This window comes from Gordonia pseudamarae, assembly GCF_025273675.1.
GTDB classification, from domain to species: domain Bacteria; phylum Actinomycetota; class Actinomycetes; order Mycobacteriales; family Mycobacteriaceae; genus Gordonia; species Gordonia pseudamarae.
The window spans coordinates 2,593,237-2,708,579 of record NZ_CP045809.1 but is presented as its reverse complement, the minus strand read 5'-3'; the positions used below and the strand labels follow the sequence as shown (position 1 = coordinate 2,708,579).

Sequence of the window (115,343 nt, the reverse complement as noted above, 5' to 3'; positions counted from 1 at the left end):
TGTCGCCTTCTCCTTGCCCCCCGTGGAACGGGTTGTGTGGGGTGGGAAGGCACCAGCATAGCCACGGCCGGGCCGAACCGCCCGATGAAAAGTGTGATCGCCGTCATACCCGAAGGTCGGGATAAGTGGATCGGACACGCCGCTATCACGATCACGGAACTTTCCGATGTCGCCGGGAGTTGAACCCGAGGTCGGCACAGGGGCCGGCGGGTGATCAGGAGGACATGATGGAGCGGTCGCGGCTCAACTCGGCGATGTGGATTTTGGCGACGATCGCGGTACTCGTGACCGCCAACCTCATGGTCGCCTTCGGCTCCGAGTACCTGCCGACAGCAGTGACCTACGCCGCCGTGCCCGTCGCGGCGGTCGTCCTGGTGGTGATGGCCCGGGCATCGGGCCTCGGCTGGGCCGACCTCGGCCTCGCCCGCTCCCAGATCCGGCCGTCCCTGCCGTACGCCGCCGCCGCGATCGGGGTGGTCGTCATCGTGGTGGGCGCGGTCATCGCGATACCGGCCCTGCGGCAGTTCTTCCTGTCCGAAAAGTACAACGCCGTGTTGCCCGCGCTGTTCGCCGCCGGAATCGCGATACCCCTGCACACGGTGCTCCCCGAAGAACTCGCCTTCCGCAGCGTCCTGCACGGCAGGCTCACCCACCTGTTCGGAGTACGCGCGGCGGTGTTCGTGGGCGCATTCGCGTTCGGACTCTGGCACATCGCGTCGTCGTGGGGACTGACCGACGGCAACAAGGGCTTCACCGAGGTCCTCGGCAGTGGGACATTCGGCCAGATCGCCGGGGTTGTCGGCGCCGTCGTGGCCACAGCGGTGGCCGGGCTGATACTGAGTTGGCTGCGGCACCGCTCGACAAGCCTGATCGCACCCATAGCACTGCACTGGGCACTCAACGCCACCGGTGCCGTCGCCGCGGCCGCCGCCTGGCAGTTCGCGTGAAGAGCGGCTTGAGGTGCGAAGTGCGGCCCATCTTGTTGGTTGAGGTATGAGCTTGCGAGCCTCGAAACCTGGTGGTCGAGGGGTTTCGAGGCTTGTCGCTTGCGCTCCTCGCACCTCAACCGGCGTGGGGGTGGGGGTGAGGCGCGAGCCCCGAAACCCGGTGGGACGTTGTGTCCTGTGGGGTTTCGGGGCTCGTCGCGTGGGGGTGTGTCAGATGTCGAAGCGGTCCAGGTTGGAGACCTTGGTCCAGGCGGCCACGAAGTCGTCGACGAACTTGCCCGCGGCGTCGTCCTGGGCGTACACCTCGGCGAGCGCGCGCAACTGCGAGTTGGCACCGAAGATCAGGTCCGCACGGGTGCCCGTCCACTTGGCGACACCGCTGGCACGGTCGGTGCCCACGTAGGTGCCGTCGTCGTCGGCCGATGCCTTCCACGCGGTGCCCATGTCGAGCAGGTTCACGAAGAAGTCATTGGTGAGGGTTCCCGGCCGGTCGGTGAGCACACCCAGTGCCGAGTCGCCGTAGTTGGCGCCGAGCACACGCAGGCCACCGATGAGGACGGTCATCTCCGGGGCCGACAGCGTCAGCAGATTCGCCTTGTCGAGCAGTTCGTACTCGGCCGGCACCTCCGACGCCTTGCCCTGGTAGTTGCGGAAGCCGTCGGCACGCGGTTCGAGGTAGGCGAACGACTCGACGTCGGTCAGTTCCTGTGTGGTGTCGCCGCGTCCCGGGGTGAACGGCACGCTGACGGCGCGACCGGCGGCCTTCGCGGCCTGCTCGACACCCACATTGCCGCCGAGCACCACCAGATCGGCGAACGAGACGGTGTTGCCGCCGGCCGCGTTGAACGCCGCCTGGATCTCCTCCAGCTTGGCGATGACCTGGGCGAGGGCGTCGGGCTCGTTGATCTCCCAGCCGGCCTGCGGCTGCAGACGGATCCGGCCACCGTTGGCGCCGCCGCGCTTGTCACTGCCACGGAACGACGACGACGCCGCCCATGCGGTGGACACCAGCTGCGCCACGGTCAGACCGGACTCGGCGAGCTGACCCTTGAGGGTCTGCACGTCGGCGTCGGTGATGGTGGAGGCGGTCTCGGCCGGAATCGGGTCCTGCCACAGCAGTTCCTCATCCGGCACCAGCGGCCCACGGTAGAGGGCGACAGGTCCCATGTCACGGTGGATCAGCTTGAACCAGGCGCGGGCGAACGTGTCGGCCAGTTCGTCGGGATGATCGAGCCAGCGGCGGGTGATCTTCTCGTAGATCGGGTCGTAGCGCAGCGCCAGGTCGGAGGTCAGCATCGACGGATGGGTCTTGCCGGTGCCGAAGGCCTCGGGCACCGAGTTGGCCCAGCCGTTGTTCTTGGGCCGCCACTGCTGCGCACCGGCGGGGCTGTGGAACAGTTCCCACTCGTTGCCGTAGAGGATCTCCAGGAAGCTGTTGTCCCACTTGGTGGGCGTGTGGGTCCAGATGACCTCCAGGCCGCTGCCCATCGCGTCGGGGCCGATGCCGGTGCCCACCGAGCTGGCCCAGCCCAGGCCCTGCTGTTCGAGCGGGGCGGCCTCGGGTTCGGCGCCGACCTTGTTGCCGTCGCCCTTGCCGTGGGTCTTGCCGAAGGTGTGGCCGCCGACGATCAGCGCGGCGGTCTCCTCGTCGTTCATCGCCATCCGGCCGAAGGTATCGCGGATGTCGATGGCCGAGGCGAGCGGATCGGGATTGCCGTTGGGGCCTTCGGGATTGACGTAGATCAGGCCCATCTGCACGGCCGCGAGCGGGTTGGCGAGGTCACGCTCGCCGCTGTAGCGCTTGTCGCCGCCGAGCCATTCGGCCTCCGGGCCCCAGTACACCTCTTCGGGTTCCCATTCGTCCTTGCGGCCGAAGGCGAAACCGAAGGTCTTGAAGCCCATCGCATCGAGGGCGACGTTGCCGGCGAACGCCAGCAGGTCGGCCCACGAGAGCGCGTTGCCGTACTTCTTCTTGATCGGCCACAGCAGGCGGCGCGCCTTGTCGAGGCCGACGTTGTCCGGCCAGCTGTTCAGCGGTGCGAAGCGCTGCATCCCGGCGCCGGTGCCGCCGCGGCCGTCGGAGACGCGGTAGGTGCCCGCCGCATGCCAGGACATGCGGATGAACAGGGGGCCGTAATTGCCGAAGTCGGCCGGCCACCACTCCTGCGAATCGGTCAGCAGGGCCTTCATATCGGCTGTAAGGGCCTCTACGTCAAGGCTTTCCAACGCCTTGTCGTAGTCGAAGTCACCGCCGAGGGGATTGCCCACATCGGGGTTGTGTGCCAGCAGCTTCAGATTGAGCAGGTTGGGCCACCAATCGCGGTTGCCGCCGCCTTCGGTGGGGGGTGCGATAGTGCCGTGTGCCACCGGGCATCCGCCGGTTTGCGGGGCATCGGTTGTCTCGCTCATGAGATGCGGTTCCTTTCGGTGTTCGACCGAGAAATTGTTCGACCGAGAAAAATGGGGTGAATCGACTGCCCGCCGGACGTATGTCTCCGGTGCGCTGACAGGTGTCGATCTACGGTTGTGCTGCGGAAGTAGCTGTGCCGCAGTGGTATTCAGTTGGAATTGCGAATAGGGCGGTGAGGGTGGAGTGGGGCGGTCCTTATGATGACGGCTGTGTGTGGGGCTAGGGGCTGGTAAACGCGGGTCAGGCTGTTTCGGGCTGAGCGGCCGAGCAGTCGGGGCACAGGCCCCAATAGATCACCTCGGCCTCGTCTACGACGAAGCCTTGGTTGTTCGACGGTGTGAGACACGGAGATTCGCCGATTGCGCAATCGACGTCGCCGATCGTCCCGCACTGTCTGCACACCACGTGATGATGGTTGTCGTTGATCCGGGCCTCGTACCGCGAGACCAGGCCGGACGGCTGGATCCGGCGGATCAGCCGAGCGGTGGTCAGGGCGCGCAGTACGTCGTAGACGGCCTGGGTGGAGACATCCGGCAGCGTGGAGCGCACCGCGCCGACGATGGTGTCGGTGTCGGCATGCGGATGCGAGTGAACGGCTTCGAGGACCGCGACCCGGGGCCGTGTGACCCGAAGTCCGCTGCCACGGATCTGGTCCATGAAGGTGGATTCGTCACTCACCTCTCCTACGGTAGGGGCCGCGTCGCGGTTTGTCACGAGTTTTCTGGAATCAATCCAAAAAAGTTAGGTTTGCCTGTGCTGTGGGTCACTATGCCGGTCATTCTCGCACCCGCCGCCGCGCCGGTGCCGGGTTTCGCCCGGTTTGGGTCACATCTCCCATAGGTCGGCTGATTAATCTTTGCCGCAACTGTTTCCGCCGGTCGTGGCTGTAGTCATTGCTGTAGAGCGGCCGGGAGAGCCGGACTACATTGACACCATGGGGAAAAACTGGCCGATGATCGAGCGTGAACTGGAGTTCGCGCGGATCCGGTCCGCGCTGGGGGAGCGTTCGGGCCACTGCGGGGTGGTGCTGACCGGGGATGCCGGGGTGGGAAAGACGACGCTGGCGCGCCATGCCGCCGAGGGCATGGACCTGAGCGTGCGGTGGGTGGCAGGCACCGTCTCCGCGCGCAGCATCCCGCTCGGGGTGTTCGCCCATCTCGTCGGGCCCGCCACCTCCAGCGATCCGGTCACCTATCTCGCCGCGGCGCGCGAATCCCTGCTCGCCGACGGCCATCCGGTCATCGGTGTCGACGACGCCCATCTGCTCGACGAACTCTCCGCGACCCTGCTGCATCAGCTGGCCATCGACAGGGCGGTGCACATCATCGCCACCGTGCGCAGCGGCGAATCGGTTCCCGACGCCATCACCTCGCTGTGGAAGGACGACCACGTCGTACGGGTGGCGCTCGCGCCGTTCAGCAAGGAACAGAGCGTCGAACTGATCGAACGGGTGCTCGGCGGACGGCTCGAAGGACTCTCGGCCGACCTCATGTGGGACGCCTCCGGCGGTAATGCTCTGTTCCTGCGGCACCTGGTGCAGGGCGCCGTCGAGTCGGGCACACTGCGCGAGGTCAACAATGTCTGGCAGTTGCGCGGGCGGGCCACCATCACCTCCGAGCTGGCCTCGCTGCTGGAGAGCCGGATCGACCAACTCGACGACGACGTCGCACACGCCCTGCAATTGCTGACCCTGTGCGAGCCGATCGATCTGGACGTCCTTGTGGAACTGGCGGGTGAGCCGGCGGTGGAGAACGCCGAGGACGCCGGCCTGATCCGGATCGGCCGGGACGGCCGGACCCTCACCGTCCGCTACGCGCACCCCCTGTTCGGGGAGGTGATCCGCAAGAGACTGGGCTTCGCCTCGTCGCGGCGACTGCGCGGCAAGCTGGTCGACGCGCTGCGCACCCGGCCCCTTCGCACGGCCTCCGACCGGATCCGGCTCGCCGGACTGGCCCTGGACAGCGACGCCGACGCCGAGCCCGCGCTGTTCGCCGACGCGGCCAGGGACTCACTGATGCTCGCCGACGTGGAGGTGGGCGAGCAGTTCGCGCGTGCGGCGGTCGGCGCCGGGGCGGGCGTGGCCGCGGCCGGTCTGCTCGCGCGGGCCCTGATGTGGAAAGGTCTCAACGCCGAATCCGACGCCGTACTCGCCGATGTGGACCCCGCCGCGCTCGACGACGGTGAACTGCTCATCTGGGGCCTGCAGCGGATCGGCAATCTGTTCTGGGGTATCGGCGACGTCGCCGCGGCGCGGGAGGTCCTCGACCTCGTCCGCGATCGCATCGACAACCCGTCGCTGATCCAGATCGTCGACGGGATAGCCTCGGCCTGCGCACTGTTCACCGGCGACATCACCGGCGCGATCGAACTGTCGAACAAGGTCCTCGACGCCGTGACGCCGTTGCCGTGGGCCACCGAGTGGGCGGTCTTCGGTGGCGGTCTGGCGCGGGCCCTCGCCGGACGCGGTGACGAGGTCGCCGCCATCGCCCGGCGCGGCCGCAGCGCGGAGAAGAGCACCGACGGCGTGCTGCGGTTCCCGGCCGGATTCGGCGAAATCCTGGCGCTGACGCTGACCGGCCAATTGGCCGCCGCGCAGTCGGCGGCCGATCAGTACGTCGAATTCTCCTCCGCCGGTCAGTATCTGGCGTGGGCGCTGTCGGGCACGCACATGGCCGCCGTCGAGGTGGCCCGCGGCCGGTTCCCGGCGGCCGCCGAGCGGATCGAGCAGACGATGGCCGCCCTCGCCGACCAGGATGCGCTGTCGTGGGTGTTTCCCGCCAGAATCCTGCTGGCCCAATCTTATTCGGCCCTCGGTGATTCCGGCGGTGCCGCCGGGGTCCTGGCCGCCGCCCGCGAATGTGCCGGCCCCGCGGTGCAGGTGTTCGCGCACCAGCTGGAGATCGCACAGGCGTGGCAGTACGCGTCCGCGGGCATGGTGTCGAGGGCGATCGCGCACGCCCGGAGCACGGCCGCCGCGGCATCGGCGAGCGGCCAGTTCGCGATTGAGGCCGAAGCACTGCACGCGGCTGCCCGCTTCGGCGCCACCGACGGGCAGATCCCCGAGCGTCTGGCCGAACTCGCCGCGCAACTCGACGGACGCATGGTGCAGGTGTACGCCGGGCACGCGCGGGCCGTCGTCGACGGTGACGCGGCGGGCCTGGACCGGTGCGCCGCCGACTTCGAGAATCTCGGTGCGATGCTGTCGGCGGCCGACTCGGCGGCGGCGGCCGCGACCGTTCACGACCGGGCCGGTGACCGGCCGGCGGTCGCGCTGTCCGCGGCGACGGCCACGCGGTTGTCGGCGCTGTGCGGTGGCCTGCACACCCCGGCGACGGTGGAGTCGGCCAACCCGCTGCCGCTGACCTCGCGCGAACGCGAGATCGCCAACCTCGTCGCGGCGGGCCTGACCAATCGTGAGATCGCCGACCGGCTCGTGGTGTCGGTGCGGACCGTCGAAGGACACATCTATCGGGCGTGCACCAAGCTCGACGTGGGTGACCGGGCGGCGCTGGCGGCGTTGCTCACCGACGGTACCCGGTAGCCGCCGCCACCGGGTTCCGCCGAACGGGTAGCGCACTACTCGCGACCTGCCACCCACATGCCCCTACCTTGGGGTTCAGTGGAAGGGAGCGGCGATGAAAACGCTGGTGGTGTGCTGTGACGGTACATGGAAACGCGCCGACGACGTCGACGTGTCCAACATCGAGAAGATCGCCCGGTCGGTGGCCCCGAACGACAGACACGGCCGACCTCAGATCGTCTACTACCGGGCCGGGGTGGGCACCGGCGGCGGCCGGATCGAACGCCTGGTGGGTGGCGCGTTCGGGATAGGTCTGGACTCGGCCATCGTCGACGCCTACCGCTTCCTGGCGCTCAATTACGAACACGGCGACAAGGTGTACGTATTCGGGTTCAGCCGCGGCGCCTACACCGCCCGCAGCCTGGTCGGGCTGATCGATCGCATCGGTTTGCTGACCCCGGACGGGGTCGCCTCCGGCGCACTGCCGCAGGCGCTGAGGCTGTACCGGGAACGCCCTCGGCCCAGGGTCGGTTTCGTCCCCGCCTACTCGGGCAGGCCGGGGTGGGCCGAGGATGCGGCGGCGTTCAGGCGGTCCTGCCATCCGGTGGTGCCGATCGCCTTCCTGGGGGTGTTCGACACGGTCGGCGCGCTGGGGGCACCCGGACCCACCCGGCGCCGGTACCGCTTCCACGATGTGCGGCTGAGCCCGCAGGTACTGGTGGCCCGGCAGGCGCTGGCCCTCGCCGAACGCCGGCGGGCCTTCGCGCCGTGCCTGTGGGCGGTCCCCGACGTCACGGGCGGACCGCGGCCCGACGTGGTCCAGTTGTGGTTCGACGGCGTCCACACCGACGTCGGCGGCGGATACGAGAACTGCGCACTCGGTGACCGGTCGCTGGCGTGGATGGTCACCGAGGCGAGCAAGAACGACGGCCTGCACTTCGACAGCGAGCGGATCGTGCCCCACCTGTGCACGCTGGCGGAGGTGCCCCACGATTCGCTGACCGTCTTCTACCGGGTGGCGAACCTGTTCAGCCGGTGCGCGGCGGCATTCGACGGACGCCTGCCGTCACGGCCGCTGAGGCGGTACCGGAACGGTTGGCGGAACCTGGCGCCGATGGTCGATCCCGTCCAGCCCGGCGAGGAGGGCAACCGCGACCCGCTGGACGGGCGAGCCAGAGGTGTCCTGGTCGCCCGGCCGGCCGTGGACAGGATGTGCGCGGGCGGCGGGCGGTCGTGGCCGGTCAACCCGAACATACGGGCGTGGTTCGGCGAGTGGGGCCCCGACGGGACGATCCCCGGCGAACTCATCGCGCCGATACCCGCTCTCACCGCGCCCGGCGACGACCGCGCCGGACCGTCGGCGCTGTGAGGCCGTGCGGCTCTGTCGGCGCCCGGACCGGAGTTGTTAGGGTCACAGCATGGTAGAAGTCGAGTCCGTTGAGGCAAGTACCGGGCGGGCCGTCGGACCCGCGGATCTGAGGCCGGGGGACATCGTCGGACGGGCCGACCACCCCGACGAGCGGGTCCGGGTGTCCGGGGTCAGTGTCCCGGTCATCATGCCCACCGGCCGGGCCGAGCCCGACCACGCCCTGAGATACCTGGTGTGCGTCGCCTTCGGCGACGGAATCGGCTATCCGATCAGCGTTTTCGCCGACGAGACGTTGATCCGGTATCCGCACGGCACCCGCGTCAACCCCGGGCCGCACGGCGACCTCGCCGACCTGGGCTGAGCCTCACCTGTGTCCCGGCCGCCGGGCCTCACTATCATCGACCCCGGTGATAGTGAGGTCGACGGCACCCGGCCTCGGCTCGCATCCTGGAGAGATTGGAGAACAGCCATATGACGCAGCTAGGTGTGGTCGGCGGTGGCACGATGGGCGCCGGTATCGCCGAGGTCGCGGCCCGGTCCGGTGACCAGGTCCTGATCCTCGAGCGTGATCAGGACACCGCCGACGCGGCCCGCGCGCGGATCGCCGCATCCCTGGCCCGCGGCGTCAAGCGGGGCAAGCTGAGCGAAGAGGACGCCGACGCCGCCCTGGCCCGGCTGACCACCACCACGACCGTCGACGACTTCGGTGACCGCGAACTGGTCATCGAGGCGCTCCCGGAGATCGAGAACCTCAAGGTGTCGTTCTTCGCCGACCTCGATCGGGTCACCCCGAAAGAGACGATCCTGGCCACCAACACCTCCTCGATCCCGATCATCCGGGTGTCCAAGGAGGTGGCCGACCCGTCCCGCGTGGTGGGCGTGCACTTCTTCAACCCGGTCCCGGTGATGCCGCTGGTGGAGATCATCTCCAGCCTCGCCACCGCACCCGAGGCCGCGCAGACGGTGACCGACTACGTCCGCGACAACCTCGGCAAGAAGCCGATCCAGGCAGGTGACCGCGGCGGTTTCGTCGTCAACGCCCTGCTCATCCCGTACCTGGTGAGCGCCATCCGCATGTACGAGAGCGGCTACGCCACCAAGGAGGACATCGACACCGGAATGGTCAACGGTTGCGCGCACCCGCAGGGTCCGCTCGCCCTGTGCGACACCGTTGGTCTCGACATCGTGCTCGACGTCTCCGAATCGCTGTTCGACGAATTCCGCGAATCGCACTACGCGCCCCCGCCGCTGCTGCGCCGCATGGTCGACGCCGGCTACCTGGGCCGCAAGAGCGGCCGCGGATTCTACGACTACGCGCGATAGCGTCCATGGCGCGCAGCCTCGACGACCACCGCGACCACCGGTAGGGATGGCGGACCAGGGCGTGCGACATGCCCCGGCGAACGCCGCGCCGTACGAGGTGAGGGCCACCGCCGGACAACCGGCGGTGGCCCTATCGGCGCACGCCCACCGCCGACGGTGGGCCCGCTGACGGTGACGGGACCATTAGAGTGCATGACCATGACATCGCGACCGAAGCCCTGGCATCGCAACCGGAAGATCAGGACGACGCCGGCCGGGCTCGTCGCCGTTGTCCTCGCGGCGATCGCGGCGAGCATCGCACCGGCGGCGCAGGCGGACACCGGCTGGCGGTCGGCGGGAACCTCGAACCATCCCAGCATCGACACCAACCAGGGCCTGGCCACCACGGCGTCGGGACGGCTCACCGTTCGCGGGTACACCTCGATCCGCCCGGACCTCGCGCTCGCGGGCTGGTCGCACATCGGCGACCACGACATCCACGACGGGCATACCTACGACGCCTACGAGAACCTGGCGGCGGGCCGCAAACTGTATGTGGTGACCGATTCCGCGGGACGCGCGCGTTCCTACTTTCACCGGGTGCGTGCGGGGGAGAAGGGCAACAACTCCTTCGCCACCGTCTCCCCGTCGGGCACATACGTGGTGTCCGGCGAGTTCGGTCAGCAGCGCCGGTTGCTGGTGTTCGCCAATCCCGTGGGGCGGCCGGACGGTTCGACGATCCGGTACATCGGGCAGATCCGGTTCGACCGGGTCGTCGGCGATATCCAGTCGTGTGACTTCGTCACCGAACGCAGGTTGCTGTGCATCGACGACGACCACGCGGTGAAGACCCTGCACGCCGTCGACCTGACGGCACCGCTGGGCGGGGCGGTCACCCCGGCCCGACTGACGACCGAACTCACCCTCCCGCTGCGTGGCCGCAGCGCCTGCGCCGGCGACTGGGAATCGGAGGGCGTGGACTACGACGCCAGGCGCCGGGTGCTGCGGGTGGCCGCGATCGAGCCGCTGCCGTGCGGACTCAACACCGTGGTATTCCGGTTCACCCGGGCCGCGACCACCGCCGGCGCGAATTAACGCAGCAGGGGGTCGCGGGGCAGGCCCAGGATGCGTTCGCCGATCTGATTGCGGGAGATCTCCGAGGTCCCGCCGGCGATGGTGTTCTGGCGGGCGTACACATACATCATCGACGCGAGCGCGGCCGGTCCGTCGGCCGGCGCCGCATCCGGTCCCAGCAGTTCCATCGCCAGATCGACTGTGCGCTGGCCGTGTTCGGCGGTGAGTAGCTTGGTCACATTGCCCTCCGGGCCGGGTTCGCCGCCGATCACCGCCCGCTGCGCACGGCGCAGATTCATCGCCCGCAACGCCTGCTTCTGGGCGATCAGCTCACCGGTGCGCCGACGGGCGCCATCGATCTCGACCGTACGATCACGCCAGGCCTGCACCGGATCGACCGTGGCGGTCAGACCGTCGCCGCCGATCGTCACCCGCTCGTTGCCGAGCGTGGACCGGGCCACCCGCCAACCTTCGTTGACCGGGCCGACGACATCGGAGTCGGGGACGAAGACGTCATCGAAGTAGACCTCGTTGAACAGGGTGGTGCCGCCCGCATCGCGTAGCGGAACGATCGTGACCCCGGGTGCGGTCAGATCGATGACCATGGTGGTGATCCCGGCATGTTTCGGGGCGTCGGGATCGGTGCGGATCGTGGCCAGACCGAATGCGGCCTTGTGCGCGTCGCTGGTCCAGATCTTCTGCCCGTTCACCACCCAGCCGCCGTCCGAGCGGACCGCCCTGGTGCGTACCGACGCCGCATCCGAACCGGCCTCGGGCTCACTGAACAGTTGGCACCAGATGGTCTCGCCGTGCAGCGCGGGCCGCACCCAGCGGTCGATCTGCCCGGGTGTGCCGTGTGAGATCACCGACAGCACAACCCATCCGGTGATCGACAGCTGAACCTTGCGGACATTGGCGCGGGCCATCTCCTCGTCGATGACGAGTTGTTCGATCGGCCCGGCCGCTCGGCCCCACGGCCTCGGCCAATGCGGCGTCGCCAGCCCCGTGTCGACGAGCAGTCCGCGGCGCTCGGCCGGCGGTGCGGCCGCGATCCGGTCGACCAGTTCGGCGATCTCGGCGCGGATCGGCGCGGCCTCGGCGGGCAGATCGAGTTGCGCGTGCCGGGACACCCCGGCCTCGGCGAGACCGGTGACATCCTCGGCGGCGGCCGCGGGGGAGACGAATGCCGCCACCGCCGACGCCCGGCGCAGGAGCAGATGGGCGTCGTGTTCCCAGGTGAATCCGATCCCGCCGTGGATCTGGATGCAACGCTGGGCGTTGCCGATGAACGCCTGCGGAGCCAGGGCGGCGGCCGCGGCGGCCGCCAACCCGAACTGCTGCCGGTCCTCGTCCGCGGCGCGGGCCGCATCCCATACCGCGGCCGCGGCCAGCTGCGCGGCGGTGAACATGTCCGCGCAGTGATGCTTCACCGGTCCGAACGTGCCGATGACGCGGCCGAACTGGGTGCGGATCTTGGCGTACGCCACCGCGTCGTCCGTGCAACGGGTGGCGCCGCCGACGGCATCGGCCGACGCCAGGGTGCGGGCGATGGCCAGCGCGGTGGGGGCGGCGCCGGGGAAGACGGTGATCGCCGAACCGGGCACATCGGTGAGCCGGACCCGGGCCGAACGTCGCGTCGGATCGAAGTTCTGTGGTGCGTCGATGGTCAGACCACCGGCGGTGGTGTCGACCAGAACGACGTCATCGCCGGAGACCACCATGATGTGGGTGGCCAGGGCCGCGCCCAGCACCACACCCGCATCGCCGGAGGCGTGATCGGCGGTATCGAGTGTCGCGTTCAGGCCGATACCGCCGATAGCCGTGCCGTCGGCGAAGGCGGGCAGGAGCGCGGCACGGTGGGCGTGGCCACCGACGGCCGCGATGACCGCCGAGACGGTGACGGTCGGCAGCAGGGGACCGGGCGCGGCGTCGTATCCCGACTCGGCGACGATCACCGCCAACTCGGCCAGACCCAGTCCGGCTCCGCCGAACTGCTCGTCGAGATGGATTCCGAGCCAACCCAATTCGGCCAGCCGGGGCCAGAACGACGGTATCGCTTCGGCGGGAGCGTCGAGCAGGGCGCGGGCTTCGGCGCGTGCCTGTGCCGAGGCGAGGAAGGCCCGGGCCGTCTCGGCCAGGTTTCGGTGTTCGTCGGTGATCGCCAATGACATGGCGCCAGCGTAGCCGCTGATCACAATACTGTAAGCAGAACGGTAGTAGCGATATGCAGTGTCCGGGGGTGTGCCGTCAGTTGCCGCCGCGCAGGTCCGCCCGCGACAGGCGGATCATGCCGATGACGAAGAACCCGATGGAGATCGCCCCGAAATACAGCATCGAACCGAGTGCGCCGCCGAACGGGCTGTCGAAGGTGACCATCTGTCCGGCACCGATCTCGGCGTTGCGGAACGGCGACCACCGCTGCAACAGAATCCCGAAGTCACCTTGCAGGAACTCGACGAACTTCTCCACCCCGAACTTCCACAGCAGGATCAGCATCACCACGAGTCCGGGACGGGGCAGCAGCGCCGACAGGCCGATGCCGAGCGCGATGACGAGCACGGTCAGCAGCGGGGTGCCCAGCCACAACCGCACCCCGTCGTAGGAGAACACGTCGACCCGGCCCCACACGTCGGGGAAAAGCCGGTGGTATCCCCACATGATGCCGAAGGTGGTGACCATCGCGGTCACGCCCGCGATGGCGCCGAACACGATGAGCTTGGCCACCGGCAGCAACCACCGGCGCGGCTGGACGGCGAACGCGATCTCGGCGGTGCCGTCACGGAACTCGGCGCAGAACGAGTTGACCGCGCCGGTCATCAGGATGAACGTGGAGAACACGAGGATCCAGTAGGCGGCGTTGTTGGTGTCCATACCGCCGCTGCCATCGATCTTGCTGAGCTGGGCGGCCTTGGCGATGCCGAAGTTGAGCACCGCGGGGATGAGTACCGCCAACGGGATGACGGCGTACCACAGGGGGCTGCGGACACTGAGTTTGGCGAGTTCGGCGCGCACCGACCGGGCCAGGAACGTCGCGACACCCGCCCGGTCGGATGGGTCCGTCGGGTGGGTGACGGGCACCGAATGAGTACTGGGCACCGAATGAGTATTGGGCACCGAAGGCGTGACGGGCACCGGGTCGGCGGGCCGGTCGTCGTCGGCGCGGCGATGGGTCATCGGGCTGATCCGCCCGCGACGTAGTCGACGCTGGTGCGGGTGATCTCCAGATACGCCGATTCCAACCGGCGCGGTCCGGAACCGAGTGCGAGGACATCGTCGCGGCTCGCATCGGTGAGCACCCGGCCCTTGCCCATGATGATGATGCGGTGCGCGGTGATCTCGACCTCCGACAGGCTGTGTGAGGCCACCAGCAGTGTTTTACCCTGCCCGGTGAGCGTGGCGAACAGTTCACGCAGCCACAGTGTGCCCTCGACGTCGAGGCCGTTGGCCGGCTCGTCCAGGACCACCGACCGCGGATCGCCCAGTAATGCGGTGGCGATGCCGAGACGCTGCAACATCCCGTACGAGAACCTGCCCGTCAGGCGTCCCGCGACCGGTGCCAGGCCGACCAGCTCGAGTACCCGGTCGGCCTCGTCGGCGGGAACCCCGGCCAACCGTGCCTGCCACTTCAGGTGCCGTCGGGCGGTGTGTTTGGGGTGGTGCGCGAACGGATTGAGACCGAATCCGATGGCGCGTCCCAGCTGCGGGATCGCGCGCAGACTACGACCTTCGACGGTGATGGTCCCCGCGTCCGGGGCGGTCAGCCCGGCGATCATCCGCAGGACCGTCGTCTTGCCGGCGCCGTTGGGTCCGAGCAGGTAGGTGAGCGAGCCGGCGTCGGCACCGAGGGTCACATCGTCGACGACCACGGTGTCGCCGAACCTTTTGGACACTCCCGACACCGCGATCCCCCGGTCACGGGGGATCACCGGCGCGCCCGGTGCGGGGTTCAGTAGCCCCAGCTCGTGACGCCGTTGCAGCCGGATGCCTTGCAGTTGGCCTTCCAGTCGAACTTCCACAGACCGCCCTGGCGGACGTAGTAGTAGGTGAACGACTGGGCGGGGAACCCGGCCATGACGCCGTTGCCGCGGATGGTCATCCGGTTGCCGTTGACCACGGGCTTGCCCACCACGCGCCCCTGGATGGAGAAGAAGTCGTAGGTGCGGCTCGTCGCCATCACATTGCGCAGATTCTTCTGCACCGTCGGATTGTTGCCGTTGACGCTGACCTCGAACTTCGGATTGATCGGCAGGTTCGGGTTCCAGAAGGCCGCGTACTGACGTTCCATCTCGGCGATGGAGGGCTGGGCGGACCGTACGTAGAGGTCGGCCACCTTGCCGCTGCGGATCGACACGTCGGCCGAGGCCGGCGAGACCAGCCCCACCGACAGGAGCATCGCGAACACGCCTACCGTCACCACACGCACCATCCGCCGCATCACAGCTCCCTTGTTCACCGTCGAGACTTCACTGACTGGGTGAACGGTATAAAGGCGGGTGAACTTAGTCAAGCCTAAGCACCCTGACGGTGAACTCCTGCTACCGGACCGGTCAGCCGAGGTCGGTGGCCGAGAAAGTGTCACATGAGCCGGGGTCGCCGCTCTTGTAACCGGTGCTGAACCACTTCACACGCTGCTTCGCCGAACCGTGCGTCCAGCCCTCCGGGTTGGAGTTGGAACCCTGGATGGTGTCGTCGCCGATCGCACGCGCGGTCTGGATGGCCGTGGCGATCTGGTCGGAGGTCAGCGGCTCCAGCATGGCGTCCTCGCCCTTGTCGGCGTGGTAGGCCCATACGCCCGCGTAGCAGTCCGCCTGCAGCTCGATGCGCACCGAACCGGACGTGGCGCCGTGTGAACCCATCTGGTTGCCCTTCTGCAAGGCACCGGTGAGGTTCTGCACATGATGCCCGTACTCGTGGGCCACCACGTACATCTGCGACAGCGGGCCGTCGCTGCCGCCCATCCGCACCAGGGTGTCGAAGAACGTGGGATCGAAGTAGGCCGTCTTGTCCGCCGGGCAGTAGAACGGGCCCGTCGACGACGACGCCGCACCGCAGCCGGTGTCGACCGCGTCGGAGAAGATGACGGTCTTCGGCTCGGTGTAACCCTGCATCAGGTCGGACCAGACCCGGTCGAGGCTGATCGTGGTGTATTTGATCCGGCATATGGTGTCGGTGTTGGCCTTCTCGATGGTGCAGGTGTTCAGATGCTGATCGATCTCGGACACCGCCGCGGTGTCATTGCCGCTGTCGCCGCCACCCATGATGTCGCCCGGATTGAGCCCGAACAGCAACGCCACGATGGTCACCAACAGGCCGGCACCGCCGCCGAGTGCGATCTTGCCGCCGCGACCGCCGCCGCCGCCGGAGACGTTGTCGGTTTCGATGGATCCACTGCCCCTGAAAGTCACGGAGAACATCATGGCACGGTGAGCTGCGGGAAACCGCCCGACACCTCGCATGTCGTACGCCGCGCCCGGCGTCGGGAGTCGGTTGTGGCCTCTCGTACCAGATGGGGCACCATGGAGGAGCCGATACGCCCCTTGGGAAGGACCCTCAGTGCTCCGCACACATCTCGCCGGATCGTTGCGCCGCAGCGATGCCTCGCAGACCGTCACCGTCGCCGGTTGGGTCGCGCACCGCCGCGACCACGGCGGCGTGGTCTTCATCGACCTGCGTGACAGCTCCGGACTGGTGCAGGTGGTGTTCCGCAACGACGAGGTCGCCGCCGCCGCGCACCGGCTGCGCGCCGAGTACTGCGTCGCGGTGACCGGCGTCGTCGAAGCACGTCCCGAGGGCAGCGAGAACCCGAACCTGGCGTCCGGGGAGATCGAGATCAACGCGGTATCGCTCGAGGTACTCAACGAATCGGCGCCGCTTCCGTTCCAGCTCGACGAGTCGCCCGGTGAGGAGGCGCGCCTGCGTCACCGCTACCTCGACCTGCGCCGAGAGGGCCCGGCCAAGGCGATCCGGCTGCGTTCCCAGGTGAGCGCGGCCGCCCGTGGAGTGCTCGCCGAGCACGACTTCGTGGAGATCGAAACCCCCACCCTGACCCGCTCGACCCCCGAGGGCGCCCGCGACTTCCTGGTGCCCGCACGCCTGCAGCCCGGCACGTTCTACGCGCTGCCGCAGTCGCCGCAGCTGTTCAAGCAGTTGCTGATGGTGGCCGGGATGGAGCGCTACTACCAGATCGCGCGCTGCTACCGCGACGAGGACTTCCGCGCCGACCGGCAGCCCGAGTTCACCCAGCTCGACATCGAGATGAGCTTTGTCGACCAGGACGACGTCATCGCGCTGGCCGAGCAGATTCTCATCGCGCTGTGGAAGCTGATCGGGGTGGAGATCTCCGCGCCCATTCCACGTATGACCTACGCCGAGGCGATGCGCCGCTACGGCTCGGACAAGCCCGATCTGCGGTTCGGTATCGAACTGGTCGAATGCACCGAGTTCTTCGCCGATACCCCGTTCCGGGTGTTCAAGGCCCCGTACGTGGGTGCGGTCGTGATGCCCGGCGGCGCCTCGCAGCCGCGGCGTCAGCTCGACGCCTGGCAGGAATGGGCCAAACAGCGTGGTGCCAAGGGGCTTGCATACATCCTGGTGCAGGAGGACGGCACCCTCGGCGGGCCTGTCGCCAAGAACCTGTCCGACGCCGAACGGGCCGGCATCGTCGAGCATGTGGGTGCCGTGCCCGGCGACTGCATCTTCTTCGCCGCCGGACCGGTCAAGGCCCAGCGTGCGCTGCTGGGTGCCGCGCGCGGCGAGATCGCCTCGCGCCTGGGCCTGATCAAGGACGACGACTGGGCGTTCACGTGGGTCGTGGACGCCCCGCTGTTCGAGCCGGCCGACGAGGCCACCGCCTCCGGCGACGTGGCGGTCGGCTCGGGGGCGTGGACCGCGGTGCATCACGCGTTCACCTCGCCCACACCCGAATCGCTGGAGTTGCTCGACACCGATCCGGGTGCCGCGCTGGCCTACGCCTACGACATCGTGTGCAACGGCAACGAGATCGGCGGCGGGTCGATCCGTATCCACCGGCGCGACGTTCAGGAGAAGGTGTTCTCGATCATGGGTATCGGCCATGACGAGGCGCAGGAGAAGTTCGGCTTCCTGCTCGACGCGTTCGCCTTCGGCGCGCCGCCGCACGGCGGCATCGCGTTCGGCTGGGACCGGATCACCGCCCTGCTGGCGGGGGAGAACTCGATCCGTGAGGTCATCGCGTTCCCCAAGTCCGGCGGCGGCGTCGATCCGCTCACCGACGCCCCGGCGACGATCACCGCACAGCAGCGCAGGGAATCGGGCATCGACGCCAAGCCGGTGGTGCGCACCGAAACCCAGGCGGCCGTGGCCGAATAGGCCCCGTCGCCGATCCGCCATCGGATGTGGGAGGTACCCGGCCCGGGTGCCTCCCACATCCGTTGTCACTGTGATCCGTTCATCGTGTTCTCCGCATGCCAAGCGCGCCAACACATTGTGTGATGAGATTTCCACCATGACTGCGGAGGTACTGAGATGACAATCAAGGTCGCGCTGGAACACCGGACGAGCTACGCCTTCGACAGGCCCGTCAAGATCTTCCCGCACGTGGTCCGGCTGCGTCCGGCCCCGCATTCGCGCACGCCGATCGAGGCGTACTCGCTCACGATCGAGCCCGACGATCACTTCCTGAACTGGCAGCAGGACGCGTTCGCCAATTATCAGGCGCGCCTGGTGTTCCCGAAGCCGTCGAGCACGCTGTCGATCACGGTCAGCCTGATCGCCGATCTCACCGCCATCAACCCGTTCGACTTCTTCGTCGAGGACTGGGCCGAGAACTACGGATTCACATATCCCGAGGACCTGCGCCGCGACCTGGAGGTCTATCTGCGCCCGATCGGCGTCACCGAGGGCGAGTTTTCGGGCGCGCCAATCCATCCCGAGGTGGCGCTCTTCGCCGAGAAGTACCGGCCCGACGGCGCGATGCGGGTCATCGATTTCCTGGTGGCGGTCAATCAGGCGGTCTGCTCGGCGGTCAACTACACCGTCCGGCTCGAAGCGGGTGTGCAGACACCCGAACACACCCTGTCCAGTGCGATCGGATCGTGCCGCGACTCGGCGTGGCTGCTGGTGGCATTGCTGCGCCACCTCGGGCTCGCCGCACGGTTCGTCTCCGGCTATCTCGTGCAGCTGACCTCCGATATCAAGGCCATCGACGGACCATCCGGTCCGGCTGCGGACTTCACCGACCTGCACGCCTGGGCCGAGGTGTACCTGCCCGGTGCCGGCTGGGTCGGCATGGATCCCACGTCCGGGCTGTTCGCCGGGGAAGGGCACATCCCGCTCGCGGCCACACCGCATCCCGGCGGTGCCGCACCGATCACCGGTGCGACCGGCCCATGTCACGCCACCCTCGACTTCTCCAACACCGTCACCCGCTTTCACGAAGACCCGCGGGTCACCCTGCCGTATACGTCCGAGCAGTGGAACAAGGTTCTGGATCTGGGCGCCGGGCTCGACAAACGGATGCGGGATAACGATGTCCGCCTGACGATGGGCGGTGAGCCCACGTTCGTCTCCACCGAGAACCAGACCGATCCGGACTGGACCACCGCTGCCGACGGCCCACACAAGCGACTGCTGGCCTCCAGGCTGACCGAACGCCTGAAGGCCGACTACGCACCCCAGGGGCTGGTGCAGCGCAGCCAGGGAAAGTGGTACCCGGGGGAGCCTCTGCCGCGCTGGCAGATCGCACTGCTGTGGCGGACCGACGGTAAACCGATCTGGCGCCGCCCCGAACTGCTCGCCGACCCGTGGACGAGCATGGAGGCCACGCGCGCGGCCATCGACACCGAGACCTCCGGGCCCCGTCCGGGCCAGGCGGCCGGGCACGCCCGCGCCAGGGCACTGCTGGTGGCGTTCGCCGATGCGCTGGGCCTGCCGGGCACCCAGGTGATGCCGGCCTTCGAGGATCCGCTTGCCCGGATGCGGGAGCTGGCGGCGCTGCCGCCCGGTGACCCGGCCGCCGATCCGACCCTGGTCACCCAGCTCACCGTCGCCCTGGCCGAGGCGGCCGTCGACGTCGAGGAGCCCGAGGACGAGGCCGACGACCTGGACCCGACCGCCGACTCGGTGCGGGCGCGGCAGGCGTTGCTGGCCAGGCTCGACGAGGCGGTCACGGTCCCCACCGCGTATGTGCTGCCGCTCAACAGGTCCGACGACGGCACGGCGTGGCAGTCGGCGCAGTGGACGATGCGCCGCGGCCGGATCGTGCTGACCCCGGGTACGTCACCGGCGGGTCTGCGCCTGCCGCTCGACTCGCTCTCGTGGGGTCCGGCGCCCACGGTCTTCGAGTCCGATCCGTCGGTGCGCAGGCCGGAGCTGCCCGACGATGTCGGCGGTGCGGTCGGGTACATCGTGAAGCGGACCGACCCGAGCGAATTCCTGCCGCGCACCGCGCTCGTGGCGCAGGTGCGCGGCGATGTGCTGCACGTGTTCCTGCCGCCGACCTCGTGCCTCGAGGAGTATCTGGCGATGATCGAGATGATCGAGAACGCCGCGGCCACCACGCAGGCCCCGGTGGTCGTCGAGGGCTACGGTCCGCCCGGCGACGCCCGTCTGACCTCGCTCACCGTCACCCCCGACCCGGGCGTCATCGAGGTCAACATCCAGCCCACCACCGGTTTCGCCGAGCAGTCCGAGCTGCTCGAATCGCTGTACGAACACGCCCGGCACGTCGCACTGGGCACCGAGAGCTTCGACCTGGACGGCAGCCACGGCGGCACCGGCGGCGGCAACCACATCACCCTGGGCGGCCCGACCCCGGCCGATTCGCCGATGCTGCGCCGTCCGGATCTGCTGGTCTCGATGCTGACCTACTGGCAGCGGCACCCGGCGCTGTCGTACCTGTTCTCCGGACGGTTCGTGGGCACAACCTCGCAGGCGCCCCGCGCCGACGAAGGACGCGAATCGTCGCTGTACGAGATGGAGATCGCATTCGCCGAGATCGACCGGCTCGCCGTCCGGGGTGAACCGGGCACCGGGTGGGACGCCCCGCCCAATCCGTGGGTGACCGACCGGGCGCTGCGACATCTGCTCACCGACATCACCGGCAACACCCACCGCGCGGAGTTCTGTATCGACAAGCTCTACAGCCCGGACTCGCCGCGCGGACGCCTGGGTCTGCTGGAGTTGCGGGCGTTCGAGATGCCGCCGCATCACCGCATGGCGATGGTGCAGTCGCTGCTGGTGCGTTCGCTGGTGTCCTGGTTCTGGGAGCAGCCCTACCGGGGCCGGCTGATCCGGCACGGCGCCGACCTCCACGGCAAGTACCTGCTGCCGTACTACCTGATCCGCGACATCGGCGCCGTCGCCGAGGACCTACGGGAGGCGGGATACTCGTTCGACACGGCCTGGCTGGCTCCGTTCACCGAATTCCGTTTCCCCCGGCTGGGCACGGTGCAGATCCGGGACCACGAGGTGGAACTGCGCGGCGCCATCGAACCGTGGAACACCCTGGGCGAGGAATCGACCGGCGCGGGGACCGCCCGCTACGTCGATTCCTCCGTGGAGCGGGTGCAGGTGCGGGTGTCCGGCGGTGAGGACGACCGGTTCATCCTCACCTGCAACGGCCATCCGATCCCGCTGCGCTCGACCGGAATCCCCGGCGAACGGGTCGCCGGTATCCGGTTCCGGGCCTGGCAACCGCCCAGTTCGCTGCACCCGACCATCACCGTCGACACGCCGCTGACCTTCGATCTCGTGGACCAGGTGGCCGGCCGGTCCGTCGGTGGTGCCACCTACCACGTGGTTCATCCCGGCGGGCGGGCCTACGATCGTCCGCCGGTCAACGCGGTGGAGGCCGAATCCCGGCGAAACGGCAGGTTCGAGGCGGCCGGGCACACCGCCGGACACGTCGATATCGGTGTCCTGCGGGAGCGGATGGCGCGTGGTGCGATCGACTCGGGGGTCCCCGGAATCCTGGACCTGAGGCGCGCACGTACAGTTCTTCGGTGACCGTTTCACCTGGCGTCGATGTCGCGGACAACACCTTTCCCACGGTGTTCGACCGTTACCGGACCGATGCCGGTGTCGCATCGTATGACGAGATGCTCGACGGTGCGGGCAAGATCCGGCCGGGCTGGGCCGAGTTGGTGGCCGGGTACGGCGTGCGCGGGGGCACCTGGCTCGGGGAGGCCGCGCACCGTCTGGCCGGTGCCGTCCTCGATGAGGGCATCGTCTACAACGAGTACGACGGCGACACGACCGTGACCCGGGACTGGGTGGTCGATCCGGCGCCGCTGATGGTCGATGGCGCCGAATGGGCGCGGCTGGAGAAGGCGATAGCGCAGCGTTCGACGCTGCTGGATCTGCTGCTGCGCGACATCTACCACGACCGGAAGCTGATCTCGCGTGGTCTGGTGCCGCCCGAGATGATCTTCGGTCACCCCGGATACCTGCGCAAGGCCGCCCACCTGGATGTGGCCGCGCCGCACGCGCTGTTCCTGCACGCGCTCGACCTGGGCCGCGGTGCCGACGGCAGGCATCTGGTGTATGCGGACCGCACTCAGGCGCCGTCGGGGATCGGCTACGCGCTGGCCGACCGCCGGATCCTCTCGCACACCTTCGCGCAACTGTTCCAGGAGTGTGCGCCCCGCCCGATCTCGACGTTCGTGCAGACCCTGCGCCTGGCGTTGCTCGACTACGCCCCGCCCGGTGTGGAAGACCCGGTGGTGGCGGTCCTGAGCCCCGGCAGCATGTCCGAAACTGCCTTCGACCAGGCATATCTCGCGTCCACACTCGGTGTGCCACTCGTCGAGGGAGCCGACCTGACCGTGCGCGACGGCGCCGTGTACATGCGTTCGCTCGGCAAGTTCCGTCGTGTCGATGTGCTCCTGCGGCGTGTCGACGCCGAATTCGTGGACCCCCTCGACCTGCGCACCGACTCCCAGCTCGGGGTGGCCGGTCTGGTAGAGGCGATCTCGCGCGGCAACGTCACGGTTGTCAACACCCTCGGCAGTGGTGTCCTGGAGAATCCGGCGCTGCACACCGTCCTCGACGCGGTCGCGCGCGCACTGCTCGACGAGCCGCTCATGCTCGAATCGGTGCCCACGTTCTGGGCCGGTACGCCCGACGGGTTGGCGGCGATCACCGCCGGCGCCGAATCGATGGTGCTCACCAATGTGCGGACCGGCGAGGAGATTGTGGGCGCCTTCACCACTTCGGAGCAGCTGGCCGAGTTGCTCGCCCGGATCAGAACGCAGACCTGGCAGTGGGTCGGCAGGTCGATGATGCAGTACTCCAGCGCGCCGACGATGCTTTCCGGAGCCACCGGCCCGGTGTCCTCGGCGGGGCCCGGTCGCGCCCCGGTGTCGCTGCGCGCGTTCAGCCTGGCGCGCGGGCAGTCCTACGCCGTGATGCCCGGAGCGCTGGGGTCGGTGCTCGTCGACGGCGCGGCGGGCCAGGCGATGACCACGGTCGCGGCCAAGGACGTCTGGCTGACCAGCGCAGGTTCCGGCGGGCACGTGTCCCGAAAGTCGCAGTCCCGTACAGAACCGGCCGAGGTCGTCGACGTGTCGCCGACGCGCCCGCGTTCGGCGCGGGTGAGCGCCGGTGACTACCCCGGTGCGGTGGTGGCCAGCCCCCGGGTGCTGTCGGATCTGTTCTGGGTGGGGCGCTACCTCGAGCGGGTGGACGGCACCACCAGGCTCGCCAAGGTGTGTCAGTCGCGGCACGAGGACGTGCAGCGTCGCCCATGGGTGGGGTTGCCGAAGGTGGCGCCGGTGCTGCTGCAGGCCACCGGATGGATGACCGGCACCGCCGAGTATCTCGGCACCAGGGCGCTGCTGGAGGCCGAACCGGGCGCCGAGTGCGAGGACTTCCTGACCGCCATCGCCAAACTGACCGCCGACCGGCAGGTGCCCGGAACGATCGCGTATTCACGGATGCGGCTGGTGGGGGCGATCCGAGCGGTCCGCGATCAGATGACCACGAGCACGTGGATGGTGCTCGCGCCGGCCGAACGGGCGATCGCCCGGCTGGCCAAGCTGCTGACGGCCGAGGTGGACCCGTCTACCCCGCAGATCGAATTGGGACCGGAACTGGCCCAGGTCCACGATGACATCCTGTTCGCGGTCCTGGCGCTGTCGGGACTGCAGGCCGAATCGATGGTGCAGGACCCGGGCTGGTTCCTGCTCGACCTGGGCCGGCGCGCCGAGCGGGCCATCACGCTGGCCGACCTGACGGCGGCCCTGTTCGTCGATGTGCACGAGGCGGACCTGGAACAGCCGTTGCTGGAGTCGTTCCTGGTGGCCAACGAGTCCTCGGTGACCTATCGGCGCCGCAACCGCGGCCTGATCCGGTTGGGTGCGGTGCTGGAACTGATGCTGTTCGACGAGTCCAATCCGCGGTCGATGGTGTATCAGCTGACCACGATGATGCGCGATCTGACGGCGTTGCCGGACACGATCCGGTCGGCCGGTGCCGAACGGATCGTGGAGGATCTGACGGCCGGGCTGCGGCGTGCGGACCCGGTCGACCTGACCGCCGCCGACGCGGAATCACGCCGTGCCGAGCTGGGAGAGTTGATGACGACACTGCGTGACGGTGTCCGGGAGATGTCCGACCTGCTGGCGCGGACCCGGTTCGCACAGCCACGTGCGCTGCGGCCGTTGTGGGCCGGCGGCGGGAGCGGTGGATGATGTCGGCGCGCGAGAACACCTCGGCGGCCTTCACGACCGTCGGCGGCGGTGTGCGGGCGCCGCACACCCGTCGCTATCGGGTGATGCATCGCACGGCCTACAGCTACAACGATGTGGTCTCCTCGTCCTACGGCCGCTGCTATCTGCGGCCCCGGGATCTGCGGCACCAGCGTGTGCTCTCCGCGGGGGTGACCATCGATCCGGTGCCGGACGACCGGTCGACGGGTATCGACGTGTACGGCAACAGCGATGTCTATTTCCACGTGCATTCCCCGCATCGTGAGCTGGTGGTGACCGCCGAGTCGCTGGTCGAGGTCGATCCGATCGCGCCGGAGCTGTTCGAGTCGCCCGGCGCGACGCAGCGCTGGGAGCAGGCCCGTCCCGGGCCGGCCGGGTCGGCGGTGCTGCGTGAGTTCGCGATGGACCTCTATCCACCGGAGATCACGCCCGCGGTACACGCCTATGCAGCGCAGGTGTTCGTTCCGGGACGGCCGCTGCTGGAGGCGGTGGGTGAGCTGACCACCAGGATCTTCCACGACTTCACCTACGAATCGGGTTCGACGGCCATCAGCACGAAGGTCGACACGGTGCTCGAGCGGCGCAAGGGTGTGTGCCAGGATTTCGCCCGGGTCGCGCTGGCGTGTCTGCGGTCGGTGGGGCTGGCCGGGCGGTACGAGTCCGGGTACCTGGCCACCGATCCGCCGCCGGGGCGGGAACGGATCTACGGCGCCGACGCCAGCCATGCCTGGGCCGCGGTGTGGGTGCCCGGCGATGCCGGTGCTCCCGCAGGCCCCGGTCAGGATCCGGACGCCGCCGAACCGGGCTATTGGGTGGCCTTCGATCCGACCAACGACAAGTGGGTGGACGAGCGGCACGTGACGGTGGCGTGGGGGCGAGACTACGACGATGTGCCGCCGCTACGTGGGGTGATCTACACCGATTCGACGCGCAGTGAGATCTCGGTGTCGGTCGATGTGGGCCCGGTCGATCCGGTCTGAGCGGTTTCGCTGAGGCGGAGCACATGCGGATCGCGAGATGCGATTCGCCATCTGCAATGTGCCACAGCGTAAATGGCGTTTAGGTAAATGAACAACAATGACGCATGTCACCGCTATTGGGTAGGTTGGTCAGTGCCATGACGGTACTTACAGAGGGTCGCATCATCAGCGTGCTGCGCGCAGCCGAGGCCGTATTGTCTCAGCGTGCGGGGTCGGCGGTCGTACTCGAGGATCCGAAGGACCTCGGAGGCAGCGGCCGCACCACGGTGGTCCGGGTGCGTGTTGCCCAGAACCCGTTCTCACAGGCGCGAACACTGGTGATCAAGGCATTGCCGATCGACGAGGAACCACACGCCTTCCATCGCGAGATCGCCGCCTACAAATACGCCACCACACTGCCTACGCGGTCACGGCCCGGGCCGCAGATCATCGCCTCCGACACCGACGCGCGCGTCCTGGTGCTCAGCGACCTCGGCCACGGGCGGTCGATGCCGGACCTGCTCGGGGGACGCGACGTCACCGAGGCGATGCACGCGGTCAGCGCGTGGGGGCAGGCACTCGGCCGGATGCACGCGGCCACGTTCGGCGGGGAGGGCGACTTCCGGGCCCTGCTGCGGCGCGGCTCCGGCAGCGCCGAGGACGTGCACGTGCTGCGCGATCAGGCCGTGCGGGCGTTCGCGCTCTTCGCCGGGGCCCTGGAAGGACTGGATGTGCCGGTGCCCGCACGGGTCACCGGCATGCTCGCCAACGCGTGCGAACTGTTCACCGAGGGAGAGCACCGCGCCTTCAGCACCTCGGACGTCGGCCCGGAGAACATCCTGATCAACGGCGACGGCGTGCAGTTCATGGACTACGAGTGGGGCGGCTTCCGGGACGCGGTGCTCGACGTCGCCTATGCGCAGGTCACCTGCAGCTCCGCGTTGTCGTCGGTCGATCCGGCCGTCCGCGAGCAGTTCGAAGAGGCAATGGTCGACGCGTGGTGCGCCGAGGTGTCCGGGATCTGGCCGTCGCTGTCCAATCGTCGGGTCCTGGCCCGCAGGCTGCTGGCGGCCCGGTTGCTGTGGGTGTGGCTGTCCACGGTGTGGATGCTGCCGCTGGACGGTGTCGAATCCACCGTCGCCGACATCGTGGCGGCCGGGATCTCCGACACATCCTCGCCGTTGAGCAGCGGAAACGGCAACCTGCACGACCTGACCCTGTACACCTCGGATCCGCGGGTGCTGGTCAACCGGTGGGCCGACCTGGCGAGGGCGGCCACCCGCGCCGAGGACACGATGCTGGCGACGATGGCGGTCCGTCTCGGCGCCGCCCTCACCCGTGACTGGCTCACCTGAGTCCACGGCATGGATTCGTTGTTCGACCCGGCTCCGAACACACCGGGCACGCCGTCGGGTGAGTCGGCCGATGTGGGCGGACGGCCGCGGGCACCGCTCGCGGTGCGGATGCGTCCGCAGAGTCTCGACGAGATCATCGGCCAGCAGCACCTGCTCGGCAAGGCCTCGCCGCTGCGGCGGCTGATCAGCGGTTCGGGTGCGGCGTCGGTGCTGCTGTACGGGCCGCCCGGAACGGGCAAGACCACCATGGCCTCGCTCATCTCCCGGGCCACCGGGGGGCGTTTCGAGGCACTGTCGGCGCTGTCGGCCGGTGTCAAGGAGGTGCGGGCGGTCATCGACGTGGCACGCCGGCGCCTCATCGCCGGACAGCAGACGGTGCTGTTCATCGACGAGGTGCACCGCTTCTCCAAGACCCAGCAGGATGCGTTGCTCGACGCGGTGGAGAACCGGATCGTGCTGCTGGTTGCCGCGACGACCGAGAATCCGTCGTTCTCGGTGGTCGCGCCGTTGCTGTCGAGATCGCTGGTGTTGCGGTTGCAGCCGCTGTCCGATGAGGACATCGGCGAGGTGGTCGACCGTGCCGTCGTGGACCCGCGTGGCCTCAACGGCACGGTCGCATTGAGCGTCGAGGCCCGCGAACACATCGTCGCCGTCGCCGGTGGTGACGCGCGCCGGGCGCTGACCGCGCTGGAGGCCAGTGCGGATGCGGTGATCGGCCATGCCGACCACGACCGCCGGACTCCGGACACCCATACACCCGAGCTGGTGGTACACGAGGCCCAGGCACAGGATGCCGAGATGCGGGACGGTGAGATGCGGGATGGTGAGAACACCGTGCTGATCATCGACGTCGCCGACGTCGAGGCGGCCATCGATCGGGCCGCGGTGCGATACGACCGCGACGGTGATCAGCACTACGACGTGACCAGCGCGTTCATCAAATCGATCCGGGGCTCGGATGTCGACGCGGCCGTGCACTATCTGGCGCGGATGATCTCCGCGGGCGAGGACCCCCGGTTCATCGCGCGCAGACTGATGGTCCACGCCTCCGAGGACATCGGGATGGCCGATCCGACGGCGCTGCAGTCGGCGGTCGCGGCGGCCCAGGTGGTGCAGCTCGTCGGGATGCCCGAGGCCAAGCTTGCGCTCACCCAGGCCACCATCCACCTGGCGACCGCACCCAAATCGGCGGGAGTGGTCGCGGCGATCGGGGAGGCGATGGCCGATGTGGCGGCGGGAAAGTCCGGATCGGTGCCACCGCACCTGCGCGACAGCCACTACGCGGGGGCCAAGGCGATGGGCCACGGCAAGGGCTACCGATACCCGCACGACGATCCGGACGGGGTGGTGCCGCAACAGTACGCGCCCGACGAACTGGTGGGCGTGGACTACTACCGGCCCACCGGTCACGGATTCGAACGCGAGATATCCACCCGGCTCGGCAAACTGCGCTCGATCATCAGGCGGGCCCGAGGGTCACGGTCCTGATATTCGGCACTCATCGAGTGCCCGCGCCGCGGAATGTAGGCTGGTGTGTCGCAGTTGCCACCGCCCCCGGGAACCCGGCGAAGCGTCACAACCCACACAGTGAACGATCACAGAACCCTCAGCAAGGACGAGACCACAGTGCAGACGCATGACATCAGGAAGCGGTTCCTGGATCACTTCATCCGCGCCGGACATACCGAGGTACCCAGCGCATCGCTGATCCTCGACGATCCCAACCTGATGTTCGTCAACGCGGGCATGGTTCCGTTCAAGCCGTACTTCCTCGGCCAGCAGACCCCGCCCTACTCGCGCGCCACCAGCGTGCAGAAGTGTGTGCGCACCCTCGACATCGACGAGGTCGGTATCACCACCCGGCACAACACGTTCTTCCAGATGGCCGGCAACTTCAGCTTCGGTGACTACTTCAAACGCGAGGCCATCACGTTCGCATGGACGTTGCTGACCAACGCGGAGGAGGACGGCGGCTACGGCATCGACCCGCAGAAGTTGTGGCCGACGGTGTACCTCGACGACGACGAGGCCGAGGCGATCTGGCGCGACGAGATCGGCGTGCCCGCCGAACGCATCCAGCGACGCGGCATGAAGGACAACTACTGGTCGATGGGTGTACCCGGCCCGTGCGGTCCGTGTTCGGAGATCTTCTACGATCGTGGCCCCGAGTACGGCCGCGAGGGCGGGCCGGAGGCCGACGAGGACCGCTACATTGAGATCTGGAATCTCGTGTTCATGCAGAATGAGCGGGGTGAGGGCGGCGGCAAGGACAACTACGAGATCCTCGGCCCGCTGCCCAAACAGAACATCGACACCGGTATGGGTGTCGAACGCGTCGCGTGCCTGCTGCAGGGCGTGGACAACGTGTACGAAACCGATCTGCTCAAACCGATCATCGACCTCGCCGCGGAACTGACCGGTCGGGGCTACGGTCGGGGCGCCCACGACGACGACGTGCGCTTCCGCGTGATCGCCGACCACGCCCGCACCGCGGCTCTGCTGATCTGCGACGGCGTGCTGCCCGGCAACGACGGCCGTGGTTACGTGCTGCGGCGGCTGCTGCGCCGGGTCGTGCGGTCGATCCGGCTGCTCACCTCGGCGGGCGAGGCCGCCGGCGCCGCCCCGCGCGCCGCGTCGGAGCCGACGATGGGTGCGCTCATTGGCCGGGTCATCGACATGATGGCGCCGTCCTACCCCGAGCTCGAGGAACGTCGCGAACAGATCGTCGCCACCGCGGCGGGTGAGGAGACCTCGTTCTCCAAGACGCTCGCCGCCGGGTCCAAGCTGTTCACCGATGCCGCCACCGCCACCAAGGCGGCCAAACGGTCCACGATCAGCGGCGACGACGCGTTCACGCTGCACGACACCTACGGTTTCCCGATCGACCTCACGTTGGAGATGGCCGCTGAGGCGGGCCTGACCGTCGACCAGGACGGGTTCACCGCCCTGATGGCCGAACAGAAGGGCCGCGCCAAGGCCGATGCGACCGCCCGTAAGACCGGGCACACCGACCTGAGCGTGTACCGTGACCTGCTCGACCGTGGTCCCACCGAGTTCACCGGGTTCGGCGAACTGGTGTCCGAGGCCCGGGTGCTCGGCCTGGTCGCCGACGGAGCCCGACTGCCCGCGGCCGGTGCGGGCCAGGAACTGACCGTGGTGCTCGACCGCAGCCCGCTCTACGCCGAGTCCGGCGGCCAGATCGCCGACACCGGAACCATCACGTCGGCGGGGGGTGCGCGGCTGACCGTCACCGATGTGCAGAAACTCAACAAGACGCTGTGGCTGCACAAGGTGCGTGTCGACGAGGGTGAGATCACCGACGGCGAGGAGGTGCTCGCCTCGGTGGATGCCGCCTGGCGGCACGGCGCCACGCAGGGCCATTCGGGCACGCACATGGTGCACGCCGCACTGCGCCAGGTACTCGGGCCCAATGCCACGCAGGCCGGCTCGCTCAACCGGCCCGGCTATCTGCGATTCGACTTCCACGCCAACGGCCCGCTGAGCGAGGCGCAGCGTTCGGAGATCGAGGAGATCAGCAACGCCGCCGTCGAGGCGAACTATCCGGTGCGCACCTTCGAGACCGGACTGACCGAAGCCAAATCGATGGGTGCGATCGCCCTGTTCGGCGAGAACTACGGCGACGAGGTGCGGGTCGTGGAGATCGGCGGCCCGTTCTCGATGGAACTGTGCGGCGGAACGCACGTGTCCTCGTCGGCGCAGATCGGTCCCATCACCGTCATCGGTGAGTCGTCGGTCGGTTCGGGTGTGCGCCGTGTCGAGGCTTATGTGGGTATGGACTCGTTCCGGTACCTGTCCAAGGAACGGGCCCTGCTCGCCGGGCTCGCGTCGTCGTTGAAGGTTCCGTCCGAGGAGGTGCCGGGCCGGGTCGAGGCCTTGGTCACACGGTTGCGTGATGCGGAGAAGGAACTCGAACGGATCCGTGCCGAGGCCGCCCGCAACGCCGCCTCCGGCCTGATCGACGCAGCGGTCACCTCCGGCACGACGCTGGTGGTGGGCGGGCTGCTGCCCGACGGCATCGACGCCGGTGACCTGCGTTCACTGGCCACCGAACTGCGCGCCAAGGTGGCCGACAAGCCCGCGGTGGTCGCGCTCTTCTCGGCGGCCGGCGGCAAGGTGCCGTTCGTCATCGCCACCACTGATTCCGCCCGCTCCGCCGGCATCAAGGCCGGTGACCTGGTCAAGCAGATCGCCCCGCTGGTCGGCGGCCGTGGTGGCGGCAAACCCGACCTGGCGCAGGGATCGGGCACCGATGCCTCCGGCGCCGACACGGCCATGGCCCGCATCCGAGAGCTTGTGCTGCGGTGAGCCCAGAAGGCGGAGGCCGACCGGGCCGGGTCCTGGGTATCGACGTCGGTAGCGTGCGTATCGGGGTCGCGGTGTGCGACCCCGACCGCATTCTGGCGACGCCGGTGGAGACAGTGGCCCGGACCGTCGGCGGGCACGCCGACGTGGACCGGATCTCGGCGCTGGCGGCCGAGTACGAGGTGGCCGCGGTGGTGATCGGGTTGCCCCGCACCCTGCGCAACACCACGGGTGCGGCCGCCGAGGCCGCCCGCACGTTCGGCGATGCCGTCGCCGCGGCCGTCGCGCCGGTACCGGTGGAGTACTTCGACGAACGGTTCACCACGGTCACCGCCCAGCAGGCGCTGCGGGCCAGCGGACGCTCGGTGAAGTCGTCGCGTCAGGTGATTGATCAGGCCGCGGCGGTGGCTATTCTGCAAGGGTGGCTGGATGCGGGACGATGACGCGAGGCACCGTCGAGGGTGCGCTTCGGTGAGCGCTCTGGTTGACGCGGCAGGGGAGTCTCCCCGTGGACGATGAGCACTATCGGGGACACCGTCACCGCAGTACCGGATCGGACCCGGCGCAATCGGAAGCCGATCGTCTGCGTTACTTCACCCAGCCGAACCCCGACCGGCCGATGACCCGGCACCGGCGTCGTCGTGAGGACTCCGTCGACACCCCGCCCGCCGATTCCGAACGGTCGATGCCGCAACGGATCGCCCCCCGGCCCACGCCCGGTCCCGCCCGGCCCGCACGTGACACCTACCCGGCGCCCGCCCAACCGCCCGCGGGCCGGGCCGCACCGCCGCGGCGCCGGCCGGAACCGCCCGCCACGACAGGCGGGCGTCCCCAGTATTCGCGGCCCGCGCATACGGGCATACCCACCGGTGCCGGTGGACCGGTGCCGGGCCCGCACGTCGGACCGGGCCCGAATGTCCAGGACGGCGGTGAGCGGGGCGCCCCGCTCACCGGCCGTCCGCACGCGGGTACCGGGCAGGCCGGCACCGGACTGATCGACGCCACCGGCGCCGATGCCGGGCACTCGGACTCAGGTCACCCGGATTTCGGGCACACCGGCACCGCGCGGTCGGCGTCGGCCGCCGGTTCCGATGCCGGGACCGACACCCGGACCAGGTCGGACCGGCGCGAGGGTCGACGCCGGGGCGGTACCGACGGCGGCGCCGCCGACAAGGCCCGCAGGCGCACCCGCACACGCATGGTACTTGCCTTCGTGCTGGTGTTCCTGCTGGCGATGGTCGGCGGACTCGGATATGTCGCACTGCGCACCCTCGGCGTGATCGGCGCTGCCGACTACTCCGACGCGACCGGCGCAGCCGACGTGATCGTGGAGATCCCGGCCAACTCCACGCTGAGCGACTTCGGGGACATCCTCGCCGACCGCGATGTGGTCAAGAGCTCACGGGCCTTCGTCAACGCCGCCGACGGACGCACAATGGAGGGCGGCTTCTACAAGCTACGCACCCAGATCCCGGCCGCCACCGCGGTCGAGATGATGACCGATACCTCCAAGGTGCACCGCGTGGGCCTGATGAACGTCCCCGAAGGTCTGCAACTCGAATCGAAGAAGGGCATCGACGGCAAGACCACACCGGGCATCTTCCAGATGATCGCCGACGCCACCGAGGTCGACGTGAACGGTGCACACCGTGGGGTGACCGTCGAAGAGTTGGAGAAGGTCGCCGCGACCGCCGACCCCGCCGCGCTCGGCGTGCCGGAGTGGGCACACAAGTGGGTGACCGCGACCGCTGTCAAAGGTGATTTCCGCCGGCTCGAAGGGCTCATCGCACCCGGCACCTGGGACTACATCAATCCCGAGCATTCGGCCGACGCGATCCTGACCCAGCTGGTCTCACAGAGTGTGAGCCGGTTCGAGAACTGGGGTCTGCTCAACGACAACGGTTCGGGACTGACGCCGTACGAGACCCTGATCACCGCCTCGATCGTCGAGCGGGAGGCCAAGAATGCCGACGACTTCCCGAAGGTCGCCCGGGTCATCCTGAACCGGCTTGCCAAGGACCAGCGCCTGGAGATGGATTCGACATCCAACTACAGGGCGGAGGTCACCAACATCGACGTGCACGGCGACGCCTACAGCGACGCGAACCCGTGGAACACCTACCAGATCTCCGGTTTGCCGCCGACACCGATCGGCGCGGTCGGGGAGCGTGCGCTGGAGGCGACCGAACACCCCGCCACGGGTCAGTGGCTGTACTTCGTGTCCATCGACAAGGACGGCAACACGTTGTTCGCCGACGACTACGAAGAACACAAACGCAATCGGCAGAAGGCCTGTGACACCGGCCTGCTGTCAACGGGATGCTGAGGCCGGGATGCTGAGGCCGGGATGCTGAGGACGCCATGACGCCACGCAAAGCAGCCGTGCTGGGGTTCCCCGTCTCCCATTCGAGGTCGCCGGATCTGCACCTGGCCGCCTACCGGGCGCTCGGGCTGACCGACTGGACCTACGAGCGGATCGAGTGCACCGCCGAGCAACTCCCGGCGATCGTGGGCGGGGCGGCACCCGAATTCGTCGGATTCTCGGTGACGATGCCCGGCAAGATCGCCGCGCTCGAGTTCGCCGACGAGGTCACCGACCGTGCCCGGCTCATCGGTTCGGCCAACACACTGCTCCGTACCGATGCGGGCTGGCGTGCCGACTGCACCGACGTCGACGGGATGAGCGGCGCATTGGGAGAACTCGGGGTGCGGGGCGGTACCGGTGGCGAGTCGGTGGTCATCGGCGGCGGCGGTACCGCCCTGCCGACGGTCAGCGCACTCGCCGATGCAGGTTTCGCGTCGATCCGGCTGGTGGTGCGCAGCCCGGAGCGGGCCGCCGACGTCGCCGCGCTCGCCGGGGTTCTCGGCCTGCGCTGCGACTTCCTGCCGTTCGCGTCGTCGCCGGAGCTGACCGAGGCGTGCCGCACCGCACGGGTCGTCGTCACGACGGTTCCGTCCCCGGCCGCCGAGCCGCTCATCGATTCGGTGCGCGTGGCGCGGGCCGTGGTCGACGTCATCTACGACCCGTGGCCCACCCCGCTGGCGGCCGCCGTCACCGAATCCGGTGGGAGGGTCGTCGGGGGACTGGTGATGCTGCTCAACCAGGCCTACAGCCAGGTCGAACAGTTCACCGGCCTGCCCGCCCCCCGCGAGGCGATGGCCGCCGCGATCGCCGCCGGCTGACCACCGGTTCCCGCGTAGCCCGGTACCTCCACGCCACGCGGATCCGTTCGGCGTCCAGGGAATCCGCTCCGCGCGAGACGTCGGCGGCATGTGTGGCCGTCAAGGTCGGTGTGCACAGGTGGCGTGTTGTCCACAGGACCGGATATGGGGCCCGGGTGGGGGTGCCGGGGCGGCGACGATGAGGGCGTGACCCTTGTGACGATCCCCGTCGGCCTGTGGCTGAGCGCCATCGCGGTCCGCGACGCCCGTACCCGGCGCATCACCAACACGCTCCTGTGGCCCGGCCTGATCGCCGTCGCCGCGACCGGAACGGTATCGGCCGGGGTGATGGCGGCCGGGCTCCTCGCGGCGGCCCCCTATCTGATCGCCTGGCTGCTACGCCAGTGCGGAGGCGGCGACGTGAAACTCGCGTTCGTGGTCGGCGGTCTCGCGGCCGACTGGCCACTCGCGCTGCTCATCGTGCTGCTGGCCGCCGCCATCTCGGCGGTCGCCACACTGGCCACCCGCTCATCGACGCTGCCCCACGGCCCCGCTCTGTGCGCGTCGGCGGCGCTGCTGGTGGCAGTGGCCTCGTGACACCCGCCGTCAGCGCCGCAGATCCGGCCACGGTGGCCGGCGGATCACCGCCACACAGCCGAGGACGGCGGCGACGAAGCCGGTGAGGACACCGACGAGGGCGATCCTCTCCGCGTCGATCGCCGGTGACCAGACCACCTTGTTGCCGTGCACCACGAACACGCCGACCGCGCCGGCGCCGTCACCACCGCGTGAGGTGCGGGTGACCGGGATCACGGTCACTCCGTCGGGTGTTGTCAGCGGCTCACCGAAGGTGCGGGTGGATGCTCGCGTAACCAGATCGCCTATGGACATCTGCCCAGTATGGCCTGAACAGAGTGCGCTCAGCCGCTCGTGGAACAATTGACGCCGTGTTGCGCTGGATAACCGCCGGAGAATCCCATGGACCGGCCCTGGTCGCCATCGTCGAGGGGATGGTCGCCGGAGTAGAGGTCACCTCGTCCGACATCGCCGAACAACTCGCCCGGCGCCGCCTCGGCTACGGCCGTGGTGCCCGGATGAAGTTCGAGGCCGACAAGCTGACGCTGCTCGGCGGCATTCGGCACGGCCGCACCCAGGGCGGGCCGGTGGCCATCGAGATCGGCAACAGCGAGTGGCCCAAGTGGGAGCAGGTGATGGCCGCCGACCCGGTCGCTGCCGACGAACTCGCCGGCAGCGCCCGCAACGCGCCGCTGACCCGGCCCCGGCCCGGTCACGCCGACTTCGCGGGCATGCTCAAGTACGGCTTCGACGACGCGCGGCCGGTGCTCGAACGCGCCAGTGCCCGCGAGACCGCGGCCCGTGTGGCCGCCGGCACCGTGGCCCGCAACTTCCTGCGCCAGGTGTTCGGTGTGGAGGTGCTCAGCCACGTCATCTCCATCGGCGCATCCGAGCCGTACGTGGGGCCCGCGCCCCGCTACACCGACCTGGCAACCATCGACGCGAGTCCGGTCCGCGCGTTCGACGCGTCGTCGGCGGAGAAGATGATCGCCGAGATCGAGGCCGCCAAGAAGGACGGCGACACCCTTGGCGGCGTCGTCGAGATCGTCGCCACCGGCGTACCCATCGGCCTCGGCTCGCATGTCAGCGGCGACACGCGCCTCGATGCGAAACTGGCCGCGGCGCTGATGGGTATCCAGGCGATCAAGGGTGTCGAGGTCGGTGACGGCTTCGAGACGGCCCGGCGGCGGGGGAGCCTGGCACACGACGAGATGGTGCCCGGACCCGACGGCGTGCTGCGCTCCACCAACCGCGCGGGCGGTCTCGAAGGCGGTATGACCAACGGCGAGGACGTGCGGGTGCGGATCGCGATGAAGCCGATCTCGACGGTGCCGCGTGCCCTGCAGACCATCGACATGACCACGGGCGAGCCCGCGGTCGCGATCCACCAGCGCTCGGACGTGTGCGCGGTACCCGCCGCCGGTGTGGTCGCCGAGGCAATGGTCGCGCTGGTGCTCGCGCAGGTCGCGCTCGACAAGTTCGGCGGCGACTCGGCGGCCGAGACCTCCGACAACCTGCACGGTTACCTCACGCGGATCAGCGCGAGGCCCCCGCACCAATGACGGTGACCCGCAAACGGATCAACTCCCGCCCGGCCGCCGTGCTGATCGGTTTCATGGGGGCGGGCAAGTCCACGGTCGGCAGGCTCGTCGCCGAACTGCTGGGGGTGGACTTCGTCGACGCCGACGAGCAGATAGTGCACGCCGAGGGCCGGTCCATCCCGGAGATCTTCACCGCGGACGGCGTCGAGGCGTTCCGCGACATCGAACGCCGAGTGGTGCTCGACCTGCTCACCCGTGGCGGTGTGGTGTCCCTCGGCGGCGGGGCGGTGATGACCCCGGCCGTCGCCGACGCCCTGGCCGGTCATCGCGTGGTGTACCTGAGCATCGACCCCGCCGAGGGTTTCGCCCGCGCCAAGGGCGGTGATCGTCCGCTGCTGGCCGGTGACGACGCCGAGACCCGCTACCGCGAACTGCTCGACGAACGGCACGACACCTACGCGGAACTTGCCACAGTCACCGTCGACGCCGGTGCGGGCAGCGCCGACGAGATCGCCGACCTGGTGGTCTCCGCCCTCGCCGATCATCTCATTCCCGAGAGGAACCTTTTGTGACAGACAGTTCGACAGAACCGATCAGGATCCGGGTCAACGCGGGCGCGCCGTACGATGTGGTCATCGGTCGGGGTCTGCTCGGCGAGGTCGCCGACGCCGCGGCAGGTGCCGACCGCATCGCGATCGTGTTCCAGCCCACCCTGGTAGAAACGGCCAAACAGATCCGGGAATTCTTGAACGAGCGGGGTTTCGACGCGCATTCGGTAGAGATCCCCGATGCCGAGGCCGGCAAGGACCTTCAGGTCGCCTCGTTCTGCTGGGGGGTGTTCGGGCAGATCGGTCTCAAACGCAACGACAAGGTGATCAGCCTCGGCGGCGGTGCGGCCACCGACCTGGCCGGGTTCGTCGCCGCCACCTGGATGCGCGGTATCGGCGTCATCCACATCCCGACGACACTGCTCGCGATGGTCGACGCGGCGGTCGGCGGCAAGACCGGCATCAACACCGACGCCGGTAAGAATCTCGTCGGTTCCTTCCATGAGCCGGACGCGGTGCTCATCGACATCGCCACCCTGGAGACGGTGCCGCGCAACGAGGTCGTCGCCGGTCTCGCCGAGGTCATCAAGACCGGGTTCATCGCCGACCCGGAGATCCTGCGCATCATCGAGGCGGACGCGCGGGCCGCGCTCGACCCGGCCGGCGATGTGCTGCCCGAGCTGATCCGGCGGTCGGTCCAGGTGAAGGCGGATGTGGTGTCCGCCGACCTCAAGGAGTCGTCGCTGCGCGAGATCCTCAACTATGGTCACACCCTCGGCCACGCCATCGAACGCCGCGAACGCTACAAGTGGCGTCACGGTGCTGCCGTGTCGGTGGGGCTGGTGTTCGCCGCCGAACTCGCCCGGCTCGCGGGCCGGCTCGACGACGAGACCGCCGACCGGCACAAGAGCATCCTGCAACTCGTCGGCCTGCCCACCACCTACGATCCCGATGCCTTCGCCGACCTCTTGCAGGGCATGGCGGGCGACAAGAAGAACCGTTCCGGTGTGCTGCGTTTCGTGGTGCTCGACGGTCTGGCAAAACCGGGCCGGCTCGAGGGCCCGGACCCGTCGCTGATCGCGGCCGCATACTCGGCGGTCGCCGGGGTATCCGCATCGGGTGGCGGCGTGCTGCTGTGACCGGTTAGCCGGTAGCCGGGACCCACGGACAAGAGAAAGCCGGCCACGTCGGTGACGCGGCCGGCTTTTTCTTGTCCGTCGACGTGTCAGGCGTGGGCCGGGGTGCGGTCCTCGTGCACCGACCAGTCATCGTCGGGCTCGTTCTTGCGCTGGTCGCGGCGCACGATCCAGCGTCCGACGGAGAAGCCGATGAACGCGGGGAAGTAGACCAGGAGCGCGGTGAACGATCCGCCGGCGACGATCTCGATGGGCAGCGAGGCCTCGCCGATGCCGCTCATGAACCAATGTCCGATGACCCAGCAGACGATTGCCGAGACCAGGCCGGCGAACAGGCCCGCTTTCAGCCAGCGCACCGTGAGGTCGGCGTAGTCGTCGGGGTCGGGGTTGGCCCGCGCGTCACGGATACCGTCGATGCCACCCCACAGGAGTGCGACGAGCACCACCGCGGCGATGGCCAGTACCTTCCAGGTGCCGGAGTCGAGTGGCTTTTCGACCACGGCGACGGCCAGCAGCACACGGGCCGCGATGTGAACAGCGGCGAGCGGTATTCCGCGCAGCAACCAAGAACCCATGGCGCACAGACTAGACCACCGCTCACGTGAGCGAAACCACATCCCCGTCCTTCGTGTCTGCGGACGCGGCCGATCGGTAGATTTGTAGCCATGGCCTCGCCCTGGAACCCGCCGCCGCCCGCCGATCACCGCGCCCGCCGGGACCGGCTGCGCACGACGCTGGCCGATACCGCCGACGTTGTGGTGATCTCGGACCTGATCAACGTGCGATACCTGACCGGATTCACCGGATCCAATGCCGCGGTGCTGGTCAGCGCCACCGACCCGGCCGCGGACCGGATCTGCACCGATGGCCGGTACATCACCCAGGTCGCCGAGCAGGCAGGCGACCTGGAGGCGGTGATCGCCCGCAACTGTCTCGGCGCGCTCGTCGAGTACGCGGGCCGGGCCGGGGCGGTGCGTGTCGGTTTCGAGGAACACATCGTGACCGTTGCCGCTCACCGGGACCTGGACGGAGCTCTCGTCGGCACGTCCGGCCTGGTGGAACGGCTGCGTGAGGTCAAGGACGCCGGTGAGGTCGCGCTGCTGCGCCGGGCATGTGCCGTGGCCGACGAGGCGCTGGCCGCGATCATCGAGCGCGGACTGCTCGCCCCGGGCCGCACCGAACGCGAGGTGGCGCGGGCACTCGAGTGGGAGATGTTCGAGCGGGGAGCGGACGCGGTCTCCTTCGAGACGATCGTCGCGGCGGGCGCGAACTCGGCGGTACCGCATCACCGGCCCACGACGGCGGTGCTGGCCGACGGCGATTTTGTCAAGATCGACTTCGGCGCGGCGGTCGCCGGCTATCACTCGGACATGACGCGTACCTATGTGTTGGGCCATGCCGCCGACTGGCAGCGTGAGATCTACGATCTCGTGTCGGCCGCGCAGTCCGCGGGCCGGGCGGCGCTGACGCCGGGTGCGGGCCTGCGTGCGGTGGACGGCGCGGCCCGGTCGGTGATCGCCGCCGCGGGGTACGGCGACAGATATGTGCACGGTCTCGGGCACGGAATCGGCCTGCAGATCCATGAAGCGCCGGGAATCGGGTCGGCCGCTGCGGGTACACTGCCATGCGGCGCCGCGGTGACCGTGGAGCCCGGCGTCTATCTTCCAGGTCGAGGGGGCGTCAGGATCGAGGACAGCCTCGTGGTCACCGACGGTGAACCCGACCTGCTGACCACCACCGACAAGACGTTCACCGTCATCTGACGTTAGGAAGTAACCACCTATGGCGAGTACCGCCGATTTCAAGAACGGCCTCGTGCTGAACATGGACAACGGGCTCTGGCAGATCCTGGAGTTCCAGCACGTCAAGCCCGGCAAGGGGCCGGCGTTCGTGCGCACCAAGATCAAGAACGTGCTCAGCGGCAAGATCGTCGACAAGACCTTCAATGCCGGTGTGAAGGTGGAGACCGCGACCGTCGACCGTCGCGACATGACCTACCTGTACAACGACGGCACCGATTTCGTCTTCATGGACGCCGAGACCTTCGAGCAGCTCAACATCACCCCGGAGACCGTCGGCGACGGCGCCCGGTTCCTGTTGGAGAACATGAAGGTACAGGTCGCCACCCACGAGGGTGCGCCGCTGTACGTGGAGCTGCCCGTCACCGTCGAGCTGCTGGTGCAGCAGACCGACCCCGGCCTGCAGGGCGACCGCTCCACCGGCGGCACCAAGCCCGCCACGCTGGAGACCGGCGCCGAGATCGCGGTTCCGCTGTTCATCAACACCGGCGACAAGCTGAAGGTCGACTCGCGCGACGGCAGCTACCTCGGCCGCGTCAACAGCTGAGCGCCGCGTTCAGTGAAACACCCGGGTACCCGTCACAAGGCGCGTAAACGCGCCGTCGACCTGCTGTTCGAGGCCGAGGCCAAAGGGGTCAAGGCCACCGACCTGATGGCCGAACGCCGCGAACTGGTGATCACCGACGAGAGCGTCGGACAGATCCACCCGTACACCGCGCGCGTCGTCGAAGGGGTCACCGCCGATCAGGCGCAGGTCGACGCGGTGCTGACCTCGCACCTCAAGGAGTGGACGCTGCCGCGTCTGCCCGCCGTCGACCGGGCCGTCATGCGGCTGGCCACCTGGGAGTTGTTCAACGCCACCGACGTCGATCCGGTGGTGATCGTCGACGAGGCCGTCCAGCTGGCCAAGGAACTGTCCACCGACGATTCGCCCGCCTTCGTCAACGGCGTCCTCGCCACAATCGCCGATCTCGCACCCCAGGTGCGCGCCGCCGCCGCGGCAGAACCCCGCAACGACGCCTGATCCTGTTCGCCATCTGAGTTTGCTGTTGAACCCGGAATCCGGGTTCAACAGCAAACTCAGTTCGTCATTCGCATCGATAGGATCTGATGGTCGCTGCTGTCGTGGTGTCCGATGGCGCTGAGCTCGCGACCCGCAACATCGGAGATTTTCGCGGCCTCAAACCCGTCCTGGCGGTTACTGAGCTGTAGCTCCGCAGGGCGTCGGCGCGTCACGAGCGTGTACAGTGTTTGCGGCAGGCATCCTTTAACGGACCGTCCCGTGAGGCGGAGAAGGAGGTCACGTTGACTGACGTAAACGATGGATCAACCCATCGGGTGCTGCTCGACGCGGCGGATGTGTCCCGGACCATCGCTCGTGTCGCCCATCAGGTGATCGAGAAGACGGCTCTCGATGCCCCGGACGCACCTCATGTAGTACTCATCGGCATCCCCACCCGCGGAACGGCTCTTGCGAAACGGCTGGGCGCCAAGATTTCCGAGTTCGCCGGTACCGACATCCCGGTCGGGTATCTCGACATCACCCTCTACCGCGACGATCTGCGCGACAAACCGCATCGCCCACTCGAGCGCACAATGGTGCCCGCCGGCGGTGTCGACGGCGCGATCGTGATCCTCGTCGACGACGTCCTGTACTCGGGGCGCACCGTCCGGGCGGCTCTCGACGCGCTGCGCGACCTCGGCCGACCGGCCGCGGTGCAGCTGGCGGTGCTCGTCGATCGCGGCCACCGCGAACTGCCGTTGCGTGCGGACTACGTCGGCAAGAACATCCCCACCGCACGCGAGGAGAACGTCGCGGTGCATCTCACCGAACACGACGGTGTCGACGAGGTGGTTCTCGGTGCCCGCACCGGTTCGGATGCGGGTGCGTGATGCGTCATCTGCTCAGCACACAGGATCTGACCCGCGAGCAGGCCACCGCCATCCTCGACGAGGCCGAACGGTTCGAGCAGGCACTCACCGGGCGTGAGGTCAAGAAGCTGCCCACGCTGCGCGGGCGCACCGTGATGACGGTGTTCTACGAGAACTCCACCCGCACCCGCGTCTCGTTCGAGGTGGCCGGCAAGTGGATGAGCGCCGATGTCATCAACGTCAGCGCGTCGAGTTCGTCGGCGGGCAAGGGCGAGTCGCTGCGCGACACCGCGAAGACCCTGTACGCGGCGGGCGCCGACGCGCTGATCGTGCGGCACCCGGCCTCGGGTGCGGCGCGGCAGATCGCCGACTGGACCACCGCCGCGGACGGCGGCGGACCGTCGATCATCAACGCGGGCGACGGTATGCACGAACATCCGACGCAGGCCCTGCTCGATGCGCTCACGCTGCGTCAGCGGCTGGGAACCCTCGACGGCAGGCGGGTCGCGATCGTCGGCGACGTCCTGCATTCGCGGGTCGCCCGTTCCAACGCGTTCCTGCTGTCCACTCTCGGCGCCGAGGTGGTGCTCGTCGCACCGCCCACCCTGCTGCCGACCGGGGTCGAGCAGTGGCCGGTGACGGTGTCCACCGACCTCGACGCCGAACTGGCCGCCGTCGACGCGGTGATGATGCTGCGGGTACAGGCCGAACGCATGAACGGCGGCTTCTTCCCGAGTTCCCGCGAGTACTCGGTCCGCTACGGACTCAATGACCGTCGGCTGGCGTTGATGGCCGACGACGCGGTGGTGCTGCACCCCGGTCCGATGCTGCGCGGCATGGAGATCGGTTACTCGGTGGCCGACTCGCCGCGCGCGACGGTGCTCGAACAGGTCCGCAACGGCGTGCATGTCCGGATGGCGGTGCTGTTCGGGTTGCTCGTCGGCACAGATCCCGAAACCACGACAGGGGAGTACCACCAGTGAGCGCGCCCGGATCGTTGCTGATCACCGATGTCCGACCGTACGGCGAGGGTGACCCGGTCGACATTCTGATCGTCGACGGCGTGATCGCCGAGATCGGGCCCGATCTGACCGCGCCGGCCGAGGCGGAGCGGATCGCCGGCGGCGACGCGGTGCTGTTGCCCGGTTTCGTCGACTTGCACACCCATCTGCGGGAACCGGGCCGGGAGGACACCGAGACCATCGCCTCCGGTTCGGCCGCCGCCGCCCTCGGCGGGTACACCGCGGTGTTCGCGATGGCCAACACCGACCCGGTCGCCGACAATTCGACGGTTACCGACAATGTGTACCGCACCGGCCGCGAGGTCGGACTCGTCGATGTGCACCCGGTGGGTGCGGTCACCGTCGGACTGGGCGGTAAACAACTCGCCGAGATGGGCATGATGGCGGCGGGTGCGGCCAAGGTGAAAATGTTCAGCGACGACGGCAAATGCGTCGACGACCCGCTGCTGATGCGGCGGGCTCTGGAATACGCCAAAGGCCTCGACGTCCTGATCGCCCAGCACGCGGAGGAGCCGCGGCTCACCGTCGGCGCCGTGGCGCACGAGGGGCCGACGGCCTCGCGGCTGGGTCTGGCCGGTTGGCCGCGTGCCGCCGAGGAGTCGATCGTGGTCCGTGACGCGCTGCTGGCCCGCGACGCCGGTACCCGCGTTCACATCTGTCACGCCTCCACCGAGGGAACCGTCGAGTTGGTGAAATGGGCCAAGGCGCAGGGCATCTCGATCACCGCCGAGGTGACTCCGCATCATCTGCTGCTCACCGACGCGCGCCTGGAGTCCTACGATCCGGTCAACAAGGTGAACCCGCCGCTGCGGGAGGAACGCGACACCGCGGCGCTGCGCCGCGGACTGGCCGACGGCACCATCGACTGTGTCGCCACCGACCACGCCCCACACGCGGCACAGGAGAAGTGCTGCGAGTTCTCCGTCGCCCGGCCGGGCATGCTGGGCCTGGAGACGGCGCTATCGATCGTCGTGGAGACGATGGTCACCCCGGGCCTGCTCGACTGGCGTGGGGTGGCGAAGGTGATGAGCGAGCGGCCCGCGCAGATCGTCGGGCTCACCGATCAGGGCCGCCCGATCGCGGTGGGCGAGCCCGCCAACCTGACCCTCGTCGACGCGGCGGCGTCGTGGACGGTCAGGGCTGCCGACCTGGCCAGCCTGTCGGGCAACACCCCGTACGCCGACATGACGTTGCCCGCGACGATCCGGGCAACAGTTCTGCGAGGAGCCGTCACCGCACACGAGGGAGCGGTGCGCCGATGAGGCGCGCAGGCATCCGGTCGGGCGCGGTGGTGCCGGTCGCGGTGGTGCTGGTGGTTGTCCTGGCGGTTGTGGTGTTGCACATCGGCCCCGGCTGGTCGTGGGGCAAGTCCGTGGTGAACGTGGTGATCATCGGGGGCACGCTCGCCGTACTGGCCGGGCTCGGCCGCGTGGTGTACATGGTGGCCACCGGTGCGGCGATCAAGGCGCGCGAGCAGGTGGAGGCGGTGGGTGAGATCCCGGTTCTGCCGGACAATCCGGGCGAACCGGTACGCGGGCCCGATTCCGGGCTGTATCTGGGCACCACGTTCGCGCCGAGCTGGCAGAACAAGATCACCGTCGGTGGCCTGAGCGACCGTTCGGCGGCCAACATCACCGAGTTCACCGATGGCATCGAGATCGCCCGGCAGGGCGCCGATGACATCTGGATCCCGCGCGGGTGTGTGACGGTGGTCCGCACCGAGAGCGGTTTCGGGGGCAAGGTCATGGGGGACGGCGGAGTGCTCGTGGTCCGGTGGGTGTTGCCCGGCGGAACCGAGGTGGACTCCGGTATCAGAGCTGACGACAAGGCCGTGTACAGCGGCTGGGTCGCCGATTTCGCAGCAACAGAAAGTGATCAATGAGTAGAGCGGTACTGGTTCTGGAGAACGGCCAGGTCTTCACCGGGCAGTCTTTCGGCGCCGTCGGGCAAACACTCGGGGAGGCGGTGTTCTGCACCGCCATGACCGGGTATCAGGAAACCCTCACCGACCCGAGTTATCACCGCCAGATCGTGGTCGCGACCGCACCGCAGATCGGCAACACCGGCTGGAACACCGAGGACGACGAGTCGCACGGCGGCAAGATCTGGGTCGCCGGCTATGCGGTGCGCAACCCCACCCGCCGGGTGTCCAACTGGCGCGCCAGCACCGGCCTGGCGGACAAGCTGGTGGAGCAGGGCGTGGTCGGTATCGCCGGAATCGACACCCGTGCACTGGTCCGGGTGCTGCGCGATCATGGGTCGATGCGGGCAGGGGTGTTCTCCGGTGATGCGCTCGCCGACACCGACACGCTACTGACCCGCGTGAAGTCGCAGCCGTCGATGGCGGGAGCCGATCTGGCCGGGGAGGTATCCACCGACACCGGGTACGTGATCGAACCCGACGGGCCCGCCCGCTTCACCGTCGCGGCTCTCGACCTGGGTATCAAGACCAACACCCCGCGCATGTTCGCCCAACGCGGCATCCGCGTACACGTGCTGCCGTCGTCGACAAGCCTGGACGTGATCAGGGAACTCAAGGCCGACGGGGTGTTCCTGTCCAACGGTCCGGGCGACCCGGCCACCGCCGATGCCACCGTCGATCTGACCAAACAGGTTCTGGGGGAGGGGATTCCGTTGTTCGGGATCTGCTTCGGCAATCAGATCCTGGGCCGGGCGCTGGGCCGGGGCACCTACAAGATGAAGTTCGGCCACCGCGGCATCAACATCCCGGTGATCGACGTGGCCACCGGCAAGGTGTCGATCACCGCCCAAAATCACGGCTTCGCCCTCGACGGGGAGGCGGGCGAGGAGTTCGACACCGACTTCGGCCGGGCCCGCATCAGCCACGTCTGCGCCAATGACAACACCGTCGAAGGCGTGGAATTGGTGTCCGGGCAGGCATTCTCGGTGCAGTACCACCCGGAGGCCGCGGCCGGACCGCACGACGCCGGCTACCTGTTCGACAAATTCGCGACCCTGCTGGAAGGAACGAGGGCCTGATGCCACGCCGTTCAGACATCTCCCACGTCCTGGTCATCGGGTCGGGCCCGATCGTCATCGGCCAGGCCTGTGAATTCGACTACTCCGGCACCCAGGCGTGCCGCGTCCTCAAATCCGAGGGCCTGCGTGTGTCGCTGGTCAACTCCAACCCGGCCACCATCATGACCGACCCGGAGTTCGCCGACGCCACCTACATCGAACCCATCACCGCCGAATACGTGGAGAAGGTGATCGAGGCCGAACGCGACGCCGGACATCCCATCGACGCGGTACTGGCCACCCTCGGCGGCCAGACCGCGCTCAACACCGCTGTGGCGCTGCATGATCGCGGTTCGCTGGAGAAGTACGACATCGAACTCATCGGAGCCGACTTCGATGCCATCCAGCGCGGCGAGGACCGGCAGATGTTCAAGGACATCGTGGAGAAGGTGGGCGGCGAGAGTGCCCGCTCCCGCGTCTGCCACACCATGGACGAGGTCCGCGTCACCGTCGCCGAACTCGGTTTCCCGGTGGTGGTGCGGCCGTCGTTCACGATGGGTGGCCTCGGTTCGGGCATGGCCTACGACGATGCCGATCTCGAACGCATCGCCGGCGGTGGCCTGGCCGCCTCGCCGACCGCAAACGTGCTCATCGAGGAGTCGATCCTCGGCTGGAAGGAGTACGAGCTCGAGCTGATGCGCGACAACCGCGACAACGTGGTGGTCATCTGCTCGATCGAGAACGTCGACCCGGTGGGTGTGCACACCGGTGACTCGGTAACGGTGGCCCCGGCGATGACGCTCACCGACGTCGAGTACCAGAAGATGCGTGACCTGTCGATCGCCATCCTGCGTGAGGTGGGTGTCGACACCGGCGGCTGCAACATCCAGTTCGCCCAGGATCCGCGGGACGGGCGCCTGGTGGTCATCGAGATGAACCCGCGTGTGTCGCGGTCCTCGGCGCTCGCGTCGAAGGCGACCGGATTCCCGATCGCCAAGATCGCCGCGAAGCTGGCGATCGGCTACAGCCTCGACGAGATCGTCAACGACATCACCAAGGAGACTCCCGCCTGTTTCGAGCCGACGCTCGACTACGTGGTGGTCAAGGCGCCGCGCTTCGCGTTCGAGAAGTTCCCGGGTGCCGACGACACCCTCACCACCACCATGAAGTCGGTGGGCGAGGCGATGAGCCTGGGCCGCAGCTTCACCGAGGCCCTGGGCAAGGTGATGCGTTCGTTGGAGACCAAGGCCGGTGGGTTCTGGACCGAGGCGGACCGTCCGGATCCGTCGACGGTCGACCTGCCCGCGCTGCTGGAGTCGCTCGCCACCCCCAAGGACGGGCGGCTGTATGGCATCATGCTGGCCTTCGACGCCGGCGCCACCGTTGAGCAGCTCTACGACGCCACCGCCATCGACCCGTGGTTCCTCGCCGAGATCGAGGCGATCGGCGCACTCGGGTCACGCATCCGTGACGCCGCCGCGCTCGATGCCGATCTACTCCGCGAGGCCAAGTCGTCGGGCTTCTCCGACCGCCAGATCGCCGCGCTGCGCGATGATCTCCTCGACGAGGCGGCGGTGCGCGAGTTCCGCATCAAGTCGGGTGTGCGGCCGGTGTACAAGACGGTGGACACCTGCGCCGCCGAGTTCGAGGCCAAGACGCCGTACCACTATTCGACGTACGAGCTCGATCCGGCGGCCACCAGTGAGGTGGCCCCGCAGGCCGAACGCCCCAAGGTGCTGATCCTGGGTTCGGGTCCCAACCGCATCGGTCAGGGCATCGAGTTCGATTACTCGTGTGTGCATGCGGCGCTGACGCTGTCGGAGGCCGGGTACGAGACGGTGATGGTCAACTGCAACCCGGAAACCGTCTCCACCGACTACGACACCGCCGACCGTCTCTACTTCGAGCCGCTCACCTTCGAGGATGTACTGGAGGTGTACCACGCCGAGGCGCAGTCGGGCACCGTCGCAGGGGTGATCGTGCAACTCGGCGGGCAGACCCCGCTCGGGCTTGCGCACCGGCTGCAGGCGGCGGGCGTGCCGATCGTCGGCACCTCGCCCGAGGCGATCGACCTGGCCGAGGATCGCGGCGAGTTCGGCAAGGTGCTCACCGGCGCGGGCCTGCCCGCGCCCGCCTTCGGAACCGCCACCAGCTTCGGCGAGGCCCGCGAGACGGCCGGGCGGATCGGGTATCCGGTGCTGGTGCGGCCCTCGTACGTGCTCGGCGGGCGGGGTATGGAGATCGTGTACGACGAGAATTCGTTGCAGGACTACATCTCTCGTGCCACCGAACTGACCCCCGACCATCCGGTGCTGGTGGACCGCTTCCTTGAGGACGCGGTGGAGATCGACGTCGACGCCCTGTGCGACGGCGACGAGGTGTTCATCGGCGGGGTGATGGAGCACATCGAGGAGGCCGGTATCCACTCCGGTGACTCGGCGTGCGCCCTGCCGCCGGTCACCCTCGGCCGCGCCGACCTGCAGATGGTGCGCGCCTCGACCGAGGCGCTGGCCAAGGGGATCGGGGTCAAGGGTCTGCTGAACGTGCAGTACGCGCTCAAGGACGACATCCTGTACGTCCTGGAGGCCAACCCGCGGGCGAGCCGCACCGTTCCGTTCGTGTCGAAGGCGACGGCGGTACCGCTGGCGAAGGCGTGTGCGCGGGTGATGCTCGGCACGAGCATCGCGCAGCTGCGTGAGCAGGGGATTCTGCCGCCCACCGGTGACGGCGGTGAGGCACCGGTCGGTGTGCCGATCGCGGTCAAGGAGGCGGTGCTCCCGTTCAACCGGTTCCGTCGCGAGGACGGCACCGGGGTGGACACGCTGCTGAGCCCGGAGATGAAGTCGACCGGCGAGGTCATGGGTATCGACTCGGACTTCGGCAGGGCGTTCGCCAAGTCGCAGGCCGCCGCGTACGGCTCGTTGCCCACCTCGGGTGCGATCTTCGTGTCGGTGGCCAACAAGGACAAGCGGGCGCTGATCTTCCCGGTCAAGCATCTGGCCGACCTCGGATTCACCATCCTGGCCACCGAAGGGACGGCGGATGTGTTGCGCCGCAACGGGATCACCTGCATCACGGTGCGCAAACACTTCGAGGCCGGTGCCGGTGAGCCGACCATCGTCGATCGAATCCGGGCCGGTGAGGTGGCGATGGTGATCAACACCCCGTTCGGCAACTCCGGACCGCGGGTGGACGGCTACGAGATCCGCAGTGCCGCGGTGTCCAAGAGCATCCCGTGTATCACCACGGTGCAGGGTGCCAGTGCGGCCGTGCAGGGCATCGAGGCGGCGATCAACGGCGCGATGGGCGTCGAATCCATCCAGAGCAGGCACGGGGCGATCGTCGATGGGCGCTGACACCGGGGCCGCGACACCGGATTCGGCCACCGCTGGCGCCGGAGCGGTGGCCTCCGGTGCGGTGGGCTTCGGTGAGGCGGGTTTCGGTACCCGCTATCTGGAGTCGGTGGCCCGGCGCGGACGATTCTGCGCCGGGATCGATCCGCATGCCGGCCTGCTCACCGATTGGGGACTGGCCGTCGATGCCGACGGTCTGTCCCGGTTCGCCGACATCTGCATCGAGGCGCTCGGGCCCGTAGCCGCGGTGATCAAGCCGCAGGTGGCGTTCTTCGAACCGTTCGGTGCGGCCGGATTCGCGGTACTCGAGCGGGTCATCGCCGGATGTCGCGAGCAGGGTGCGCTGGTCCTGGCCGACGCCAAACGCGGTGACATCGGCTCCACGATGGCCGCCTACGGTACCGCCTGGCTCGATGACTCGTCGCCGCTGTGTTCGGATGCGGTCACCATCTCGCCGTACCTCGGGTTCGAGTCGTTGCGTCCGGCGATCGACGCCGCGCGCGCCGGGGACAGGGGAGTGTTCGTCCTGGCCCGCACCTCCAATCCGGAGGGCGGCCGGGTGCAGACCGCGCTTGTGCCCGACGGCCGGATCGTCGCCCAGTCCGTCGTCGACGCCGCCGCCGCCGAGAACGCCTCCGGCGCCGGGGCGGTCGGGCTGGTGGTCGGGGCAACCCGGTCACACGGACTCGATCTGGGTGCGCTCAACGGGCCGATCCTGTCACCGGGTCTCGGTGCGCAGGGGGCCACCGCCGCCGACATCCCGGAGGTGTTCGCCGGGGCCGATGTGCGCTGGGTACTGCCGGCCAGTTCGCGTGGCGTGCTGGCGGCGGGGCCGGATGTGGCCGCTCTGCGCGCCGCGTGCGCATCGGCCCGTGACGAGGTCGAGGCGGCGCTGACACCGCTGTCGTGACCCTTTCCCGCCGACTTTCGGTGCCTCCGGTACACGGGCTCGTTCGGGCGACTGTCCACACACGAAAACCATGGACTATTCAGCCGTGGTGACTGGTGTTGCCCGGTGGAAGGAAACTGCGGCGCTCAGACGTCGGTGCGGCGGATCAGCTGAGCCTGCTGGATTCCGCCGACCGGGCCGTCCTCGCCGAAAAGGGTGGCCCGGGACAGCCCGATGCCGTCGGAGCCGTACAGTGACTCCGCCCGTACGCCGACCCATTCGCCGACCAGTGGACGATGCATGTGCACCACCAGGTCGGTGTTGAGGAATCGCCACCTGTCCATGGGCAGCCCGCTCCCCATCCCGTTGGCGATGTCGGCCACCGACAGGAGCCGCTCGGCGGGAGTCATCTCCTCGCCCGCGACCAGATCGACCAGCGGCCGCACCCAGCATTCGCCCTGTTCGGAGTTCTGGGTGTCGTTGAGCATGCGCCATTCCAGGCTCGCGATGTAGGTGCCGTCCCAGCCCTGGAAGGGTTCGCGCTGCGGAGACTCCTCTTTGGGACGCAACGGCGGTTCGGCGGCGAACGCGATCTCCTCGGTGTCGATGGTGGTGAATCGCCACGCGGTGGCCCGGGCGACCGGACGCAACGCGCCGACGTCGTCGGGTGCGCGCATCTCGGCCTCCACGAGTTCGATGTTGCGACCGGGCCGCAGGGTCCGCGCGCTCACCCAGATGTCGTCGCCGAGCGGTACCGGGCCCAGCATGTCCACGGTCACCCGGGCCAGTCGGGTCTGCTGCCTCGGTGCGCAACGCTCGATCGCCCGCACCAGCAGACCCGACACCGGGGCGGCGTTCTGCATCGTCGGCGCCCACGTGCTCGTGGTGTATGTCGAAGCGGTGAATCGTTCGCCGAGCGTGGCGTCGGTGTCGGTGAGTGCATAGTACGCGGAGGTCATACGGTAATAATTACCGTATGACCGTCAGGTCATGGCCGGAACGGGTGTGATCGCGTCGGGTACCTTGCCCGGCGCCGGCCTCGCTGCGCCGGTCCACGCCACGCGCAGGGCCGCGACACGCGCAAACGCCGGATCGGATGCGATCATTTTCGCCGTCGTCACATGCACCACATCCGACACTTCGCGAGTCGGCGGCGATCGGGGAAAGGTCGTCGGCCGGCTCGCGATGGAAACCATGTGACCTGCGAAAACGGTGGACCTGTCGGGGCCGGTGCCCAGATCCGGGCGGTTCGGGCGGCGTCCGGCCGAGGGTGGGGTCGAACGTCCTTACATCATCGGGTTCCTGGGGTTTTGCGGGGGTGGCACTCGCAAATGCCAGCTCACGTGGGTACGGTCGCATTCGCCGCACCATTGGCGAGACCCGCAGGTCAGGTAAAGATCGGGGGTCCCGCATCGGGCGACCACCATCACCATCGCCCGCAGTCAGGCCGGTGGTGACAGTCCACATGAAGACACGAAAGACGGAGGAACCCGTGGCCCTTCCCCAGTTGACCCCTGAGCAGCGCGCTGCTGCGTTGGAGAAGGCTGCTGCTGCCCGCAAGGCCCGCGCCGAGCTCAAGGAGCGCCTCAAGCGCGGTGGCACCGACCTGCAGCAGGTACTCAAGGACGCCGAGACCGACGAGATCCTGGGCAAGATGAAGGTCTCTGCCCTGCTCGAGGCTCTGCCGAAGGTCGGCAAGGTCAAGGCGCAGGAGATCATGACCGAACTGGAGATCGCCCCCACCCGCCGCCTGCGCGGCCTGGGTGATCGCCAGCGCAAGGCGCTGCTGGAGAGGTTCAGCTCCTGAGCAGCTCCGCAGGCAGCACTGACCGTCCGAGGGGCCGACTGATCGTTCTGGTCGGCCCCTCGGCCGTCGGTAAGTCCACGGTGGTCCGCCGGGTCCGTGAACTGCTGCCCGACCTGTTCTTCAGCGTGTCGGCCACAACCCGCGAGCCGCGGCCCGGCGAGGTCGACGGCCGCGACTACCGGTTCGTCTCCCGCGAGGACTTCGACCGGATGATCGCCGACGACCAGCTCCTGGAATGGGCCGACATCCACGGCGGGTTGCAGCGCTCGGGAACGCCGGCCCGGCCTGTCGAGGAGCGGCTGGCGGCCGGGGAGCCCGTGCTGGTGGAGGTAGATCTCACCGGCGCCCGCAACATCGTCACCCGGATGCCCGAGGCCATCACGGTCTTCATCGCGCCGCCGAGCTGGGATGTCCTGGTCGAGCGGCTCACCGGCCGGGGCACCGAAACCCCCGAGGCGGTCGAACGCCGACTGCAGACCGCCCGCGTCGAAATGGATGCCGTCGACGAGTTCGCGCACGTGTTGGTGAACAGCGAAGTCGACCAGGTGGCCGATCGGTTGGTATCCTTGCTGGTCGGACCCCGACAGCCCCTTCAATCGCAGGAGAATGCGTGAGCACCCAGACAGATTTCGAACTGACCGCCGTCGAGGATGCGCCCGCGTACGACACCCCCCTGGGCATCACCAACCCGCCCATCGACGAGCTGCTCGAACGCGCCTCGTCGAAGTACGCACTGGTGATCTACGCGGCTAAGCGAGCACGGCAGATCAACGACTACTACAACCAGCTCGGCGACGGCATCCTCGAATACGTCGGTCCGCTCGTGGAGCCGGGCCAGCAGGAAAAGCCGTTGTCGATCGCCATGCGTGAGATCCACTCGGATCTGCTCGAACACACCGAAGGCGAATAGACCATCGCCGGCCGGTGGTGATCCCCAACGGCTCTGAAGCAGAGGTTTCGGATATTCGATGACCGCATCGACTGGCCGCCGCCGCATCCTTGTCGGTGTGGGCGGCGGCATTGCCGCATACAAGGTGTGTTCGGTCATCCGGCACTTCACCGAAGCCGGCGATGACGTTCACGTCGTGCCCACCCGCGCCGCGCTCAATTTCGTCGGCGCGGCCACCTTCGAGGCGCTCAGCGGCAATCCCGTGCGTACCGAGGTGTTCGAGGACGTCGATCAGGTGGCGCACGTCAAGCTGGGGCAGCAGGCCGATCTGGTGATCATCGCGCCCGCCACCGCCGACCTGATGGCGCGTGCGGCGGCCGGCCGCGCCGACGACCTGCTCACCGCGTCGTTGCTCACCGCCCGGTGTCCGGTGCTGTTCGTACCCGCGATGCACACCGAGATGTGGCAGCATCCGGCCACCCGGAACAACGTGGCCGCGCTGCGATCGTTCGGCTCGACGGTGATGCGCCCGGCCTCCGGCAGGCTCACCGGCCGCGACTCGGGGGCGGGCCGGCTGCCCGACCCTCAGGAGATCGCCCTCGTCGGCGAACTGCTTCTCGACAGCCCCGGTGCCCTGCCGTACGACCTGCACGGGGTGCGGATGCTCATCAGCGCCGGAGGCACCCGCGAACCGCTCGACCCGGTCCGCTACCTCGGCAACCTCAGTTCCGGCAAGCAGGGCTACGCGCTGGCCCGCGTCGCATCGCAGCGCGGTGCGCAGGTCACCGTCGTGGCCGGTGCCACCGCAGAACCGGGTGATCCGGCCGGTGTCGAGATCGTCCGCATCGCGCAGGCCACCCAGCTCGCCGAGGAGATGACCACACGTGCCGCCGACGCCGACGTGGTGATCATGTCGGCCGCGGTCGCCGATTTCCGTCCCGTGGCGGTGTCGGGTTCGAAGATCAAGAAGGGGGCGCAGGGTCCGGCCCCGATCGAGCTGACCACCAACCCCGACATCCTGCGGTCATTGGTGCAGGCGCGTGACAATGGCCACATCCACTCGTCCACGGTGATCGTCGGTTTTGCCGCCGAGACCGGCGATGAGACCGGCGGTGTGCTGGACCACGGCCGCGCCAAGCTGCGCCGCAAGGGCTGTGACCTGCTCGTGGTCAACGCGGTCGGCGACGGCAAGGCCTTCGGCACCGAGGACAACACGGGCTGGCTGCTCTCCTCCGACGGCAGCGAGACCGCGCTGCCGCTGGGTTCCAAATCGCTCATGGCGAGTCGAATACTTGACGAGGTGCGCACCCTCGTATCTGATGGTTGACCGTTCGGGGGCGTGCGTCCCCGCCCCTATGAGGGCACCCTAAGTTTGTGCAGTGTACCGTGGGAACACGTTCTTATTTCCCTGAAATGAAGTGCTTGAGAGGATCCGATGACCACATCGTCGCGCCTGTTCACCAGTGAGTCCGTCACCGAAGGGCACCCCGACAAGATCTGTGACGCGATCAGCGACTCGATCCTCGATGCCATCCTCGCCGAGGATCCCAAGGCCCGCGTGGCGGTGGAAACGCTCGTGACCACCGGCCAGGTGCACGTCGCCGGCGAGGTCACCACCGACGCCTACGTCGACATCCCGGGCATCGTGCGGGCCAAGATCCTCGACATCGGCTACGACTCGTCCACCAAGGGCTTTGACGGTGCCTCGTGCGGGGTGAATGTCGCCATCGGCGCACAGTCACCCGACATCGCCGGCGGTGTGTTCAACTCGCACGAGAGCCGGACCGGGATCTCCGAGGACGAGATCGACAGTCAGGGCGCCGGTGACCAGGGCCTGATGTTCGGTTACGCCACCGACGAGACCCCCGAGCTGATGCCGCTGCCGATCGCGCTGGCCCATCGTCTGTCCCGCCGCCTCACCGAGGTGCGCAAGACCGGCGTGCTGCCGTACCTGCGTCCCGACGGCAAGACCCAGGTCACCATCGAGTACGACGGCGACAAGCCGGTCCGCCTCGACACCGTGGTGCTCTCCACCCAGCACGCCGCCGACATCCACCTCGACAACATGCTGAGCCCCGACATTAAGCGGGAGGTCGTGGACGTGGTGCTCGCCGCCGGCGATCTGCCCGATCTCGACACCTCCGACGTGCGGCTGCTGGTCAACCCGACCGGCAAGTTCGTGCTCGGCGGGCCGATGGGCGATGCGGGCCTGACCGGCCGCAAGATCATCGTCGACACCTACGGCGGCATGGCCCGTCACGGCGGCGGTGCCTTCTCCGGCAAGGATCCCTCAAAGGTCGACCGCAGCGCCGCCTACGCGATGCGCTGGGTCGCCAAGAACGCCGTCGCGGCGGGACTGGCCAAGCGCATCGAGGTGCAGGTTGCCTACGCCATCGGCAAGGCCGCCCCGGTGGGTCTGTTCGTGGAGACCTTCGGTACCCACACCGTCGATGAGGAACTGATCCAGAAGGCCATCGGGGAGGTGTTCGATCTGCGTCCGCTCGCGATCATCCGCGATCTGGACCTGCTGCGCCCCATCTACGGACCCACCGCCGCCTACGGCCACTTCGGCCGCACCGACGTCGAGCTTCCGTGGGAGAGCACCGACCGCGCCGAAAAGCTGCGCGCCGCAGCGGGGCTGTAAAGCTGGCCGCCACCTCCACGGCGCCACGCGGCGCCTCCGGGGCTCACACACCCGCGTCACCGTCTCCGGTGGCGCGGGTGTTGCCCATGTTGGGCCTGGCACATCTGGACCGGCCTTTCGACTATCTGGTCGACGCCGTCGACGACGGGACCGCTGTGGTCGGGGCGCGGGTGCGAATCCGGTTCGCGGGCAGACTGGTCGACGGTTTCATCCTCGAGCGCCGGGCCGACAGCGACCACGTGGGGACGTTGTCGTACCTGGATCGGGTGGTCTCGGCCGAACCCGTGCTGACCCCCGACCTGGCGGCGCTCACGCGGGCGGTGGCCGACCGGTACGCCGGAACGATGTCGGACGTGGTGCGGTTGGCGATCCCACCGCGACACGCGCGTACCGAGGCGCGTGCGGCCGATGACGTCCCCGCCCCGCCCGATCCGCCGGACCTGGCGGGGTGGTCGCCCTATCAGCATGCCGACTCGTTCATCGCGGCGCTGACCGCCGGCGCCGGCAGCCGGCCTCACGCCGTGTGGCAGGCGCTGCCGGGGGAGCATGCGGCCCAACGGATAGCCGAACTCGTCGCGGCCGTCGCCGCCGCCGGGCGCGGCGCGATCGTCGTGGTTCCCGACCAGCGTGATCTCGACCGGCTGGTGGCGGCGTGTGAACCGCTGTTGGGTGAGCGGTGTGTCAGCCTCGCCGCGGGGCTGGGTCCCTCGACCCGATACCGCCGTTGGCTGGCCGCGCTGCGGGGCACGGCGCCGGTGGTCATCGGCACCCGCAGTGCGGTGTTCGCGCCGGTGCCGAACCTGGGCCTGGTGGTGGTGTGGGACGACGGCGACGACAGTCTGGCCGAACCACGCGCACCGTATCCGCATCCGCGCGAGGTGGCGGTTCTGCGGGCCCATCAACAGCGGTGCGGTTTCCTGGTCGGTGGCTTCGCCCGTACCGCCGAGGCCCAGGCACTGGTCGACTCGGGCTGGGCGCATGACCTGTTCGCCGACCGTCCGGCGGTGCGGTCGAGGATGCCGCGGGTACAGGCGCTCTCGGATTCGGACTCCCGCGTGATGCGGGACCCGCTGGCACATTCGGCCCGTATCCCCGAACTCGCCTTCGTCTCGGCCCGCCGCGCGATCGCCGCGGACCTGCCGGTGCTGTTCAGTGTGCCGCGGCGCGGCTACCTGCCGTCACTGGCGTGCGCGCAGTGCCGGACACATGTGCGGTGCCGCGCCTGTCATGGCCCGGTCCAGCTCGATCAGCACGGCTACGGTCCCGGTGAGGTCCTGACCTGCCGTTGGTGCGGGCGGGCCGAACGCGCGTTCCGGTGCGTCGAATGCGGCGGGCGGCGGGTGCGGGCACTGGTCACCGGTGCCCGGCGGACCGCCGAAGAACTCGGCCGAGCCTTCGCCGGGGTGCCGGTGGTCACCTCGGGCGGCAGCGCGACGGTCGATGTCATCGAGCCGGGCCCGCGGGTGGTGGTGTCGACGCCGGGGGTGGAACCGGTGGCGCCCGGCGGCTACGGCGCGGCCGTGATCCTGGACACCTGGGCATACCTTGACCGCGCCGACCTGCGCGCGGCGGAGATCGCGGTGCGCAGGTGGCTGGCGATCGGGGCCCTGGTCCGGCCGCACGGTGAGGGCGGGGAACTGGTCCTGGTGGCCGATGCGGGCATCCGGGCGGTGCAGGCGGTGGTGCGCTGGGACCCGGTGGGCTTCGCGGCGCTCGAACTCGGGCAGCGTGCCGAGCTGGGTTTTCCGCCGGCGGTGACGATGGCGTCGGTCGATGGTCTTGCCGCCGACGTCACCCGATTCACCGATCTGATCGACATGCCCGCCGGCGCCGATCTGCTGGGACCGGTCCCGCTGCCCCCGGGCGTGCGGCCGCCGGCGGGTCTGGCCGACACCGGTGCCGCGGGCGCGTTCGATGACGAATCGGCGGCGATCGAGCGGGTGCTGGTGCGGGTCGATCGCCGCGACGGGCGCGCATTGGCGACCGCGCTCACCGAGGCGCAGAAGCGGCGCAACACCCGACACGAGGACGGACCGATCCGGGTGCAGGTCGACCCGCAGGCCATCGGATAGCGCCGACCACCGGGCCTCATCGGCCGGGTGTGGCCGCAACGGCCTGACCGGCCGCCGGAGCCGGCAGCCCGACCTGCACCACCCGTCCCATGTCGAACAGCCTGGCGAACGACCGCGACGGGGTACGGTGATCGCAGCCCGGTCACCACAGACAGGTGGTGGCTTGTTTTCTTCCAGTCCTCCAGGGACTCCCGGCCCGGCCGGGGGCCGCGCCACGAGCCTGCTGAAAGGTCCTCATGAGAGTTGTGTTCGCCGGTACGCCGGAGGTGGCCGTGCCCACATTGCGTCGGCTGCTGGAGTCCGAACACGAGGTCGTCGGGGTGATCTCACGTCCCGACGCCGTCTCGGGCCGGGGACGTAAGGTGTCGCGGTCTCCGGTCGCACTGTCCGCCGATGAGGCCGGTGTCGAGGTGTTCCAGCCCCGGAGACTGTCCGACGACGGAGTCGCCGACAAACTCGGTGAGTGGAATCCGGACGTGGCAGTGGTCGTCGCCTATGGCGGTCTGGTGCCGCCGGCCTTGCTACAGCTGCCCGAACACGGCTGGATCAACCTGCACTTCTCGGTCCTGCCGGCCTGGCGCGGCGCCGCACCCGTGCAGGCGTCGATCGCCGCCGGTGACGAATTTGCCGGGGCCACAACCTTTCTCCTCGAAGAGGGGCTCGACACCGGACCGGTGTTCGGGGTGATCACCGAACGCATCAAGCCCACCGACACCAGTGGCGACCTGCTGTCCAGGCTCGCCGATGCGGGCTCTGCGCTGGTCGTCACCACGCTCGACGGGCTCGCCGCGGGCGTACTCATACCGGCCGAGCAGTCGCTCGACGGGGTGTCCCATGCGCCGAAGGTGACCGTCGACGACGCCCGGATCCGGTGGGACCGGCCCGCGCACATCGTCGACAGGCTCATCCGCGCCCACACTCCGGCGCCCGGCGCGTGGACCACTCTGGACGAGGTCCGTGTCAAGCTGGGTCCACCCCGGGAGATCGCCGAACCCGACGACGACCGGCCGACGCTGTCACCCGGCGAACTGCGCGTCACCAAACGCGACGTGTTCGTCGGAACGGCGGGCAGACCGTTGCGGCTCGGCACGGTTCAGCCGCCGGGCAAGAAGCCGATGCCCGCCGCCGATTGGGCACGCGGAGCCAGACTGACCGACGGGCAGGTATTGGGATGAGCGGGGCTCCGGGTAATCGCAGGCAGGGGCGCGGGGACGGGGATCGCCGCGGCCCCAGGGGTTCGCGGCCCCGCGATCAGCGCCCGCGCGATGCGAAGCTGCGTGACAAGGACGTCGACGTCGCCCGCGAAGCCGCCCGCGACGTGTTGCGGGCCGTGCGAGAACAGTCAGCGTACGCCAACCTGCTGCTGCCGAGGCTGTTGCGGGAGCGCCGCATCACCGGCCGGGACGCGGCGTTCGCCACCGAACTGACGTACGGTTCCGCCCGCGCCCAGGGACTCCTCGATGCGGTGATCGCCTCGGCCGCCGGACGCGGTATCGACGAGATAGACGGCGATGTCCTCGACGTTCTGCGGCTGGGCGCCTATCAGCTGTTGCGGACCAGAACGTCCCCGCATGCGGCGGTGTCCACGTCGGTGGACCTGGTCCGGTCCGAGTCGGGAATGGGCCCCGCGGGTTTCGTCAACGCGGTGCTGCGCAAGATCTCTCAGCGCGATGAGGGTCTGTGGATCGATCAGCTCGCACCGCCGATGGCCGAGGACATGATCGGCAATCTCGCGTTCCGCTACGCGCACCCGCGGTGGATCGCCGAGGTCTTCTTCGCCGCGCTCGGCGGTTCGGCGGGTCAGCTGCAGGCGGCGCTGGCGGCCGACGACGAGCGGCCGCCGGTGCATCTGGTGGCCCGGCCGGGCATGATCACCGCCGAGGAACTGGCACTCACCAGCGGGGGCGATGTGGGCAGGTTCTCGCCGTATTGCGTGTATCTGCCGGGTGGTGATCCGGGCGGCATCGACGCCGTCCGTGACGGATTCGCCGGTGTGCAGGACGAGGGCAGCCAGTTGGTGGCGCGCGCGGTCACCGTCGCCGACGTGGACCAGGACGGCGGCCGCTGGCTCGACATGTGCGCCGGTCCCGGCGGCAAGGCCGCTCTGATGGGGTCGATCGCCGACATCGACGGCGCCCGGATCGATGCGCTGGAGGTGTCCGGGCATCGAGCCGAACTGATCCGCAAGATCACCGGCGATCTGCCGGTGGACGTGCGCGTCGCCGATGCGCGAGACTCCGGGCTCGAACCCGGTTACGACCGCATCCTGCTCGACGCGCCGTGTTCGGGGCTGGGTTCGCTCCGCCGTCGGCCCGAGGCGCGGTGGCGCCGCACTCCGGGCGACGTCGCCGAACTCGTCGTGCTGCAGACCGAACTCCTCACCGAGGCCTTGCGTCTGGTCAAACCCGGTGGTGTGGTGGTCTACTCGACGTGCTCGCCGCATCCGGCCGAGACCGTCGAGGTTGTCGACGCGGTGGTGGCGGTGGTGCCGGGTGCCCGGCAACTCGACGCGCGCCCCCTGGTCACCGTCGGTGAACTCACCGGACCTCTCCTGGGTGCCGGCCCCCACGTCCAACTCTGGCCGCACCTGCACGGCACGGACGCCATGTTCCTCGCCGCGGTCACCCGGGACGGACAGTAGTCGCCCCTTCGGGGGATACCTGAAATGCGCCGCACTGCTAGCGTCGAGGTATTAGCGGTGTCGTTTGTCGGAAAGGTCGTGTTCGATGAGAAGAATTCCTGTTGTTCTCGGTGCCGTGTTGGCACTCGTCGTCGGTCTCGGCGTGTTCGTGGCGCCGGCCCCGGCCGAGGCCGCGCCCAGCACGACGTCGCTGGCGAACAGCATCCACGGGCTGACCAATACCGAGCGCACCACACGGAACCTGGGCAAGGTGGGCACCAACGCCTGCCTCAAGCGCTACGCCCAGTCCCACTCCCAGCGGCAGGCCCGCGAGAACCGCATGTACCACCAGCAGCTACGGCCCATCCTGAATGCCTGTGGTGTGCGGTCGGTCGGCGAGAACGTCGCCTACGGATACCCCACCGCACGCGCCGTCATGGTCGGCTGGATGAATTCGCCCGGGCATCGGGCGAACATCCTCAAACGCGGATTCAACCGTCTGGGCGTCGGTGTCGCCTACTCCACGTCCGGCCGCCCGTACTACACCCAGGTGTTCGGTCAGATCTGAACCAGTGGCAGCCGTACGTTCGGCGTGCGGATTCGGCCCCGCGCTGCGCTCAGTCGTGCCCGTTTGAGTTTGCTGGTAGACCCGGAAACCGGGTCTACCAGCAAACTCAAACCGGCGTGTGAGGGTGGCAGGACCACGCCGCCGGACCGATTAGAATCTGCGCACATGTGCACCGCCGGTAAGAGCCCGATGATCGCTCCGTCCATCCTGTCCGCCGACTTCGCCAACCTCGCCGCCGAGGCCGCCGCCGTGGCCGGGGAGGGTTCGAACCGCGCCGACTGGCTGCACGTCGACGTCATGGACGGCCATTTTGTCCCGAACCTGACGTTGGGGCTGCCGGTGGTGGAGTCGATTCTCAAGTCCACCGACATCCCGATCGACTGCCACCTGATGATCGAGGATCCGGCACGCTGGGCGCCGCCGTACGCGGAGGCGGGCGCCTACAACGTGACCTTCCACGCCGAGGCCACCGACGATCCGGTGCCGGTGGCCCGCGATATCCGCAAGGCGGGTGCCAAGGCCGGGCTCTCACTCAAACCCGGGACGCCGCTGGAGCCGTACCTGGAGGTCCTGAAAAGCTTTGACACGCTGCTGATCATGAGCGTCGAACCCGGATTCGGCGGGCAGAGCTTCATTCCCGAGGTGCTGGCCAAGGCGCGCGCCATCCGCAAGGTGATCGATTCGGGCGACCTCACGCTGCTCGTCGAAATCGACGGTGGCATCAATGCCGACACCATCGAGCAGGCCGCCGAGGCCGGTATCGACTGTTTCGTCGCCGGTTCGGCCGTCTACGGCAAGGACGACCCCGGTGCCGCGGTGGCGGCGCTGCGGGCACAGGCTGCCGCGGCCCGCTGACCGTTATGGATTTCGACGGCGCGATGCGCCAGGCGATCGAGGCCTCCCACGCCGCTCAGGGCGTCAGCTCACCGAACCCGCCGGTGGGTGCGGTCATCGTCGCACCCGACGGGACCGTGGTCGGGGTGGGTGCGACCGCGCCGCCCGGCGGACCGCACGCCGAGGTGGTGGCGCTGCGTGCGGCGGGGGAGTCGGCGCGCGGGGCCACCGCGGTGGTAACCCTCGAACCGTGCAATCACACCGGCCGCACCGGGCCGTGCGCGCAAGCGCTTCTCGACGCCGGGATCGCGGAGGTCGCCTTTGCCGTCGCCGACCCCAACCCGGCGGCGGCCGGCGGTGCGCGGACGCTGCGCGCGGCGGGGGTGAGGGTCCACGACGGTGTGGGCGCGGACGCCGCCGCGGCGGGGCCGCTGAAAGCATGGCTGTTCCGGCAACGTCACGGCCGCCCGATGGTCACCGCCAAGATCGCCTCCACCATCGACGGGCGGATCGCCGCACCCGACGGCACCAGCCAATGGATCACCGGGCCCGACGCACGCGCCCACGCACACCGGACCCGGTCCCGGATCGACGCGATCGTCGTGGGCAGCGGCACCGCCCTGCGGGATGATCCGTCACTGACCGCCCGGCACTCCGACGGCACCGGATATGCGCATCAGCCGGTGCGCGTAGTCCTGGGGCAGCGTGATCTGCCGACCGGTGCGGCGCTGCGCACCGGCCCGGGATACCTGCATGTGCACAGCCACGACCCGGCCGATGTGCTCGCCGCGTTGCCCGAGGCACTGTGGGTGCTGGTGGAGGGCGGACCGTCGATCATCGGGGCGTTCGCCGATGCCGGCCTGATCGATGAGATCGACCACTATCTGGCACCCGCCGTGCTCGGCGCCGGTGCGGCGTCGGTGAGCGCGCACCGGGTGAGCACGCTCGGTGATCGGCTGCTGCTGCGGCGAGAGGAGATCACCGAACTCGGCGACGATCTCTACGTGCGCTATCGCCGGCGAAGCTGAGAGGCAGGTTACGCCCCGGCCTTGCGCTTGTACCGGCGTACGCCCAGGAACCAGCCCACCGCGACACCGATCAGCACCACGACGGTCAGCGCCAGCCACTGCGGCATCGACCAGTCGATCCACAGGAAGTTGAAGTTGAACCTGTTGCGGTTCTGGGCGATGAAGACGACAGCCACCACCGTCAGGATGATGGGCAGCCAGTACTGCTTCACCAACTCGACCGCGGGGTTTGCCGGAGTGTTCTGTTCGGCCGGATAGGCGCCGACATCCTTGGTCATCGGATCCTTACCTTTCTAGATGGGGTGACCGGAGACCTGTGGTTTCGTAGGCTGTGAGTTGCCCTGGGGCTCCGGGTATGGCTGTCATCGTGTTGCTGGTGGGTACAGCTGAAGGAGAATGGCCGCCCGGTGTCCTGCGACGACTCGACCGCTGATTGAGAGACGCGATGCGATCGCTGTGTAAGGACACGCCGGGGATGTCGTCTGCAGGGATTCCTACTGTTCACCAACGACTCCGGAGGTAGGCACGAATGGCGAGACAAGTATGGGCCGGTGTCGACGCCGGTAAGACCGCGCATCACTGCGTTGTAATCGATACCGATGGGGAGCAACTTTTGTCGCGGCGGATCGACAACGACGAACCCGCCTTGACTGACCTGATCGCCACGGTCGGCGACATTGCCGCCGGTGGCGAGGTCACCTGGGCGATGGACCTCAACGCCGGCGGCGGGGCACTGCTGATCGCTTTGCTGATCGACGCGCAACAGAGGCTGCTTTATCTGCCCGGCAGGACCGTGCACCACGCATCGAAGGGCTACCGAGGTGACGGTAAGTCCGACGCTAAGGATGCGGCAGTCATCGCCGATCAGGCGCGGATGCGCCGCGACCTGCAACCCCTGCGCCCGGGTGACGACATCGCGGTCGACCTCAGGATCCTGACCGCCCGCCGGGCAGACCTGGTCGCCGACCGCACCCGTGCAATCAACCGGATGCGCGCCACCTTGCTGGAGTTCTTCCCTGCGCTCGAGCGAGCCATCGACTACAGCAGTTCCAAGGCCGGGTTGACCTTGTTGACCGGCTACCAGACCCCCGATTCGATTCGCCGTATGGGCCACGCACGACTGGAGGCCTGGTTGCGTAACCGCAAGGTGCGCAATGCAGCCGCGGTCGCGCAGACCGCCATGGACGCGGCGCATCAGCAGCACGTCACGGTCCGCGGTCAGCAGGTCGCCGCGCAGATCGTGGCTCGGTTGGCCAAGGAGGTGATGACCCTCAACAGCGAAATCAGCGACACCGAAGCGCTGATCGAGGACCGATTTCGCCGCCACCCGCACGCCGAAATCCTGACCAGCATGCCCGGCTTCGGGACCATCCTGGCCGCAGAGTTCCTCGCCGCCACCGGCGGCGACATGACCGTCTTCGGCACCGTCGACCGCCTCGCTGGCGTCGCGGGCCTGGCACCAGTTCCCCGCGACTCCGGCCGGATCAGCGGCAACCTGCACCGGCCGCGGCACTACAGCCGCCGACTGCTGCGTTCCTGTTATCTCTCCGCGCAGGTTGCAGTACACCGCGATCCCGTCTCGCAGGTCTACTACCAACGCAAACGCCGCGAGGGCAAGACACACGTGCAAGCAGTCATCGCGCTCGCACGCCGTCGTCTCAACGTTCAATGGGCCATGCTCCGCGACCAGAAGCCCTACACCACAACCGATTCCGCAACCCACGTCCACGGCGCGGCCGCCTGACAACACCCTCCGATTCTCACCCCCTCTGGGGCTTGACAACTTCATTGAGATTCTCCTTGACAGGGGGTCTTGTCCAAGACGGGGGTATTGGACAAGACGGGGGTGTTGTCCAGCATGTGGCGGAATTCTCGGGGCACTGCGCGTACCTCTCGAGATTAGCCCCGTGGCGTCGGCCCGACGCGGGTATCGGGTGCGTGTCCGGGCCGGAGTTTCCCGCTGGGTGATTCGGAGAGGACGTGCTGATGAGTCCACGTGCTAGCGTCGTGGCCAGAAGTTCTCGGGGCGGGGTGAAACTCCCCACCGGCGGTGACGCGCGCGACCACACGGTCCGGCGAAGCCCGCGAGCGCTGCCCGTCCGGGTACCGGGCGGGCAGGTCAGCAGATCCGGTGTGATTCCGGAGCCGACGGTGAGAGTCCGGATGCGAGAGAACAGGCGACATGGTGCCGTCTGCGTCCGCTCCGGGTGAGGTGAGGAGCGCGGAGTTGTTTACCGGCATCGTCGAAGAACTCGGCACCATAGTCGCCCGTGACGATCTCAGCGATTCGGCCCGGATCACCGTCGCCGGGCCGCTGGTCATTTCCGACGCCGGACACGGTGATTCGATCGCGGTCAACGGGGTGTGCCTGACGGTCGTCGACTACGGCGAGGGCCGGTTCACCGTCGACGTCATGGCCGAGACCCTGCACCGCAGTTCGTTGGGCGGACTCGAACCGGGCAGCCGAGTCAACCTCGAACGGGCGATGGCCGCAGGCGGCCGATTCGGTGGCCACATCGTGCAGGGACATGTCGACGGCGTCGGTGAGGTGGTCTCGGTCAGTCCGTCCGACAACTGGACGGTGATCCGCATCGCACTGCCCGCGGCACTCTCGCGCTATGTTGTAGAGAAGGGGTCGATCACGGTTGACGGTGTGTCGCTGACAGTTTCGGCGGTCGGCGACGACTGGTTCGAGATTTCGCTGATTCCCACCACACTGGCCGAGACAAACCTGGGGATCGCCGAACCGGGCCGCACCGTCAACCTTGAGGTCGACGTGATCGCCAAATATGTGGAACGCCTGCACAGCCAGGCAACCCGAGGCGAGTAAAACTTCCATAGTGAGCAGAATGAAGCGAAGTGAGCACCATGTCTGAAGACACCACGGCACCCGCGGTCGCGGTCGCGGGAGCCACCGAGACCCGCGCCACGTTCGACACGGTCGAACGTGCCATCGCCGACATCGCCGCCGGTAAGGCGGTCGTCGTGGTCGATGACGAGGACCGCGAGAACGAAGGCGACCTGATCTTCGCGGCCGAGATGGCCACCCCCGAACTGGTGGCGTTCATGGTGCGCTACACCTCCGGATACCTGTGCGTGCCGCTCGACGGCGACGACTGCGACCGGTTGGGTCTGCCGCCGATGTACTCGATGAACCAGGACAAGCACGGCACCGCGTACACGGTGACCGTCGACGCCCGGCTCGGCGTGGGTACCGGCATCAGCGCCGCCGACCGCGCCACCACGATGCGGTTGCTGGCCGACCCGAAGGCCACCGCCGGTGACTTCACCCGGCCCGGACACGTGGTGCCCCTGCGGGCCAAGGAGGGCGGTGTACTGCGGCGCCCCGGACATACCGAGGCCGCGGTCGACCTGGCCAGGCTGGCCGGCATGGCGCCGGCGGGCGTGATCTGTGAGATCGTCAGCCAGAAGGACGAAGGTCACATGGCGCAGACCGACGAGTTGCGGGTCTTCGCCGATGAGCACGATCTCGCGCTCATCTCGATCGCCGATCTGATCGCCTGGCGCCGCCGCCACGAGAAGCATGTGGTGCGGGTCGCCGATGCGCGGATCCCCACCAGGCACGGCGATTTCCGCGCCGTCGGCTACTCCAGCGTGTACGACGACGTCGAGCACGTGGCACTGGTGACCGGCGACATCGCCGGCGCCGACGGACAGGGCAACGACGTCCTGGTGCGCGTGCACTCGGAATGTCTGACCGGTGACGTGTTCGGTTCGTTGCGCTGCGACTGCGGCCCGCAACTGGACGCCGCGATGGAGATGGTGGCGGCCGAGGGCCGCGGGATCGTGCTGTACATGCGCGGGCACGAGGGTCGCGGTATCGGCCTGCTGCACAAGTTGCAGGCATACCAGTTGCAGGATTCCGGGCAGGACACCGTCGACGCCAACCTGTCGCTCGGCCTGCCCGCCGACTCGCGGGACTACGGTCTGGGCGCGCAGATCCTCGTCGATCTGGGTGTGGGGTCGATGCGGCTGCTCACCAACAATCCGGCCAAACGGGTCGGGCTCGACGGTTACGGACTGCAGATCACCGAGCGGGTGCCGATGCCGGTGCGCGCCAACGCCGAGAACCTGCGATACCTGCGCACCAAACGCGACCGCATGGGGCACGACCTGGACGGTCTGGACGAAGCGGTGAGTAACGAGGGCGCTGTGCGCCCGTCGGGCCAGCGGTCCTCGGCGACGGGAAGCCCGGCATGAGCGGCGCGGGCGAACCGACCCTGAACCTGGGTGACGTATCGGGACTGCACGTGGCGATCGCCGCCTCACAGTGGCACGAGACCATCTGCACCGCACTGCTCGACGGGGCGCTGCGGGCGGCGTCGGAGGCCGGTGCCCCCGACCCGACCGTCGTGCGGGTCGCCGGTGCGATCGAACTGCCGGTGATCGTGCAGGCGCTGGCGCGCACCCACGACGCGGTCGTCGCATTGGGTGTGGTGGTCAAGGGGGAGACGCCGCACTTCGAGTACGTGTGCGACGCGGTCACCGCCGGGCTGACCCGGGTGTCGCTCGATGAGTCGACGCCGGTCGGCAACGGGGTGCTCACCACGCTCGACGAGCGCCAGGCGCTGGCGCGGGCCGGTCTACCGGATTCGTCGGAGGACAAGGGTGCGCAGGCGATGTCGGCGGCGCTCGCGTCGGCGGTGATCCTGCGGGATCTGGCCGCCGGTACCGCGCAGCGGTGAGCGTGAGCAGTCCGGTGACCGGCTGGGATCTGGAGTACCGGCCGCGCAAACTGCGCAGGTACGCGGTGATCGCGGCGGTGGTGGTGTTGGCCATTCATATCGTGTTCGGCGCGCTGCTGACGATCTCCGACACCGGCGTGCGCAATATCGGTGTTCTCGATCAGCTCTCGATCATGCTGATCGGGGTGGTCATCGCCGGGGTGATCCTGCTGTTCACCAGGCCACGTATCCGGGTGGGCGCCGAGGGTGTGTCGGTGCGCAACCTGGTCACCGAGCGGCTGTTCGAATGGGATCGGGTACGTGGCCTGAGCTACCCGGAGAAGGGGTCGTCGGCGCATCTGGAACTGCCCGACGACGAGTACATTCCGGTGCTCGCCGTCCGCGCCTCCGATGGCGAGCAGGCGGTGGCGGCGATGGACCGGTTCCGCGACCTCGACACCTCGTACCGCACCCGCTGAAGGCCGGGTATCGAGGGGCCGGCCGGGACCCGACCATGGGATCACGTACGACCATGGGATCACGTACTAGCCTGGAGCGGTGGCTGACCCGTCTACCTATCGCCCCGCACCGGGGACGATCCCGACCGATCCGGGTGTGTACAAGTTCCGTGACGCACACCGGCGTGTCATCTACGTGGGCAAGGCCAAGAATCTGCGGTCCCGGCTGACGTCCTACTTCGCCGATGTAGCCTCGCTGCATCCGCGGACCCGGCAGATGGTCACCTCGGCGGCGTCGGTGGAGTGGACGGTCGTCGGCACCGAGGTGGAGGCGCTGCAGCTCGAATACAACTGGATCAAGGAGTTCGACCCGCGGTTCAACGTCCGCTACCGCGACGACAAGACCTATCCGGTGCTGGCCGTCACGCTGAACGAGGAGTACCCGCGGCTGGCGGTCTATCGAGGTCACCGCACACGCGGTGTGCGGTATTTCGGGCCGTACTCCCATGCCTGGGCCATCCGCGAGACGGTCGATCTGCTCACGCGCGTATTTCCCGCCCGCACCTGCACCAACGGGGTGTTCAAACGCCACCGTCAGATGGACCGGCCGTGTCTGCTGGGCTATATCGACAAGTGTTCGGCGCCGTGCGTGGGCCGGGTTTCGGCCGGCGAGCATCGGCGCATCGTCGACGACTTCTGCGACTTCCTTGCCGGCCGCACCGACCAGCTGATCAACCAGATCGAACGCGAGATGTCCTCGGCCGCTGAGGAATTGGATTTCGAGAAGGCTGCCAGGCTGCGTGATGACGCCACCGCACTGCGGCGGGCGATGGAAAAGCAGGCGGTGGTGTTCGGCGACGGCACCGACGCCGATGTCATCGCCGTCGACTCCGACGACCTGGAGATGTCGGTGCAGGTGTTCCATGTGCGCGGCGGACGGGTGCGGGGCCAGCGCGGCTGGGTCGTCGAGCGTTTTGATTCCGACGACGACGGCGAGGTCATCGGGCAGTTCCTGACCCAGTTCTACGGCGGGCAGGCCGATATGGAGACCGGCGAGTCGATTCCGCGTGAGGTCCTGGTGCCCGCGGTACCCGGCGACGTGGGCAAGGTGACCGACTGGCTCACCGATCTGCGCGGCAGCCGGGTGGCGGTGCGCGTACCCCAGCGTGGTGACAAGCGCGCCCTGATGGAGACGGTGGCCCGCAATGCCTCCGAGTCATTGGCCCAGCACAAGTTGAGGCGGGCCGGTGATCTGACCACCCGGTCGGCGGCACTGACAGAGATCCAACAGGCCCTCGGGCTGGACGAGGCGCCGCTGCGCATCGAGTGCGTCGACATCTCGCACGTGCAGGGCACCGATGTGGTGGCCTCACTGGTGGTGTTCGAAGACGGATTGCCCCGCAAATCGGACTACCGTCACTACTCGATCAAAGAAGCTGCCGGAGAAGGTCATTCGGACGATGTCGGGTCGATCGCGGAGGTCACCAGGCGCCGCTTCCTGCGGCACCGCGCCGACCGGGAACCGGTGGTCGACCCCGAATCGGGCAAGGCGCGCCGGTTCGCCTATCCGCCCAATCTGTTCGTGGTCGACGGTGGTCAGCCCCAGGTGCAGGCGGCGGCCGCGGTCTTCGACGAACTCGGCATCACCGATGTGGCGGTGGTCGGGCTGGCCAAACGTCTGGAGGAGATCTGGCTGCCCGACGACGACGATCCGGTGATCCTGCCGCGCAGCAGTGAGGCCCTGTTCCTGCTGCAGCGGGTGCGCGACGAGGCGCACCGGTTCGCGATCACCTTTCATCGCAGCAAACGCAGCAAGCGGATGACGGCGTCGGTACTCGACGCGATACCGGGGCTGGGGCAGGTGCGGCGTACCGCACTGGTGAGCCATTTCGGGTCGGTGGCCAAGCTGCGGGAGGCCTCGGTCGAGGAGATTTCGGCGGTACCCGGCATCGGAGTGGCCACCGCGACGGCGGTTCGCGACGCGCTGGCCGCCGGAAACGGGCACGATGAACGCGGGCACAGGCCGCAGGCGGATCTCGCCCGGGCCGCCGGAGGAGGTGTGGTGGATGAGTGAGGGCAGAGCGCTGGGTGAGTCGATCGATCTGACCGTGTTGTTCGTGGCCGGCATGTCGGGTGCGGGCCGGTCGAGCGTGGCCAACATCCTGGAGGACGACGGCTGGTACGTGGCCGACAATGTGCCGCCGACACTGGTTGCCAAGCTGGTTGATTTCGTGCACACCGACAGTCCCGCGATCGCGCGGATGGCGATCGTGGTGCGCGCCACCGACAGTGCCATCGACGATGAGCTGGCGCAGGTACGCGATCAGTTGGCGCAGGCGGGCGTGGCCACGCGGGTGTTGTTTCTCGACGCCAGCGATCAGATCCTGGTCCGGCGTTTCGAGCAGGTGCGCAGGCGCCATCCCATGCAGGGCGGGGAGACGCTGATCGAGGGCATCGCGCGGGAGCGGGCGGTGCTCGCGCCGATTCAGGACGGGGCCGATCTGGTGGTGGATACCTCCACCCTGAGCGTCGCCAAGCTGCGCTCGGTGGTGGAGGGGCTGTACCCGAACGCCGGGGACGACACGCTGAGCATCGCCGTGCAGTCGTTCGGCTTCAAGTACGGGGTGCCGATCGACTCCGATCTGGTGGCCGACGTGCGCTTTCTGCCCAACCCGTACTGGGTTCCCGAACTGCGCGAGCACAACGGCCGGGACGAACCGGTGCGTGACTACGTGCTGGGGCAGCCGGAGGCGGCGACATTCGCGGCCACCTATGTGGACCTGGTGGCGCTGGTGGCGCCCGGCTATCTGCGGGAGGGCAAGCGGTACATGACGATCAGTGTCGGATGCACGGGCGGCAAGCACCGCAGCGTGGCGATGACCGAGGAACTGGCGCGCAGGCTTGCGGCGGTGGCCGCCGCCGGCGACGCGCACTACGACATCCGGGTGCTGCACCGGGACCTGGGACGCGAATGATGGGTGAACGCAAGATCGTGGCACTGGGCGGGGGCCACGGGCTGTATGCGACCCTGACCGCGATGCGGTATCTGACCCGCGATGTGACGGCGGTGGTCACCGTCGCCGACGACGGCGGATCGTCGGGCAGGATGCGGGCCGAACTCGATGTGATCCCGCCCGGTGACCTGCGGATGGCGCTGGCGGCGTTGATGACCGCACCGGCAGCGGTGGCGGATCTGGCCGACGACCGCGACCGTGCGCGGCGGGTGTTGTGGGCCGAGGCCCTGCAGCACCGGTTCCGGGGCAGGGGGGCGCTCGCCGGGCATCCGGTGGGCAACCTGCTGTTGGCCGGTCTGTCGGAGCTGGTGGGCGATCCGGTCGCGGCGCTCGACGAGTTGCGCGAGATATTCGACGTCGACGGCCGGGTCCTGCCGATGTCGCTGGTGCCGCTCGACATCGAGGCCGACGTGTCGGGACTGGAGAGTGACCCGCGGATCAGCAGGTGCATCCGTGGCCAGGTGGCGGTGGCGACGACGCCGGGCAAGGTGCGCCGGGTGCGGCTGCTGCCCGAGCGTCCACCGTCGTGCGAGCAGGCGCTCACCGCGATCACGGAGGCCGATCTGGTGGTGCTCGGTCCCGGGTCGTGGTTCTCCAGCGTGATCCCGCACGTATTGGTGCCCGAACAGCTCGCGGCGTTGCGGCGCAGCCGGGCAGCCAAGGTACTGGTGGTCAATCTGGCGCCGGAACCGGGTGAGACGCCGGGGTTTTCGGTGGAGCGTCACCTGCATGTGTTGCATGCGCATGCCGATGCCTTCCGTGTCGATCATGTGGTGGTCGATTCGGCGTCGGTGCCCGCCGGCCGCGAACGCGAGTACCTTGAGCGGGCCGCCGCGCTGTTCGGTGCGACGCTGCATGTGGGTGACCTCGCGGTACCGGGCAAGCATGTGCACGATCCGGAGAAATTGGCGCAACTGATCGATTCCCTGTATGAAGGCACATGGAATTTGCTATCTAAAACTTCGCCATGATGTCAGAGCATGCCGCACGCGTGGTTACGGTTCTGGGATAATGGCCCTCCGCGGGCTGCCTTGCCGGTGATGCAGATCACCGCCGGTGCGGCCCGCGACGATGCGGGGGCGTCTCCCGCGGACGCAGCACGGCAAACAGGGGGTATGGGTCTATGACAGGAGGCCAGATACTGGTGGCGATGACAGCGGCGGTCAAGGACGAGCTGAGTCGTCTGTCGGTGGCAACGGTGAGCTCGCGGAAGGCGGAGGTGTCCGCGCTGCTGCGGTTCGCCGGTGGACTGCACATCGTCGCCGGTCGTGTCGTGGTCGAGGCCGAACTCGACGTGGGCAACGTCGCGCGCAGGCTGCGCGGCGAGATTCACGACCTGTACGGATACAACTCCGAGGTGCACGTGCTGCGCAGCGGCGGTATCCGTAAGAGCTCGCGATTTATCGTCCGGGTCACCAAGGACGGTGAGGGTCTGGCCCGGCAGACCGGCCTGCTCGACATGCGCGGACGACCCGTTCGCGGCTTGCCCGCACAGGTGGTCGGCGGCAGCATCGCCGACGCCGAGGCCGCCTGGCGCGGTGCCTTCCTGGCGCACGGGTCGCTCACCGAACCGGGCCGTTCGTCGGCGCTGGAGGTCAGCTGCCCCGGCCCCGAGGCCGCGCTCGCCCTCGTCGGCGCCGCGCGCAGGCTCGGCGTCGCCGCCAAGGCACGCGAGGTGCGCGGGGCCGATCGGGTGGTGATCCGCGACGGTGAGGCCATCGGCGCGCTGCTCACCCGGATGGGTGCCCACGACACCCGGCTGGTGTGGGAGGAGCGGCGGATGCGCCGCGAGGTGCGCGCCACCGCCAACCGCCTGGCCAACTTCGACGACGCCAACCTGCGGCGTTCGGCCCGTGCGGCGGTGGCCGCCGCGGCCCGCGTCGAACGCGCCATGGAGATCCTCGGCGACGAGATCCCCGACCACCTGCTGGCGGCCGGACAACTGCGTGTCACCCATCGCCAGGCCTCGCTCGAGGAGCTCGGCCAGCTCGCCGACCCACCGATGACCAAGGACGCCGTCGCGGGCCGGATTCGCCGCCTGCTGTCGATGGCCGACAAAAAGGCTCGGGCGGAAGGTATTCCGGACACCGAGGCGGCGGTCACCGCCGACCTGCTCGACGAGGCGTGAGTTTTCGGTGCCACCTGCTGCTCCGATGGCCGACTCCTACTAGGCTGAGATGCGGCAACGTCACTCGGTGGCATCCACGCACCGCCGCCGAGGGCATACCCCCGGGCCGCACGGCCCGTCGATGAATACCGCTAAGGAGCACAACAGTGACTGTTCGGGTAGGCGTTAACGGATTCGGCCGGATCGGCCGTAACTTCTTCCGCGCTGTCGAGGCACAGAAAGCGCTGGGGACCACTGATATCGAGATCATCGCGGTCAACGACCTGACCGACAATGCGAGCCTCGCGCATCTCCTGAAGTTCGACTCCATCCTGGGCCGGTTGCCGCAGGATGTCACCCTCGACGGCGAGGACACCATCGTCGTCGGTGATGTGAAGATCAAGGCACTGGAGGTCAAGGAAGGTCCGGCGGCCCTGCCGTGGGGCGATCTGGGCGTCGACGTCGTCGTCGAATCCACCGGTATCTTCACCGCCCGTGCCAAGGCGCAGGGCCACCTGGACGCCGGCGCCAAGAAGGTCATCATCTCCGCGCCCGCCTCCGACGAGGACATCACCATCGTCATGGGCGTCAACGACGACAAGTACGACGGCAGCCAGAACATCATCTCCAACGCCTCGTGTACCACCAACTGCCTCGGCCCGTTCGCCAAAGTGCTCAACGACGAGTTCGGCATCGTCAAGGGCCTGATGACCACGGTCCACGCCTACACCCAGGACCAGAACCTGCAGGACGGCCCGCACAAGGACCTGCGTCGCGCACGCGCCGCGGCCATCAACATCGTGCCCACCTCCACCGGTGCCGCCAAGGCCATCGGCCTGGTGCTGCCCGAGCTCAAGGGCAAGCTCGACGGCTACGCGCTGCGCGTGCCGATCCCCACCGGCTCGGTCACCGACCTCACCGTCGAGGTCGGCCGCGACACCACTGTCGATGAGGTCAACGCAGCGGTGAAGGCCGCCGCCGAGGGACCGCTCAAGGGCATCCTCAAGTACTACGACGCCCCGATCGTCTCCAGCGACATCGTCACCGACCCGCACAGCTCGCTGTTCGACGCCGGCCTGACCAAGGTCATCGGCAACCAGGTCAAGGCCGTGTCCTGGTACGACAACGAGTGGGGCTACTCCAACCGCCTCGTCGACCTCATCGGTCTGGTCGGAAAGTCGCTCTGATGCCCGTAGCCACTCTGAAAGACCTTCTTGAAGAAGGTGTTTCGGGTCGCGGCGTGCTCGTCCGGTCGGATTTCAACGTCCCGCTCGACGGGTCGACGATCACCGACCCGGGCCGCATCCTGGCGTCACTGCCCACCCTCAACGCGCTGATCGACGCCGGTGCCAAGGTGATCATCACCGCGCACCTCGGCCGGCCCAAGGGTGAGCCCGATCCGAAGTTCTCCCTGGCCCCGGTGGCCGCACGACTGTCCGAGGAACTCGGCCGCAACGTGCAGCTCGCCGGTGATGTGGTCGGTTCGGACGCACTGGCCCGCGCCGAGGGTCTCACCGACGGCGACGTGCTGCTGCTGGAGAACATCCGTTTCGACCCGCGTGAGACCTCCAAGGACGAGGCCGAGCGCGAGTCGCTGGCCAAGGCCCTGGTTGAACTCGTCGGCGACGACGGAGCGTTCGTCTCCGATGGTTTCGGCGTGGTGCATCGCAAGCAGGCCTCGGTCTACGACGTCGCCAAGCTGCTGCCGCATTACGCGGGCAACCTGGTGGCCGCCGAGGTCGAGGTGCTGGCCAAGCTGACCGACGAGGTGGAGCGCCCGTACGCGGTGGTGCTCGGCGGATCGAAGGTGTCCGACAAGCTCGGTGTCATCGAATCGCTGGCCCCCAAGGTCGACACGCTGGTCATCGGCGGCGGTATGGCGTTCACTTTCCTTGCCGCGCAAGGCCTTTCGGTGGGAACCTCGCTGCTTCAGGAGGATCAGATCGGCGTGTGCAAGGATCTGCTCGAACGCTTCGGTGACGTCATCCACCTACCCGTCGACGTGGTGGTTGCGGACTCGTTCGCCGCCGACGCGCAGTCGCAGACGGTCGCCGCCGAGGAGATTCCAGACGGCTGGATGGGGCTCGACATCGGACCCGAATCGGTCAAGCGGTTCACCGCGGTGCTCTCGGGTGCCAAGACGATCTTCTGGAACGGTCCGTCGGGTGTGTTCGAGTTCGAGAAGTTCGCCGCCGGTACCCGTGGTGTGGCCGAGGCGATCGCCGCGACCACCGCCGGTGGTGCGTTCACCGTCGTCGGCGGCGGTGACTCGGCGGCAGCGGTACGCACGCTGGGCCTGCCCGACTCGGATTTCTCGCATATCTCCACCGGCGGCGGTGCGTCGCTGGAATATTTGGAGGGTAAGGAACTGCCGGGCCTCAAGGTTTTGGAGAGCTGATACGTGAGTACACGCAAGCCGCTCATCGCGGGCAACTGGAAGATGAACCTCAACCACCTTGAGGCCATCGCGCTGGTGCAGAAGCTGGCATTCGCGTTGCCGGCGAAGTACTTCGACAAGGTCGATGTGACGGTGATCCCGCCGTTCACCGACATCCGCAGCGTGCAGACCGTCATCGACGGCGACAAGCTGCTGCTGACCTACGGCGCGCAGGATCTGTCCGAACACGATTCGGGCGCCTACACAGGTGAGATCAGTGGTGCCTTCCTGGCCAAGCTGGGCTGCACCTATGTGGTGGTCGGGCACTCCGAACGCCGCACACTGCACGCCGAGACCGATGAGGTGGTGCTGGCCAAGACCAAGGCGGCGCTGCGGCACGGTCTGACCCCCATCGTGTGCATCGGTGAGGGCCTGGAGATCCGTGAGGCCGGCGGTCACGTCGACTACAACATCGCCCAGCTCAAGGGCTCACTCGCCGGTCTGACGGCCGAGGAGATCGGTAAGACCGTGATCGCCTACGAGCCGGTGTGGGCCATCGGCACCGGCCGGGTCGCCAGCGCCGATGACGCGCAGGAGGTGTGTGCGGCCGTACGCGGTGCGCTCGCCGAGATCGCCGACGCGGACACCGCGGCGTCGGTGCGCGTCCTGTACGGCGGATCGGTCAACGCCAAGAACGTCGGCGACATCGTCGGCCGGACAGATGTCGACGGCGCACTCGTCGGTGGGGCCTCGCTCAAGCCCGACGAGTTCGCGACGCTGTCGGCAATCGCCGCCGGGGGCCCGCTGCCGTAACACGGCGTTAGCGTAGACTGTGGCGGATCGGTTCTTCATGGGACCGGTCCGCCACATGTTTATGCACCCGAGACCGACAGGACACCACCACCCGTGAAGCTCGCACTCGACATCGGACTGATCATCACCAGCATCCTGATGATCGTGCTGGTGCTGTTGCACCGTGGCAAGGGCGGCGGTCTGTCGTCGCTGTTCGGTGGTGGCGTGCAGTCCAGCCTGTCCGGGTCCAGCGTCGTCGAGCGCAACCTCGACCGCCTCACCATCTTCGTCGGCCTGATCTGGTTCATCTTCATCATCGGTATCGGCATCGACATCAAGCTCTCCTGACACCCACCCCGTTGCCGGTTGAGGTGCGGGCAGCCACCCGCGTCGCCGGTTGAGGTGCGAGGAGCGCCGGCGACGAGCCTCGAAACCACGTACGCCGACACCGTCATCCCCTCATGCCCCGGAACCGCTGACCCCCGGTCGACCATCGACGCCGTCAGTTGCGCCGGTCGCACTGCCGTGAATCCCATTTGGCGCAATACTGGTCGCCATGAGCGATTCGAGTCCCTCACGGGGTGCAGCGACCTGGCGGCCATCGATTTCGATCGTCGACCACATCCACGTCGACGACGCGGGGCGTGCGCTCACCGAGCCGCTCCGCAACGACATCCGGCTCCTGGGCACGATTCTGGGTGACGTCGTTCGCACCCATTCCGGCGACGACATCTTCGATCTCGTCGAAGGTTCCCGCAAGGACGCCTTCCGCATCCGCCGCGGCGAGCTCGACCGCGACAATCTCGCCGATCGTTACACCGACATCGACATCGCCGTGGCGATGCCGATCATCCGCGCGTTCAGCCATTTCGCGTTGCTGTCCAATCTGGCCGAGGACATTCACCGCGAGCGCCGTCGCCGCATCCATGTCCGGGCGGGCGATCCGCCGCAGGCCAGCAGCCTGGCGGCCACCTATGCCAAACTCGCCGCCGCGGGTCTCGATGACGCGGCGGTGTCCCGGGCTCTGGCAGATGCGCTGGTGGTGCCGGTGATCACGGCCCACCCCACCGAGACCCGCCGCCGGTCGGTGTTCGAGGCTCAGCATCGCATCACCGATCTGTTGCGGGACCATCTGCGTCAGGATCTGACACCGGATGAGGGCAAGGCGGTTGTCGAGGGTATTCGCCGGCAGATCCTGACCCTGTGGCAGACGGCGCTGATCCGGTTGGAGCGGCCCCGCATCGAGGACGAGATCCGCACCGGTCTGCGCTATTACGATGCGGCCTTCTTCGAGGTGGTGCCCAAGATCAACACCCAGGTGCGCGAGGCGCTGCGTGAGGCGTATCCGGATGCGGGTATCGCCGACGATCCGATGATCCGGATGGGATCGTGGATCGGTGGTGACCGCGATGGCAATCCGTACGTCACCGACGAGGTCGTCGCGTTCTCCACCACGATGGCCGCTCGCACCGCGATCGGGCACTATCTCGAGCAGTTGGAGGTGCTGGGGCAGGAACTGAGCCTGTCGACCAGGCTCACGGTGCCCTACGAGCCGCTGTACGCGCTGACCGGGTCGGAGCCGGATGATCCGGCAGTGGACGAGCCGTTCCGGGTATCGTTGCGCCACATTCGTTCCCGGTTGGCCGCCAAGGCGACCGCGATGTTCGGCGAGGACGTGATGCGTACCTCGGATCTGTATCTGGTGGGCGGATCGCAGCCGTACGAGACGGCCGACGAGTTGCTCGCCGACCTCGATGTCGTGGATGCCGCGTTGCGTGCCAACAACGACGAGATCATCGCCGACGACCGTCTGCGCACTCTGCGGGAAGGTGTGCGGAGTTTCGGATTCAACCTGTACGGCCTCGACATGCGGCAGAACTCGGACGTGCACGAGGAGGTCGTGGCTGAGCTGATCGCCTGGGCGGGAGTGCACCCCACCTATGCCTCGCTCGACGAGGATCAGCGGGTAGCGCTGCTGTCCGCCGAACTCACCTCGCGCCGGCCGCTGATCGGTCCGGACGCAGAGCTGAGTGAATTGGCCGCCAAGGAACTGGCCATCGTGCGCGCCGCGGCGAAAGCCGTTGAACTGTACGGCCCCGAAGCGGTGCCCAACTACATCATCAGCATGTGTACCTCGGTCAGCGACATGTTGGAGGCGATGATCCTGCTCAAGGAGGCGGGACTGTTCGACCCGAACAACGGGGCACCGCGCTCGACGGTACGGGTGGTGCCGCTGTTCGAGACGATCGAGGATCTGCAGCAGGGCGCGACGACGATCCTGGCGGCGCTGGAGGTTCCGTTCTACCGCAAGCTGGTGGAGTCGCAGCAGGGGATTCAGGAGATCATGCTCGGCTACTCCGACTCCAACAAGGACGGCGGCTACATGGCCGCCAACTGGGCGCTGTACCGGGGTGAGCTCGATCTGGTCGAGGCGGCGAAGAAGGCCGGTATCCGGCTGCGGCTGTTCCATGGCCGCGGCGGCACCGTCGGTCGCGGCGGCGGACCGAGCTATGACGCGATCCTGGCGCAGCCGCCGGGCGCGGTACAGGGTTCGTTGCGGATCACCGAGCAGGGTGAGGTGATCGCCGCCAAGTACTCCGAGCCGGTCAAGGCGGCCCGCAACCTGGAAACGCTGCTGGCCGCCACCATCGAGTCGTCGTTGCTGGATATCGAAGGGCTGGGCGATGATTCGGAGTCCGCATATCGCGACATGGACGAGATCGCCGCGCTGGCCCGGTCGGCGTACTCCACGCTGGTGCACGACACGCCGGGTTTTGTGGAGTACTTCACCACCTCCACACCGCTGTCGGAGATCGGCGCACTGAATATCGGATCACGCCCGTCGGCCCGCAAGCAGACGACGGCGATCTCGGACCTGCGGGCCATCCCGTGGGTGCTGAGCTGGTCGCAGTCGCGGGTGATGCTGCCCGGCTGGTACGGCACCGGGTCGGCGTTCGAGCGGTGGATCGACGGTGACGACACCAAGCTCGCCACGCTGCGCCGCTACTACGAGGAGTGGCCGTTCTTCACCTCGGTGATGTCGAACATGGCGCAGGTGATGGCCAAATCCGATATGGGACTGGCGCACCGGTACGCCCAGCTGGTGCCCGATGAGCAGTTGCGCGAGAAGGTGTTCGGGATGATCGTCGATGAGCACGAACGCACCATCGACATGTACTTCAGGATCACCGGTACCGACGATCTGCTCGCCGACAACGCGGCCCTGAAACGGTCGGTCTACAATCGTTTCCCGTACCTGGAGCCGCTCAACCTCCTGCAGATCGAATTGTTGCGCCAGTTCCGTGCCGGCGAGGATTCTCCCCGTATCCGCCGTGGCATCCAGCTCACCATGAACGGTCTGGCCACCGCGCTGCGCAACAGCGGGTAGCGGCCGCTCCCGGAGGCCGGGCCGACCCCACGATCGTCGGTCCGGTCAACGACGACGTGGCTCGCACACCGATGCCGCGGTCGGCTGACAGCTGCGCTGTAGTCGCAGGCAAATCAGTTGCACAGCGTCGTACAGTTGCGAAGTGATTGCCACTATCGAAGTCACCGGAGACGATGCACGGCCCGCCACCGATCTGGGATTCCTGCTGCACAAGCATCCGGACCGGGTGCAGACGTTTGCGACAACGCAGGGTACGGCGACCGTGTTCTATTCGGAGGCGACGGCGCAGCGGTGCCGGGTGGTGCTGCATGTCGACGGTGCCGGTGTGCGGCCGGACAAGTCGAGCGGCGTCAGCCCGTATGTGAACGCGCTCGCCGACGAGGCGTCGTCGCGGTTCGTGGTGGCATTGGGGAAGGTGTTCGGCGACACGATCGCCGGGCGGGCCGTCACCAGGCCCGATCTGGTGAGCCATGTGTGGGAGGTGACGATCACTATCGCGGCGGTGCCGTTGCGCAGTGCGTCCTCGCCCGCGGATCTGTTCGGCCCGATCGGCTGGGATGTCGGTGTCGCGCGGCAGCCGCTGAGTCCGGTGCCATGGGGTGATTCGGCGCACGGCACCATCACCTTGCGCGGGCGGTCGACGCTGCGTGATGCGTTGCGGCAGCTGGCGGTGCTGCTGCCGGTACTGGCCGACGACAAACACTATTTCGTCGACGACGACGAGGTGGACAAGCTCGACCGGCTCGGCGACGGCTGGCTCGGTGATCATCCCCGCCGTGGTGAGATCGTCCGCGGATACCTCAAACGAATCCGTCCGCTGACCGAGCGGGCCGCGTTGCGTTTCGGCGACGCCGCGGATCCCGGTGCGGCGGCAGCCGACGACGACCGGTCGCGGCCCTACCGTGAGCCACTGGCCCGGCAACGCCGGAACGCGGTCACGGAGCTGGTTCTCCGGTCGGGTGCGCGCTCGGTTCTCGACGTCGGTTGTGGTGAGGGAAAGCTGTTGGCGGGTTTGGTGTCCGACGGTTTTGCCGGCCGTCTCGCCGGTGTCGATGTGTCGGTGACGGAGCTGAACAGAGCATCGGCGCGGCTGGCCCGTCTGCGTGAGGTGGCCGTGTGGCAATCGTCATTGATGTATACCGATCCACGCTGTCGCGGTTTCGACGCTGTCGTGTTGATGGAGGTGATCGAGCACATCGACACCGACCGTCTGGCGGTGGCCGAGTATTCGGTGTTCGACGCGATGGCGCCGCGCACCGTCGTCGTCACCACTCCGAACCGCGAACACAACATCGTGTTCGGGCTCGCCGACGGCGAATTGCGCCATCGCGACCACCGTTTCGAGTTCACCCGTGACGAGTTCGCCGGCTGGGCCGCCGGTGTCGCCGAACGGTACCGATACGCGGTGGAGTTAGGGGGTGTCGGCGACGACGACCCAAAGGTGGGGCCGCCGACACAGACCGCCGTGTTCACCCGAATCGACAAGGAAGACAAGCCATGACGACCATCGAGATGCCGCAACTGTGCCTGGTGGTGTTGGTCGGCGTGACCGGGTCGGGCAAATCGACCTTCGCCCGTGCACATTTCCGGGGCACCGAGGTGCTCTCGTCCGATACCTTCCGGGCGATGGTGTCCGACGACCCGACCGACCAGGCGGCGACCGTCGATGCGTTCGACGCCCTCTACGACGTCGCCGGGCGGCGCCTTCGCCGTGGGCTGCTGACGGTGGTCGACGCCACTTCGCTGCGTCCCGAGGACCGGCGCGGCCTGCTGGATCTGGCGAAGGAACACGATGTGTTCGCCGTGGCCGTCGTGCTCGACGTGCCGCTCGCGGAGCTGAGGCATCGCTCGCAGGATCGTGCCGGTATCGATGCCGGTGTTGTTGTGCGGCAGCACAAACTGCTCAAACAGCACGCACGGAACCTGCGCAAGGAAGGGTTTCGGTTCGTACACGTACTCGATGGTGTCGAGACGATCGACGCCACCCGGATCACCCGCACCGCGCTGTTCAGTGACGTAGGCGATGTGCGTGGCCCGTTCGATCTGATCGGCGACATCCACGGCTGTCGTGCCGAACTCGACACCCTGCTCGACCGGCTCGGCTGGGTCGGCAACGCCCACCCGGACGGAAGGAAGCTGATCTTCGTCGGCGACCTCGTCGACCGCGGCCCGGATACGCCGGGAGTGTTGCGGCGGGTGATGGATCTGGTTGCGGCGGGCAATGCGTGGTGTGTGCGTGGCAACCACGAGGAGAAGCTGATCAAGGTGCTGCAGCGGAGCGGTGGTGCGCGAAGACCCGGCCGCGCGCGCGGTACCGATTCCGTCTCGCCCGACTCACCCGCGCTGACGCACGGGCTTGCCGAGTCCGTCGCCCAGTTGCGGGCGCAGTCACCGGAGTTCGTCGACGAGGTGATCGCCTTCCTCGATTCGCTGGTCTCCCACTATGTCTTCGATGACGGGAAACTCGTCGTGGCGCACGCCGGTTTGGCGCAGCGCTACCACAATCGGTCGTCCGGGCGGGTGCGCAGCCTCGCCATGTACGGGGAGACGACGGGGGAGAAGGACCGCTGGGGTTACCCGGTGCGCGGCAACTGGGCCCGTGACTATCGCGGCCCGGCGCGCGTGGTGTACGGCCACACCCCGGTCACCGATGTCGGGTGGGTCAACAACACCCTGTGCATCGACACCGGGTGTGTGTTCGGCGGACGGTTGACGGCGTTGCGGTATCCGGAGCTGGCGGTCGTCGACGTGCCGGCCACCGCGGTGCACTGGCCGGGCGGGCGGCCGATGGGCTACGGAGAGACCGACATCGACCTGCTGATGCGTGCCGAACTGCATCTTGACGATGTGGCCGGCAAGCGGATCGTACACACCAGGTTCGGACCGGCACTGACTGTGCGGGAGGAGGTCTCGGCGTCGGCGCTGGAGATTGTGTCACGCTTCGCGATCGACCCGCGCTGGGTGCGCTATCTGCCGCCGACGATGAGCCCGGTCGGTGCGCTGGACGAGAATCTGCTGGAGGACCCGGCGGGCGCGTTCAGGTACTACGCCGATCTCGGTGTGGCCGAGGTGATCTGCGAACGCAAGCACATGGGTTCGCGGGCGGTGCTGGTCCTCACCCGGGGCGATGCGGCCCGGCGGGTGTTCGGGGTGACCGACGGCACGTGCGGCGCCCTGTACACACGCACCGGCCGCCCGTTCTTCGATGCCGCCACCACCGCGGGAATCATTTCCCGGGCACTCGACGCGGCGCACGGTGTTCTGGACCTGTTGGGATCGGACTGGCTGATCCTGGACGCCGAGCTGTTGCCGTGGAACATCAAGGGCGAGCAGCTGATCCGCGAACAGTTCGCCGAGGTCGCGGCGGCGGGACAGTCGCAGGCCGATGTGCTGGCGGCGGAGCTGGCCCGGGCCACCGCCCGCGGCCTGGACGTCGGTGCGCTCTCGGACCGGTGTGAACGCGACCGTCGGGACCGGGCCGCGTTCACCGCCGCATACGCGCAATACGTCGATGCCGGTGCGAGTATCGACGATGTGCGGATCGCACCGTTCGAGGTTCTGGCCGCCGGAAACGCCGACGGCGCGCAGACATTCGCAGACCGTCCGCACACCTGGCACCTCGACATCGCCGAAGCCCTCGCCGCCGCCGGACCGGACGTCTTCACGCCAACGCAGTGGCTGCCGGTGTCGACCGGCGATGCGTCCTCGTGCGCCGCGGGTGCCCGCTGGTGGGCGGACCTCACCGCGGCGGGAGGGGAAGGCATGGTGGTCAAGCCGTCCGCCAACCTGACCCGTGACGACAAGAACCACCTCGTTCCACCTGGCGTCAAGGTGCGCGGCCGCGAGTACCTGCGGATCATCTACGGCCAGTCCTATCTCGATGACCTCGGCCGCCTGCGCAAGCGGGAACTCAAACACAAACGGTCGATGGCGATGCGTGAATACCAGCTCGGCCGCGAAGCGCTGTCCCGGCACGTCGACGGCGCCCCGCTCTGGCAGGTCCACGAGTGCGTCTTCGCGGTCCTCGCCCTCGAGTCCGAGCCGGTGGATTCACGCCTCTAGCAGCCGATTTGTGTTTTGCCACCCCACCCCCGTAAGGTTCTTCACGTCAACGCGGGGTGGAGCAGCTCGGTAGCTCGCTGGGCTCATAACCCAGAGGTCGCAGGTTCAAATCCTGTCCCCGCTACCAAAGTTAGATTGTTGGAACCACGGTCCTCAGGGGCCGTGGTTCTTTCTTTTTCCCACGGTAGGTGGGTTAGCTGTTGCGGGTCAGGACGTTGTTGACGGACATGCCGCCACCGTCGCCGTCAACGGGGCACCGATCGACAGGATCGCCGCGCAAACACGACCCCGGGGTCGTGACACGTTGCTCAACCACTACGTCCGACCGGCCGAGGCCATGATGATCACGACCAGTCGCGACCCTTGGCATGTAACTCAGGTACTTGTGATACGGAGTGGTGCTGCGCTCTTGTCGGACCCGGTGGTTAGGCTCAGCGGGTGCGCGCCAGCACTTACCCCCGAAGGCCTGTTGAGCCTAAGCGCCGGGTTTCGCGGGGCCGGGAAAGGCGTAACCCCGGCGATGTGGCCAAGGCCAGGGATCGTTCCGGGGTCTTCGTTGACAACTTTAGGGAGAATCTAGGGAATGTCAAACATCGCGGCGGACAGTGGCCGGGCATGGCGACCCGAGACCATCCGTGATCTCCTGACGGCCGACCGCCTGCGCTCCTATCTCGCCAGTTGCGATCAGGATCTCGGTTGCGCGCTCGGTCTCTACGAATGGAACCTGACAGCGTCCGCCGCCATCATGCAGACCACTGCCATGGTTGAGGTAGTCATCTGCAACGCTCTCGACGCCCAACTCGTCGCTTGGGCGAGCGGCCGTGGCATGCGGTCGTGGCTGGATGTCTGCCCACTCGACTCGCGCGGGCGAGCTGACATCGACAAGGCCCGCAACCGCGCCACGAGTTACGGACGGGCAGCGCTCGCACATGGCAAGGTGGTCGCCGAGCTCAGCTTCGGCTTCTGGCGATACCTCACCGCCCAGCGTTACCACGCAAGCCTCTGGGTCCCGGCGCTGCACAACGCGTTCCCTGGAGGCGACGTCGATCTACGTGACCGGCGCCGCAAAGTCGAACGTCACATGGCCGATCTCATGCTTGTGCGCAACAGAGCTGCTCATCATGAGCCGATCCATCGTCGAAACCTTGCCCGCGACCTCGGCATCGCAGTCGAGCTCGCGCGCTGGGTTCATCCAGAAGCCGGATCTTGGATCGCCGAGAAGTCGGCCATCCCCTCAGCCCTGACATCCAAGCCATGAGCAGCCATGCGGCGGCGCCCACCATGCACAGATTGAGAGCTCTCAGCGTATGTCGATTCGTTTGAGTGAGATCCGGTCTCACGAGGGAAGCCAAGCCAGAGCGTGGGAGGAGTTGGCGTATCAGTTGCGCCCGTCAGTGGGCAGCCCGCCGCGGGGTGGGAGTCTCAGCCCTGACCGGCTGGTTGCGTCCGGCGTCAACACTGCCCTGGTCGTCGCGCATCGACTCACCCAGGCCGCTGGCGGCGACCGGATCGTCGTACTCGATCACGGAGTGGTCGTCGAGTCCGGAACGCGCACAGAACTTGTCGCGGTACAAGGGCGGTACGCCGAACTCTGGCGTGCGTGGGATTCCAGGGCGAGCGGATAGCTTCCCGTGCCGCTGATTCTCGCCGTACCCACGCGGTGACCGGTGGCCGATCATGGTTGTGGCGGGGGATGATCCCGCCACAACCACAAACCTATGCCCAGCCCCAGTGCCTGCGCTGGGCGTCGACGGCCCACGTACTGATGCGGTCGGCGTCGGCGTGCCCGGGAAGTGGTGAGCGATCCTCATCGAGCAGCGCCCGCACCCGCGACTCCAGGTCGGTGATCTGGGCCGACACCTCAGCTCGCGGCACCTCGCCACGCTTGACCGAGAGCACCCGTTCACGTTGGTCGGCGGGCATCGGCAACGTGAGGTGGCCCGTGCTCGCCAGTTCGTGACCCTGGTACGCCAGCCGCAGCGCGTGCGAGCCGTACTTGACGTCCCAGCCGAACCGTTCGATCAGTTCGGGCCGGTTCGGCACCTTGCGTCCGGCCTGGCCGAGCATCCGTTCGTGCTGCGAGTGCATGTAGCCGAGGAACCGTTCGACGGCGACCCGTGACAGGAACGCCGTCCGGTCAAGTCCCGCGTAGTGGTGTAACTGGTTGTGGTCCTTCGTAGGTGGTCAGGCGGGTAGTTGGATCAGTGGGTCGGTGTTCACCTCCGGTGTGTGGTCGGTGTCGGTGACGGTCAGCCGGCAGCGGCTGAGCACTTCGAGGCCGAGGTAGCGGCGGCCTTCGGCCCATTCGTCGGTCTGCTCGGCGAGCACTGCTCCGATGAGCCGGACGATGGCATCGCGGTTCGGGAAGATGCCTACGACGTCGGTGCGGCGCCGGATCTCGCGGTTGAGTCGTTCTGTGGGGTTGTTGGACCAGATCTGGCGCCACACGTCATCAGGAAACGCGGCGAATGCCAGCAGGTCTTCACGGGCGTCGCCGAGGTGTTCGGCGACGTCGGGTAGGCGGTCTTCGGTGTATTCGATGAGTCGGTCGAACTGGGCATTGACCGCACCAGCAGTGGGTTGGTCATAGACGCTGTGCAGCATGGCCTTGACTGCTGGCCACATCGACTTCGGACACACCGCCATCAGATTCGCCGCGTAATGGGTGCGGCAGCGTTGCCAGGCCGCTCCCGGTAGGTTCGCTGCGATCGCCTCGATGAGCCCGGCATGGGCATCGGAAGTCACCAGGCGAACTCCGCCCAGGCCGCGGGCCACGAGGTCGGCGAAGAAGGTGTTCCACGAGGCTGTGGTCTCACTGGTGGCGACCTGCATGCCGAGCACCTCACGATGACCGTCACCGTTGACTCCGGTAGCCAGCAGCACGACGGCTTTGACGACCTGCTTGTTCTCCCGGACCTTGATCGTCAACGCATCCGCGGTGACGAACGTGAACGGGCCGGCCTCGTCCAGTCGGCGGTGACGAAACGCGGCAACCTGTTCGTCGAGGTCTTCGGCCATGCGGGAGACCTGCGACTTCGACAACGAATCGATGCCCAGGGTCTTGACCAGCTTGTCCATCCGGCGGGTCGAGACCCCGGCGAGATAGCAGTCAGCGACCACGGTGATCAGCGCGGACTCGGCGCGTTTGCGGCGTTCGAGCAACCACTCGGGAAGTAGGTGCCCGACCGGAGCTTGGGCACGGCGACGTCGATGGTGCCTACGCGGGTATCGAGGGTCGGTGGCGGTAGCCGTTGCGGTAGTTGGTGCGCTCTTCGGACCGGCGGCCCCATTCGGCGCCGCACACGGCGTCGGCATCCGCAGACAGCAGGGCGTTAATCACTGTCTGCAGCAGCTCGCGCATCAGATCCGGTGACGCGTCGGTCAGAGCTTGGCTCAACAGGCCGGCCGGGTCGACAATGTGGGGTGCGGTCATCGTGATGACTCCATTCGAGGATTCTGTGAGAGGTTGACTCGAAGGATCACACGGTGACCGCTTCCCTGCCCGACAGCCACACGCTGCCGGCCACGGTCCTGGTCACCGAGTTACACCACTCTATGGGGCACTACTCGCCGTCCGCAGTGCACGCAGTTCGTCACCCAGTGGCGTGCGCACGACCAGAGACCTCTCCGGTGCGAACAACGGCAGCAACGCTGTCGGATTGCCCTTGGTGGCCAGCCGCAGGTACTTCCGCAGCGAATACAGCACCAGGTCGGTGTCGCCGTGGCCGCTGCGTACGCCCTCTGGTTGCGTCCGCCAGATGTAGTCCTGACGATGCTCGATGATGCCGAGGATGTACTCGGGCGGTTCGACGTAGACACCCATCTCGTCGTGGTCGTCGGTACCGGGGATCGCGATACCGTGCACGCCGCTGCCCACCACCGAACGCAGGATCTCGTTCGGCAGGGCGACCGCGGGATCGCCGTATTCGACATTGGGACGTTGGGGTGAGGCATCCATCGGAATTGTCCTTCCGGAAATGATCAGGTGGCCGTATGCGGGGTGCGATGACAGGCCGGCCGGGTTGCCTGCTGGGTTGAAATGACGTGACGGAGAGTGTGCCGGGCAGGACTCGAACCTGCGATGCTCGAAAGCCACGAATTTACAGTCCGCTGGAATAGCCGCGATCCGACCGGCACAGGTATATCGGCACGATGCTGATCGGCCGTGGCGACACCTGTCCACGGGCAAGGAGCCGGCAGAGTCCTCAGGCGCTTGTCATGGGCGAACCGGGATACGAGAAGCCGTCGCACACAGCGTCACAGATGCTGCCGCGCATGGTCGTCTCCCTTCGGTCGCGGTGTCGGTGAGATATGAGAATAGGGTACGTCCGGTGCAATGCCAAGACATTATTTTATTCCGATATGTGTGGAGATGTGAGTAGCGCTACGCATGTTCGCTCATCCGGGACGATCTAGCGTCGAGGCATGGCACAGAGTAAAGACATCCCGCAGTCCGCGACCACGTCGGCGTTTCAGATTCAGGCGATCATCGCATTCGCGGTCAGCCTGAGCGCATCGGTGATCGGTGTGTGGAACCTCCCACTCGACTCCTGGCAGCGTGGCTACTTCGGCGTCACCCTGCTGTTCCTGGTGTCGAGCACGTTCACCCTCGCGAAGGTGGTGCGCGACCGGCAGGAACAGACGTCGATCCGTTCACGCCTGGACGAGGCACGTGTGGAAAAGCTGATCGCAGAGCATGATCCGTTCAAAGGTGTCGCCTGACGTCTGCTCGCATCGGCGTCGCCGATGTTCCCGATGCCGCACAGCGATATCGGGCCGCGGGACTCCTCGGTGAGCGCGGGGTCTCGGTGCGGCGGCGATGAGATGTGATTCGGCGTAGGCGGCGTCCCAGACCGGCTCGCCAACGGATCTACAGCGGGAAACCCGGCTCGCACCTGACCGGGCGTCTGCGGTCGGGATCGAGGCTGTTGCGGATCATCGTGATGACACCACGGTCATACAGCAGACCGATATGTCCGACGATCGAGCCCGGGCACACCTTCTGCACCGTGATGTTGGCGACGTTCGGCGCAGCAGGCAGATGGGCGTTGCGGTACGGAGTCACCAACTCATCGTTCATCGTGGCGATATTGGTGTACCGAACATGTGGTATCGGCGCTTTCAGCGACTGGTACCGGTCGCGGTCGTCGAGATCGCCACAGCCGGGACAGATTTCCAACAGCGGTGCCTTGAGCGCGGGAATATCGATCATCGCCATGCCGTGGACCTCCGGGAACCCGGACAGCACCCCGCCGACATTGATCACGTGTCGCACCTTTGTCGCACCGTTCAGATCGTGCAGCAGAATGTTGGCGACCGCACCGCCCGCGGAATGGGTGATCAGATCGACCTTCTGTGCGCCCGTCCATACTCGGACCTGGTCGGCGAACGTCGACAACTGTGTCGCCGACGTCGACAGGCTCTCGATATGCCCTATGCCGAGCGGCCGACTTAACGAGGTCTGCCCCATATTGAGCGTGAACACGCAGTACCCGTCATTGGCGAGGATCGGCGCGATCGCCCGCCAGCTACCGTTCTGGTTCGCTGAAAAACCGTGCACCAGAATTACCGGCGTCGGGTGCGTCGCGCTGTGGCACGTTCGGATATTCGCCCCGGGCGGCGGGACATCGGCCACGAGGGAACCGGCGATGAACGATCCGAGGGCGTCGTAGCTCACCGGATACGGTTTCGGAGCGGCCGAAGCCGGGGCGACAACAGTCAGCAGCACAGCGGCCACCGCGGTGACCGTTGCGATCACCGGGCGGACAGCGGATCGAATCATGGTCGGACGCTAGCAAGCCAGGGGATGGCGGGTGCGCGAATTGATGGGAAATGGCGGGGTGGCTAAGCGGTGAGGTTGCTAGGCGGTGAGGTGGGAGGCCGCCGCGGTGTCGAGGAACCAGACCGTTTCGGCGGTGCCGTGGGCACCGGCGCACGGCCAGTCGGCGGCATCGGCACCATCGCGGGCCGCCGCCACGGCCTCCGCCTTGTCGGCGCCGGCGACCAGGAACCACACGGCGCGGCTGCGGTTGACCACCGGCAGCGTCAGGGTGATACGGCGTGACGGAGGCTTGGGGGAGTCTGTGACGGCAACGACGGTTTTCGATGTCTCGGCAGTGGCCTCGGCGTGGGGGAACAGGGAGTTGATGTGCCCTTCACCGCCCATGCCGAGCAGATGCAGATCGAACTCGGGAGCCACCCCGTCGGCGGACAACGACGCCAGCAGGCGGGCATAGTCGGCGGCGGCGGCGGCGATGTCGTCACCGAACGGGCCGTCCGACGGGGCCATCGGGTGCACCTTGGCCGGATCGACAGGGACATGGGCGAGCAACGCATCCCGGGCCTGCCCCGCATTGCGATCGGGATCGCCGTCGGGAACGAAACGGTCATCGCCCCAATAGATTTCGATATTCGTCCAGTCGAGTCCGTCGGCCGTAACGCCCGCCCCGGTGGCAAGCGCCGCCAGGATCGCGATACCGTTGCTGCCGCCGGTGAGCACGACGTGCGCCACCCCGCGTTCGCGCTGCGCCGCGGTCACCACATCCACAAAGCGTTGCGCGGCAGTGGAAACGAGCTCGGTTTTGTCGTCGAAGACCAGTGTCTCGGTCACCGGCTCCACATGCGGATTGTCTGCTGCGATCACGCCGAAACCCTTTCCACCGTCTCCACCTCGCCGACACCGGCAAGTGCCATCTCGTAGATCTTGTCGGCATCGAGCCTACGCAGCTCCTCGGCCAGACACATCGGCAGGTTGCGCCGCACCAGCGCGATCCGGCCGTCCGGTTTGCCCGGCGCCGTCAGCACCGCGTTGCTGTTCTCGTCGATGGCCAGAACCGTCGGCCCGCTCTTGCGGTGCAGCCGGACCTCGAAACTGCCGATACTGCGCCGGGTGGGAACCTTCAGCGCGGTCCGCAACCAGCCGGCGAGCAGATCGATCGCCGGTGAATGAGACGGACCGGACACATCGACGGCGGTGATCGCCTCGTGCGGCGGCCTGTCGACGGCCGAGGCCAGAATCCCGCGCCACGGCGTGATCTGGGTCCACGCGATATCGGAGTCACCGGCGCCATAGCTGGACAGGCGGCGCGCCAGCACCGTCTCGGGGTCGGGATCCTTGGTCGCGTCGAGAATCCGGCGGGTGCCGAGCCTGCCCATCGGATCGGCCGACGGCAGGGCCGGTGCGGTACCCGGCCACCAGGTGACCACCGGGGTGTCGGGCAGCAGGAACGGAATCACCACCGAATCCGGGTGGGCGGCCAGTTCGCCGTGCAACGTCAGCACCACCACCTCGGAGGCGCCCGCGTCGCCGCCGACCCGGATCTGCGCGTCCAGCCGGGTGGTGTGGTTCTCGTCGCCACGCGAGACCACGATGACCCGGCTCGGATGTTCGCGGCTCGCGTCGATCGCCGCCGAGATGGCGCCCTCGGTCGGTTCGCCGCGTTCGGCGACCACCACCAGGGTGAGCACCCGGCCCAGGCTGATGGCGCCGCCGGATTCACGGACCTCCACGATCCGTTTGGCGACGACGCCGGTGGACGTGTCCGGAAGGTCGACGATCATCGCAAGCTCCTCACGGTCGGCGCCAGCTACGGCCGGTGCGGTTCATCATCTCTTCGGCCGAGGCCGGGCCCCAGGTGCCCGACTCGTAGGTATCCGGCTTGCCGTCCGAGGCCCACTGGGCCAGGACCGGATCGAGGATCTGCCACGACAATTCGACTTCCTCGTTGACCGGGAAGAGCGACGGCTCACCGAGCAGCACGTCCAGGATCAGCCGCTCGTAGGCCTCCGGGGACGCCTCGGTGAAGGCGGTGCCGTAGCTGAAGTCCATATTCACATCGCGCACCTCCATGCTCGATGCGGGCACCTTGGAGCCGAACCGCAACGTGATGCCCTCATCCGGCTGCACCCGGATGACCAGCGCGTTCTGGCTCAGTTCCTCGGTCATGGTCTTGTCGAACGGCAGATGCGGCGCCCGTTTGAACACCAAAGCGATCTCGGTGACCCTGCGGCCCAGGCGCTTTCCGGTGCGCAGATAGAACGGCACACCGGCCCAGCGCCGTGAATCGACCTCGAGCGCGATCGCCGCGTACGTCTCGGTGATCGAATCGGCGGCAAAACCGTCCTCGTCGATCAGGCCCGGCACTTTCTCGCTGCCCTGCCAGCCCGGACCATACTGTCCGCGCGCCGAGTTCTGCGCGAGCGGTTCGATATTGCGGGTGGCGGCCAGGACCTTGATCTTCTCGGCCTGCAACTGCTTGGGCTCGAACGAGATCGGCTCCTCCATCGCCACCAGCGCCATCAGCTGCAGCAGATGATTCTGGATGACGTCGCGGGCCGCACCGATCCCGTCGTAATAGCCGGCCCGGCCACCGAGGCCGATGTCCTCGGCCATCGTGATCTGCACATGGTCGATGTAGTGCGAACTCCACAGCGGATCGAACAACTGGTTGGCAAACCGCAGCGCCAGGATGTTCTGGACCGTCTCCTTGCCGAGATAGTGATCGATCCGGAACACCGACGACTCCGGAAACACCCGGTTGACGATGCCGTTGAGTTCTTTCGCGGACTGCAGATCGTGACCGAACGGCTTCTCGATCACCACCCGCCGCCAGTGCTCGTCGCCCCCGGAGGCCAGACCCACCCGGTTCAGCTGTTCGAGCACGGTGGGGAAGGCCTTCGGCGGGATCGACAGGTAGAACGCGTGATTGCCGTCGGTGCCGCGTTCGGTATCCAGACGCAGCAGGGTATCCCTGAGCCGGTCGAAGGCGGCGTCGTCGTCGAACGAGCCCCGCACGAAACGGAAGCCCTCGCTGAGCCGCTCCCACACCTCTTCCCGGAAACCGGTTCGGGCGTGGTCGCGGACCGCGTCATGGACGATCTTGGCGAACTCCTCGTGATCCCAGTCGCGCCGGGCGAACCCGACCAGCGCGAACGAGGGCGGTAGCAGACCCCGGTTGGCCAGGTCGTACACGGCGGGCATGAGCTTCTTGCGGGCGAGGTCGCCGGTGACCCCGAAGATGATCAGACTGCAGGGACCGGCGATCCGGGCCAACCTCTTATCCCGGGGATCGCGCAGCGGATTGGTCCAGTCGGTGCCGTCGTGCTGTGCGTTCCGGGATGTCACCAGGTTTCAGCCTTTCGCTGCGCGCAGCTGCTCCGCGGTCGCGATGAGCAGTTCGTTCCATGCGTCTTCGAACTTACTCACTCCTTCGCTTTCGAGCACCTCGAAGACATCGGTGAAATCGATTCCGAGTGCGGCGATCTTGTCGAAAACCTCCCGCGAGGCGTCGCCCAGACCGATGATCGAGGAGGTGTTGACCCAGCCGTGGTCGGCGAAGGCGTCCATCGTCTTGCCCGGCATCGTGTTCACGGTGTTGGGCGCGACCAGCTCGCTGACGTAGAGGGTGTCGGGGTAGTCGGGGTTCTTCACACCCGTCGACGCCCACAGCGGACGCTGCGACCGTCCGCCCTCGGCCACCAGCGCGGCGAAGCGGTCGCCGCCGAACACATCCTCGTAGGCGGCGTAGGCCAGGCGGGCATTGGCCAGCGCGGCCTTGCCCTGCAACTCCTTCGCCTCGGACGAGCCGATGGCGGCCAGCCGCTTGTCCACCTCGGTGTCGACGCGGGAGACGAAGAACGAGGCCACCGAATGGATCGTCGACAGATCGTGTCCGGCGGTGGCGGCGGCCTCCAGACCGTCGAGGTAGGCGTTCATCACCCCGAGGTAGCGCTCCACCGAGAAGATCAGTGTCACGTTGACGCTGATGCCCTCGGCGATCACCTTGCTGATCGCGGGCAGACCGGCGACGGTCGCGGGGATCTTGATCAGCAGGTTGGGCCGGTCGACGATCTTCCACAGTTCGATCGCCTGGGCGATGGTGCCGTCGGTATCGTGCGCCAGACGCGGATCGACCTCGATCGACACCCGGCCGTCGACCCCGTCAGTGGCCTCGTACACCGGGGCGAGCACGTCACAGGCATTGCGGACGTCGTCGGTGGTGACGGTGCGGATGGTGGCGTCCACGTCGGCTCCGCGCGCGGCCAGCTCGCCCACCTGGGCATCATAGCTGGTGCCGGCCGACAGCGCCGCCTGGAAGATCGACGGGTTGGTGGTGACACCGGTCACCGACTTGGTGTCGACGAGGGTGGCCAGGTCGCCGGAGGAGATCAGATCCCGGGACAGGTCATCGAGCCACACCGATACCCCTGCGGCGGACAGTTCTGCGAGCTTCTCGTTCTGGGTCACGACGGTTCTCCCTGGTGTCGAGTGGTTACTTGGCGGCTGCGCGTTCCGCTGTGCCTATTGCGCGTTCCGCGGCCGCGACGACGGCCCCGGCGGTGATACCGAACTCCTCGTAGAGCACCTTGTACCCGGCCGACGCGCCATAGTGCTCGAGCGAGACGATCTGATCGGCGGAGGGTACGAACCGGAACCACGGCATCGCGATACCGGCCTCGACCACCACGCGCGGGGTGGCCGGGGGGAGCACCGAATCGCGGTACTCCTGGGTCTGCTCGTCGAACCATTCGATGCTGGGCATCGACACGACGCGGGCGGCGATGCCCTTGTCCTTGAGCGTCTGCTGGGCTGCCACCGCCAGCTCCACCTCTGAACCGGTCGCGATCAGCACCACCGCGGCCTCGCCGTCGGCGTCGCTGAGCACATAGCCGCCGGCGGCGACGCCCTCGGCGGACGTGCCCTCCAGAACGGCGACGTTCTGCCGGGTCAGGGCCAGTCCGGCCGGGTTGTTGTGGCGGGTCAGGATGTGGGCCCACGCGTAGGCGGTCTCGTTGGCATCGGCCGGACGCACCACGTCCAGATTCGGAATCGCACGCAGTGCGGCCAGATGTTCGATCGGCTGGTGGGTGGGTCCGTCCTCACCGAGGCCGATCGAATCGTGCGTCCACACGTAGACCGGGGCGATCTCCATCAGCGCCGCGAGCCGGACGGCCGGACGCATGTAGTCGGCGAACTGCAGGAAGGTGCCGCCGTAGGCGCGGGTCGGCCCGTGCAGGACGATGCCCGACAGGATCGAGCCCATCGCATGCTCACGGATACCGAAGTGCAGGGTGCGTCCGTACGGGTCGGCGGTCCAGGTGGATGTCGAGATCGACGCCGGACCGAACGACTTCGCGCCGTCGATGGTGGTGTTGTTGGAGCCGGCCAGGTCGGCCGAACCACCCCACAGTTCCGGCAGCACCGGACCGAGTGCCGAGAGCACCTTGCCCGAGGCCGATCGGGTCGCCACCGCCTTGTCGCCGGGCGTCCAGGTGGGCAGCGCGTCGGTCCAGCCCTCGGGCAGCTCACCGGCGTGCAGCCGATCGAACAGCGACTTGGCCTCGGGGTTGGCCGCGGCCCACGCATCGAACCCGGTGGTCCACTCCGCCTTGGCGGCGGCGCCGCGGGTGAGCAGCGCGCGGGTGTGACCGATGACCTCGTCGGACACCTCGAAGGACTTCTCCGGATCGAAACCGAGGATGGTCTTGGTGGCGGCGATCTCGTCGGCACCCAGTGCCGAACCGTGCGAGGCGCCGGTATTCATCTTGGTGGGGGCCGGGAACGCGATGACCGTGCGCAGGCAGATGATCGAGGGCTTGTCGGTGACGGCCTTGGCCGCCTCGATCGCGGCCTCGATACCGGCGACGTTCTCACCGCCTTCGACGGTTTGCACATGCCAGCCGTAGGCCTCGTACCGCCTGGCCACATCCTCCGACAGGGCGATATCGGTGTCGTCCTCGATGGAGATCTGGTTCTGGTCGTAGAAGACGATCAGGTTGCCCAGTTGCTGGGTTCCGGCGAGCGAACTGGCCTCGGAGGTCACACCCTCTTCGATGTCGCCGTCGGAGGCGATGACATAGATGAAGTGATCGAACGGGCTGGTGCCAGGTGCTGCCTGCGGATCGAAGAGGCCGCGCTCGTACCGCGAGGCCATGCTCATGCCGACCGCCGACGCCAGACCCTGGCCGAGCGGGCCGGTGGTGATCTCCACGCCCTTGGTGTGCCGGTACTCGGGGTGGCCGGGGGTCAGTGAATCCCAGGTGCGCAGCGCTTGCAGGTCGCCCAGTTCGAGACCGAAACCGCCCAGGTACAGCTGGACGTACAGGGTCAGGCTCGAATGTCCGCAGGACAAGACGAAACGATCCCGGCCCACCCATGCCGGGTCGGCGGGATCGTGCCTCAGGGTGCGCTGGAACAGCGTGTACGCCAGAGGTGCCAGGCTCATCGCGGTGCCGGGGTGGCCGCTGCCGCACTTCTGCACCGCGTCGGCGGCCAGCAGGCGCGCGGTGTCGACGGCCCGCGTGTCGACGTCGGTCCAGTCGTCCGGATGAGCGGCGACGGTCAGCGCGCGGATCTCGTCGGTGATGACGGCGGGACTGTTTGAGGTGCTGGCCACGATGCGGTGTCTCCTGTGGTGAGTGGGCTGCGACGGCACTGGTACGAGGAACTGCGGGCAGTTGCTGAAGTCCAGACTAAACGCCGGGCCGCGTGACGGTTCGCCCACGTGGACCTAACGACGTGGGGCACGTGGGTGAGGTGACCAATTCCTCTAGTCCACGGTGCCCGGTGACCACGCCGAACGCACCGGTCGGGCATCGCGAGGTCCAGGCGATTCCGTGATTCGAGATCGCACGGTCTACCATTCCCTGTAGTAGTCGGCCGAGCAGTCGGCCCCGGGACATCGGTGTCCGCAGGCAGACGAGGAGTGCCAGTGAGGATTGGGGAACATGTGAGCGGATCGTCCTCCGCCGCCCCCACAGATGCCTCGGTACCGCAGGGTTCGGACCGGCCATCGTTGCCGAGGCGCGTGCGCGACACCGTGCTCGCCTATATCGCGCTCACCAAGCCCCGCGTGATCGAACTGCTTCTGGTGGCGACGATCCCGGTGATGCTGCAGGCCGATCGCGGCGAGGTCGAACTCCCGCTGATCGTGTTCACCCTGATCGGTGGCTGGCTCGGCGCCGGCAGCGCCAACACCCTGAACATGGTGGCCGACGCCGACATCGACCAGAAGATGAAGCGCACCGCGCGCAGGCCGATCGCCCGGCACGCGGTGTCCACGCGGGCCGCCCTCATCTTCGGCATCGTGTTGGGTTTCGCCTCGTTCGCGGTGCTGTCCCTCGCGGCCAACCTGCTCAGCGCTTTGCTTGTGCTGGCCACCATCGCGTTCTACGTCGGTGTCTATACGATGATCCTCAAACGCCGCACCTGGCAGAACGTGGTGTGGGGCGGTGCGGCCGGATGTATGCCGACGCTCGTCGGCTGGGCCGCGGTCACCGGCTCGCTCAGCTGGGAACCGATCGTGCTGTTCCTGGTGATCTTCTTCTGGACACCGCCGCACACCTGGGCGCTCGCCATGCGCTACAAGGAGGACTACAAGGCGGCCGGGGTGCCGATGCTGCCGGTCATCGCGACCGAAGAGCGCGTCACCCGCCAGATGTTGTTCTACACGTGGGCCACCGTTATCACCTCGCTGGTGCTGATCCCCGCGACCAGCTGGATCTATCTGGCCGTGTCGGTTCTCGGGGGCGGCTGGTTCCTGAGCCGGGTGCACAAGCTGTACAGCGAAACCCGCGCCGGGGCCGAGGTCGCACCGCTGAAGGTGTTCCTGCAGTCCAACGAGTACCTGGCGGTCCTGTTCTGCGGTCTCGCGATCGACGCCGTCGTCAACATGAAGACCATCGCCGACTTCTTCTAATTCACACGTCGAATCAAGGGATCAATACGGTGCTTCCGGTGGTGATCCGGGCTTCCAGGTCCCGATGAGCCTGAGCGGCGTCGGCGAGCGGGTACCGTTGGCCCACCCGCACACTGACCTTGCCGTCGGCGATCGCCCCGAACAATTCGCCTGCCCGCCAGGACAATTCCTCCGGCTGCGCGGTGAAATGCGCCAACGTCGGCCTGGTCACCGACAGCGAACCCAGTCCGTTGAGCCGTTGCAGGTCGAATGGCGGTACCGGACCGCTCGCCGCGCCGTAGAGCACCACGGTGCCCCGGACCGCAGTCGAGGTCAGGGACTGCTCGAAGGTGTCGGCACCGACGCCGTCGTAGGTCACCGCCACACCTCGGCCGTCGGTGAGCTCACGCACCCGGGCGGTCAGTTCTGCATCGTAGCGCAGGACATGATCGGCCCCCGCCTCCCGCGACAGTGTCTCCTTCTCATCGGAGGAGACGGTCGTGATGACCCGCAGCCCACGCAACTTGGCGAGTTGGGTGAGGATCAATCCGACACCGCCGGCACCGGCGTGTACGAGCACCGAGTCGCCTTCGCGCGGGTGCGCACTGCCGTCGAGAAGATAGTGCGCGGTCAGACCCCGCAACATGGACGAACCCGCGACGTCGTCGGGCACCTCGCCAGGCAGGACGACGGTGCGTCCGGCCGGGACGGACACCAGTTCGGCGTAGCCGCCCGGCGCCGTCACCGATGCCACCCGCTCGCCGACGCGGCGGTCGGTGACCGCCGCACCGACGGCCACCACGGTGCCGGCGATCTCCGATCCCGGGATGTACGGCGGTGTCGACGGGTACAGACCGCGGCGCAGGTAGGTGTCGATGAAGTTGACCCCCGCCGCACCCGTGCGCACCAGCACCTCGTCGGGTGCGGGCACCGGATCGTCGACGGTGGCCGGGATGAGGACGTCGGGGCCGCCGTGGGCCGTGACCTGTATCGCACGCATACCACTGTTGTACACGGCCCCCCGATGGCTGCCGGTATGCTGACCCGCATGACTGACGCGCCCGCCACCGACAGCGAAGCCCCACAGCAGACCACGCCGAAGGTGACCGTGCCCAAGAACCTGCTCGCGGCCGTGCGTGGTTTCGTGGCCCGTGAGGGCGGCTCGGCCAAGGCCGTGCTGCAGCCGATCGGGGCGGCGGGGGTCCGGATCACCCTCGTCGGTGAGTCCGGCGGCATTCTCGGTGATCGGGTGGTGGACGACGTCGCCGCGGCCCAGGCCGTCGTCGACGCCGTGGACGGCCTGGAGGCGGCCGAGGAGTGGGATCGTGAGCTCATCTCCACGGTCACCCCGCAGAAGGGTCACTACGCCAAGATGGCCGGCTGGGTGGCCGGTCAGAAGCGATTCCCGAAGGCCCGCAACACCGCGATCGTCAACCCCCGGTACCGCGACCCCGGCCTGGGCTGACGGCTCCGGTAACGCGATATGGCCGCATCCTCGTCGGGGATGCGGCCATTCTCCGACGGCGGTGGCCCGGGCTCTGCGGTCAGTGGGCCGGTTCGCGGGCGGCGCGGGTGAACGAGATGACGAGCCAGGTGGCTCCGACGATGAGCAGTGCGCTGCCGGTCATGTGTGCGATCACCAGTGCGATCGGCAGGTCGGTGACGTATTGGATCACACCGATCAACCCCTGCAGCAGCAGCAGACCGAAAAACACCGCGGTGACACGGAACTGCTCCAGACGGGCTGCGCGCGCACCGATCACCAGCGCCAGGGCGACGCCGAGGAGGATGAACACGGCGTCGGCGTGCAGTTGGGTGGCGTTGGCCGGGTCGAGCCCGTTGCGGGGTGCGTCCTCGTCGCCGGCGTGCGGCCCCGAGCCCGTGACCACGGTGCCCAGGTAGGTCGCCGCCCAGGTCACCACGTACACGAGCCAGGACAGGTCGCGGCCCAGCCGGGCGATCAGGGCGGGGGAGCCGCTGGTGTCGGGGCCCGTGGCCTCGCCCGAGGGGTGCGGGTGACGCAGCCGGTAGACCAGCCAGGTCGCACCGGAGACCAGCGCCATCGACAGCAGGAAGTGCAGGGCCACGATCCACGGGTTGAGATCGGTGAGCACGGTGATACCGCCGATCACACCCTGGAACGGGATGCCGAGGGCGAGCAGCACCGACAGCCTGCGGTCGAAGCCGACGACCGGGCGGTGGCGCCAGACTGCGACGACGGTGGCGATGGCGATCACCGTGAGGACCCAGGTGAGCATCCGGTTGCCGAACTCGATGACGCCATGGATGCCCAGTTCCGCGTGCGGGACCACCGATTCGGCGGTGCAGCGTGGCCAGGTCGGGCAGCCGAGACCGGATTTGGTCAGGCGCACCGCACCGCCGGTGGCGACGATTCCGATGTTGGACACGAGCAGCGCGATCGCCCAGCCGGTGACGAACCGGTCGGTGGGACGGGCGAAGCCGGGGATCCGGTCGAAGATCGACGGTTTGCCGCCGGGCGGTCCGGCCGGTAGCGAGGCTGCGGAGGTGTCGGTGTCGGGTGAGTTGTGGGCTGTGACGGAACTCATTCGAACTTGAACCACCTTACGGCGAGTGCGGCGGCCACGGCCGCCCAGATCAGCAATACACAGATTCCGAAGGCGTCGAAACCACCGGACGCCGCCCGGCTGAGGGCTTCGGTGAGCGCACCGGACGGGACGCAGCGGGCCGCCAGGCGCACCGTCTCGGGCACGCCGGAGTCGACGATGGTGAGGCTTCCGATGCCGATCAGCACGAACCACAACAGATTGGCCAGCGCCAGCACGACCTCGGCTTTGAGGGTGCCGCCGAGCAGCAGACCCAGCGCCGCGAACGTCACGGTGCCCACCATGATGATCACCGCGCCCAGTGCCAGTCCGGCGATATCCGGCCGCCAGCCCAGGGCCAGTCCGATTCCGCCCAGGATCACTGCCTGCAGGGCGACGACGAGGGCGACGGCGATCGCCTTGCCCGCGATGATGCCCCATCGGGGGATCGGAGTGGCACCGAGCCGTTTGAGCGCGCCGTAGCGACGGTCGAAGCCCACCGCGATGGCCTGGCCGGTGAAGGCCGTCGACATGATCGCCACCGTCATGATGGCCGGGACCATCACGTGGGCGCGTTCGCCCACGGTGGCGCCGAGTCCGGCGTCGATGGGCAGCAGGCACAGCCCGATCAGCACGGTGATCGGGATGAACATGGTCAGTAGCAGTTGCTCGCCGTTGCGCAGCAGCAGCTTGAGTTCGAGCCAAGCCTGGGCGGTCAGGATGGTGGTGATGGGTGCGGGCCGTGGTGCGGGGGCGAACGCGCCGGCCGGGAATCGGTTGGCCGAGTCGGTCCCTGGTGCGTTGGTCCGCTCTGGCGTGCTGGTCTGCTCTGGTGTGTTTATCGACTCTGGTGTGGTCATCCGCGCAGGCCCTTCCCGGTCAGTCCGAGGAAGACGTCCTCCAGGCTGCGGCTCTCCACACGCAGGTCGGTGGCCAGCACGTTGATGCGCGCACACCAGGCGGTGACCGTGGCGAGCACCTGCGGGGTCATCGGGCCGACCACCAGATAACTGCCCGGCGACGGTTCCGAACTCACGTACCGCTCGGGCAGGGCCAGTTCGAGCAGGCTCAGATCGAGTCCGCGGGGGGCGGTGAAGCGCAGTTCGTTCTCGGCTCCCTTGCGGGTCAGGTCGGCGGGGGTGCCCTCGGCCACCTTGCGTCCGCGGTCGATGATCACCACGTGGTCGGCGAGTTCTTCTGCCTCGTCCATCATGTGCGTGGTCAGCAGGATCGACACGCCGTCGGCGCGGAGCCGGTCGATCAGCTCCCACACCATGATTCGCGCGTGGGCGTCGAGTCCGGCCGTGGGCTCGTCGAGGAAGACCAGTTCGGGCCGGCCGACGACGGCGCAGCCGAGTGCCAGCCGCTGCTGCTGTCCGCCCGACAGGCGCCGGACGGAGGTGCGGGCGGCATCATGGAGTCCGAGAACCTCAAGCAGCCACTGCGGGTCGATCGGATCGAGGTAGTACGACGCGCACAGCCGCAGCATCTCCTCGGCACGTGCGCCCGTGTAGGCGCCGCCACCCTGCAGCATCACGCCGATCCGGGTGCGCAGGACGTCGTTGTCGGCGATCGGGTCCAGACCCAGTACCCGGATCCGGCCCTCGTCGGGACGGCGGAAGCCCTCGCAGATCTCCACGGTGGTGGTCTTGCCGGCGCCGTTGGGGCCGAGAAGGGCCAGGACCGATCCGCGCGCCAGGGTGAGGTCGAGCCCGTCGACGGCGGTGGTGGATCCGCAGCGCTTGACCAGTCCGGTGACGGTCAGCGCGTGCTCGCCGGCTGCGACCGCCGGTGCCGATGCCCGGCGATCGCCGGTGGTGGCGCCCGTTCGGGCGGTCGTGGAACGCACGGCCCTCAGCCTATTCCCCGGTGCGGCTCCGGGACAAAAAGCGACCCCGGCGCCAGAGGTGGTCGTTCTCGAAGAAGACGGCGGTGAGCACGCCGACCACGATGACCCCGGACAGCACCCCGGATGCGATGAACACGGCGCCGGTGTTGGCGCCGGTCGGCAACACCACCACGCCGATCAGCGCGCTGATCAGGATGGTGAGCGACCGGAACCACGGGCCGGTGGCCCAGGCCGCCAGCGGGAGCACCGCCCACAGCAGATACCAGGGCTGTACGAACGGGAAAAAGGCGATGAACGTGGCCATCGATACCCCGAGAGCGCCGAGCGGATGGATCCGGCCGCTGAGTGTGGCCAGCATCCAGCGCAGGATGAACACACCCGCCACAACCTGCGCCAATGGCCGCGCGGTGTCGAGGATGGTCTGGGTGTGGTCACCGAGACCGAGGGATTGGCCGATGCTTCCGGTGAGTACCGACACCGCGGTGGGCAGCGACATCCAGGACCGCACCACGCCGCCGGTGGTGACGGTGTGGATCCAGCCGAAGCCGAGCCCGGTGATGGCGCCGATCACGGCCATCACGACGGCCAGCACAATGGTGTGGAAACCGGCCGACAGGCCCAGGGCGATCACCGACCGGCGTGATCGTCGCCACCATTGCCCGACGGGCGCGTGCCGCAGGGCGGGTAGAGTGGCGCCCCACCGCTGGGCCAGCGCCAGACCGAGGAATCCCATCGCCAGCAGAGATGTGATCTTCACCATGGACGAGGCCGCGATGAGCGCGGCGCCGGCGATCAGCAACCACCCGTGGTGACTGGGCAGCCACGACCCCGGCGGGCGCAGCCGCCGGGCACTGTAGACGGCCCGGAACCCCAGTTCGAGACCGACGAGCATCAGCCCGAGCATCAGCGCCTCGTTGTGGATGCCGCCCACCAGATGGATGATCACCAGCGGATTCATCGCGCCGAGCCAGATCGCGGCGACACTGGACACCCCGCACCTGCGGGCCAGCCGGGGCAGGGCCCACACGATCAGGGCGATACCGGCCAGCGCGACGAGCCGGTGCAGGAATATCGCGGCGGTGATGTTGTTGCCGGTGATCTCGCTGATGCCCTCGCCGATCCACAGGAACAGCGGACCGTACGGCGCGGGGGTGTCGCGCCACAGGTTGGGCACGGACCTGGTGAGCACGTGATCGACGCCCAGACCGCGGAGCGGGCTCACCACGTAGGGGTCCATACCGCGGTGCGCGATGGCGCTCTGGGCCAGGTAGGAATAGACGTCCTTGCTGATGATGGGCGGTGCGACCACCAGCGGGAGGCTCCACAGCAGCAGCGTGCGGTCGGCCTGCTTGCGGGTCATGCGGCGGGCGGGGCTGCGCCCGGCCAGCACCTCCACGCTGAGCCGGCCGACGGCGAATCGCCCGATCAGCAACCAGGCCAGGACCAGGATGATGGTCCCGGCGACGGTGAGCGTCAGTGATGTACTCCACATCCGGGACGGCAGTGACAGCACGCGGGTGCCGGCGACCGGGTTCTGCAGAACCGGGATCTGCCCGGTGCCGAGGGAGCCGATGAGCAGCAGGATCGAGCCGGTCGCCCCGAAGATCCGGATGCGGTTGAGCAGGAGGTTCTCCCGCTCGTTGAGCGGTCCGACCTCGCGTTCGTCGTCGTGCAGGCGCGCGAGCGCCTTGCCGTAGTCGCCGATCGTGTCGGCGTCGGGTTGTTCGCGGTCGCGGGTCAGCCCCAGATGTGTCGCCAGGCGCCGTCCGGCCGACGACCGGGACGGCGTCGGCTCCGGGGTGGGCGTCGCGTGCACAGTCTGACTCTAGTTGGCCTTTCGGCGGGTCCGGGCACAGGTCGGGTAAGGCCACCCTTGCTGGCAGATGGGAATCAATTACGACACACTTGTGTTGTGAAAACCGTGGGCGAGAGAACCGAACTGCCGGTGAACGACGCCCGTCGACGCCGTACTACCAGGTCAGGGCACTCCGAAGAGGTTTCTGCCGATCTGGCCGCACATACCGCGCACGACGGGCAGACCCGTGCTGCGGTGGTGTCGCTGCTCGTCGAGGACGGACCGTTGACCGCCGGTGAGATCGCCGAGCGCCTGGGCATCAGCGCGGCCGGGGTGCGTCGGCATCTGGACGCGTTGTCGGCGGCGGGCGATGTGGAGACCTCGTCGGCCGGTTACGGCCGCCGGGGTCGTGGCCGCCCGGCCAAGTGGTTCCAGCTCACCCCCACCGGTCGGGGCAAACTCCGGCACGCCTATGACGATCTGGCGGGTGCGGCTCTGCTGGCGTTGCGCACTGTCGGTGGACAGACGGCCGTGGAGGACTTCGCCCGCGACCGCATCACCCGCATCGTCGCCGAGGTACCGGCCGCGGATTCCGGGTCGGTGGCCCGGACCGTCGAGGGGATCGCCGACGCGCTCACCGGTGCGGGTTTCTCGGCGAACACCCGGAAGGTGGGCAACGGGATCCAGATCTGCCAGCATCATTGCCCGGTGGCACACGTCGCGGAGGACTTTCCCGAACTCTGCGAGGCCGAGACCGCGGTCTTCTCCGAACTACTCGGTACGCATGTGCAGCGGTTGGCCACCATCGCCAACGGTGACTGTGCCTGCACCACCCATGTACCGCTCAGCGGGCCCGGAGCGCCGGGGACCCCCGGCGTCCGCGGGTCCACCGCAGACCCACCCGATCATTCCGCTCCGACCACGACATGTTCTGCCGAGCGACCGACCGCACAGCCCGCGGCCGCCGTTCACCACCCGTCACCTCGAAAGGCAACGTCATGACAGTCACCGATCCCGCACCGACGGGGATGACGCAGGAAGAGACCATCGCCTCGCTGGGTAACTACGGTTACGGCTGGGTCGATTCCGACGCCGCCGGCGCCGTCGCCCAGCGCGGTCTGTCCGAGGCGATCGTCGCCGACATCTCCGGTAAGAAGGACGAGCCCGCCTGGATGCTGGAGGCCCGGCTGAAGGCGTTGCGGATCTTCGACCGCAAGCCGATGCCGCACTGGGGCGCCGGACTCGACGAGATCGATTTCGACAACATCAAGTATTTCGTCCGGTCCACCGAGAAGCAGGCCACCACCTGGGACGAGCTGCCCGCCGACATCAAGAACACCTACGATCGGCTCGGTATCCCCGAGGCCGAGAAGCAGCGACTGGTGGCCGGTGTGGCCGCACAGTACGAGTCGGAGGTGGTTTACCACCAGATCCGCGAGGACCTCGAGCAGCAGGGTGTCATCTTCCTCGACACCGACTCGGGTCTGCGTGAGCATCCGGAACTGTTCCGCGAGTACTTCGGATCGGTGATCCCGGCCGGCGACAACAAGTTCTCCGCACTCAACACGGCGGTGTGGTCGGGTGGCTCGTTCATCTACGTGCCGCCGGGCGTGCACGTCGACATCCCGCTGCAGGCCTACTTCCGCATCAACACCGAGAACATGGGCCAGTTCGAGCGCACGCTCATCATCGTCGACGAAGGCGCGTACGTGCACTACGTCGAGGGTTGCACCGCGCCGATCTACAAGACCGATTCGCTGCACTCGGCGGTCGTGGAGATCATCGTCAAAAAGGGTGGCCGGTGCCGGTACACCACGATCCAGAACTGGTCGAACAACGTCTACAACCTGGTCACCAAGCGGGCCAAGGCCGAGGCCGGCGCCACCATGGAGTGGATCGACGGCAACATCGGATCCAAGGTGACGATGAAGTACCCGGCCGTGTGGCTGACCGGTGAGCACGCCAAGGGTGAGGTGCTCTCGGTGGCGTTCGCCGGTGAGGGACAGCATCAGGACACCGGCTCCAAGATGGTGCACCTGGCTCCGCACACCTCGAGCAATATCGTCTCCAAGTCGGTGGCGCGCGGCGGTGGCCGGGCCTCCTACCGTGGCCTGATCAAGATCAACAGCGGTGCCCACGGCAGCTGCTCGACCGTCAAATGCGATGCGCTGCTGGTCGACACGATCTCGCGCAGCGACACCTACCCGTATGTCGACATCCGCGAGGACGACGTGACGATGGGACACGAGGCGACCGTGTCCAAGGTCAGCGACGACCAGCTGTTCTATCTGATGAGCCGCGGCCTCACCGAGGACGAGGCGATGGCGATGGTGGTGCGCGGCTTCGTCGAGCCGATCGCCAAGGAACTGCCGATGGAATACGCACTCGAACTCAATCGACTCATCGAACTGCAGATGGAAGGAGCCGTCGGCTGATGGCAGACCCAACGCTTCCGGTCGGCGCCCAGGCCAATCCCGCCCCGGCCAATGCCGCACAGGTCAACAAGGGACAACAGTTCACCTCGTTCGACGTGAACGCCTTCGAGATCCCCAACCAGCGTGAAGAGGCGTGGCGGTTCACCCCGTTCCGTCGGCTGCGCGGCCTGCACGACGGTACCGCCGTGCGTACCGCCGACCCGGCGATCACCGTCGAGGGTGTGACCGAGGCCGTCACCGTCGATACGGTCGGTCGCGACGACCCGCGCCTGGCCGAGGGTGGGGCGCCGTTCGACAGGGTTGCCGCACAGGCTTTCTCGTCATTCACCGCCGCCACCGTGATCACTGTCGCCAAGGAGACCGAACTCGCCGAACCGGTGATCGTCCGGGTCACCGGCCCCGGTGTCGACGAGGTGGGCTTCGGACACATCCAGGTCCGCCTGGATGCCTTCGCCCGCGCGGTGGTCGTTCTCGATCAGCAGGGCAGCGGGACCTACGCCGAGAACATCCAGTTCATCGTCGGTGACCACGCCCACCTCACCGTGGTGAACGTGCACGACTGGGCGGACGACGCGGTGCATGTGGCCGCCCACCACATCGGTGTCGGCCGCGATGCGATCGTCCGGCATTTCGCGGTCAGCCTCGGCGGAAACCTGGTCCGGCTCTCGCCGGTGGTGCACTATCACGCACCCGGCGGCGACGCCGAGCTGTGGGGTCTGTACTTCGCCGACGCCGGCCAGCACCTCGAACAGCGTCTGCTCGTTGATCACAGCCAGCCCAACTGCCGATCCAACGTGGTCTACAAGGGTGCGCTGCAAAGCGACGGCTCCGGGGACCGGATGCGTGAGGCACACACCGTCTGGATCGGCGACGTGCTGATCCGGCCGGAGGCCGAAGGGACCGACACCTTCGAGCTCAACCGCAACCTCGTCCTCACCGACGGTGCCCGCGCCGATTCGGTACCCAACCTGGAGATCGAGACCGGTGAGATCGTCGGCGCCGGCCACGCCAGCGCCACCGGCAGATTCGACGACGAGCAGTTGTTCTACCTGCAGTCGCGCGGAATCAGCGAGGCCGAGGCACGGCGTCTGGTGATTCTCGGCTTCTTCGGAGAGATCATTCTCAAGATCGGCGTCAAGGAAGTCCGGCAGCGCCTGGCCGACGCGATCGAGGAAGAGCTCAAACTCGTCGTCCTGTGACGACACCGCTTACAGCCCAAGCATTCTCGTTTCACATATTTCTCAAGGATCAACTGTGACCACTCTGGAAATCCGGGATCTGCACGTCGACGTCAAGCAGTCCGACGCCGATGCCGAGCCGATCAACATCCTCAAAGGTGTCGACCTGACCGTCGCATCGGGCGAAACCCACGCCATCATGGGCCCCAACGGATCAGGCAAGTCGACGCTGTCGTACGCCATCGCCGGCCACCCCAAGTACGAGGTCACGCAGGGCTCGATCACCCTCGATGGCGAGGACGTGCTCGAGATGAGCGTGGACGAGCGTGCCCGCGCCGGCCTGTTCCTCGCGATGCAGTACCCCGTCGAGGTGCCGGGCGTGTCGATGTCGAACTTCCTGCGCACCGCCGCGACCGCGGTGCGCGGTGAGGCCCCCAAGCTGCGTCACTGGGTGAAGGAGACCAAGGAGGCGATGACCGAACTCGGTATCGATCCGTCCTTCTCCGAGCGCAGTGTCAATGAGGGCTTCTCCGGTGGCGAGAAGAAGCGCCATGAGGTCCTCCAGCTCGGTCTGCTCAAGCCGAAGATCGCCATCCTCGACGAAACCGACTCCGGCCTCGACGTCGACGCGCTGCGCATCGTCAGCGAGGGCGTCAACCGGTACAAGGAGCGCGAGAACGGCGGCGTGCTGCTGATCACGCACTACACCCGGATCCTGCGATACATCAAGCCGGACTACGTGCACGTGTTCGTCAATGGGCGCGTCGTCGAATCCGCCGGTCCCGAACTGGCCGACGAGCTCGAAGAGAACGGGTACGTCCGGTTCACCTCGGCCGCCGCCTCACACACGGCGGGCTGACCCACACCAGGAGGAGAAAGGCCGTGACCACATCGCCCGAGACGGTGGCCGCCGCGAGCACCACCGCCCTCGACATCGACCGCATCCGGGCCGATTTCCCGATCCTGTCCAGGACCGTCCGGGACGGAAGACCGTTGGTGTACCTGGACTCCGGGGCCACCTCGCAGCGGCCGCTCCAGGTGCTCGACGCCGAACGTGCCTTTGTGACCACATGCAACGCGGCGGTTCACCGGGGTGCGCACCAGCTGGCCGAGGAGGCGACCGACGCCTACGAGGGTGCGCGCGAGAAGATCGCGCGCTTCGTCGGGGTGGGTGCAGAGGAGATCGTGTTCACCAAGAACGCGACCGAATCGCTGAACCTGGTGACCTACACGCTGGGCGATGACCGCGGTGCGGCCGTGTTCGGCGGCAAGGCGCTCGGTCCGGGCGATACCGTGGTGATCACCGAACTTGAGCATCACGCCAATCTTGTTCCGTGGCAGGAGCTCTGCCGCCGTACGGGCGCCACACTGCGCTGGTTCGGGGTCACCGACGACGGGCGCATCGACCTTGATTCGCTGGAACTGGACAACACCGTCAAGGTGGTCGCCTTCACGCACCAGTCGAATGTGACCGGTGCGGTGGCCGATGTCGCCGAACTCGTCCGGCGCTCCCGCGCGGTCGGTGCGCTGGTGGTGCTCGACGCGTGCCAGTCGGTGCCGCACATGGCCGTCGATTTCGCCGCTCTCGACGTCGATTTCGCCGCGTTCTCCGGGCACAAGATGTTCGGACCGTCCGGGGTGGGCGTGCTCTACGGCAAGGCCGCGCTGCTGGCCGCGTTGCCGCCGTTCATCACCGGTGGATCGATGATCGAGACGGTGTCGATGGAGGTGTCCACCTACGCACCGCCGCCGCAGCGTTTCGAGGCGGGCGTGCCGATGACCTCGCAGGTGGTGGGGCTCGGCGCTGCCGTCGACTACCTCGACGCCATCGGAATGGACGTGCTCGCCGCGCACGAGCAGGCGCTCACCGAACGCGCACTGGGACTGCTCGGCGGGATCGACGGCGTACGCATCGTCGGTCCGGGCACCACGCGGCGGCGCGGGGGTGCGGTCTCGTTCGTGGTCGACGGTATCCACGCACACGATCTGGGTCAGATCCTCGACGACGAGGGCGTGGCGATCCGGGTCGGACACCACTGCGCCTGGCCGCTGCACAAGCGGTTCGGGGTCGCGGCCACCGCACGGGCCTCGTTCGCCGCCTACAACACGCTCGCCGAGGTCGACACCCTGGCCGAGGCGATCGTCAAGGCCCAGAACTTCTTCGGGGCGCGCTGATGCGCATGGAACAGATGTACCAGGACGTGATCCTGGACCACTACAAGCACCCGCACGGGCGGGGCCTGCGCGACCCGTTTGTCGCCGAGGTCCATCACGTCAACCCGACGTGCGGCGACGAGGTGACCTTGCGCGTCACTCTGTCCGCCGACGGACAGCAGGTGGCCGACGTGTCCTACGACGGGCAGGGCTGCTCGATCTCGCAGGCCTCGACGTCGGTCCTGTACGACCAGTTGGTGGGCCTGCACATCGCCGAGGCGCTGGCCACGGTCAACTCGTTCTCGGCGATGATGACCTCACGCGGCACGGACGACGGTGACGAGGACGTGATCGGCGACGGTATAGCGTTCGCCGGTGTCAGCAAGTACCCGGCGCGCGTCAAATGCGCACTGCTGGGCTGGCTCGCATTCAAGGACGCACTGGCGCAGGGTGTCGAGGCAAAGGAGACAGCATCATGACCGACGAGACGATCACCGCGGGGGACACGGCCACCGACACGGCCGATGGTGCCGGGCCCGGTGAGGTGAGCACCGCGCTGCCGAGTCTGGACGATGTCGAGGAGGCGATGCGCGATGTGGTCGACCCCGAGTTGGGCATCAACGTCGTTGATCTGGGACTGGTGTACGGATTGAATGTCACCGACGACGCCGTCGCCAAGATCGATATGACGTTGACCTCGGCGGCGTGCCCGCTGACCGATGTCATCGAGGACCAGGCACGGACGGCGCTCGTCGGGAGCGGGCTGTGCACCGACCTGGAGATCAATTGGGTGTGGCTGCCGCCGTGGGGCCCGGACAAGATCACCGATGACGGCCGTGAACAGCTCCGGGCACTCGGTTTCACCGTCTGACCCGCTGATTCGGCATACATACCCCACACATGTCCGGCCGGGGCACCGTCGCAGGTGCCCCGGCCGGATATGTTCACCGATGCCTCAGATGAGGCGTTCGGGATGTACGTGCGTGGGCATCAGCTGTAGCAGCGACATGTTGAACGCCCAGTCCCGCCTGTTCTCGATCTCCTCGGAATACAGATCGTCCAACGCGGCCCGACCCCGGTTGTGGGGGCCGACGATGCGGTAGCAGGATTGATTGAAGCTGCCGAACCAGACCTGGATGAATAGTTTCGGGTTGAGGACGAGCCGCCACCACGGCAGCAGGCAGCCGATCTCCGCGGCGAGCGAATCCAGGTAGAGCACCTGCGACGGAATGGCCTCGGGGTGGGTGGGGCTCAGTGCCGTCCAGTGCTCCTCCCACTCCTTGTCGCGACCGATACGCTCATCGATGTCGGCCGGAACCGCCAGTTTCCCGCTCAGCACACGGGCGAAATAGCGTGCCTGCATCTCCGCGCAGGTGGGCACGGCACCGGTCAGCGGCCGGATGAAGCCGATGAACGCGGCGGTTCCCTGGTGCTCGGGATGCAGGAAGTGCTTGTACAGGTTCCGGACGTTGCCGTCCTTGACGTGCAGGTCGCCGATGGAGATGTTCTGGGCGCTGAAACCCGTGCACAGCAGGACAATGTCGTAGTCGCCGGTGGTGGAGTCCTGGAAGGTCACGGTGTTGCCGTCGGAGTGTCCGATTCCCGAATCGTTGACCACGACCTTGCCGCTGACGATGTGCGGGATGAAGGTGACGTTCTTGCAGAAGATGCTGCGCTGCACCCAGCTGCCGTCGGGATGGGACTTGTGGTTCCACTCCCGCACCGCCTGCCAGTTCTCGTCGGTGTGCGGGGTGTTGAGGTCGAGCATCGGCGGTTCGACGGACTGACCGAACGGGTTGACCTCGGGGATGGGGATGTGCGGCCCGATCGTGGAGCGAAAGACGCCCAGTGCCGTCGTGGTGAATCCCAGCACCACCGACATCGCCAGGAAGACGAACTTGACGATGCGATTGCGTCCCCAGAACGTGTTGAGGTGGAACGGATAGTCCGCCGACCGGCGCAACATCTCGTGGTGGTGGGACCGGACGGGGCCGTGGTCGGTGGTGCGATGGCCGTTGTAGACGCGCGGAAGCAACCAGGTGTACGAGCGGATGGCCAGCGTGCACGATTCGGCCACGTCGCCGACCTCGCGAACCACGTCGGCCGCCGATTCACCGAGTCCGACGACCAGAACACGTTTCCCGCGGAACCGTTCGTTGTTGCGGTAGTGCGCGGAATGGACGATGTCGCCGGTGAATCCGTCCAGCCCGGGTATGTCGGTCTTGGGCGTCTTGAAAGGTCCGGAACAGATCGCGACGGCGTCGAACTCCTCCGCGCGGACCACACCGTGTTCCTCGACTGACACGGTCCAGGAGTCTCCGTGTCGGTGAAGGTCGGTCACCGCGGTTCCGAAGCGGATATGTTCACGCAGCCCGAACCGGTCGGCGTAGCGGCGCAGATAGTCGAAGTACTGGCTGCGCCGGTAGAAGACGCGCCTGCCCTCGAACGGGAAGTCGGAGTAGGCCATCAGTTTCATCGAGATGGTCAGATAAAGGTCGTCGTAGGCCTTCATCTTCTCCTCATCACCCTCGTCGCGAAGCCAGAGACCGCCGATGTCGGCGTTTTTGTCGTAGCAGGTGACGTCGTGACCTTCGTCGAGCAACTGTTTGATCGTGGTCAGCCCACTGGATCCGGCTCCCACAACGCAGACTCTCATCGCTCACCTCATCGACTATCGGAACAGAACCTGACTGTTCGTTAGGTTAGCCTAACGTGGTGCGATTGCCCCGTCGGGGTGGCGTGGGCTCTCGGAAATCGAGAGGTTTCGGGCATATGTCGGGGAGCGGGCCGCGGTGGTCGAATGTCCGATTCGCCCGCCGTCCGGTGGATGCCCTGGCTGGGTGGCTGTGTGGTCGGTGGCGTGCCTTCGGTTTCCCGCGTCCTTGTTTCCCCGCGTCCTTGTTTCCCCGTGTCTGTGGTATTCACCGTGGGCGTCGGGGTGGGGCAGGTGGAAGCGGAAGCGATAGCCTAACCTAAGTCGTTGGTGTGACAGCGTGTGTCGGGGGAGGGCACGCGGATGGCAAACGGCTCGACCGCAAAAGGAGCGCGACTGCAGTGAGTTCCATCGTCAGGTCCGCGGCTCCGGTCACCTCGTCGGTGACCGACGACGCGGTCGTCGCCCGGTCGGCGCACGGTCTCGCGCGTACCAACAGCCGGCGCCTGCTCGGCTGGTTCCTCGGGCTGCTGATCCTGGTGGGGGTCTGTCTGCTGAGCCTGTCGGTGGGCACCAAGTCGATTCCGATCACCACTGTCTGGGATGCGCTGTTCGCCTTCCGCGAGATCGACGATCACCTGATCATCCGCGACATGCGGTTGCCCCGGACGGCGTTGGGCCTGATCGTGGGAATCGCGCTCGGGGTGGCCGGCGCGCTGATCCAGGCGATGACCCGCAATCCGCTGGCCGATCCCGGTGTTCTGGGCGTGAACGCGGGCGCGGCCTTCCTGGTGGCGCTGGCGGTCGGGGTGTTCGGCATCACCGACCTGTGGGGCTACATCTGGTTCGCGTTCGTCGGTGCCGTCCTGGCGACCCTGATCGTGTACTTCCTGGGTTCGTGGGGGCGTGGTGGCGGGACTCCCGTCCGGTTGACGCTGGCCGGAGTCGCGGTCGCCGCGGTGCTCACCGGCATCACGCAGGGGCTGGTGCTCCTGGACCCGGTCGCATTCGATGCGATGCGGACCTGGAACGCGGGTTCGATCACCGGTCGGGACGGCAGTGTGGTGTGGGCGATCTTGCCGTTCGTGGCGGTCGGGCTCGGCGTGGCCCTGTCGGTGGCCAGACCGCTGAACGCGGTGGCGCTGGGCGATGATCTTGCACGCAGTCTGGGCGCCAATGTGGGGCTCACCCGCGCCGCCGGTGTGGTGGCGGTGACCCTGTTGTGCGGTGCCGCGACGGCGGCCGCCGGTCCGATCGCGTTCGTCGGGCTGATGGTTCCGCACATCGCACGCTGGATCGTGGGCCCGGATCAGCGATGGATCTTCGTGTACACGATGATCGGCGCGCCGATCCTGGTACTGCTGGCCGATGTACTCGGCCGGGTGATCATTCGTCCCGATGAGATGCAGGTGGGCATCATGACCGCGCTGGTGGGTGCTCCGGTGCTGATCGTGCTGGTCCGCCGCAAGAAGGCGAGTGGGCTGTGAGCGTGCCCGAGAAGCGCCGTGATGCCACCGCCTCGCGGCGCTCGCGGATCGACTTCGGCCGGCCGTTGCTGATTCTGCGGTTGCCGGGGCTCGCGCGGCGCGAGGGTTCGCTGACCGTGGTGCGCGGGGCGGTGTCGATGCGCATCGACATCCGCGGCGTTCTGGTGGTGGCGGTCCTGATCGCGGCGGCCTTCGCCGCGGCGGTGGCGGAGCTGGGCACCGGCGAGCTGCACCTGCCGTTCGGCACCGTGGTGCAGGCGGTGTTCGGTGGCGCCACCGAATTCGACCGGACCATCGTCAACCAATGGCGCGCACCTCGCGTGGTCCTGGCCGTGGTCCTGGGTGCCTTGCTGGGCATCAGCGGCGCGATCTTCCAGTCGCTGACCCGAAATCCGCTCGGCAGCCCGGACATCATCGGGTTCAACACCGGTGCGTATACCGGTGCGCTCGTGGTGTTGCTGCTGCTCGACGGCATGTCGACCAGCTATTACCCCACGGCGGTCGGCGCACTGGTGGGCGGCATCCTCACCGCCTTGCTGGTGTACCTGCTCGCCTTCAAACGCGGGGTGCAGGGTTTCCGACTGATCATCGTCGGCATCGCCATCTCCGCGGTGCTGTCGGCAGTGAACACCTGGCTGATCCTCAAAGCCGATCTGCAGGAAGCGATGTCGGCGGCGGTGTGGGGTGCGGGCACCCTCAACAACAAGGAATGGGCGCACGCTCAGCCGGTGCTGATAGTGGCGGTGGTGATGGTGATCCCGGTGTTCTGGGTGGCCTACCGGATGCCGATGCTCGACATGGGCGACGATTCGGCGGCGGCGCTCGGGATCAGGGTCGAACGCACCCGCCTGGCGATGATCGTGGTGGGGGTGAGTCTGACCGCGATCGCGACCGCGGCGGCCGGGCCCATCTCGTTCGTCGCGCTGGCCGCGCCGCAGCTGGCCAAGCGCCTGACCCGATCGGCGGGGGTCACGATCACCGCATCGGCGGCGATGGGGGCGGTGCTGCTGGTGGTGAGCGACTGGATCGCCCAGTTCGCGTTCGGCGACAAGAACCTGCCGGTGGGCGTGGTGACCGTGTCGATCGGTGGGTTGTATCTGGTGTGGTTGCTGGCGATGGAGGCTCGCAGGCAATGACGATGAACACCTCGAAGAGCGGAAACGACGGGAACGGTGAGATGAACGAGGCCACGATGACCGGTGGTGCCCCCGGCGGTTCTGCTCGCCTGCGGGCACGGAACATCACGATCGGCTACGACACGCGCATCATCAGCGACGGGTTGACCGTGGACATCCCGGACGGCAAGTTCACCGTGATCGTCGGCCCCAACGCCTGCGGCAAGTCGACACTGTTGCGGGCCCTGTCGCGCCTGCTGTCCCCGTCGTCGGGTGAGGTGTTGCTCGACGGGAAGGCGATCGCGAGCTATCCCGCCAAACAGGTGGCCCGCACACTCGGCCTGCTACCGCAGTCGTCCATCGCGCCCGACGGCATTCGGGTCGCCGACCTCGTGGCGAGGGGACGCTTTCCGCACCAGAAACTGATCCGGCAGTGGACCGCCGAGGACGAGACGGCGGTGGTCGAGGCGATGGCGGCGACCGGTGTGAGCGAGTTGTCGGCGCGGCTGGTCGACGAATTGTCCGGTGGTCAGCGCCAGCGGGTGTGGATGGCGATGCTGCTGGCACAGCAGACCGAACTGATGCTGCTCGACGAGCCGACCACCTACCTCGACATCGCCTATCAGGTGGACCTGCTGGAATTGTGTTCGGAGCTCAACCGCAATTCGGGCCGCACGCTGGTCGCGGTCCTGCATGATTTGAACCATGCCTTCCGCTACGCCGATCACATCATCGCGATGAGATCGGGAAATATTGTGGCACAGGGAAACCCGTCAGAGATCGTGTCCGCGGAGATGGTGCGGGAGGTGTTCGGGCTGCCGTGCCGGATCATCGACGACCCCGAAACGGGCACGCCGCTGGTGATTCCGCTCGCCCGCAGGGCCGACGCCGCGCGATTCATCTCCCACTGACAGCAGCGCGTGCGCCGCGCAGCACCCGGCCGCCGACCGTCCGTGGGCCCGGTACGCGCGAGAGCGCCCGGGCGGCGAGGATGCGTTTGATCGGCAGCGGAACCGCCGCGAACACACCCCACATGGCGGCGCAGGTGCCCAGCAGGTCGTCGCGGCCGGACAGATAGGCGCGCTGTGCGGTGTCCGGCAGGGTGAAGAACCGGTCGAAGAACAGCACGAGATCGTCGGGGCCGAGTTCCAGCAGCGCCGCCAGGCCCATGAGCCGGAGCCGGTGGACACAGCGGGCCCGGATCGGCCACAGCGCCGCGGTCACATCCGTACCTCGCCGGACCGCGTCGATCACGGTGTCGGCGAGCGTCA

The 115,343-nt window shown here is 67.8% G+C and carries 99 protein-coding genes, 2 tRNA genes, 2 pseudogenes and 1 riboswitch (2 of these 104 only partly in view); of the genes and pseudogenes, 73 read left to right on the top strand and 30 right to left on the bottom strand.

Translation table 11 applies throughout. The annotated features are described in order from the left end of the window. Position 1, bottom strand: a 1-nt sliver of a protein-coding gene (locus GII31_RS11970) for a GTP cyclohydrolase II (protein WP_213243324.1). The gene continues 1,235 nt to the left of window position 1, outside the view; just 1 of its 1,236 coding nucleotides falls inside the window; the start codon is cut by the window's left edge — 1 of its three bases falls inside, at position 1; the stop codon falls past the left edge of the window. 223 nt (positions 2 to 224) lie between these two features. On the opposite strand from GII31_RS11970, the gene GII31_RS11965 reads away from it, so the two are divergent. Further along, positions 225 to 947, top strand: a complete 723-nt coding sequence (locus tag GII31_RS11965) for a CPBP family intramembrane glutamic endopeptidase (RefSeq protein WP_246221838.1) — start codon at positions 225 to 227, stop codon at positions 945 to 947. Between the two features lie 210 nt (positions 948 to 1,157). Here the strand turns inward: GII31_RS11965 and katG are convergent, their stop codons facing one another. Both katG and GII31_RS11955 read right to left on the bottom strand, forming a co-directional pair. Beyond that, positions 1,158 to 3,356 carry a catalase/peroxidase HPI gene (gene katG, locus GII31_RS11960; protein WP_213243323.1) on the bottom strand — a complete coding sequence of 733 codons (2,199 nt, stop codon included), beginning with the start codon at positions 3,354 to 3,356 and terminating at the stop codon, positions 1,158 to 1,160. Positions 3,357 to 3,597: 241 nt separating this feature from the next. Continuing rightward, positions 3,598 to 4,014 carry a Fur family transcriptional regulator gene (locus GII31_RS11955; RefSeq protein ID WP_213250231.1) on the bottom strand — a complete coding sequence of 139 codons (417 nt, stop codon included), beginning with the start codon at positions 4,012 to 4,014 and terminating at the stop codon, positions 3,598 to 3,600. Positions 4,015 to 4,291: 277 nt separating this feature from the next. On the opposite strand from GII31_RS11955, the gene GII31_RS11950 reads away from it, so the two are divergent. The 5 genes from GII31_RS11950 to GII31_RS11930 all read left to right on the top strand — a co-directional run bounded on the left by GII31_RS11950 (position 4,292) and on the right by GII31_RS11930 (position 10,643). Next, complete coding sequence (locus GII31_RS11950) at positions 4,292 to 6,898, top strand: helix-turn-helix transcriptional regulator (RefSeq protein ID WP_213243321.1); 2,607 nt, start codon at positions 4,292 to 4,294, stop codon at positions 6,896 to 6,898. 94 nt (positions 6,899 to 6,992) lie between these two features. Further along, on the top strand, positions 6,993 to 8,246 hold the full coding sequence (locus GII31_RS11945; protein WP_213243319.1) for a DUF2235 domain-containing protein: 1,254 nt from the start codon (positions 6,993 to 6,995) through the stop codon (positions 8,244 to 8,246). Positions 8,247 to 8,295: 49 nt separating this feature from the next. Next, entirely contained in the window at positions 8,296 to 8,607 is a 312-nt protein-coding gene (locus GII31_RS11940; protein WP_213243317.1) for a hypothetical protein, read from the top strand. 110 nt (positions 8,608 to 8,717) lie between these two features. Then, complete coding sequence (locus GII31_RS11935; RefSeq protein ID WP_213243315.1) at positions 8,718 to 9,569, top strand: 3-hydroxybutyryl-CoA dehydrogenase; 852 nt, start codon at positions 8,718 to 8,720, stop codon at positions 9,567 to 9,569. A gap of 198 nt (positions 9,570 to 9,767) precedes the next feature. Next, complete coding sequence (locus tag GII31_RS11930; RefSeq protein WP_213243314.1) at positions 9,768 to 10,643, top strand: hypothetical protein; 876 nt, start codon at positions 9,768 to 9,770, stop codon at positions 10,641 to 10,643. Here GII31_RS11930 and GII31_RS11925 read toward each other — a convergent pair. The 5 genes from GII31_RS11925 to ypfJ form a co-directional block, all read right to left on the bottom strand. After that, on the bottom strand, positions 10,640 to 12,793 hold the full coding sequence (locus GII31_RS11925; protein WP_260839954.1) for an acyl-CoA dehydrogenase: 2,154 nt from the start codon (positions 12,791 to 12,793) through the stop codon (positions 10,640 to 10,642). The genes GII31_RS11930 and GII31_RS11925 overlap by 4 nt on opposite strands. Before the next feature lie 76 nt (positions 12,794 to 12,869). Continuing rightward, complete coding sequence (locus GII31_RS11920; protein WP_213243310.1) at positions 12,870 to 13,796, bottom strand: ABC transporter permease; 927 nt, start codon at positions 13,794 to 13,796, stop codon at positions 12,870 to 12,872. Next, a complete protein-coding gene (locus GII31_RS11915) occupies positions 13,793 to 14,638 on the bottom strand; it encodes an ABC transporter ATP-binding protein (protein ID WP_246221837.1) in 846 nt (281 codons plus the stop codon). Before GII31_RS11915 ends, GII31_RS11920 begins: the two co-directional genes overlap by 4 nt. Beyond that, positions 14,569 to 15,075, bottom strand: a complete 507-nt coding sequence (locus tag GII31_RS11910) for a hypothetical protein (protein ID WP_246221836.1) — start codon at positions 15,073 to 15,075, stop codon at positions 14,569 to 14,571. The genes GII31_RS11915 and GII31_RS11910 overlap by 70 nt, the downstream gene beginning before the upstream one ends. Before the next feature lie 94 nt (positions 15,076 to 15,169). Further along, positions 15,170 to 16,027 carry a KPN_02809 family neutral zinc metallopeptidase gene (gene ypfJ / locus GII31_RS11905; protein WP_213243309.1) on the bottom strand — a complete coding sequence of 286 codons (858 nt, stop codon included), beginning with the start codon at positions 16,025 to 16,027 and terminating at the stop codon, positions 15,170 to 15,172. A gap of 148 nt (positions 16,028 to 16,175) precedes the next feature. Between ypfJ and aspS the strand changes: the two genes are divergently transcribed. The 11 genes from aspS (at position 16,176) to GII31_RS11850 (ending at position 34,703) form a co-directional block, all read left to right on the top strand. Next, a complete protein-coding gene (aspS, locus tag GII31_RS11900) occupies positions 16,176 to 17,969 on the top strand; it encodes an aspartate--tRNA ligase (protein ID WP_213243307.1) in 1,794 nt (597 codons plus the stop codon). A 156-nt stretch (positions 17,970 to 18,125) separates the two neighbouring features. Next, the gene (locus GII31_RS11895) at positions 18,126 to 21,605 is read left to right on the top strand and encodes a transglutaminase family protein (RefSeq protein ID WP_213243306.1); all 3,480 of its coding nucleotides are present in this window, start codon (positions 18,126 to 18,128) and stop codon (positions 21,603 to 21,605) included. Continuing rightward, the gene (locus GII31_RS11890; protein ID WP_407649809.1) at positions 21,602 to 24,289 is read left to right on the top strand and encodes a circularly permuted type 2 ATP-grasp protein; all 2,688 of its coding nucleotides are present in this window, start codon (positions 21,602 to 21,604) and stop codon (positions 24,287 to 24,289) included. Before GII31_RS11895 ends, GII31_RS11890 begins: the two co-directional genes overlap by 4 nt. After that, positions 24,289 to 25,287 (top strand): transglutaminase family protein, encoded by a 999-nt coding sequence (locus GII31_RS11885; RefSeq protein WP_213250221.1) that lies wholly within the window; start codon positions 24,289 to 24,291, stop codon positions 25,285 to 25,287. The genes GII31_RS11890 and GII31_RS11885 overlap by 1 nt, the downstream gene beginning before the upstream one ends. 137 nt (positions 25,288 to 25,424) lie before the next feature. Then, the gene (locus tag GII31_RS11880; protein WP_260839953.1) at positions 25,425 to 26,621 is read left to right on the top strand and encodes a protein kinase family protein; all 1,197 of its coding nucleotides are present in this window, start codon (positions 25,425 to 25,427) and stop codon (positions 26,619 to 26,621) included. Positions 26,622 to 26,630: 9 nt separating this feature from the next. Then, positions 26,631 to 28,109, top strand: a complete 1,479-nt coding sequence (locus tag GII31_RS11875; RefSeq protein WP_213243303.1) for a replication-associated recombination protein A — start codon at positions 26,631 to 26,633, stop codon at positions 28,107 to 28,109. Between the two features lie 138 nt (positions 28,110 to 28,247). After that, positions 28,248 to 30,947: an alanine--tRNA ligase gene (gene alaS / locus GII31_RS11870; protein ID WP_213250219.1), complete on the top strand. Its 2,700-nt coding sequence runs from the start codon at positions 28,248 to 28,250 to the stop codon at positions 30,945 to 30,947. Then, positions 30,944 to 31,387 (top strand): Holliday junction resolvase RuvX, encoded by a 444-nt coding sequence (gene ruvX, locus GII31_RS11865; RefSeq protein ID WP_213243301.1) that lies wholly within the window; start codon positions 30,944 to 30,946, stop codon positions 31,385 to 31,387. Before alaS ends, ruvX begins: the two co-directional genes overlap by 4 nt. Positions 31,388 to 31,452: 65 nt before the next feature. Next, a complete protein-coding gene (gene mltG / locus GII31_RS11860; RefSeq protein ID WP_246221835.1) occupies positions 31,453 to 33,270 on the top strand; it encodes an endolytic transglycosylase MltG in 1,818 nt (605 codons plus the stop codon). A gap of 35 nt (positions 33,271 to 33,305) precedes the next feature. Beyond that, positions 33,306 to 34,127 (top strand): shikimate dehydrogenase, encoded by an 822-nt coding sequence (locus GII31_RS11855; RefSeq protein WP_213243299.1) that lies wholly within the window; start codon positions 33,306 to 33,308, stop codon positions 34,125 to 34,127. A gap of 186 nt (positions 34,128 to 34,313) precedes the next feature. Continuing rightward, positions 34,314 to 34,703: an A24 family peptidase gene (locus tag GII31_RS11850; RefSeq protein WP_213243297.1), complete on the top strand. Its 390-nt coding sequence runs from the start codon at positions 34,314 to 34,316 to the stop codon at positions 34,701 to 34,703. Between the two features lie 9 nt (positions 34,704 to 34,712). Here GII31_RS11850 and GII31_RS11845 read toward each other — a convergent pair whose 3' ends face one another. Further along, positions 34,713 to 34,997, bottom strand: a complete 285-nt coding sequence (locus GII31_RS11845) for a hypothetical protein (RefSeq protein ID WP_213243295.1) — start codon at positions 34,995 to 34,997, stop codon at positions 34,713 to 34,715. A gap of 56 nt (positions 34,998 to 35,053) precedes the next feature. Here GII31_RS11845 and aroC point away from each other — a divergent pair, with 56 nt between their 5' ends. The 3 genes from aroC to aroB are packed head-to-tail and all read left to right on the top strand — an operon-like array spanning position 35,054 to position 37,910. Beyond that, positions 35,054 to 36,244 (top strand): chorismate synthase, encoded by a 1,191-nt coding sequence (gene aroC / locus GII31_RS11840; protein ID WP_287383956.1) that lies wholly within the window; start codon positions 35,054 to 35,056, stop codon positions 36,242 to 36,244. Continuing rightward, a complete protein-coding gene (locus GII31_RS11835; RefSeq protein WP_213243293.1) occupies positions 36,241 to 36,795 on the top strand; it encodes a shikimate kinase in 555 nt (184 codons plus the stop codon). Before aroC ends, GII31_RS11835 begins: the two co-directional genes overlap by 4 nt. Continuing rightward, the gene (gene aroB / locus GII31_RS11830) at positions 36,792 to 37,910 is read left to right on the top strand and encodes a 3-dehydroquinate synthase (RefSeq protein ID WP_213243291.1); all 1,119 of its coding nucleotides are present in this window, start codon (positions 36,792 to 36,794) and stop codon (positions 37,908 to 37,910) included. The genes GII31_RS11835 and aroB overlap by 4 nt, the downstream gene beginning before the upstream one ends. Before the next feature lie 86 nt (positions 37,911 to 37,996). Here aroB and GII31_RS11825 read toward each other — a convergent pair whose 3' ends face one another. Then, positions 37,997 to 38,482: a B-4DMT family transporter gene (locus tag GII31_RS11825; protein WP_213243289.1), complete on the bottom strand. Its 486-nt coding sequence runs from the start codon at positions 38,480 to 38,482 to the stop codon at positions 37,997 to 37,999. A gap of 90 nt (positions 38,483 to 38,572) precedes the next feature. Here GII31_RS11825 and GII31_RS11820 point away from each other — a divergent pair, with 90 nt between their 5' ends. The 10 genes from GII31_RS11820 to pyrF all read left to right on the top strand — a co-directional run bounded on the left by GII31_RS11820 (position 38,573) and on the right by pyrF (position 49,842). Next, a complete protein-coding gene (locus GII31_RS11820) occupies positions 38,573 to 39,670 on the top strand; it encodes a M24 family metallopeptidase (RefSeq protein WP_213243287.1) in 1,098 nt (365 codons plus the stop codon). A gap of 19 nt (positions 39,671 to 39,689) precedes the next feature. Next, on the top strand, positions 39,690 to 40,253 hold the full coding sequence (gene efp / locus GII31_RS11815; RefSeq protein WP_213243285.1) for an elongation factor P: 564 nt from the start codon (positions 39,690 to 39,692) through the stop codon (positions 40,251 to 40,253). 12 nt (positions 40,254 to 40,265) lie between these two features. Next, positions 40,266 to 40,730 carry a transcription antitermination factor NusB gene (gene nusB, locus GII31_RS11810; RefSeq protein WP_213243283.1) on the top strand — a complete coding sequence of 155 codons (465 nt, stop codon included), beginning with the start codon at positions 40,266 to 40,268 and terminating at the stop codon, positions 40,728 to 40,730. 281 nt (positions 40,731 to 41,011) lie between these two features. Then, a complete protein-coding gene (gene pyrR / locus GII31_RS11805) occupies positions 41,012 to 41,599 on the top strand; it encodes a bifunctional pyr operon transcriptional regulator/uracil phosphoribosyltransferase PyrR (protein ID WP_213243281.1) in 588 nt (195 codons plus the stop codon). After that, positions 41,599 to 42,561 carry an aspartate carbamoyltransferase catalytic subunit gene (locus GII31_RS11800; protein ID WP_213243279.1) on the top strand — a complete coding sequence of 321 codons (963 nt, stop codon included), beginning with the start codon at positions 41,599 to 41,601 and terminating at the stop codon, positions 42,559 to 42,561. The genes pyrR and GII31_RS11800 overlap by 1 nt, the downstream gene beginning before the upstream one ends. Next, positions 42,558 to 43,862 (top strand): dihydroorotase, encoded by a 1,305-nt coding sequence (locus GII31_RS11795; RefSeq protein ID WP_213243277.1) that lies wholly within the window; start codon positions 42,558 to 42,560, stop codon positions 43,860 to 43,862. The genes GII31_RS11800 and GII31_RS11795 overlap by 4 nt, the downstream gene beginning before the upstream one ends. Next, positions 43,859 to 44,482: a PH-like domain-containing protein gene (locus GII31_RS11790; RefSeq protein ID WP_213243275.1), complete on the top strand. Its 624-nt coding sequence runs from the start codon at positions 43,859 to 43,861 to the stop codon at positions 44,480 to 44,482. The genes GII31_RS11795 and GII31_RS11790 overlap by 4 nt, the downstream gene beginning before the upstream one ends. Then, on the top strand, positions 44,479 to 45,600 hold the full coding sequence (gene carA / locus GII31_RS11785; protein ID WP_213243273.1) for a glutamine-hydrolyzing carbamoyl-phosphate synthase small subunit: 1,122 nt from the start codon (positions 44,479 to 44,481) through the stop codon (positions 45,598 to 45,600). Before GII31_RS11790 ends, carA begins: the two co-directional genes overlap by 4 nt. Then, positions 45,600 to 48,935 carry a carbamoyl-phosphate synthase large subunit gene (carB, locus tag GII31_RS11780; RefSeq protein ID WP_213243272.1) on the top strand — a complete coding sequence of 1,112 codons (3,336 nt, stop codon included), beginning with the start codon at positions 45,600 to 45,602 and terminating at the stop codon, positions 48,933 to 48,935. Before carA ends, carB begins: the two co-directional genes overlap by 1 nt. Further along, on the top strand, positions 48,925 to 49,842 hold the full coding sequence (gene pyrF / locus GII31_RS11775; protein WP_246221834.1) for an orotidine-5'-phosphate decarboxylase: 918 nt from the start codon (positions 48,925 to 48,927) through the stop codon (positions 49,840 to 49,842). The genes carB and pyrF overlap by 11 nt, the downstream gene beginning before the upstream one ends. Positions 49,843 to 49,967: 125 nt before the next feature. Here the strand turns inward: pyrF and GII31_RS11770 are convergent, their stop codons facing one another. Next, positions 49,968 to 50,780 (bottom strand): thioesterase family protein, encoded by an 813-nt coding sequence (locus GII31_RS11770; RefSeq protein WP_213243270.1) that lies wholly within the window; start codon positions 50,778 to 50,780, stop codon positions 49,968 to 49,970. 31 nt (positions 50,781 to 50,811) lie between these two features. Between GII31_RS11770 and GII31_RS11765 the strand changes: the two genes are divergently transcribed. From GII31_RS11765 to ribD, 12 genes are all read left to right on the top strand, one after another. Beyond that, the gene (locus tag GII31_RS11765) at positions 50,812 to 51,021 is read left to right on the top strand and encodes a hypothetical protein (RefSeq protein ID WP_213243268.1); all 210 of its coding nucleotides are present in this window, start codon (positions 50,812 to 50,814) and stop codon (positions 51,019 to 51,021) included. A 292-nt stretch (positions 51,022 to 51,313) separates the two neighbouring features. Next, positions 51,314 to 51,628, top strand: coding sequence for an integration host factor, actinobacterial type (gene mihF / locus GII31_RS11760; RefSeq protein ID WP_005181260.1), 315 nt, complete (start codon positions 51,314 to 51,316; stop codon positions 51,626 to 51,628). After that, a complete protein-coding gene (gene gmk, locus GII31_RS11755) occupies positions 51,625 to 52,242 on the top strand; it encodes a guanylate kinase (RefSeq protein ID WP_246222302.1) in 618 nt (205 codons plus the stop codon). The genes mihF and gmk overlap by 4 nt, the downstream gene beginning before the upstream one ends. Continuing rightward, positions 52,239 to 52,538, top strand: coding sequence for a DNA-directed RNA polymerase subunit omega (rpoZ, locus tag GII31_RS11750; protein ID WP_213243267.1), 300 nt, complete (start codon positions 52,239 to 52,241; stop codon positions 52,536 to 52,538). The genes gmk and rpoZ overlap by 4 nt, the downstream gene beginning before the upstream one ends. Before the next feature lie 58 nt (positions 52,539 to 52,596). Beyond that, the gene (coaBC, locus tag GII31_RS11745) at positions 52,597 to 53,844 is read left to right on the top strand and encodes a bifunctional phosphopantothenoylcysteine decarboxylase/phosphopantothenate--cysteine ligase CoaBC (RefSeq protein WP_213243265.1); all 1,248 of its coding nucleotides are present in this window, start codon (positions 52,597 to 52,599) and stop codon (positions 53,842 to 53,844) included. A gap of 108 nt (positions 53,845 to 53,952) precedes the next feature. Continuing rightward, positions 53,953 to 55,161 (top strand): methionine adenosyltransferase, encoded by a 1,209-nt coding sequence (gene metK, locus GII31_RS11740; protein WP_213243263.1) that lies wholly within the window; start codon positions 53,953 to 53,955, stop codon positions 55,159 to 55,161. Positions 55,162 to 55,247: 86 nt separating this feature from the next. After that, complete coding sequence (locus tag GII31_RS11735; RefSeq protein WP_213243261.1) at positions 55,248 to 57,233, top strand: primosomal protein N'; 1,986 nt, start codon at positions 55,248 to 55,250, stop codon at positions 57,231 to 57,233. Positions 57,234 to 57,469: 236 nt separating this feature from the next. Beyond that, positions 57,470 to 58,408, top strand: coding sequence for a methionyl-tRNA formyltransferase (gene fmt, locus GII31_RS11730; protein WP_213243259.1), 939 nt, complete (start codon positions 57,470 to 57,472; stop codon positions 58,406 to 58,408). Beyond that, the gene (locus GII31_RS11725; protein WP_246221833.1) at positions 58,405 to 59,874 is read left to right on the top strand and encodes an RsmB/NOP family class I SAM-dependent RNA methyltransferase; all 1,470 of its coding nucleotides are present in this window, start codon (positions 58,405 to 58,407) and stop codon (positions 59,872 to 59,874) included. The genes fmt and GII31_RS11725 overlap by 4 nt, the downstream gene beginning before the upstream one ends. A gap of 85 nt (positions 59,875 to 59,959) precedes the next feature. Beyond that, positions 59,960 to 60,421, top strand: coding sequence for a CAP domain-containing protein (locus tag GII31_RS11720; protein WP_213243257.1), 462 nt, complete (start codon positions 59,960 to 59,962; stop codon positions 60,419 to 60,421). 165 nt (positions 60,422 to 60,586) lie between these two features. Next, the gene (rpe, locus tag GII31_RS11715; protein ID WP_213243255.1) at positions 60,587 to 61,276 is read left to right on the top strand and encodes a ribulose-phosphate 3-epimerase; all 690 of its coding nucleotides are present in this window, start codon (positions 60,587 to 60,589) and stop codon (positions 61,274 to 61,276) included. Positions 61,277 to 61,281: 5 nt separating this feature from the next. Then, complete coding sequence (gene ribD, locus GII31_RS11710; RefSeq protein ID WP_213243253.1) at positions 61,282 to 62,283, top strand: bifunctional diaminohydroxyphosphoribosylaminopyrimidine deaminase/5-amino-6-(5-phosphoribosylamino)uracil reductase RibD; 1,002 nt, start codon at positions 61,282 to 61,284, stop codon at positions 62,281 to 62,283. 8 nt (positions 62,284 to 62,291) lie between these two features. Here the strand turns inward: ribD and GII31_RS11705 are convergent, their stop codons facing one another. Next, positions 62,292 to 62,561 carry a lipopolysaccharide assembly protein LapA domain-containing protein gene (locus tag GII31_RS11705; RefSeq protein ID WP_213243251.1) on the bottom strand — a complete coding sequence of 90 codons (270 nt, stop codon included), beginning with the start codon at positions 62,559 to 62,561 and terminating at the stop codon, positions 62,292 to 62,294. A 251-nt stretch (positions 62,562 to 62,812) separates the two neighbouring features. On the opposite strand from GII31_RS11705, the gene GII31_RS11700 reads away from it, so the two are divergent. From GII31_RS11700 to GII31_RS11615, 18 genes are all read left to right on the top strand, one after another. Continuing rightward, positions 62,813 to 64,027, top strand: a complete 1,215-nt coding sequence (locus GII31_RS11700; protein WP_213243249.1) for an IS110 family RNA-guided transposase — start codon at positions 62,813 to 62,815, stop codon at positions 64,025 to 64,027. Positions 64,028 to 64,296: 269 nt separating this feature from the next. Beyond that, positions 64,297 to 64,462, top strand: a riboswitch (FMN riboswitch). A 48-nt stretch (positions 64,463 to 64,510) separates the two neighbouring features. Beyond that, a complete protein-coding gene (locus tag GII31_RS11695) occupies positions 64,511 to 65,113 on the top strand; it encodes a riboflavin synthase (protein WP_213243247.1) in 603 nt (200 codons plus the stop codon). A 38-nt stretch (positions 65,114 to 65,151) separates the two neighbouring features. Further along, positions 65,152 to 66,504: a bifunctional 3,4-dihydroxy-2-butanone-4-phosphate synthase/GTP cyclohydrolase II gene (locus GII31_RS11690; RefSeq protein WP_213243246.1), complete on the top strand. Its 1,353-nt coding sequence runs from the start codon at positions 65,152 to 65,154 to the stop codon at positions 66,502 to 66,504. Next, complete coding sequence (gene ribH, locus GII31_RS11685) at positions 66,501 to 66,989, top strand: 6,7-dimethyl-8-ribityllumazine synthase (protein WP_213243244.1); 489 nt, start codon at positions 66,501 to 66,503, stop codon at positions 66,987 to 66,989. Before GII31_RS11690 ends, ribH begins: the two co-directional genes overlap by 4 nt. 2 nt (positions 66,990 to 66,991) lie before the next feature. Beyond that, positions 66,992 to 67,447 (top strand): PH domain-containing protein, encoded by a 456-nt coding sequence (locus GII31_RS11680; protein ID WP_213250207.1) that lies wholly within the window; start codon positions 66,992 to 66,994, stop codon positions 67,445 to 67,447. Between the two features lie 79 nt (positions 67,448 to 67,526). After that, complete coding sequence (uvrC, locus tag GII31_RS11675) at positions 67,527 to 69,500, top strand: excinuclease ABC subunit UvrC (protein WP_213243243.1); 1,974 nt, start codon at positions 67,527 to 67,529, stop codon at positions 69,498 to 69,500. Continuing rightward, positions 69,493 to 70,401, top strand: coding sequence for an RNase adapter RapZ (gene rapZ / locus GII31_RS11670; protein ID WP_213243241.1), 909 nt, complete (start codon positions 69,493 to 69,495; stop codon positions 70,399 to 70,401). Before uvrC ends, rapZ begins: the two co-directional genes overlap by 8 nt. Continuing rightward, positions 70,401 to 71,411, top strand: a complete 1,011-nt coding sequence (locus GII31_RS11665) for a gluconeogenesis factor YvcK family protein (RefSeq protein ID WP_213250205.1) — start codon at positions 70,401 to 70,403, stop codon at positions 71,409 to 71,411. The genes rapZ and GII31_RS11665 overlap by 1 nt, the downstream gene beginning before the upstream one ends. 173 nt (positions 71,412 to 71,584) lie before the next feature. Then, positions 71,585 to 72,568: a DNA-binding protein WhiA gene (gene whiA / locus GII31_RS11660; protein ID WP_213243239.1), complete on the top strand. Its 984-nt coding sequence runs from the start codon at positions 71,585 to 71,587 to the stop codon at positions 72,566 to 72,568. A gap of 146 nt (positions 72,569 to 72,714) precedes the next feature. Beyond that, on the top strand, positions 72,715 to 73,734 hold the full coding sequence (gap, locus tag GII31_RS11655) for a type I glyceraldehyde-3-phosphate dehydrogenase (protein WP_213243237.1): 1,020 nt from the start codon (positions 72,715 to 72,717) through the stop codon (positions 73,732 to 73,734). Beyond that, positions 73,734 to 74,945: a phosphoglycerate kinase gene (locus GII31_RS11650; RefSeq protein WP_260839952.1), complete on the top strand. Its 1,212-nt coding sequence runs from the start codon at positions 73,734 to 73,736 to the stop codon at positions 74,943 to 74,945. The genes gap and GII31_RS11650 overlap by 1 nt, the downstream gene beginning before the upstream one ends. Before the next feature lie 3 nt (positions 74,946 to 74,948). Next, positions 74,949 to 75,737, top strand: a complete 789-nt coding sequence (gene tpiA, locus GII31_RS11645; RefSeq protein ID WP_213243234.1) for a triose-phosphate isomerase — start codon at positions 74,949 to 74,951, stop codon at positions 75,735 to 75,737. A 93-nt stretch (positions 75,738 to 75,830) separates the two neighbouring features. Then, a complete protein-coding gene (gene secG / locus GII31_RS11640; RefSeq protein WP_213243232.1) occupies positions 75,831 to 76,064 on the top strand; it encodes a preprotein translocase subunit SecG in 234 nt (77 codons plus the stop codon). A gap of 208 nt (positions 76,065 to 76,272) precedes the next feature. Beyond that, entirely contained in the window at positions 76,273 to 79,104 is a 2,832-nt protein-coding gene (gene ppc / locus GII31_RS11635; RefSeq protein WP_213243230.1) for a phosphoenolpyruvate carboxylase, read from the top strand. 142 nt (positions 79,105 to 79,246) lie between these two features. Further along, complete coding sequence (locus GII31_RS11630; protein WP_213243228.1) at positions 79,247 to 80,605, top strand: 3' terminal RNA ribose 2'-O-methyltransferase Hen1; 1,359 nt, start codon at positions 79,247 to 79,249, stop codon at positions 80,603 to 80,605. Beyond that, positions 80,602 to 83,166: a polynucleotide kinase-phosphatase gene (locus tag GII31_RS11625; RefSeq protein WP_213243226.1), complete on the top strand. Its 2,565-nt coding sequence runs from the start codon at positions 80,602 to 80,604 to the stop codon at positions 83,164 to 83,166. Before GII31_RS11630 ends, GII31_RS11625 begins: the two co-directional genes overlap by 4 nt. A gap of 50 nt (positions 83,167 to 83,216) precedes the next feature. Further along, positions 83,217 to 83,293: transfer RNA gene (locus tag GII31_RS11620), tRNA-Met, on the top strand. Between the two features lie 456 nt (positions 83,294 to 83,749). Further along, positions 83,750 to 84,424 (top strand): hypothetical protein, encoded by a 675-nt coding sequence (locus GII31_RS11615; protein WP_213243224.1) that lies wholly within the window; start codon positions 83,750 to 83,752, stop codon positions 84,422 to 84,424. Between the two features lie 133 nt (positions 84,425 to 84,557). Here GII31_RS11615 and GII31_RS11610 read toward each other — a convergent pair whose 3' ends face one another. The 5 genes and pseudogenes from GII31_RS11610 to GII31_RS11590 form a co-directional block, all read right to left on the bottom strand. Then, positions 84,558 to 84,740: a hypothetical protein gene (locus GII31_RS11610; RefSeq protein WP_213243222.1), complete on the bottom strand. Its 183-nt coding sequence runs from the start codon at positions 84,738 to 84,740 to the stop codon at positions 84,558 to 84,560. A 142-nt stretch (positions 84,741 to 84,882) separates the two neighbouring features. Then, a pseudogene (locus GII31_RS11605) lies at positions 84,883 to 85,326 on the bottom strand (DNA polymerase beta superfamily protein); the annotation flags it as partial. A 24-nt stretch (positions 85,327 to 85,350) separates the two neighbouring features. Further along, positions 85,351 to 86,599 (bottom strand): annotated as a pseudogene (locus GII31_RS11600) (IS256 family transposase). A 120-nt stretch (positions 86,600 to 86,719) separates the two neighbouring features. Next, positions 86,720 to 87,124, bottom strand: a complete 405-nt coding sequence (locus GII31_RS11595; protein ID WP_260839951.1) for a nucleotidyltransferase domain-containing protein — start codon at positions 87,122 to 87,124, stop codon at positions 86,720 to 86,722. Positions 87,125 to 87,221: 97 nt separating this feature from the next. Beyond that, positions 87,222 to 87,303: transfer RNA gene (locus GII31_RS11590), tRNA-Tyr, on the bottom strand. Positions 87,304 to 87,591: 288 nt separating this feature from the next. Here GII31_RS11590 and GII31_RS11585 point away from each other — a divergent pair. Then, positions 87,592 to 87,888: a YiaA/YiaB family inner membrane protein gene (locus tag GII31_RS11585; RefSeq protein WP_213243218.1), complete on the top strand. Its 297-nt coding sequence runs from the start codon at positions 87,592 to 87,594 to the stop codon at positions 87,886 to 87,888. Between the two features lie 148 nt (positions 87,889 to 88,036). Here GII31_RS11585 and GII31_RS11580 read toward each other — a convergent pair whose 3' ends face one another. The 6 genes from GII31_RS11580 to tkt form a co-directional block, all read right to left on the bottom strand. Further along, a complete protein-coding gene (locus GII31_RS11580; RefSeq protein WP_213243216.1) occupies positions 88,037 to 88,948 on the bottom strand; it encodes an esterase/lipase family protein in 912 nt (303 codons plus the stop codon). Positions 88,949 to 89,026: 78 nt separating this feature from the next. Continuing rightward, on the bottom strand, positions 89,027 to 89,809 hold the full coding sequence (gene pgl, locus GII31_RS11575) for a 6-phosphogluconolactonase (RefSeq protein WP_213243214.1): 783 nt from the start codon (positions 89,807 to 89,809) through the stop codon (positions 89,027 to 89,029). Continuing rightward, positions 89,806 to 90,726 carry a glucose-6-phosphate dehydrogenase assembly protein OpcA gene (locus GII31_RS11570; protein WP_213243212.1) on the bottom strand — a complete coding sequence of 307 codons (921 nt, stop codon included), beginning with the start codon at positions 90,724 to 90,726 and terminating at the stop codon, positions 89,806 to 89,808. Before GII31_RS11570 ends, pgl begins: the two co-directional genes overlap by 4 nt. 10 nt (positions 90,727 to 90,736) lie before the next feature. Then, positions 90,737 to 92,290, bottom strand: coding sequence for a glucose-6-phosphate dehydrogenase (gene zwf, locus GII31_RS11565; protein WP_213243210.1), 1,554 nt, complete (start codon positions 92,288 to 92,290; stop codon positions 90,737 to 90,739). A 6-nt stretch (positions 92,291 to 92,296) separates the two neighbouring features. After that, positions 92,297 to 93,412 carry a transaldolase gene (gene tal, locus GII31_RS11560; RefSeq protein WP_213243208.1) on the bottom strand — a complete coding sequence of 372 codons (1,116 nt, stop codon included), beginning with the start codon at positions 93,410 to 93,412 and terminating at the stop codon, positions 92,297 to 92,299. A 25-nt stretch (positions 93,413 to 93,437) separates the two neighbouring features. Next, complete coding sequence (tkt, locus tag GII31_RS11555) at positions 93,438 to 95,561, bottom strand: transketolase (protein WP_246221832.1); 2,124 nt, start codon at positions 95,559 to 95,561, stop codon at positions 93,438 to 93,440. 333 nt (positions 95,562 to 95,894) lie between these two features. On the opposite strand from tkt, the gene GII31_RS11550 reads away from it, so the two are divergent. Beyond that, the gene (locus GII31_RS11550; RefSeq protein WP_407649807.1) at positions 95,895 to 96,863 is read left to right on the top strand and encodes a heme o synthase; all 969 of its coding nucleotides are present in this window, start codon (positions 95,895 to 95,897) and stop codon (positions 96,861 to 96,863) included. A 13-nt stretch (positions 96,864 to 96,876) separates the two neighbouring features. Here the strand turns inward: GII31_RS11550 and GII31_RS11545 are convergent, their stop codons facing one another. Beyond that, entirely contained in the window at positions 96,877 to 97,842 is a 966-nt protein-coding gene (locus GII31_RS11545; protein ID WP_213243205.1) for a quinone oxidoreductase family protein, read from the bottom strand. 36 nt (positions 97,843 to 97,878) lie between these two features. On the opposite strand from GII31_RS11545, the gene GII31_RS11540 reads away from it, so the two are divergent. Then, positions 97,879 to 98,307 (top strand): hypothetical protein, encoded by a 429-nt coding sequence (locus GII31_RS11540; protein WP_213250200.1) that lies wholly within the window; start codon positions 97,879 to 97,881, stop codon positions 98,305 to 98,307. Positions 98,308 to 98,386: 79 nt separating this feature from the next. On the opposite strand, the gene GII31_RS11535 is transcribed toward GII31_RS11540, so the two are convergent. From GII31_RS11535 to mptB, 4 genes are read right to left on the bottom strand one after another with little or no spacing between them, the layout of a single operon-like run. After that, a complete protein-coding gene (locus GII31_RS11535; RefSeq protein WP_260839950.1) occupies positions 98,387 to 99,409 on the bottom strand; it encodes a COX15/CtaA family protein in 1,023 nt (340 codons plus the stop codon). Further along, positions 99,406 to 100,266 carry an ABC transporter permease gene (locus tag GII31_RS11530; RefSeq protein WP_213243201.1) on the bottom strand — a complete coding sequence of 287 codons (861 nt, stop codon included), beginning with the start codon at positions 100,264 to 100,266 and terminating at the stop codon, positions 99,406 to 99,408. The genes GII31_RS11535 and GII31_RS11530 overlap by 4 nt, the downstream gene beginning before the upstream one ends. Then, positions 100,263 to 101,255, bottom strand: coding sequence for an ABC transporter ATP-binding protein (locus tag GII31_RS11525; protein ID WP_407649806.1), 993 nt, complete (start codon positions 101,253 to 101,255; stop codon positions 100,263 to 100,265). The genes GII31_RS11530 and GII31_RS11525 overlap by 4 nt, the downstream gene beginning before the upstream one ends. A gap of 10 nt (positions 101,256 to 101,265) precedes the next feature. Further along, entirely contained in the window at positions 101,266 to 103,014 is a 1,749-nt protein-coding gene (mptB, locus tag GII31_RS11520; RefSeq protein ID WP_213250196.1) for a polyprenol phosphomannose-dependent alpha 1,6 mannosyltransferase MptB, read from the bottom strand. 153 nt (positions 103,015 to 103,167) lie between these two features. Here mptB and GII31_RS11515 point away from each other — a divergent pair, with 153 nt between their 5' ends. Genes GII31_RS11515 through GII31_RS11485 form a run of 7 tightly spaced genes read left to right on the top strand, consistent with a single transcriptional unit; the run spans position 103,168 to position 109,688 of the window. After that, entirely contained in the window at positions 103,168 to 104,052 is an 885-nt protein-coding gene (locus GII31_RS11515) for a helix-turn-helix transcriptional regulator (protein ID WP_213243198.1), read from the top strand. A 26-nt stretch (positions 104,053 to 104,078) separates the two neighbouring features. Continuing rightward, positions 104,079 to 105,485 (top strand): Fe-S cluster assembly protein SufB, encoded by a 1,407-nt coding sequence (sufB, locus tag GII31_RS11510; RefSeq protein WP_407649975.1) that lies wholly within the window; start codon positions 104,079 to 104,081, stop codon positions 105,483 to 105,485. Further along, positions 105,485 to 106,684, top strand: a complete 1,200-nt coding sequence (gene sufD, locus GII31_RS11505; protein ID WP_213243195.1) for a Fe-S cluster assembly protein SufD — start codon at positions 105,485 to 105,487, stop codon at positions 106,682 to 106,684. Before sufB ends, sufD begins: the two co-directional genes overlap by 1 nt. Positions 106,685 to 106,739: 55 nt before the next feature. Further along, complete coding sequence (gene sufC / locus GII31_RS11500) at positions 106,740 to 107,522, top strand: Fe-S cluster assembly ATPase SufC (protein WP_213243193.1); 783 nt, start codon at positions 106,740 to 106,742, stop codon at positions 107,520 to 107,522. 23 nt (positions 107,523 to 107,545) lie between these two features. Next, a complete protein-coding gene (locus GII31_RS11495; RefSeq protein ID WP_213243191.1) occupies positions 107,546 to 108,838 on the top strand; it encodes a SufS family cysteine desulfurase in 1,293 nt (430 codons plus the stop codon). Next, on the top strand, positions 108,838 to 109,296 hold the full coding sequence (gene sufU, locus GII31_RS11490; protein ID WP_213243190.1) for a Fe-S cluster assembly sulfur transfer protein SufU: 459 nt from the start codon (positions 108,838 to 108,840) through the stop codon (positions 109,294 to 109,296). Before GII31_RS11495 ends, sufU begins: the two co-directional genes overlap by 1 nt. Then, a complete protein-coding gene (locus GII31_RS11485) occupies positions 109,293 to 109,688 on the top strand; it encodes a metal-sulfur cluster assembly factor (RefSeq protein ID WP_213243188.1) in 396 nt (131 codons plus the stop codon). Before sufU ends, GII31_RS11485 begins: the two co-directional genes overlap by 4 nt. Positions 109,689 to 109,772: 84 nt before the next feature. On the opposite strand, the gene GII31_RS11480 is transcribed toward GII31_RS11485, so the two are convergent. After that, positions 109,773 to 111,473 carry a flavin-containing monooxygenase gene (locus GII31_RS11480; protein WP_260839948.1) on the bottom strand — a complete coding sequence of 567 codons (1,701 nt, stop codon included), beginning with the start codon at positions 111,471 to 111,473 and terminating at the stop codon, positions 109,773 to 109,775. A gap of 440 nt (positions 111,474 to 111,913) precedes the next feature. Here GII31_RS11480 and GII31_RS11475 point away from each other — a divergent pair, with 440 nt between their 5' ends. From GII31_RS11475 to GII31_RS11465, 3 genes are read left to right on the top strand one after another with little or no spacing between them, the layout of a single operon-like run. Beyond that, positions 111,914 to 112,957, top strand: coding sequence for an iron chelate uptake ABC transporter family permease subunit (locus tag GII31_RS11475; protein WP_246222299.1), 1,044 nt, complete (start codon positions 111,914 to 111,916; stop codon positions 112,955 to 112,957). Next, complete coding sequence (locus tag GII31_RS11470) at positions 112,954 to 114,093, top strand: FecCD family ABC transporter permease (RefSeq protein ID WP_246221830.1); 1,140 nt, start codon at positions 112,954 to 112,956, stop codon at positions 114,091 to 114,093. Before GII31_RS11475 ends, GII31_RS11470 begins: the two co-directional genes overlap by 4 nt. Positions 114,094 to 114,149: 56 nt before the next feature. After that, positions 114,150 to 114,983, top strand: a complete 834-nt coding sequence (locus GII31_RS11465) for an ABC transporter ATP-binding protein (RefSeq protein WP_407649974.1) — start codon at positions 114,150 to 114,152, stop codon at positions 114,981 to 114,983. On the opposite strand, the gene GII31_RS11460 is transcribed toward GII31_RS11465, so the two are convergent. After that, a protein-coding gene (locus tag GII31_RS11460; RefSeq protein WP_213243182.1) for a lycopene cyclase family protein crosses the window boundary here: on the bottom strand, positions 114,970 to 115,343 show its 3' portion. The gene runs 811 nt beyond the window's last position; the window shows 374 of its 1,185 coding nt (coding positions 812-1,185); the start codon falls outside the window, past its right edge — the gene reads right to left on this strand; the stop codon is at positions 114,970 to 114,972. The two genes, GII31_RS11465 and GII31_RS11460, sit on opposite strands and share 14 nt — an antisense overlap.

Excerpts from the sequence above, each read along its gene's own strand:
- GII31_RS11965 (WP_246221838.1), top strand. The coding sequence starts at position 225 with ATGATGGAGCGGTCGCGGCTCAACTCGGCGATGTGGATTTTGGCGACG.
- katG (WP_213243323.1), bottom strand. The coding sequence starts at position 3,356 with ATGAGCGAGACAACCGATGCCCCGCAAACCGGCGGATGCCCGGTGGCA.
- GII31_RS11955 (WP_213250231.1), bottom strand. The coding sequence starts at position 4,014 with ATGGACCAGATCCGTGGCAGCGGACTTCGGGTCACACGGCCCCGGGTC.
- GII31_RS11950 (WP_213243321.1), top strand. The coding sequence starts at position 4,292 with ATGGGGAAAAACTGGCCGATGATCGAGCGTGAACTGGAGTTCGCGCGG.
- GII31_RS11945 (WP_213243319.1), top strand. The coding sequence starts at position 6,993 with ATGAAAACGCTGGTGGTGTGCTGTGACGGTACATGGAAACGCGCCGAC.
- GII31_RS11940 (WP_213243317.1), top strand. The coding sequence starts at position 8,296 with ATGGTAGAAGTCGAGTCCGTTGAGGCAAGTACCGGGCGGGCCGTCGGA.
- GII31_RS11935 (WP_213243315.1), top strand. The coding sequence starts at position 8,718 with ATGACGCAGCTAGGTGTGGTCGGCGGTGGCACGATGGGCGCCGGTATC.
- GII31_RS11930 (WP_213243314.1), top strand. The coding sequence starts at position 9,768 with ATGACATCGCGACCGAAGCCCTGGCATCGCAACCGGAAGATCAGGACG.
- GII31_RS11925 (WP_260839954.1), bottom strand. The coding sequence starts at position 12,793 with ATGTCATTGGCGATCACCGACGAACACCGAAACCTGGCCGAGACGGCC.
- GII31_RS11920 (WP_213243310.1), bottom strand. The coding sequence starts at position 13,796 with ATGACCCATCGCCGCGCCGACGACGACCGGCCCGCCGACCCGGTGCCC.
- GII31_RS11895 (WP_213243306.1), top strand. The coding sequence starts at position 18,126 with ATGACAATCAAGGTCGCGCTGGAACACCGGACGAGCTACGCCTTCGAC.
- GII31_RS11885 (WP_213250221.1), top strand. The coding sequence starts at position 24,289 with ATGTCGGCGCGCGAGAACACCTCGGCGGCCTTCACGACCGTCGGCGGC.
- GII31_RS11880 (WP_260839953.1), top strand. The coding sequence starts at position 25,425 with ATGACGGTACTTACAGAGGGTCGCATCATCAGCGTGCTGCGCGCAGCC.
- GII31_RS11875 (WP_213243303.1), top strand. The coding sequence starts at position 26,631 with ATGGATTCGTTGTTCGACCCGGCTCCGAACACACCGGGCACGCCGTCG.
- GII31_RS11855 (WP_213243299.1), top strand. The coding sequence starts at position 33,306 with ATGACGCCACGCAAAGCAGCCGTGCTGGGGTTCCCCGTCTCCCATTCG.
- GII31_RS11845 (WP_213243295.1), bottom strand. The coding sequence starts at position 34,997 with ATGTCCATAGGCGATCTGGTTACGCGAGCATCCACCCGCACCTTCGGT.
- GII31_RS11835 (WP_213243293.1), top strand. The coding sequence starts at position 36,241 with ATGACGGTGACCCGCAAACGGATCAACTCCCGCCCGGCCGCCGTGCTG.
- GII31_RS11825 (WP_213243289.1), bottom strand. The coding sequence starts at position 38,482 with ATGGGTTCTTGGTTGCTGCGCGGAATACCGCTCGCCGCTGTTCACATC.
- GII31_RS11820 (WP_213243287.1), top strand. The coding sequence starts at position 38,573 with ATGGCCTCGCCCTGGAACCCGCCGCCGCCCGCCGATCACCGCGCCCGC.
- efp (WP_213243285.1), top strand. The coding sequence starts at position 39,690 with ATGGCGAGTACCGCCGATTTCAAGAACGGCCTCGTGCTGAACATGGAC.
- GII31_RS11800 (WP_213243279.1), top strand. The coding sequence starts at position 41,599 with ATGCGTCATCTGCTCAGCACACAGGATCTGACCCGCGAGCAGGCCACC.
- GII31_RS11790 (WP_213243275.1), top strand. The coding sequence starts at position 43,859 with ATGAGGCGCGCAGGCATCCGGTCGGGCGCGGTGGTGCCGGTCGCGGTG.
- carA (WP_213243273.1), top strand. The coding sequence starts at position 44,479 with ATGAGTAGAGCGGTACTGGTTCTGGAGAACGGCCAGGTCTTCACCGGG.
- carB (WP_213243272.1), top strand. The coding sequence starts at position 45,600 with ATGCCACGCCGTTCAGACATCTCCCACGTCCTGGTCATCGGGTCGGGC.
- pyrF (WP_246221834.1), top strand. The coding sequence starts at position 48,925 with ATGGGCGCTGACACCGGGGCCGCGACACCGGATTCGGCCACCGCTGGC.
- GII31_RS11770 (WP_213243270.1), bottom strand. The coding sequence starts at position 50,780 with ATGACCTCCGCGTACTATGCACTCACCGACACCGACGCCACGCTCGGC.
- GII31_RS11765 (WP_213243268.1), top strand. The coding sequence starts at position 50,812 with ATGGCCGGAACGGGTGTGATCGCGTCGGGTACCTTGCCCGGCGCCGGC.
- coaBC (WP_213243265.1), top strand. The coding sequence starts at position 52,597 with ATGACCGCATCGACTGGCCGCCGCCGCATCCTTGTCGGTGTGGGCGGC.
- metK (WP_213243263.1), top strand. The coding sequence starts at position 53,953 with ATGACCACATCGTCGCGCCTGTTCACCAGTGAGTCCGTCACCGAAGGG.
- GII31_RS11735 (WP_213243261.1), top strand. The coding sequence starts at position 55,248 with ATGTTGGGCCTGGCACATCTGGACCGGCCTTTCGACTATCTGGTCGAC.
- fmt (WP_213243259.1), top strand. The coding sequence starts at position 57,470 with ATGAGAGTTGTGTTCGCCGGTACGCCGGAGGTGGCCGTGCCCACATTG.
- GII31_RS11725 (WP_246221833.1), top strand. The coding sequence starts at position 58,405 with ATGAGCGGGGCTCCGGGTAATCGCAGGCAGGGGCGCGGGGACGGGGAT.
- GII31_RS11720 (WP_213243257.1), top strand. The coding sequence starts at position 59,960 with ATGAGAAGAATTCCTGTTGTTCTCGGTGCCGTGTTGGCACTCGTCGTC.
- rpe (WP_213243255.1), top strand. The coding sequence starts at position 60,587 with ATGTGCACCGCCGGTAAGAGCCCGATGATCGCTCCGTCCATCCTGTCC.
- ribD (WP_213243253.1), top strand. The coding sequence starts at position 61,282 with ATGGATTTCGACGGCGCGATGCGCCAGGCGATCGAGGCCTCCCACGCC.
- GII31_RS11705 (WP_213243251.1), bottom strand. The coding sequence starts at position 62,561 with ATGACCAAGGATGTCGGCGCCTATCCGGCCGAACAGAACACTCCGGCA.
- GII31_RS11700 (WP_213243249.1), top strand. The coding sequence starts at position 62,813 with ATGGCGAGACAAGTATGGGCCGGTGTCGACGCCGGTAAGACCGCGCAT.
- GII31_RS11690 (WP_213243246.1), top strand. The coding sequence starts at position 65,152 with ATGTCTGAAGACACCACGGCACCCGCGGTCGCGGTCGCGGGAGCCACC.
- ribH (WP_213243244.1), top strand. The coding sequence starts at position 66,501 with ATGAGCGGCGCGGGCGAACCGACCCTGAACCTGGGTGACGTATCGGGA.
- rapZ (WP_213243241.1), top strand. The coding sequence starts at position 69,493 with ATGAGTGAGGGCAGAGCGCTGGGTGAGTCGATCGATCTGACCGTGTTG.
- GII31_RS11665 (WP_213250205.1), top strand. The coding sequence starts at position 70,401 with ATGGGTGAACGCAAGATCGTGGCACTGGGCGGGGGCCACGGGCTGTAT.
- GII31_RS11650 (WP_260839952.1), top strand. The coding sequence starts at position 73,734 with ATGCCCGTAGCCACTCTGAAAGACCTTCTTGAAGAAGGTGTTTCGGGT.
- ppc (WP_213243230.1), top strand. The coding sequence starts at position 76,273 with ATGAGCGATTCGAGTCCCTCACGGGGTGCAGCGACCTGGCGGCCATCG.
- GII31_RS11625 (WP_213243226.1), top strand. The coding sequence starts at position 80,602 with ATGACGACCATCGAGATGCCGCAACTGTGCCTGGTGGTGTTGGTCGGC.
- GII31_RS11615 (WP_213243224.1), top strand. The coding sequence starts at position 83,750 with ATGTCAAACATCGCGGCGGACAGTGGCCGGGCATGGCGACCCGAGACC.
- GII31_RS11595 (WP_260839951.1), bottom strand. The coding sequence starts at position 87,124 with ATGGATGCCTCACCCCAACGTCCCAATGTCGAATACGGCGATCCCGCG.
- GII31_RS11585 (WP_213243218.1), top strand. The coding sequence starts at position 87,592 with ATGGCACAGAGTAAAGACATCCCGCAGTCCGCGACCACGTCGGCGTTT.
- GII31_RS11580 (WP_213243216.1), bottom strand. The coding sequence starts at position 88,948 with ATGATTCGATCCGCTGTCCGCCCGGTGATCGCAACGGTCACCGCGGTG.
- GII31_RS11570 (WP_213243212.1), bottom strand. The coding sequence starts at position 90,726 with ATGATCGTCGACCTTCCGGACACGTCCACCGGCGTCGTCGCCAAACGG.
- GII31_RS11545 (WP_213243205.1), bottom strand. The coding sequence starts at position 97,842 with ATGCGTGCGATACAGGTCACGGCCCACGGCGGCCCCGACGTCCTCATC.
- GII31_RS11540 (WP_213250200.1), top strand. The coding sequence starts at position 97,879 with ATGCTGACCCGCATGACTGACGCGCCCGCCACCGACAGCGAAGCCCCA.
- GII31_RS11535 (WP_260839950.1), bottom strand. The coding sequence starts at position 99,409 with ATGAGTTCCGTCACAGCCCACAACTCACCCGACACCGACACCTCCGCA.
- GII31_RS11530 (WP_213243201.1), bottom strand. The coding sequence starts at position 100,266 with ATGACCACACCAGAGTCGATAAACACACCAGAGCAGACCAGCACGCCA.
- sufB (WP_407649975.1), top strand. The coding sequence starts at position 104,079 with ATGACGCAGGAAGAGACCATCGCCTCGCTGGGTAACTACGGTTACGGC.
- sufD (WP_213243195.1), top strand. The coding sequence starts at position 105,485 with ATGGCAGACCCAACGCTTCCGGTCGGCGCCCAGGCCAATCCCGCCCCG.
- sufU (WP_213243190.1), top strand. The coding sequence starts at position 108,838 with ATGCGCATGGAACAGATGTACCAGGACGTGATCCTGGACCACTACAAG.
- GII31_RS11485 (WP_213243188.1), top strand. The coding sequence starts at position 109,293 with ATGACCGACGAGACGATCACCGCGGGGGACACGGCCACCGACACGGCC.
- GII31_RS11480 (WP_260839948.1), bottom strand. The coding sequence starts at position 111,473 with ATGAGAGTCTGCGTTGTGGGAGCCGGATCCAGTGGGCTGACCACGATC.
- GII31_RS11465 (WP_407649974.1), top strand. The coding sequence starts at position 114,150 with ATGACCGGTGGTGCCCCCGGCGGTTCTGCTCGCCTGCGGGCACGGAAC.